The 112,766-nt window shown below is 71.7% G+C and carries 105 protein-coding genes and 5 tRNA genes; 69 read left to right on the top strand and 41 right to left on the bottom strand.

Annotation, left to right across the window (positions count from 1 at the left end):
- The 3 genes from OGL88_RS07085 to OGL88_RS07075 all read left to right on the top strand — a co-directional run.
- On the top strand, window positions 1-1,001 hold a 1,001-nt coding region (locus tag OGL88_RS07085; RefSeq protein WP_263090815.1), incomplete at its 5' end, for a flagellar hook-length control protein FliK.
- 25 nt (window positions 1,002-1,026) lie between these two features.
- On the top strand, window positions 1,027-1,470 hold the full coding sequence (locus OGL88_RS07080; protein ID WP_263090813.1) for a flagellar hook assembly protein FlgD: 444 nt from the start codon (window positions 1,027-1,029) through the stop codon (window positions 1,468-1,470).
- Window positions 1,471-1,526: 56 nt separating this feature from the next.
- Entirely contained in the window at window positions 1,527-2,702 is a 1,176-nt protein-coding gene (locus OGL88_RS07075; RefSeq protein ID WP_111084147.1) for a flagellar hook protein FlgE, read from the top strand.
- On the opposite strand, the gene OGL88_RS07070 is transcribed toward OGL88_RS07075, so the two are convergent.
- Window positions 2,653-2,904 carry a LuxR C-terminal-related transcriptional regulator gene (locus OGL88_RS07070; protein ID WP_374114430.1) on the bottom strand — a complete coding sequence of 84 codons (252 nt, stop codon included), beginning with the start codon at window positions 2,902-2,904 and terminating at the stop codon, window positions 2,653-2,655. The genes OGL88_RS07075 and OGL88_RS07070 overlap by 50 nt on opposite strands.
- Window positions 2,905-3,251: 347 nt before the next feature.
- Here OGL88_RS07070 and OGL88_RS07065 point away from each other — a divergent pair, with 347 nt between their 5' ends.
- From OGL88_RS07065 to OGL88_RS07055, 3 genes are all read left to right on the top strand, one after another.
- Complete coding sequence (locus OGL88_RS07065; RefSeq protein WP_263090811.1) at window positions 3,252-3,764, top strand: ASCH domain-containing protein; 513 nt, start codon at window positions 3,252-3,254, stop codon at window positions 3,762-3,764.
- A 126-nt stretch (window positions 3,765-3,890) separates the two neighbouring features.
- Window positions 3,891-5,240: a sensor histidine kinase gene (locus OGL88_RS07060; RefSeq protein WP_263090810.1), complete on the top strand. Its 1,350-nt coding sequence runs from the start codon at window positions 3,891-3,893 to the stop codon at window positions 5,238-5,240.
- On the top strand, window positions 5,237-5,887 hold the full coding sequence (locus OGL88_RS07055) for a response regulator transcription factor (protein ID WP_111084144.1): 651 nt from the start codon (window positions 5,237-5,239) through the stop codon (window positions 5,885-5,887). Before OGL88_RS07060 ends, OGL88_RS07055 begins: the two co-directional genes overlap by 4 nt.
- 30 nt (window positions 5,888-5,917) lie before the next feature.
- Here the strand turns inward: OGL88_RS07055 and OGL88_RS07050 are convergent, their stop codons facing one another.
- Window positions 5,918-6,511: a CGNR zinc finger domain-containing protein gene (locus OGL88_RS07050; RefSeq protein ID WP_263090809.1), complete on the bottom strand. Its 594-nt coding sequence runs from the start codon at window positions 6,509-6,511 to the stop codon at window positions 5,918-5,920.
- A gap of 63 nt (window positions 6,512-6,574) precedes the next feature.
- Between OGL88_RS07050 and OGL88_RS07045 the strand changes: the two genes are divergently transcribed.
- From OGL88_RS07045 to OGL88_RS07035, 3 genes are read left to right on the top strand one after another with little or no spacing between them, the layout of a single operon-like run.
- Window positions 6,575-7,918 carry an MFS transporter gene (locus OGL88_RS07045; RefSeq protein WP_263090808.1) on the top strand — a complete coding sequence of 448 codons (1,344 nt, stop codon included), beginning with the start codon at window positions 6,575-6,577 and terminating at the stop codon, window positions 7,916-7,918.
- Between the two features lie 30 nt (window positions 7,919-7,948).
- Complete coding sequence (locus tag OGL88_RS18155; RefSeq protein WP_374114429.1) at window positions 7,949-8,146, top strand: hypothetical protein; 198 nt, start codon at window positions 7,949-7,951, stop codon at window positions 8,144-8,146.
- On the top strand, window positions 8,143-8,685 hold the full coding sequence (locus OGL88_RS07035; protein ID WP_263090807.1) for a DoxX family protein: 543 nt from the start codon (window positions 8,143-8,145) through the stop codon (window positions 8,683-8,685). The genes OGL88_RS18155 and OGL88_RS07035 overlap by 4 nt, the downstream gene beginning before the upstream one ends.
- Before the next feature lie 97 nt (window positions 8,686-8,782).
- Here the strand turns inward: OGL88_RS07035 and OGL88_RS07030 are convergent, their stop codons facing one another.
- From OGL88_RS07030 to OGL88_RS07020, 3 genes are all read right to left on the bottom strand, one after another.
- Entirely contained in the window at window positions 8,783-10,363 is a 1,581-nt protein-coding gene (locus OGL88_RS07030) for a Na+/H+ antiporter (protein ID WP_263090806.1), read from the bottom strand.
- A 68-nt stretch (window positions 10,364-10,431) separates the two neighbouring features.
- Window positions 10,432-11,553, bottom strand: a complete 1,122-nt coding sequence (locus tag OGL88_RS07025; RefSeq protein ID WP_263090805.1) for a DUF475 domain-containing protein — start codon at window positions 11,551-11,553, stop codon at window positions 10,432-10,434.
- A gap of 147 nt (window positions 11,554-11,700) precedes the next feature.
- Entirely contained in the window at window positions 11,701-13,269 is a 1,569-nt protein-coding gene (locus OGL88_RS07020; protein WP_214546792.1) for a helix-turn-helix domain-containing protein, read from the bottom strand.
- Window positions 13,270-13,467: 198 nt separating this feature from the next.
- Between OGL88_RS07020 and OGL88_RS07015 the strand changes: the two genes are divergently transcribed.
- The 13 genes from OGL88_RS07015 (at window position 13,468) to csrA (ending at window position 24,107) form a co-directional block, all read left to right on the top strand.
- Window positions 13,468-13,749 (top strand): flagellar FlbD family protein, encoded by a 282-nt coding sequence (locus OGL88_RS07015; protein WP_123938088.1) that lies wholly within the window; start codon window positions 13,468-13,470, stop codon window positions 13,747-13,749.
- A gap of 1 nt (window position 13,750) precedes the next feature.
- A complete protein-coding gene (locus OGL88_RS07010; RefSeq protein ID WP_263090804.1) occupies window positions 13,751-14,575 on the top strand; it encodes a motility protein A in 825 nt (274 codons plus the stop codon).
- Between the two features lie 2 nt (window positions 14,576-14,577).
- Entirely contained in the window at window positions 14,578-15,507 is a 930-nt protein-coding gene (locus OGL88_RS07005) for an OmpA/MotB family protein (protein ID WP_263090803.1), read from the top strand.
- Window positions 15,508-15,596: 89 nt separating this feature from the next.
- A complete protein-coding gene (locus tag OGL88_RS07000; protein ID WP_263090802.1) occupies window positions 15,597-16,475 on the top strand; it encodes a flagellar motor switch protein FliM in 879 nt (292 codons plus the stop codon).
- The gene (fliN, locus tag OGL88_RS06995) at window positions 16,475-17,179 is read left to right on the top strand and encodes a flagellar motor switch protein FliN (RefSeq protein ID WP_123292757.1); all 705 of its coding nucleotides are present in this window, start codon (window positions 16,475-16,477) and stop codon (window positions 17,177-17,179) included. The genes OGL88_RS07000 and fliN overlap by 1 nt, the downstream gene beginning before the upstream one ends.
- 8 nt (window positions 17,180-17,187) lie before the next feature.
- The gene (locus OGL88_RS06990) at window positions 17,188-17,775 is read left to right on the top strand and encodes a FliO/MopB family protein (RefSeq protein WP_263090799.1); all 588 of its coding nucleotides are present in this window, start codon (window positions 17,188-17,190) and stop codon (window positions 17,773-17,775) included.
- Window positions 17,772-18,590, top strand: a complete 819-nt coding sequence (gene fliP / locus OGL88_RS06985; protein ID WP_374114428.1) for a flagellar type III secretion system pore protein FliP — start codon at window positions 17,772-17,774, stop codon at window positions 18,588-18,590. Before OGL88_RS06990 ends, fliP begins: the two co-directional genes overlap by 4 nt.
- A 9-nt stretch (window positions 18,591-18,599) precedes the next feature.
- Entirely contained in the window at window positions 18,600-18,875 is a 276-nt protein-coding gene (fliQ, locus tag OGL88_RS06980) for a flagellar biosynthesis protein FliQ (protein WP_205462375.1), read from the top strand.
- Complete coding sequence (locus tag OGL88_RS06975; RefSeq protein WP_205462376.1) at window positions 18,875-19,633, top strand: flagellar biosynthetic protein FliR; 759 nt, start codon at window positions 18,875-18,877, stop codon at window positions 19,631-19,633. Before fliQ ends, OGL88_RS06975 begins: the two co-directional genes overlap by 1 nt.
- 6 nt (window positions 19,634-19,639) lie before the next feature.
- The gene (locus OGL88_RS06970) at window positions 19,640-20,833 is read left to right on the top strand and encodes an EscU/YscU/HrcU family type III secretion system export apparatus switch protein (RefSeq protein ID WP_194647721.1); all 1,194 of its coding nucleotides are present in this window, start codon (window positions 19,640-19,642) and stop codon (window positions 20,831-20,833) included.
- Window positions 20,830-22,884: a flagellar biosynthesis protein FlhA gene (locus tag OGL88_RS06965; RefSeq protein ID WP_263090795.1), complete on the top strand. Its 2,055-nt coding sequence runs from the start codon at window positions 20,830-20,832 to the stop codon at window positions 22,882-22,884. Before OGL88_RS06970 ends, OGL88_RS06965 begins: the two co-directional genes overlap by 4 nt.
- On the top strand, window positions 22,859-23,833 hold the full coding sequence (locus tag OGL88_RS06960) for a hypothetical protein (protein WP_263090793.1): 975 nt from the start codon (window positions 22,859-22,861) through the stop codon (window positions 23,831-23,833). The genes OGL88_RS06965 and OGL88_RS06960 overlap by 26 nt, the downstream gene beginning before the upstream one ends.
- A 4-nt stretch (window positions 23,834-23,837) precedes the next feature.
- Window positions 23,838-24,107 carry a carbon storage regulator CsrA gene (csrA, locus tag OGL88_RS06955; RefSeq protein ID WP_263090792.1) on the top strand — a complete coding sequence of 90 codons (270 nt, stop codon included), beginning with the start codon at window positions 23,838-23,840 and terminating at the stop codon, window positions 24,105-24,107.
- 210 nt (window positions 24,108-24,317) lie between these two features.
- Here csrA and OGL88_RS06950 read toward each other — a convergent pair whose 3' ends face one another.
- Entirely contained in the window at window positions 24,318-26,441 is a 2,124-nt protein-coding gene (locus OGL88_RS06950) for an acyl-CoA dehydrogenase family protein (protein ID WP_374114427.1), read from the bottom strand.
- Between the two features lie 216 nt (window positions 26,442-26,657).
- Here OGL88_RS06950 and OGL88_RS06945 point away from each other — a divergent pair, with 216 nt between their 5' ends.
- The gene (locus OGL88_RS06945; protein WP_263090790.1) at window positions 26,658-28,121 is read left to right on the top strand and encodes a peptide MFS transporter; all 1,464 of its coding nucleotides are present in this window, start codon (window positions 26,658-26,660) and stop codon (window positions 28,119-28,121) included.
- Window positions 28,122-28,342: 221 nt separating this feature from the next.
- Here OGL88_RS06945 and OGL88_RS06940 read toward each other — a convergent pair whose 3' ends face one another.
- The 5 genes from OGL88_RS06940 to OGL88_RS06920 all read right to left on the bottom strand — a co-directional run bounded on the left by OGL88_RS06940 (window position 28,343) and on the right by OGL88_RS06920 (window position 34,979).
- Window positions 28,343-28,642, bottom strand: coding sequence for a hypothetical protein (locus tag OGL88_RS06940; RefSeq protein WP_263090789.1), 300 nt, complete (start codon window positions 28,640-28,642; stop codon window positions 28,343-28,345).
- Between the two features lie 481 nt (window positions 28,643-29,123).
- Entirely contained in the window at window positions 29,124-32,489 is a 3,366-nt protein-coding gene (locus OGL88_RS06935) for an ATP-binding protein (RefSeq protein ID WP_263090787.1), read from the bottom strand.
- Window positions 32,486-33,280: a DUF4194 domain-containing protein gene (locus tag OGL88_RS06930; RefSeq protein WP_263090785.1), complete on the bottom strand. Its 795-nt coding sequence runs from the start codon at window positions 33,278-33,280 to the stop codon at window positions 32,486-32,488. The genes OGL88_RS06935 and OGL88_RS06930 overlap by 4 nt, the downstream gene beginning before the upstream one ends.
- Window positions 33,277-34,806, bottom strand: a complete 1,530-nt coding sequence (locus OGL88_RS06925) for a DUF3375 domain-containing protein (RefSeq protein ID WP_263090783.1) — start codon at window positions 34,804-34,806, stop codon at window positions 33,277-33,279. Before OGL88_RS06925 ends, OGL88_RS06930 begins: the two co-directional genes overlap by 4 nt.
- A 100-nt stretch (window positions 34,807-34,906) precedes the next feature.
- A tRNA-Val gene (locus tag OGL88_RS06920) sits at window positions 34,907-34,979 on the bottom strand.
- A 215-nt stretch (window positions 34,980-35,194) separates the two neighbouring features.
- Here OGL88_RS06920 and OGL88_RS06915 point away from each other — a divergent pair.
- From OGL88_RS06915 to OGL88_RS06895, 5 genes are all read left to right on the top strand, one after another.
- A tRNA-Gly gene (locus OGL88_RS06915) sits at window positions 35,195-35,266 on the top strand.
- Between the two features lie 82 nt (window positions 35,267-35,348).
- A tRNA-Cys gene (locus OGL88_RS06910) sits at window positions 35,349-35,422 on the top strand.
- A 48-nt stretch (window positions 35,423-35,470) separates the two neighbouring features.
- Window positions 35,471-35,545: transfer RNA gene (locus OGL88_RS06905), tRNA-Val, on the top strand.
- A gap of 86 nt (window positions 35,546-35,631) precedes the next feature.
- A complete protein-coding gene (locus tag OGL88_RS06900; protein WP_263090782.1) occupies window positions 35,632-36,159 on the top strand; it encodes a hypothetical protein in 528 nt (175 codons plus the stop codon).
- Between the two features lie 147 nt (window positions 36,160-36,306).
- Complete coding sequence (locus OGL88_RS06895; RefSeq protein ID WP_263090779.1) at window positions 36,307-37,068, top strand: SDR family NAD(P)-dependent oxidoreductase; 762 nt, start codon at window positions 36,307-36,309, stop codon at window positions 37,066-37,068.
- Here the strand turns inward: OGL88_RS06895 and OGL88_RS06890 are convergent.
- Window positions 37,053-38,504, bottom strand: a complete 1,452-nt coding sequence (locus OGL88_RS06890) for an MFS transporter (RefSeq protein ID WP_263090777.1) — start codon at window positions 38,502-38,504, stop codon at window positions 37,053-37,055. The two genes, OGL88_RS06895 and OGL88_RS06890, sit on opposite strands and share 16 nt — an antisense overlap.
- A gap of 234 nt (window positions 38,505-38,738) precedes the next feature.
- On the opposite strand from OGL88_RS06890, the gene OGL88_RS06885 reads away from it, so the two are divergent.
- The 3 genes from OGL88_RS06885 to OGL88_RS06875 all read left to right on the top strand — a co-directional run bounded on the left by OGL88_RS06885 (window position 38,739) and on the right by OGL88_RS06875 (window position 43,171).
- Window positions 38,739-39,611 carry an oxidoreductase gene (locus OGL88_RS06885; RefSeq protein WP_276582985.1) on the top strand — a complete coding sequence of 291 codons (873 nt, stop codon included), beginning with the start codon at window positions 38,739-38,741 and terminating at the stop codon, window positions 39,609-39,611.
- Window positions 39,612-39,682: 71 nt separating this feature from the next.
- On the top strand, window positions 39,683-41,755 hold the full coding sequence (locus OGL88_RS06880; RefSeq protein WP_263090775.1) for a GMC oxidoreductase: 2,073 nt from the start codon (window positions 39,683-39,685) through the stop codon (window positions 41,753-41,755).
- 36 nt (window positions 41,756-41,791) lie between these two features.
- Window positions 41,792-43,171: a hypothetical protein gene (locus OGL88_RS06875; protein WP_263090773.1), complete on the top strand. Its 1,380-nt coding sequence runs from the start codon at window positions 41,792-41,794 to the stop codon at window positions 43,169-43,171.
- A 36-nt stretch (window positions 43,172-43,207) separates the two neighbouring features.
- Here the strand turns inward: OGL88_RS06875 and OGL88_RS06870 are convergent, their stop codons facing one another.
- Complete coding sequence (locus OGL88_RS06870; RefSeq protein WP_132100383.1) at window positions 43,208-43,414, bottom strand: hypothetical protein; 207 nt, start codon at window positions 43,412-43,414, stop codon at window positions 43,208-43,210.
- A gap of 146 nt (window positions 43,415-43,560) precedes the next feature.
- Here OGL88_RS06870 and OGL88_RS06865 point away from each other — a divergent pair.
- A tRNA-Gly gene (locus OGL88_RS06865) sits at window positions 43,561-43,632 on the top strand.
- Between the two features lie 275 nt (window positions 43,633-43,907).
- On the opposite strand, the gene OGL88_RS06860 is transcribed toward OGL88_RS06865, so the two are convergent.
- From OGL88_RS06860 to OGL88_RS06850, 3 genes are read right to left on the bottom strand one after another with little or no spacing between them, the layout of a single operon-like run.
- Window positions 43,908-44,177, bottom strand: coding sequence for a DUF6510 family protein (locus OGL88_RS06860; RefSeq protein ID WP_263090771.1), 270 nt, complete (start codon window positions 44,175-44,177; stop codon window positions 43,908-43,910).
- On the bottom strand, window positions 44,177-44,980 hold the full coding sequence (locus OGL88_RS06855) for a ferredoxin reductase (protein WP_263090768.1): 804 nt from the start codon (window positions 44,978-44,980) through the stop codon (window positions 44,177-44,179). The genes OGL88_RS06860 and OGL88_RS06855 overlap by 1 nt, the downstream gene beginning before the upstream one ends.
- Window positions 44,977-45,570, bottom strand: a complete 594-nt coding sequence (locus tag OGL88_RS06850) for a molybdopterin-dependent oxidoreductase (RefSeq protein WP_263090766.1) — start codon at window positions 45,568-45,570, stop codon at window positions 44,977-44,979. The genes OGL88_RS06855 and OGL88_RS06850 overlap by 4 nt, the downstream gene beginning before the upstream one ends.
- A gap of 155 nt (window positions 45,571-45,725) precedes the next feature.
- Between OGL88_RS06850 and OGL88_RS06845 the strand changes: the two genes are divergently transcribed.
- The 8 genes from OGL88_RS06845 (at window position 45,726) to OGL88_RS06810 (ending at window position 54,888) form a co-directional block, all read left to right on the top strand.
- Window positions 45,726-47,327, top strand: coding sequence for an ABC transporter substrate-binding protein (locus OGL88_RS06845; protein ID WP_263090764.1), 1,602 nt, complete (start codon window positions 45,726-45,728; stop codon window positions 47,325-47,327).
- Entirely contained in the window at window positions 47,324-48,352 is a 1,029-nt protein-coding gene (locus OGL88_RS06840) for an ABC transporter permease (protein WP_131880041.1), read from the top strand. The genes OGL88_RS06845 and OGL88_RS06840 overlap by 4 nt, the downstream gene beginning before the upstream one ends.
- A complete protein-coding gene (locus OGL88_RS06835; RefSeq protein WP_263090761.1) occupies window positions 48,349-49,233 on the top strand; it encodes an ABC transporter permease in 885 nt (294 codons plus the stop codon). Before OGL88_RS06840 ends, OGL88_RS06835 begins: the two co-directional genes overlap by 4 nt.
- On the top strand, window positions 49,230-51,071 hold the full coding sequence (locus OGL88_RS06830) for a dipeptide ABC transporter ATP-binding protein (RefSeq protein ID WP_263090759.1): 1,842 nt from the start codon (window positions 49,230-49,232) through the stop codon (window positions 51,069-51,071). The genes OGL88_RS06835 and OGL88_RS06830 overlap by 4 nt, the downstream gene beginning before the upstream one ends.
- Complete coding sequence (locus tag OGL88_RS06825) at window positions 51,068-53,125, top strand: CocE/NonD family hydrolase (protein WP_263090758.1); 2,058 nt, start codon at window positions 51,068-51,070, stop codon at window positions 53,123-53,125. Before OGL88_RS06830 ends, OGL88_RS06825 begins: the two co-directional genes overlap by 4 nt.
- Window positions 53,122-53,802, top strand: a complete 681-nt coding sequence (locus OGL88_RS06820) for a TetR/AcrR family transcriptional regulator (protein WP_263090757.1) — start codon at window positions 53,122-53,124, stop codon at window positions 53,800-53,802. Before OGL88_RS06825 ends, OGL88_RS06820 begins: the two co-directional genes overlap by 4 nt.
- 29 nt (window positions 53,803-53,831) lie before the next feature.
- Complete coding sequence (locus OGL88_RS06815) at window positions 53,832-54,245, top strand: siderophore-interacting protein (protein ID WP_263090755.1); 414 nt, start codon at window positions 53,832-53,834, stop codon at window positions 54,243-54,245.
- Between the two features lie 142 nt (window positions 54,246-54,387).
- On the top strand, window positions 54,388-54,888 hold the full coding sequence (locus tag OGL88_RS06810; RefSeq protein ID WP_111084072.1) for a Dps family protein: 501 nt from the start codon (window positions 54,388-54,390) through the stop codon (window positions 54,886-54,888).
- Window positions 54,889-55,317: 429 nt separating this feature from the next.
- Here the strand turns inward: OGL88_RS06810 and OGL88_RS06805 are convergent, their stop codons facing one another.
- The 5 genes from OGL88_RS06805 to OGL88_RS06785 form a co-directional block, all read right to left on the bottom strand.
- Window positions 55,318-55,980: a response regulator gene (locus tag OGL88_RS06805; RefSeq protein WP_263090753.1), complete on the bottom strand. Its 663-nt coding sequence runs from the start codon at window positions 55,978-55,980 to the stop codon at window positions 55,318-55,320.
- Window positions 55,977-57,194, bottom strand: coding sequence for a sensor histidine kinase (locus OGL88_RS06800; RefSeq protein ID WP_263090751.1), 1,218 nt, complete (start codon window positions 57,192-57,194; stop codon window positions 55,977-55,979). The genes OGL88_RS06805 and OGL88_RS06800 overlap by 4 nt, the downstream gene beginning before the upstream one ends.
- Window positions 57,191-57,934 (bottom strand): DedA family protein, encoded by a 744-nt coding sequence (locus OGL88_RS06795; protein WP_263090750.1) that lies wholly within the window; start codon window positions 57,932-57,934, stop codon window positions 57,191-57,193. Before OGL88_RS06795 ends, OGL88_RS06800 begins: the two co-directional genes overlap by 4 nt.
- Before the next feature lie 93 nt (window positions 57,935-58,027).
- A complete protein-coding gene (gene rfaE2 / locus OGL88_RS06790; protein WP_263090748.1) occupies window positions 58,028-59,563 on the bottom strand; it encodes a D-glycero-beta-D-manno-heptose 1-phosphate adenylyltransferase in 1,536 nt (511 codons plus the stop codon).
- Window positions 59,560-60,975 carry an aldehyde dehydrogenase family protein gene (locus OGL88_RS06785; protein ID WP_263090746.1) on the bottom strand — a complete coding sequence of 472 codons (1,416 nt, stop codon included), beginning with the start codon at window positions 60,973-60,975 and terminating at the stop codon, window positions 59,560-59,562. Before OGL88_RS06785 ends, rfaE2 begins: the two co-directional genes overlap by 4 nt.
- A gap of 145 nt (window positions 60,976-61,120) precedes the next feature.
- Here OGL88_RS06785 and OGL88_RS06780 point away from each other — a divergent pair, with 145 nt between their 5' ends.
- Window positions 61,121-62,218, top strand: a complete 1,098-nt coding sequence (locus OGL88_RS06780; RefSeq protein WP_263090744.1) for a glycosyltransferase family 9 protein — start codon at window positions 61,121-61,123, stop codon at window positions 62,216-62,218.
- A gap of 296 nt (window positions 62,219-62,514) precedes the next feature.
- On the opposite strand, the gene OGL88_RS06775 is transcribed toward OGL88_RS06780, so the two are convergent.
- From OGL88_RS06775 to OGL88_RS06745, 7 genes are all read right to left on the bottom strand, one after another.
- On the bottom strand, window positions 62,515-63,219 hold the full coding sequence (locus OGL88_RS06775) for an SDR family oxidoreductase (RefSeq protein ID WP_111084066.1): 705 nt from the start codon (window positions 63,217-63,219) through the stop codon (window positions 62,515-62,517).
- Between the two features lie 35 nt (window positions 63,220-63,254).
- On the bottom strand, window positions 63,255-64,616 hold the full coding sequence (locus tag OGL88_RS06770; RefSeq protein ID WP_263090816.1) for a PfkB family carbohydrate kinase: 1,362 nt from the start codon (window positions 64,614-64,616) through the stop codon (window positions 63,255-63,257).
- 59 nt (window positions 64,617-64,675) lie between these two features.
- Window positions 64,676-65,296 carry a D-sedoheptulose-7-phosphate isomerase gene (locus OGL88_RS06765; RefSeq protein WP_263090742.1) on the bottom strand — a complete coding sequence of 207 codons (621 nt, stop codon included), beginning with the start codon at window positions 65,294-65,296 and terminating at the stop codon, window positions 64,676-64,678.
- A complete protein-coding gene (locus OGL88_RS06760; RefSeq protein WP_263090741.1) occupies window positions 65,293-66,651 on the bottom strand; it encodes a glycosyltransferase in 1,359 nt (452 codons plus the stop codon). Before OGL88_RS06760 ends, OGL88_RS06765 begins: the two co-directional genes overlap by 4 nt.
- Window positions 66,648-67,649, bottom strand: a complete 1,002-nt coding sequence (locus OGL88_RS06755) for a glycosyltransferase (RefSeq protein WP_263090740.1) — start codon at window positions 67,647-67,649, stop codon at window positions 66,648-66,650. Before OGL88_RS06755 ends, OGL88_RS06760 begins: the two co-directional genes overlap by 4 nt.
- A gap of 86 nt (window positions 67,650-67,735) precedes the next feature.
- The gene (locus tag OGL88_RS06750) at window positions 67,736-68,812 is read right to left on the bottom strand and encodes a glycosyltransferase family 9 protein (RefSeq protein WP_263090739.1); all 1,077 of its coding nucleotides are present in this window, start codon (window positions 68,810-68,812) and stop codon (window positions 67,736-67,738) included.
- Window positions 68,809-69,375 (bottom strand): HAD family hydrolase, encoded by a 567-nt coding sequence (locus tag OGL88_RS06745; RefSeq protein WP_263090737.1) that lies wholly within the window; start codon window positions 69,373-69,375, stop codon window positions 68,809-68,811. The genes OGL88_RS06750 and OGL88_RS06745 overlap by 4 nt, the downstream gene beginning before the upstream one ends.
- Before the next feature lie 100 nt (window positions 69,376-69,475).
- On the opposite strand from OGL88_RS06745, the gene OGL88_RS06740 reads away from it, so the two are divergent.
- The 3 genes from OGL88_RS06740 to OGL88_RS06730 all read left to right on the top strand — a co-directional run bounded on the left by OGL88_RS06740 (window position 69,476) and on the right by OGL88_RS06730 (window position 71,954).
- Window positions 69,476-70,468 carry a glycosyltransferase family 9 protein gene (locus tag OGL88_RS06740; RefSeq protein ID WP_263090736.1) on the top strand — a complete coding sequence of 331 codons (993 nt, stop codon included), beginning with the start codon at window positions 69,476-69,478 and terminating at the stop codon, window positions 70,466-70,468.
- 50 nt (window positions 70,469-70,518) lie between these two features.
- Complete coding sequence (locus OGL88_RS06735) at window positions 70,519-70,875, top strand: PRC-barrel domain-containing protein (protein WP_111084060.1); 357 nt, start codon at window positions 70,519-70,521, stop codon at window positions 70,873-70,875.
- A 152-nt stretch (window positions 70,876-71,027) separates the two neighbouring features.
- Window positions 71,028-71,954 carry an SGNH/GDSL hydrolase family protein gene (locus OGL88_RS06730; RefSeq protein WP_263090734.1) on the top strand — a complete coding sequence of 309 codons (927 nt, stop codon included), beginning with the start codon at window positions 71,028-71,030 and terminating at the stop codon, window positions 71,952-71,954.
- Here OGL88_RS06730 and OGL88_RS06725 read toward each other — a convergent pair.
- Complete coding sequence (locus OGL88_RS06725) at window positions 71,902-72,798, bottom strand: universal stress protein (RefSeq protein WP_263090732.1); 897 nt, start codon at window positions 72,796-72,798, stop codon at window positions 71,902-71,904. The two genes, OGL88_RS06730 and OGL88_RS06725, sit on opposite strands and share 53 nt — an antisense overlap.
- A 163-nt stretch (window positions 72,799-72,961) precedes the next feature.
- Between OGL88_RS06725 and OGL88_RS06720 the strand changes: the two genes are divergently transcribed.
- Both OGL88_RS06720 and OGL88_RS06715 read left to right on the top strand, forming a co-directional pair.
- Entirely contained in the window at window positions 72,962-73,426 is a 465-nt protein-coding gene (locus OGL88_RS06720; protein WP_263090729.1) for an NUDIX domain-containing protein, read from the top strand.
- 95 nt (window positions 73,427-73,521) lie between these two features.
- Window positions 73,522-75,600, top strand: a complete 2,079-nt coding sequence (locus tag OGL88_RS06715; RefSeq protein ID WP_263090727.1) for an MSCRAMM family protein — start codon at window positions 73,522-73,524, stop codon at window positions 75,598-75,600.
- Window positions 75,601-76,011: 411 nt separating this feature from the next.
- On the opposite strand, the gene OGL88_RS06710 is transcribed toward OGL88_RS06715, so the two are convergent.
- Entirely contained in the window at window positions 76,012-77,373 is a 1,362-nt protein-coding gene (locus OGL88_RS06710; RefSeq protein WP_263090726.1) for an MFS transporter, read from the bottom strand.
- 227 nt (window positions 77,374-77,600) lie between these two features.
- A complete protein-coding gene (locus OGL88_RS06705) occupies window positions 77,601-78,584 on the bottom strand; it encodes a hypothetical protein (RefSeq protein WP_263090724.1) in 984 nt (327 codons plus the stop codon).
- A 95-nt stretch (window positions 78,585-78,679) separates the two neighbouring features.
- Here OGL88_RS06705 and OGL88_RS06700 point away from each other — a divergent pair, with 95 nt between their 5' ends.
- Window positions 78,680-78,895: a hypothetical protein gene (locus OGL88_RS06700; RefSeq protein ID WP_111084054.1), complete on the top strand. Its 216-nt coding sequence runs from the start codon at window positions 78,680-78,682 to the stop codon at window positions 78,893-78,895.
- Window positions 78,896-78,923: 28 nt separating this feature from the next.
- Here the strand turns inward: OGL88_RS06700 and OGL88_RS06695 are convergent, their stop codons facing one another.
- Together OGL88_RS06695 and OGL88_RS06690 are read right to left on the bottom strand one after the other, a co-directional pair.
- Window positions 78,924-79,667 (bottom strand): YidC/Oxa1 family membrane protein insertase, encoded by a 744-nt coding sequence (locus tag OGL88_RS06695; RefSeq protein WP_263090722.1) that lies wholly within the window; start codon window positions 79,665-79,667, stop codon window positions 78,924-78,926.
- A 62-nt stretch (window positions 79,668-79,729) separates the two neighbouring features.
- Entirely contained in the window at window positions 79,730-80,035 is a 306-nt protein-coding gene (locus tag OGL88_RS06690) for a DUF6412 domain-containing protein (RefSeq protein WP_263090720.1), read from the bottom strand.
- 66 nt (window positions 80,036-80,101) lie between these two features.
- Here OGL88_RS06690 and ybaK point away from each other — a divergent pair, with 66 nt between their 5' ends.
- From ybaK to OGL88_RS06605, 17 genes are all read left to right on the top strand, one after another.
- Window positions 80,102-80,587 (top strand): Cys-tRNA(Pro) deacylase, encoded by a 486-nt coding sequence (gene ybaK / locus OGL88_RS06685; protein ID WP_263090718.1) that lies wholly within the window; start codon window positions 80,102-80,104, stop codon window positions 80,585-80,587.
- A gap of 96 nt (window positions 80,588-80,683) precedes the next feature.
- Window positions 80,684-83,353 (top strand): ATP-dependent Clp protease ATP-binding subunit, encoded by a 2,670-nt coding sequence (locus tag OGL88_RS06680; protein ID WP_263090717.1) that lies wholly within the window; start codon window positions 80,684-80,686, stop codon window positions 83,351-83,353.
- 854 nt (window positions 83,354-84,207) lie between these two features.
- A complete protein-coding gene (locus OGL88_RS06675; RefSeq protein WP_263090716.1) occupies window positions 84,208-84,441 on the top strand; it encodes a hypothetical protein in 234 nt (77 codons plus the stop codon).
- 220 nt (window positions 84,442-84,661) lie between these two features.
- Window positions 84,662-85,204, top strand: coding sequence for an adenine phosphoribosyltransferase (locus OGL88_RS06670; RefSeq protein ID WP_263090715.1), 543 nt, complete (start codon window positions 84,662-84,664; stop codon window positions 85,202-85,204).
- A gap of 103 nt (window positions 85,205-85,307) precedes the next feature.
- Window positions 85,308-87,296, top strand: a complete 1,989-nt coding sequence (gene thrS, locus OGL88_RS06665) for a threonine--tRNA ligase (RefSeq protein WP_205464453.1) — start codon at window positions 85,308-85,310, stop codon at window positions 87,294-87,296.
- A complete protein-coding gene (locus OGL88_RS06660; RefSeq protein WP_263090713.1) occupies window positions 87,296-87,865 on the top strand; it encodes an HIT family protein in 570 nt (189 codons plus the stop codon). The genes thrS and OGL88_RS06660 overlap by 1 nt, the downstream gene beginning before the upstream one ends.
- A gap of 13 nt (window positions 87,866-87,878) precedes the next feature.
- Window positions 87,879-88,799 carry a pyridoxal 5'-phosphate synthase lyase subunit PdxS gene (pdxS, locus tag OGL88_RS06655; RefSeq protein ID WP_111084046.1) on the top strand — a complete coding sequence of 307 codons (921 nt, stop codon included), beginning with the start codon at window positions 87,879-87,881 and terminating at the stop codon, window positions 88,797-88,799.
- Window positions 88,789-89,400, top strand: a complete 612-nt coding sequence (gene pdxT, locus OGL88_RS06650; RefSeq protein WP_263090711.1) for a pyridoxal 5'-phosphate synthase glutaminase subunit PdxT — start codon at window positions 88,789-88,791, stop codon at window positions 89,398-89,400. The genes pdxS and pdxT overlap by 11 nt, the downstream gene beginning before the upstream one ends.
- A gap of 118 nt (window positions 89,401-89,518) precedes the next feature.
- On the top strand, window positions 89,519-90,286 hold the full coding sequence (locus tag OGL88_RS06645) for a YebC/PmpR family DNA-binding transcriptional regulator (RefSeq protein ID WP_111084044.1): 768 nt from the start codon (window positions 89,519-89,521) through the stop codon (window positions 90,284-90,286).
- 2 nt (window positions 90,287-90,288) lie between these two features.
- The gene (gene ruvC / locus OGL88_RS06640) at window positions 90,289-90,933 is read left to right on the top strand and encodes a crossover junction endodeoxyribonuclease RuvC (RefSeq protein WP_111084043.1); all 645 of its coding nucleotides are present in this window, start codon (window positions 90,289-90,291) and stop codon (window positions 90,931-90,933) included.
- Window positions 90,930-91,550, top strand: coding sequence for a Holliday junction branch migration protein RuvA (gene ruvA / locus OGL88_RS06635; RefSeq protein WP_111084042.1), 621 nt, complete (start codon window positions 90,930-90,932; stop codon window positions 91,548-91,550). The genes ruvC and ruvA overlap by 4 nt, the downstream gene beginning before the upstream one ends.
- On the top strand, window positions 91,547-92,590 hold the full coding sequence (ruvB, locus tag OGL88_RS06630; RefSeq protein ID WP_111084041.1) for a Holliday junction branch migration DNA helicase RuvB: 1,044 nt from the start codon (window positions 91,547-91,549) through the stop codon (window positions 92,588-92,590). Before ruvA ends, ruvB begins: the two co-directional genes overlap by 4 nt.
- Window positions 92,591-92,681: 91 nt before the next feature.
- Window positions 92,682-93,080 (top strand): preprotein translocase subunit YajC, encoded by a 399-nt coding sequence (locus OGL88_RS06625; RefSeq protein ID WP_111084040.1) that lies wholly within the window; start codon window positions 92,682-92,684, stop codon window positions 93,078-93,080.
- Window positions 93,081-93,172: 92 nt separating this feature from the next.
- Window positions 93,173-94,924 carry a protein translocase subunit SecD gene (gene secD, locus OGL88_RS06620; RefSeq protein WP_205462429.1) on the top strand — a complete coding sequence of 584 codons (1,752 nt, stop codon included), beginning with the start codon at window positions 93,173-93,175 and terminating at the stop codon, window positions 94,922-94,924.
- A complete protein-coding gene (gene secF, locus OGL88_RS06615) occupies window positions 94,924-95,937 on the top strand; it encodes a protein translocase subunit SecF (RefSeq protein ID WP_263090704.1) in 1,014 nt (337 codons plus the stop codon). Before secD ends, secF begins: the two co-directional genes overlap by 1 nt.
- The gene (locus OGL88_RS06610) at window positions 95,937-96,284 is read left to right on the top strand and encodes a rhodanese-like domain-containing protein (RefSeq protein WP_123292814.1); all 348 of its coding nucleotides are present in this window, start codon (window positions 95,937-95,939) and stop codon (window positions 96,282-96,284) included. Before secF ends, OGL88_RS06610 begins: the two co-directional genes overlap by 1 nt.
- 69 nt (window positions 96,285-96,353) lie before the next feature.
- On the top strand, window positions 96,354-98,678 hold the full coding sequence (locus OGL88_RS06605; RefSeq protein ID WP_228505676.1) for a RelA/SpoT family protein: 2,325 nt from the start codon (window positions 96,354-96,356) through the stop codon (window positions 98,676-98,678).
- Between the two features lie 18 nt (window positions 98,679-98,696).
- Here OGL88_RS06605 and OGL88_RS06600 read toward each other — a convergent pair whose 3' ends face one another.
- The 3 genes from OGL88_RS06600 to deoC form a co-directional block, all read right to left on the bottom strand.
- Window positions 98,697-99,248, bottom strand: coding sequence for a type IV toxin-antitoxin system AbiEi family antitoxin (locus OGL88_RS06600; protein ID WP_263090703.1), 552 nt, complete (start codon window positions 99,246-99,248; stop codon window positions 98,697-98,699).
- Window positions 99,249-99,318: 70 nt separating this feature from the next.
- Window positions 99,319-100,272, bottom strand: coding sequence for an ROK family protein (locus OGL88_RS06595; protein WP_263090702.1), 954 nt, complete (start codon window positions 100,270-100,272; stop codon window positions 99,319-99,321).
- 137 nt (window positions 100,273-100,409) lie between these two features.
- The gene (deoC, locus tag OGL88_RS06590) at window positions 100,410-101,141 is read right to left on the bottom strand and encodes a deoxyribose-phosphate aldolase (protein WP_263090701.1); all 732 of its coding nucleotides are present in this window, start codon (window positions 101,139-101,141) and stop codon (window positions 100,410-100,412) included.
- 43 nt (window positions 101,142-101,184) lie between these two features.
- On the opposite strand from deoC, the gene OGL88_RS06585 reads away from it, so the two are divergent.
- The 4 genes from OGL88_RS06585 to OGL88_RS06570 all read left to right on the top strand — a co-directional run bounded on the left by OGL88_RS06585 (window position 101,185) and on the right by OGL88_RS06570 (window position 105,383).
- A complete protein-coding gene (locus OGL88_RS06585; RefSeq protein ID WP_263090700.1) occupies window positions 101,185-102,717 on the top strand; it encodes an SDR family oxidoreductase in 1,533 nt (510 codons plus the stop codon).
- Complete coding sequence (locus OGL88_RS06580) at window positions 102,714-103,298, top strand: GDSL-type esterase/lipase family protein (RefSeq protein WP_263090699.1); 585 nt, start codon at window positions 102,714-102,716, stop codon at window positions 103,296-103,298. The genes OGL88_RS06585 and OGL88_RS06580 overlap by 4 nt, the downstream gene beginning before the upstream one ends.
- A complete protein-coding gene (locus OGL88_RS06575; protein WP_263090698.1) occupies window positions 103,298-103,732 on the top strand; it encodes a DUF6804 family protein in 435 nt (144 codons plus the stop codon). The genes OGL88_RS06580 and OGL88_RS06575 overlap by 1 nt, the downstream gene beginning before the upstream one ends.
- Before the next feature lie 97 nt (window positions 103,733-103,829).
- Window positions 103,830-105,383 (top strand): stealth conserved region 3 domain-containing protein, encoded by a 1,554-nt coding sequence (locus OGL88_RS06570; protein ID WP_263090697.1) that lies wholly within the window; start codon window positions 103,830-103,832, stop codon window positions 105,381-105,383.
- A 566-nt stretch (window positions 105,384-105,949) separates the two neighbouring features.
- On the opposite strand, the gene OGL88_RS06565 is transcribed toward OGL88_RS06570, so the two are convergent.
- From OGL88_RS06565 to ctaE, 5 genes are all read right to left on the bottom strand, one after another.
- The gene (locus tag OGL88_RS06565) at window positions 105,950-106,909 is read right to left on the bottom strand and encodes a phosphodiesterase (RefSeq protein ID WP_263090696.1); all 960 of its coding nucleotides are present in this window, start codon (window positions 106,907-106,909) and stop codon (window positions 105,950-105,952) included.
- 163 nt (window positions 106,910-107,072) lie between these two features.
- A complete protein-coding gene (gene qcrB, locus OGL88_RS06560; protein WP_131880102.1) occupies window positions 107,073-108,761 on the bottom strand; it encodes a cytochrome bc1 complex cytochrome b subunit in 1,689 nt (562 codons plus the stop codon).
- Complete coding sequence (qcrA, locus tag OGL88_RS06555) at window positions 108,761-109,825, bottom strand: cytochrome bc1 complex Rieske iron-sulfur subunit (protein ID WP_111084029.1); 1,065 nt, start codon at window positions 109,823-109,825, stop codon at window positions 108,761-108,763. The genes qcrB and qcrA overlap by 1 nt, the downstream gene beginning before the upstream one ends.
- Before the next feature lie 33 nt (window positions 109,826-109,858).
- Window positions 109,859-110,668 (bottom strand): cytochrome bc1 complex diheme cytochrome c subunit, encoded by an 810-nt coding sequence (qcrC, locus tag OGL88_RS06550; protein WP_123294420.1) that lies wholly within the window; start codon window positions 110,666-110,668, stop codon window positions 109,859-109,861.
- A 21-nt stretch (window positions 110,669-110,689) separates the two neighbouring features.
- A complete protein-coding gene (gene ctaE, locus OGL88_RS06545) occupies window positions 110,690-111,328 on the bottom strand; it encodes an aa3-type cytochrome oxidase subunit III (protein WP_111084027.1) in 639 nt (212 codons plus the stop codon).
- Window positions 111,329-111,398: 70 nt separating this feature from the next.
- Between ctaE and trpD the strand changes: the two genes are divergently transcribed.
- Window positions 111,399-112,454 carry an anthranilate phosphoribosyltransferase gene (gene trpD / locus OGL88_RS06540; protein WP_263090693.1) on the top strand — a complete coding sequence of 352 codons (1,056 nt, stop codon included), beginning with the start codon at window positions 111,399-111,401 and terminating at the stop codon, window positions 112,452-112,454.
- Window positions 112,455-112,766 lie beyond the last annotated feature (312 nt).

The following is a 112,766-nucleotide window of genomic DNA, read 5'->3' as shown; positions in this document are numbered from 1 at the left end:
CAGCCGCCCCCGCCGACACCCCCGGAGCTGCCGCTGCGACGGGGGCCGCGCTCCCGCTGGCTGCCACCACGGCGCCGTCGGCCAGCACCACGGCGTCCGCCGCCGTACCGGCATCGGGCACGACCGCCGCAGTCCCCGCGGACGGCCCCGCACCGTCACCGGCGTCTGACGTCCCGAGGCCCGGCACCCCGTCCGGCGCGACGACCGGCACCGGCACCGGCACCGGCACCGGCACCGTCGGAGTCTCGAGTACGAGCACGAGCAGCGCGCCTGCTGCCACTGCCGCTGCTGCCGCCGTGACGCTCCAGCCGACCAGCTCGGCAACCCAGACCCCCCAGACCACCCAGCCCACCGACGGTTCCGCGACCGCGACCCCGGCCGTCGTCACGGTGGCAGCGGCGACCGCGGCGCGGGGTGGGCAGACCGGCCACGGGACGGAGCAGCAGGGGTCGACGGCGGGTGATCCGGGCCTCCCGGCAGTCACCACCACGCGCGGCGGCGAGACGCCCTTCGTCCTGCCCACCACGCCGACCGCTGCGCCCGCCCCGGCCACGGCCGCCGCGGCACCGACGTCCACGCCCGCACCCCTCGGGCAGCAGCTCGCGCGACCGGTGTTCTCGCTCGCGCAGGCCGGACCCGGGGAACACGTCGTCACGGTGCAGGTCGTGCCGGACAGCCTCGGACCGGTCACGGTCCGCGCGCACGTGACGGCACACGGCATGCACGTCGAACTGTTCGCGGCGTCCGAAGCGGGCCGCGACGCGGTCCGCCAGGTGCTGCCGGACCTGCGGCGCGACGCCGCCGGCAGCGGGCTGAGCACCACGCTCGACCTGTCCTCGCAGAACCACCCGGGTGCGTCGGCGGGTCGCGACCAGCGACCGGCCGACGGCCGTCTGCGTGCCGACACCGTCCTGGAGGCGCGGCGCACCTCCGCCGCGCAGCCAGCCTCCGCAGCCACCACCTCCACCATCCGCACCGCGGGACTCGACGTCCTCGCCTGACCGGCTCACGAACAGGAACCAGACCATGCCCATCGACGGCATCACCGGCAGCGTGGACCAGGCTGCCCAGGCCGCGGCCCTCGCCGCGAACTCGACCGCGAAGAAGTCCCAGACGATGGACTCCGAGGTGTTCATGAAGCTGCTCGTCACGCAGCTGCAGAACCAGGACCCGTCGTCGCCGATGGACACCAACCAGATGATCAGCCAGCAGACGCAGCTCGCGATGATGGAGCAGATCACCAACCAGACCACGACGGGGAACGAGAACTTCTCGCTCCAGATGCGCATCGCCGCCGCGAACCTCGTCGGCAAGCAGGTCAGCTACACCGACGCCGCGACCGGCACCGCCGTCACCGGGACCGCCTCGGCCGTGTCCTACGCGAAGAGCGTGCCCACGGTCACCGTGAACGGGAAGGAGGTCGCTCTCGACGTGATCTCCGGCATCACCACCACCGCACCGGCTTCCTGACCGTTCTTCTTCCGCTTCTTCTTCCTGCTCTTCCTGCCTCTCCGAAAGGACGCACCATGCTCCGCTCGCTCTACTCCGGGATCTCCGGCCTCCGCTCGCACCAGCAGATGCTCGACGTCACCGGCAACAACATCGCCAACGTCAACACCGTCGGCTTCAAGTCGTCGACCACCGTCTTCCAGGACACCCTGTCGCAGATGACCCAGGGTGCCGGCGGACCGCAGTCCGGCATCGGTGGGACGAACCCCGCGCAGATCGGCCTCGGCGTCCAGGTCGCCGGTGTGTCGACGAACTTCGCGCAGGGCTCGGCCCAGGCCACCGGCAAGGCCACCGACCTGATGATCTCCGGCGACGGGTTCTTCGTCACGCGCCTCGGCAACGACACCGTGTACAGCCGTGCGGGGGCCTTCGACTTCGACGCGAACGGCCGTCTGGTCACCGCCGACGGCAAGATCGTGCAGGGGTACTCGGCGACGAACGGCGTCGTCAACGACGGCGGCCAGCTGACCGACATCCGTCTGCCCCTCGACGCCGCGGCACCGGCCACGTCGACCACCTCGGCGACGGTCAGCGGCAACCTGCCGTCGGACACCGCCGTGGGCGAGACGCTCAACCGTGACGCCACCGTGTACGACCAGTACGGCACGAAGCACACCATGTCGCTCGCCTACACCCGCACGACCACCGGGTGGAACGTCTCGGCGTCGAACGGTCAGGGGACCTCCGCCACCGGCACGATCACCTTCAAGACCGACGGATCGATCGCGTCCGGTTCCACCCTGGCGGTCGGTGGGATCACCGTCGACATGACCCAGCTGTCCGGCTTCGCGTCGCTCAACACCGCGTCGATCTCGTCGCAGAACGGCCACGAGGCCGGCTCCCTGCAGGGCTACTCGATCTCGAAGGACGGCACCGTCACCGGGTCGTTCTCGAACGGCGCCTCGCTGGCCCTCGGACGGATCGCCCTGGCGACCTTCGCGAACCCCGCCGGCCTCGAGAAGACCGGTGCCTCGGGCTACCGGGCGACCGCGAACTCGGGCCAGGCCTCGGTGGGCACCCCCGGATCGGCGGGCGTCGGCTCGCTCGCCTCCGGAACGCTCGAGATGTCGAACGTCGACCTGTCGCAGGAGTTCACGAACCTGATCGTGGCGCAGCGCGGGTTCCAGGCGAACGCGCGCATCATCACGACCTCGGACGAGGTGTTGCAGGAGCTGACGAACCTGAAGCGGTAGGCGCGCTTCCCTCGGCCACCGACCGCCCCGGACCCGTCGGGCGGTCGGTGGTTCGGGAGACCGCGGCCTGGGTCCGTCCTTCCATCCCGAACATCGCGAGCAAGCCGGAGACGTGGTTCTTCACGGTCTTCTCGGCGAGGTCGAGCTGTTCGGCGGAGCGAACGGCATCGCGAGTCGAGCACCACGGCGTCCGGGTCCTCACGCACCACCGCCAACCGTGCCCGGCCGCCCTCAGCCGTGACCGTCCGGTGCTCGTCGGTCTCGAGCGCGACACGGATGCCGAGCAGCACGTTCACGTCGTCGTCCACCCCGAGCACCGGCGTCCTGTCCGCCATGCGCAGAACGCACCTCGACCACGGCGCGCACTTCACCGCCTGACAGGTCCCGAGCACGATCGCCGACGAGATCGCGGCGTTCGCTGCCGATCTCCTGGCGAACAGCGCGAGGCCGCGGGTGGGACCCACCGGCGACGAGGGCACGAGCATGCTCGACGGAGACCGACCGGCCGCGGGGCTCGTTCCCGGCGCCGCGTCTGCCACGATGATGCTCATGAGTGACCTTCACGACGTGGTCCCGGTCGCACCGCCGGACCTCGACGCCGCGACCACGATGTGGGCGGAGTACACGGCGACCCGTCCGCAGGCTGCCGAGGACCGCGACCACACGGTGGAGCACTTCGGTGACACTGCCCGGCTCGCTGACGAGCTGCTGCAGATCGTCCTGTCCGGTGGGAAGCGCGCAACCGCCGAGCTCGTCTCCGAGTTCGCGCACCGAGGCGACCCGTTGCCCCGGATCGGGTCGCACTGGATCGCGTGCGACAGCTCGGGCGCACCTCGGATCATCATCCGGAGCACCGCGTTGCGGATCGGTCCGTTCGACAGTGCCGATGCGGCGTTCGCCGTCGCGGAGGGCGAAGACGATCGTTCCCTGGAGAGCTGGCGACGCGAGCACCAGCGGTACTGGGAGCGCACCTGCTCTGCTCGGGGTGCGGTCTGGTCGGAGCTCGACGAGATCGTGTTCGAGTACTTCTCCGTGGTCTGGCCACCCGAACACGCCGACTGAGTACGGCGGCGCCCACTGTTCGGGTTTCCCCCCAGCAGTCGGAGGGCTTGCCCGGTCCCGCGAACGCCTGCGTCCCCCGAGGCTGGGACCAGCGCACCACACTCCCGGTCCACACGAAGAGGTCTCATGTCCCGCACCACCGCCCTGATCCCGCAACTCACCGCCGTTCCCCGGTTCCGGTTCGTCTCCGGACTGTTCGCCGTAGCGACCTGGCGGCAGTTCGCGTTCCATGCCGCGCACCTGCCGATCGCGATCGGGGCGGTGACGTGGTTCGCCCTGGCGATCTCTGTCGGGGTCCCGTCCGCGGTCACGTGGTTCGGCCTGGTCGTCACGGCGTTCCTCGTCGGCGGTTCCGCGTGGTTCGCGGCGGTCACCCGGCGGATGTCCGCTGCGCTGCTGGGACAGGAGGTCGTCGCGCCGACGATCCGTCCGCGTCGAGGCGGCCCCCTGGCATGGGCGACCACCCGGCTGACGGACGGCTCGACGTGGCGGGCGTTCGCGTACCTGCTGGTCGGCTTCGTCGTCACGACGGCATCCTTCGCTGTCTCGGTCGCGGTGCTCGTGTCGGCGCTCGGCGCACTGTCCCACAGCATCTGGGGCCGCTTCTTGCCGGAGCAGACCGGTTCGGACGGGCTGCGGCACCGTGGTGCGCAGTTCCTCGGGGTGTTCGTCGACACCGTCCCGCTCCAGATCGCGTTCGCCGCGGTCGGCCTGGTCGTGCTCGTCGCGGTCTGGCCGGCCGTCAACCACGGCCTCGGGTCCCTGCAGCGCGCGGTCATCCGTTCGATGCTCGGCGCCGACCTCCGGCAGCGGCGCCTCGCCGAGGTCACCGCGTCCCGGGACGCCGCCGTGGTGGATGCGGACAGCACGCTGCGCCGCATCGAGCGAGAGCTGCACGACGGCACGCAGGCGCGTCTGGTCGGCCTGGCGATGACCCTCGGCGACGCCCGTGACCGACTCCAGAGCAATCCGGACGCCGACGGGTCTGGAGTTGAGGCGCTCGTCGCCCAGGCACATGCCTCAACGAAGGAAGCACTCGTCGAGTTGCGTGCGCTGGCTCGGGGGATCCACCCGCCCGTTCTCGACGAGGGGCTCGAAGCCGGACTCGCGTCGGCGTGCTCCCGCGCCCCGTTCCCCGTGACGCTGCACGTGGACCTGCCCGTCCGCCCGTCGCCGGTCATCGAGGGCATCGCCTACTTCGGGGTCCTCGAGCTGCTCACGAACGTGTCGAAGCACGCGGGAGCCACCTTGGCTACGGTCGACGTGGCGTTGGCGGGGCCCGAACTCGTCGTCACGGTGGCCGACGACGGCGCGGGCGGCGCCCACGTCTCGTTGCCGCTTCCGGACGGGCATGGAACCGGTCTCGCCGGACTGCTCGAACGCCTCCGAGCGGTTGACGGCACGCTCGCGGTCCAGAGCCCGACCGGCGGACCCACCACGATCCGGATGGCGATGCCCTCCGGGACGACCACGTGAGGATCGTCATCGCCGACGACAACACGATCGTCCGCGAGGGACTGGCGTCGTTGTTGCAGGGGCGCGGTCACGAGATCGTCGCTGCCGTCGGTGACGGCGCGGCCGTCCTCCCCGCGCTCGCGTCCGAGCACGTCGACGTCGTCGTGATGGACATCCGGATGCCGCCGACCCACACCGACGAGGGCGTCCGGGCCGCCGTGGCCCTCAAGACAGCGCGGCCCGAGGTCGGCGTGTTGTTGTTCTCGCAGTACGCCGAGGTGCGGTGGGCGCGGACCCTGCTCGACGTCGCGACCGTCGGTGTCGGCTACCTGCTGAAGGACCGGGTCGCCGAGGTCGCCACCTTCATCGAGTCGTTGCAGCAGGTCGCGGCCGGCAACGTCGTGCTCGACCCCGAGGTCGCTGCCGCGTTGGTGCAGGCTCCGCGGCCGCTCCGGGACCGGCTCGACCGGCTCACCGCGCGCGAGACCGACGTCCTGCGGCTCATGGCCGAGGGACGGTCGAACGCGGCGATCGCCGAGACGCTGTTCCTGTCAGGCGGGACCGTCGAGAAGCACGTCACGGCCGTTTTCGCGAAGCTCGGGCTCGAAGCGACCACGGCGGACCACCGACGCGTGCTCGCCGTCCTGCGGTTCCTCTCCGTCGAGTGACCCGTGTGGCCGCCGTCGGTGACGGCCACCTCACGGGTGCTTCCTGGCCTGGTGCCGTGCGACCCGGTTCCGGTTCCCGCAGCCCGCGGCGGTGCACCAGATCCGGTTGTGGCGAGGCGACGTGTCGAGGTAGACCCACCCGCAGGCGTCGTCCCCGCACTGCCGAGCGGCACCGAGGTCCGAGGTGATCAGTTCGTGTGCGAGCACGGCGATCGCAGCGCGCGGTCCGGTCAGGTCACTCGGGACCCGCCACGACCATGAGGGCCCGGCGGGGTCGTGATCGAGCACGGACCTCGTGAGTGCGTCGACGTACTCCCGAGCGATCAGCTCGACGGCCGATTCGGACGACTCGAACACAGCCTCGTAGATGGCCTCGCGCAACGCGATGACGGCCGTGTGTTCGCGTGCTGCCGTCTGCGGCGCTCCCGACGCCATGTCCAGGAGTTCGCGGGTGCCCTCCGGCACGACGCCCGTCTGGTTGCACCATCGCACGACGTCGTCGTACGACGCGAGCGTGTCGATCGCGCGGCGGTCGTCGAGACGCCAGTGGACCGTGTCGACGAGGTCGAAGCCCGCGTGACCGCCCACCTCGGGGAACGTCGTCGTCGTGCCTGCCGCAACCATGAGTCCAGGCTAATGCCTGATTTCAGGTTGCGCCATTAGATCGAGCCTGTCACTGTCTAATGCGTGAAGGACTATGAAGCCATTAGCGCCAGGCGGTACCGGCCTCCGCGCCTCGGAGCGGACTTCGCCCGGTTCTGGACCGCACAGGGCGCATCGGCGGTGGGCGGCCAGATCAGCGAACTCGCGGTGCCGCTGCTGGCCGTGCTCGTACTGCATGCTTCCGCGAGCGACGTCGGACTGCTCGGTGCGGCCCGATGGGTACCGTTCCTGGTCCTCGCGCTTCCGCTCGGTGTGCTGGTCGATCGCTGCCGACGACGGCCGATCCTGATCGCGTCGGACTTCACCCGCGCCGTCCTCACCGTCGGAGTCGTCGTCCTCGCGTTCTCCGGCTCACTCACGCTGCCGGTCCTCGTGCTCCTGGTCTGCCTGCTCGGTGCGTTCACCGTGGCGTTCGAGGTGGGGTACCAGTCCTTCCTCCCGACGGTGGTCGGCCGGGAGCACCTCGAGCGCGCGAACGGGCGGCTGCAGGCGACGGCGTCGGCGGCCGAGGTCGGCGGCCCCGGTCTGGGTGGATTCCTCATCCAGGCGTTGTCCGCCCCGTGGGCGCTCCTCGCCCATGCCGTGACCTACCTGGTCTCAGCGTTCTCCTTGCTCGGCATCGCCGCCACCGAGCGTCTGCCCGAGCGGTCCGGACGGAGCGCCCTCCGGGACCTCGGTGACGGTCTCCGGTTCGTCGGACGCGACCGGTACCTCGTTTCCTTGGTGGGGTTCGCGGGCATCTACAACCTCTTCGCGCAGTGGGTGATGGTCCTGTTCACCGTCCACGCTGTCCGGGAACTCAACCTGACCGCCGGCCAGCTCGGCCTGGTGTTCAGCCTCGGAGCGATCGGGGCCGTCCTGGGGGCAGCAGCCGCCCCGTCGAGTGTTCGCCGGTTCGGTGGTGGCCCCGTGATGGTCGCCTGCGCTGCGGTCGAGTGCGTCGCCCTCGCCGCCCTGCCAGTGGCCGATGCGTCCTGGCCGGTCCCGGTCCTCATCGCGGTCCTCGTCACGGTGTTCGCGGTCAACGGCGCGGGCACCTCGCTGTCGAGCGTCGTCGCGCTCACCCTCCGACAGCTGCGCACGCCGGATCACCTGCTCGGCCGCGTGAACGCGACCATGCGGTGGCTCTCCTACGGCGTCATCGCGATCGGCGCCGCAGTCGGCGGCATCGTCGGCGAGTCGGTCGGCACCCGTGCCGGCATCGCGCTCGGCTGCGCAGGCACACTGCTCACCGTCGTCTGGGTGGTCGCGTCACCGCTTCGACGCGTCGGCGACCCCCGCCTCCTCGCGACCCACGACGCAGCGCCGACCGTGCTCCGCCCGCCGTCGGCGGCGGCATCCGCTGTCGACGAGGAGACCTCGTCGTGAGGTGATCGGCCTCCTGCTGACGGTGGTGCAGTGGTCCTCAGTGCGGTCGGCGTCATGCTCGGCTTCCCGCTCGCCGATCCGGTCATCGGCCTGCTCATCTCGATCTCGATCCTGGTGCTGCTCTGGGGCACGGATGCTGCGCGATCAATGACCAGCCCGAGGACACCGCAGCCGTGCCGGCGTACCGTCGCCCGGACCACCACCACGGACGATCGGGAGAACGCATGAGCTCGCACACCACCAGCACCGCATCGGTCACCGCCAAGACCCTGCTCCGCATCGCACTCGGCGCCGTCCTCGTCTCGCACGGGTCCCAGAAGCTCTTCGGCGCCTTCGGCGGCGGGGGCATCGAGGGCACGGCGCAGGGCATGCACGCCATGGGGTTCCGCCCCGCCAAGCGGAGCGCCGTGCTGGCCGGCATCGGCGAGGCCGGGTCGGGCGCCGCCCTGGCACTCGGGCTCGCCACCCCGATCGCCGGTGCGGGCGCCGCGACGACCATGGGCGTCGCGTCGAGCGTGCACACGCCGAACGGCTTCTTCAACGCGGACGGCGGCTTCGAGTTCCCGGCGTTCCTCGGCTTCTCGGCGGCGATGTTCGCGCTCGGCGGCCCCGGTCCGGTGTCGCTGGACCATGCCACCCGGCACGCGTTCGACCGCCCGTGGCTGCGGGCGGTCGCCCTCGCCGCGATCCCGGTCGCGATCGCGGTCCAGGTCGCGCAGCGCCGGAAAGCGCTCGCGTCCGATGCTGCGGCGCCTGAAGACTCCTAGACCGCCGGACGGGAGGCCCGGTGCCAGCTGGCACCGGGCCTCCCGTACGATGGTCGTCACCCCCACCCCGTCGTGCCGACGGGGAGACCGGCTGACGTCACGCAGGGGTGATGCCGTCGAGTCGCGCCTCTTCCGCGTCGTAGCCCGCTCGGACCTGGCGCAGCACGAGGTCGTCGATCTCGTCCGAGTCGCGGAGCCGCAGCAGGGTCGCGGCCTTGTGCTGCACCAGGGCGAGCTCGAGCGCGACGGCGGTGTCGTGCCGCTGCACCGCCGGGTGGTCGTCGTCGTCCTCCTCGCGTGCCTGGATGACGTCGAGGTGCGCCTCGTAGTCCTTGCGCACCCGGTCCACGGTGGCCTGGTCGGCGCCGGTCGACCGCGCCAACCGTGGCAGGGCGTCGAGCGCCTCCTCGATGGCGGTCCGCTCGGCGTAGCGACGTTCCTCACCGACCGACTCGTCCTCGGGCAGCGCGGCCCGCCGCAGGACCGCGGGCAGCACGAGTGCCTGACCGACGATGGTGACGACGACCACGCCGGCCGTCACGAAGACGATGAGGTCGCGGTCCGGGAAGGCCGCTCCGGACTCGAGCACGCGGGGGACGGCGACGGCCATCGCCAGCGAGACCGCGCCGCGGAACCCGGCGAAGCCGCTCACGAGCCGGTCGCGGTGGCCCTCGCGGGGCGCGCCTCCCGAGCGCCGGGTGACGAGCCAGACGGTGCCGCCCGCGGCGTTGAGGAATGCGAACCGGACGACGACGAGCACGACCGCGACGGCCAGGACGACGCCGACGGCGCGGAGCAGCTCGGACGGAGTCAACGCCCGGGCTGCGACCATCGCCTCGATGCCGACCAGGACGAACAGCGCGCCGTTGAGCAGGAACGTCAGGAACGACCAGAAGGCGCGGACCTGCTGCCGGGTCTCGGCCCGGTCGAGCTTCGGCCCGACCTGGCTGACGACGATCCCCGCCGCCACCACGGCGAGCACGCCGGAGGCGCCGATGGCCTCGGCCGCCAGGAACGCGCCGAACGGCACGAGGAGCGTGACGAGGTTCTCGAGCACCACGGTGTCGACCCGGCGCAGCACGAGCGTCCCGACCCACGCAGCTGCGAGCCCTGCGGCGACCCCGCCCACGTAGGACAGGACGAGCATGCCGGACACGCCCCAGAAGGTGAGCTCCTGCGTGCCGACCGTGACGGCGACCGCGATGCCGTAGACGACGAGGGTCGTGCCGTCGTTGACCAGGCTCTCCGCCCGCAGCACGGTGACGTTGCGGCGCGGCAGCATCTTCGTGAGCACCCCGACGGCGGTCGCGTCGGTCGGGGCCACGGCGGCACCGAGTACCCAGGCCGGACCCCACGGCATCCCGAGCAGGTGGAGCAGAACGGCGACGGCACCCGCCGTCGCGACGACGAGCAGGGTTCCCATCAGGACGATGCCACGCAGGTTCTTCCGGATCTCGCGGAGCGACGTCGTCAGGCTCTCCCAGTACAGGAGCGCCGGCAGGAACAACAACAGGACCGCGTCGGCCGGCAGCTCGACGTCCGCGAACTCGGGCACGAAGGCCAGAGCGGCGCCGAAGACGAGCAGCAGCACCGGAGGGGCAACCCGGATCCGGTCCGCGATCCCCGCCGTCAGTGCGACGGCGAGGCCGAGGACGACCACCAGTTCAGGACCCAGCACGTGCACTCCGATCGTCGTCCGACCCGCAAGTCAACGCCGATCTCCGGTGGATCCTTCCAGGCGCGTGATCAGACGGGGTGTGGGCGCCGGGACAGCCGACGCCACCACGCCCGCCACGGCAGCGAGCTCGCGAGCGCCGAACCGATCACCACGCTGCCGAACCAGGCGACGACGACCCCGGGGATCGGCACGAGCAGGCTCGCCCACAGCAGCACCGCGAGCACCCCGAGCACGTACGCCGCCCCGGCCTTCAGGTACCGCAGCCGCTTCAGTCCCGCGGCCTCGTCCAACCGCGAGGTCAACCGCGCCAGGAACACGGCGCCGACGCCGATCGCCGCCACCGCGACCGCCGCCTGTTCGAGCGCTCCGAGGCCGTCGGCGCCGAGGGTCCCGGACCCCGACAGGCTGTACACGCCGTCCAGGATCTCGAACAGCATGAACACCACGAGCCCCCGCTCGAACACGACGGTGGAGGCGTAGGCGTGGATCCGCCAGGCGCCCCGGCCGACCCCGATCGACGCGGTGTCCGAGCCGACCCCGTCGAGCGCCCACGCGGCGACGCGCTTCGACCCGAGGTACGCGGCGATGCCCGCTGCACCGCCGAGCACGACCGGCAGGAGGGCTCCGGGCGACCACGCACGGTCGATGCCGACGAGGACGGCCGTGACGGCGACCCCCGTCGCAGCGGTGACCAGGGACCAGACGCGAGGACGCGCGACGGCGGCGAGCCGGGCCTCCAGGCGGCCCAGCCAGGACCTTCGCGACGCACGGTCGGTGTTGAACAGGTACTCGGCGAACACGAGCCAGATGAAGGCGGCGCCGAAGGCGGCGAGGGCGGGGCGCACCTCGGCGAGGTGCGCCGAGAACGAGCCGGGGGCGAAGACGGCCTCCTGCACGGAGCTCGCGGGGTCGGTCGCGTCCCCGACCGCGACCGCCGCCGGCGGCAGGAGCAGCCGCATCGCGAGGACGCCCGCGACGATCCCGAGCGACAGGAACAGCCGTCGGGCAGGGGAGTGCAGTCGTCCTGCGATGCCGGCCATCGGCACCGACGAGTCGGCGGCCATCGCGATCTCGAGGAGCGCGAGCGCGACGAACGCCAGGGCGGCGGCTGGGCCGAGGACGAACCAGGCCGCCGCGGCGGCCGCGACCGTGATGAACAGGGGGACGGTCAAGAGCGATCTCGTGGCCATCACCCCATCCAGCACCGGTCGCCTGGGTACGTGGTGGAGCGCTCCTGCGCATCAGCCTGGAGGCCCGGGTCGATCCGCGCAGAACGGGTGACGGCCCGTCCCCACTTGCGGGGACGGGCCGTCGGGTCACGCGGGTGGGCGGTCGCCTCAGTCGTGGAACGTCTCGATGGACGCGCCGAGGGAGTTGAGGCGCTCCTGGAGCTGCTCGTAACCGCGGGCGATGATGCCCACGTTGCGCAGGACGCTCTCGCCCTTCGCCGCGAGCATGGCCAGCAGGATGACCACCGCGGGGCGGAGGGCCGGCGGGCAGCTGATCTCGGCACCCGAGAAGTGCGTCGGACCCGTGACGTCCAGGCGGTGCGGGTCGCGCAGGGTGACGCTCGCGCCGAGGCGGGTCAGGTCGAGCAGGTGGATCGCCCGGCCCTCGTACACCCAGTCGTGCACGAGCGTGGTTCCCTCGGCCATCGCGGCGATGACCACGAAGAACGGCAGGTTGTCGATGTTCAGCCCGGGGAACGGCATCGCGTGGATCTTGTCGATCGGGGCGTGCAGCTCGGACGGGTGCACGGTGATGTCGACCAGGCGGGTGCGGCCGTTCGCGGCGGGGTACTCGTCGGTGACGTCGAACCGCAAGCCCATCTCGGCCAGGGTCGCGAGCTCGATCTCGAGGAACTCGATCGGCGCCCGGGTGACGGTGAGCGTGGAGTCGGTGACGATGCCGGCGGTGAGCAGGCTCATCGCCTCGACCGGGTCCTCGCTCGGCCAGTAGTCCACGACCTCGTCGATGCGGCTCTTGCCGGTGATGCGGAGCGTGGTGGTGCCGATGCCCTCGATCTGCACCCCGAGCAGCTCGAGGAAGAAGCAGAGGTCCTGCACCATGTAGTTGGGGCTGGCGTTGCGGATCACGGTCTCGCCGTCGCGGGCGGCCGCGGCGAGGATCGCGTTCTCGGTCACCGTGTCGCCGCGCTCGGTGAGGACGACGGACTTCGTCGGGACGTCCTGGTTCGCGACGCCGACCTCGTACCAGCCGGAGGTCGCCTCGACGTCGACGCCGAAGGGACGCAGCGCGATGAGGTGCGGCTCGACCGTGCGGGTGCCGAGGTCGCAGCCGCCGGCGTAGGGGAGTCGGAAGGACTCGTACCGGCCGCTGAGCGGACCGAGGAACATCAGGACGCTGCGGGTGCGGCGGGCGGCGTCGGCGTCGATCGCGTCGAGGTGCAGGTCGGACGGGGCGACGATCTCGAGGGTCTCGCCGTCCTCGGACCACGTGACGCTCGCGCCGAGGCTGCGGAGCACGTCGATGATCCGGTCGACCTCGACGATCCGGGCGACCTTGTGCAGGCGGGTGACGCCGCGGTTGAGCAGCGAGGCGCAGAGCAGCGCGACGGCGGCGTTCTTGCTCGAGTTGACGGCGATGGAACCGCTGAGCTTCCGGCCGCCCTGCACGCGCAGGTGCGCACGCTGCGGGGCGCCGCCGATCGACACGATCTGCTGGTCGAGAGCGTCGCTGATGCGGGTGAGCATCTCGAGGGACAGGTTCTGCCCACCCTGTTCGATGCGGTTGATCGCGCTCTGGCTGGTGCCGACGCGTTCGGCGAGCTGCGCCTGGGTCATGCTGCGGCCCTTGCGTGCGCCCCGGATGAGGGCACCGACCTCACGGAGCGGGGCGGCGGATGCCGGGGTGGCCGGCGAGACGACGGTGGTGGTGTCGGACATGCCGTCAACGTAACACGCTCATGAGATAAAAACGGGTTGGCGGTGCATCGAATTCCCAGCGATCGGGGCACAACAACTCGTATCTGAGATGAACTAACGAACAGGTGTGGTCCGCCGATAGACCTCCGTGCAGGCCCACGGACGGGCAGCATCCCGCCCCACGGACGGCGGCGGGACGATCGAGAACCAGGACGGGCCATGATCGTCGTCACACGACTCAACGGCAGCGCATTCGCTGTCAACCCCGACCTCGTGGAGCGCATCCACGAGACGCCGGACACGACGCTCATCATGGTCGACGGGGCGAAGTACATCGTCCGCGAGTCCATGGCCGACGTCATCGACCTGATCGCCGCGTACCGTGCCCGCATCGTCGGCATGGCCTACGGCACCGACCTGCCGAACACGCGGAACGCCACCGGCCCCCAGCCGACGCTGGCCGCGGTCGCGCCCCTCCGCACGCAGGACGGAGGTCGCTGACGTGGACATCGCGACGATCATCGGGATCCTGCTCGCCTTCGGCGCCCTGTTCGGCATGGTCGAGATGGAGCACGTCGAGCTCGCCGGGCTGTTCCTGCCCGCGCCGATGCTGCTCGTGTTCGGTGCCACCATCGGCTGCGGCATCGCGAGCACCACGCTGAAGGACGCCATCGCGAGCTTCAAGGCCGTGCCGAAGGCGTTCACAGGCAAGGTCACACCGCCGCAGTCGGTCATCGACGACGTCGTGGGTCTGGCGGAGACGGCTCGGTCGAACGGTCTGCTCGCCCTCGAGCAGGAGGCCGACAAGCACGACGACCCGTTCATGAAGAAGGCGCTGCAGAACATCGCGGACGGCACCGACGGCGACGAGCTGCGGATCCTGCTCGAGGACGAGATCGAGTCGAACGCGGCTCCGACGCGCAGCGCGAGTGCGTTCTTCATGGGCCTCGGCGGCTTCGCCCCGACCGTCGGCATCATCGGCACCGTCGTGTCCCTGACCCACGTGCTCGCGAACCTCGGCAAACCCGACGAGCTCGGCCCCCTCATCGCGAGCGCGTTCGTCGCGACCCTGTGGGGCCTGCTCACCGCGAACTTCATGTGGTTGCCGATCGGCGGCAAGCTCCGGAAGCTCGCGCAGCTCGAGTCGGACCGCCAGACGCTCCTGATGGAGGGGCTGCTCGCGGTCCAGGCCGGCAGCCAGCCCCGCCTGCTCGGTGAACGCCTGAAGGCGATGGTGCCGCCGGCCGCGCGCGCCGACACCACGAAGCGCAAGGCCGGCAAGAACGACCAGGACACCGACGCCGACGACCAGCAGCTGGCGGCCTGACGATGAGCGCCAACCCTCGAGGGCGCGGCCGTGGTCGTGCGAAGAAGGGCCACGACGAGGCCGAGCACCCCGACGAGCGCTGGATGGCGTCCTACATGGACATGATCACGGTGCTGATGTGCATGTTCCTGGTGCTGTTCGCCATGTCGACGGTCGACCAGGAGAAGTACATCGCCCTGAAGAACTCCCTGGCGACGGGCTTCGGCGAGGTCAAGTCGCAGAAGGTCGACACCGCCAGCGGCACGGTCGTCACGAAGGACCAGGTCGAGGACGGTTCCGGGTACTCGACCGACAAGTCGCAGGCCGACCACTCGACGGCGTCGTCCGGCACGAAGGACACCAACGTCGACCCCGCGTCGACCGTCGTGCCGGTGACCGCGACGAAGCAGGACCTCGCCGACGCCGAGAAGGAGCTCGACGACCTCACCGCGATCGAGCAGGCGATCAAGCAGAACCTCGCGAAGGCCGGCCAGACCGCTAACGTGCAGTTCACCGTCGACTCCCGTGGCCTGATCGTCCGGCTCGTCGGCAGTGAGACGTACTTCGGCACGAACAGCGCGGACCTGTCCGACCAGGCACGGCGGATCATGGACGCGATCGCTCCGGTGCTCAAGACGAGCCACCACGACGTCAGCGTCGAGGGGCACGCCGACCAGCGGAACTCGACGGCGCCGTACGCCACCAACTGGGAGCTCAGCGCCGCCCGGGCGACGGGGGTGCTGCGCGACCTGGTCGAGCGTGGCGGCATGCCGGGCGACCACGTGCAGAGCGTCGGCTTCGGGTCGAGCCGGCCGCTCGCGAAGGGCGGGACGGACCAGGACCTCGCCCTGAACCGACGGGTCGACATCGTGGTGCTGTCGAACGCCGACCAGGACGTCAGCGCGCTGATGCCGGCACTGGCGAAGGCGCAGGACGGGGCACGCCAGGGCTGACGGACGACCGACGGGGCCACACACCCCTGCATCCCCAGTACGGGGTACAGCACTGACGGGTGCCGCACAGGCGACCGATAGACGCACCCGTGACCGAGACCCTGCCAGCGCCCGAGGTGTACGACTTCGCGCGCCCGTCGACGCTCGCCCGCGAGCACGCCCGGGTCCTCGAGCTCGCGTTCGAGACCTTCGCTCGGCAGTGGGGCACGCAGCTCACCGCGAAGGTGCGTGCCGTCAGCCAGGTCACCTGCGAGCAGGTGCAGATGGTGACGTACGACGAGTACGCCGCCTCGCTGCCCGCGCTCACCGGCATGGTGCTGCTGCCGATCGCGGACGTCGTGCCGAAGGGCGTCCTGCAGGTCCCGCTCGACGCCGCGCTGACCTGGGTCTCGCACGCCCTCGGCGCCTCGAAGCCGCTGCCGACCCCGGAGCGCACCTTCACGCCCATCGAGCAGGCCCTCGTGCGCAAGATCGTCGAGGACGCCCTCGACGACCTCCGCTACTCCTTCGGCGGGTTGCTCGCGCACGACGTCACGGCGGGTGGCTTCCAGTTCAACTCGCAGTTCGCCCAGGCCGCCCAGAAGGGCGACCTGATGATCGTCGCGGCGTTCTCGATCCGCGTCGGCGACCGCGTCGCCCCCGGCACGCTCGCCCTGCCGGCCGAGGCCGTGCTGCCGCAGCTCGGCGAGGCCGCCGCCCACGTGTCGCCCGCCGACGCCCAGGCCCTGCTCGACGCGCAGCTCGCGGGCGTCCCCGTCGGCGTCAGCCTGCGCTTCGCCCCGGCGACGGTCCTGCCCACGCAGGTGCTCCGGCTCGCCGTCGGCGACCTCCTGCCGCTGCCGCACCCGCAGCACCGCCCCCTCACCATCGCGGTCGACGGTGAACCCGTCGGCACCGCCGCGGTCGGCGCGAACGGCTCGCGCCTCGCCGGCATCGTCGTCACCACCACGAGCACGGAGCAGCACTGATGACCGAGACGACCACCCTCCAGACCACCGCGGCCGAGTCGCTCGCGGCGCAGCTCCCGACGGCCGTCCCGCTGGGCGCGCTGCTGCTGCCGGGAGGCGCGACCCCGGTCGTGCTCGAAGCGGCGACCGACGCCGTGGTCGCGTCGTTCGTCGGCGGCCTGTCGGCCGACCTGGCCCTCGTGCTCACCGACCTCGAGGCCGTCATCGCTGCCGGCGGTACCGACCACGGGATCGTCGCGGTCACCGACGTGCTGCGTCCGTCGCTCGAGGCTGCTGCGTCGGTGCTCGGCGTCGGGGTCCTCGGCGAGGCGAGCCGCGAGTCGGCAGCCGCGCTGCTGGCCGACCCCGACACGGTGGTGTTCGAGCTGACCGCCGGTGGTGTCCCGAGCGGCTGGTTCGGCATTCGGGTGCGCGAGCACGGCACGGTCTCGGCCGCCGCGCCCGTCGGGGTGCCCGCCGGCAACCTCGGCCGCATCAACAACGTCGAGATGACCCTGACCGTCGAGATCGGCCGCACCCGCATGTCGGTCCGCGACGTGCTCGGCATGGAGCCCGGCGCGGTCGTCGAACTCGACCGCAGTGCCGGTGCTCCCGCCGACGTCCTGCTGAACGGCCGCCTGATCGCGCACGGCGAGGTCGTCGTCGTCGACCAGGACTACGCCGTCCGGATCACCCGCATCCTCGACGTCGCCGAATCCCTCTGAGCCTGCGCGTGGACACCCTCCTCGTCACCCTCCGCGTCGCGCTGTCGCTCGGCGTCGTGCTCGTCCTCATGTGGGTGTTGCACCGTGCCAGCAAGAAGCGCTTCGCGGGCAAGACTTCCGGACGCCGTGCGGCGACCGTCGAGGTCGTCGGTCGCCAGGGCCTCGGTGGCAAGGCGAGCGTCGTGGTGGTCGACGTCGAGGGTGAGCGCCTGGTGCTCGGGGTCTCCGAGCAGGGCGTCAGCCTGCTCACCAGCGGGCAGGCGCCCGCTCCGGAGCTCACCATCGTGACCGGACCCGTGCAGCTGCCCGTGCGTCCCGCCCCGTCGGCCGACGTGTTCGGTCAGGAACTCGCGCTGCAGGCGGACGCCCCCACGTCCCTCCAGGCACGGCCGGAGCGCCGCGGGCGCGTCGATCCGGAACCGGCTGGTGGGGCCCACCTCCCGGCCGACGCGGCGACGCCGCTGCCGATGCGCCCGCGCAACCGCCGTCCGCAGCGCACCGCGCTGCCGACCGCACAGCAGCTGCAGGGCTCGATCCTGTCGGTCGACACCTGGCGGCAGGCGGCCGCCGCACTGCGGAACCGGCGGGTCGGGTGACCGCCATCCGTTCGGCACGTGTCCTGGCCCTCGTCCTGCTCGGGCTGGCGGTCGTCGCCGGCTTCCTCATGCTCACCGCGACCGGTGCCCACGCCGCCGGCGTCGTCGAACCGACCGCCCCCGCCACGCCGACCGCTCCCGCGACCGGCGACTTCAGCGTCAGCGTGAACGGCCCGGACGGCACCCCGTCGTCGGCCGTCGTGACGCTCATCGGCATCACGCTGCTCAGCGTCGCCCCGGCGCTCATGCTCATGATGACGTCGTTCACGAAGATCTTCGTCGTCCTGGCGATGACCCGGAACGCCCTGGGCCTGCAGTCGATCCCGCCGAACCAGGTGATCGCGGGCCTGGCACTGTTCCTGTCGCTGTTCGTGATGGCGCCGGTGCTCGGGCACATCAACGACGACGCCCTGCAGCCCTACCTGGCCGGCCACCTCGACTTCGACCAGGCCGTCGAGATCGGCACGAAGCCCTTGCGGACCTTCATGCTCCACCAGACCCGCGACGAGGACGTCGCCCTGATCACGCGGGCCGCCGGGCTCGACAACCCGAAGTCGATGGCCGACGTGCCGATGACGACGGTGATCCCGGCGTTCATCATCTCGGAGCTCCGCAGCGCGTTCATCATCGGGTTCGTCATCTTCATCCCGTTCCTGGTGATCGACCTCGTCGTCTCGGCGGCGCTCATGTCGATGGGCATGATGATGCTCCCGCCGGTCATGATCTCGCTGCCGTTCAAGATCCTGCTCTTCGTGCTGGTCGACGGCTGGGGCCTCATCATCACGTCGCTCATCGAGAGCTACCACGTTGTCTAGGGGGCACGCATGAACCAGCAGGCCGTCATCGACCTGGTCCTCCAGGCGCTCCTGGTCGCGGGCAAGCTCGCCGCTCCGGTGCTCGTGACGTCGCTCGTCGTCGGGTTCGCGATCTCGCTGTTCCAGTCCGTGACCCAGATCCAGGAGGTCACGCTCTCGTTCGTGCCGAAGGCCGTCGCCGTCGCGATCGCCCTGGTGATCTGCGGCAACTGGATGATCTCGGAGATGGTGGCGTTCACGCACGTCGCCTTCGACATGATCCCGAAGATGCTCGGCAGCGGCTGATGGAGCTCAGCATCGACGCCGACCGTCTGGAGGCGACCATGCTCGCCGGCGTCCGGCTCGTGGCGTTCTTCGTCATCGCGCCGCCGTTCTCGTACCGCGCGTTCCCCGGCACCGTGAAGGTGATCCTCGGGCTCGGCCTGGCGATCGGCGTCGCCCCGCGCGTCGCCGTCGGCTACGAGTCGCTCGACACCGGGCCGTTCCTGCTCGCCCTGCTCACCCAGCTCGTCGTCGGGTTGTCGCTCGGCTTCCTCGTGTTCCTGGTGTTCGCCGCGGTGCAGTCGGCCGGTGCGCTGATCGACCTGTTCGGCGGGTTCACGCTCGCGCAGGCGTTCGACCCGCAGTCGCAGGTCAACGGCGCCCAGTTCACCCGGCTGTTCCAGATGGCGGCGCTCGCGCTCCTGTTCACCTCGGGCGGGTACCAGCTCATCGTCGGCGGACTCGTGCGGTCCTTCGACGCCGTGCCCCTGACCGGCACGTTCGCGGTCGACGGTCTGGCCCACCTGCTCGTGGCGGCGATGTCGCAGATGTTCCTGGCGACGCTGCAGATCGCTGGACCGCTGGTGGTCGTGCTGTTCCTGGCGGACGTCGGCCTCGGCCTGCTCACCCGCGTCGCACCGGCCCTCAACGCGTTCCAGATGGGGTTCCCGATCAAGATCGGGCTGACCGTCCTGTTCGCCGGAGCGCTCTTCATGGCCCTGCCCTCGGTGGTGTCGTCGCTGACCGGCGACGCCGTCCAGGCGATCACGGGACGGGGCTGAGGCGCCGTGTCCGACAGTGGTGAGAAGTCCGAGAAGGCCACCCAGAAGCGCATGCAGGAGGTCCACCGGAAGGGCCAGCTCGGCCGCTCACAGGACCTCGGCGCGTGGATCGGCATCGCCGTCGTCGCACTCATGGTGCCGTCGATGATCGGCAACGCGGCAGCCGCGGGCACGGCACAGCTCGTCGCCGTGCAGTCCGTCATCGCGAACCCGACCATCGGCACCATGAACCACGTGTTCGGCGACGCGATGGCGAGCGTCGGCGCGACCCTCGGCCCGATGCTCGCGGTGGTGCTCGTCGCCGTCACCGCCGCCGCCGTCGCGCAGGGCGGGGTGCACGTCCGGAAGCTCGCGCCCGAGGCCTCGCACTTCGACCCCATCGCCGGCCTGAAGCGGGTGTTCGGCGTCCAGGCGCTCTGGAACGGGGCGAAGGCGCTGCTGAAGACCACGGTCGTCGGGCTCGTGCTCTGGTTCGCCGTGCAGGGCCTGATGCCCGTGCTCATGACGAGCGGCTCGCTGCCCTTGTCCGCCGTGCTCGAGGCAGCAGCGGACGGCGCGGGCACCCTGCTCCGCGCCGCGATCGCCGCCGGGCTCGTCCTCGCCGCGATCGACGTGCTCGTGGTCATCCGCCGCAACCGCAAGCGCACCATGATGACCAAGCGCGAGGTCAAGGACGAGCAGAAGAAGAGCGACGGCGACCCGCTCGTCAAGGGCCAGCGCCGCTCCCGCCAGCTCGCGATGAGCCGCAACCGGATGATCCAGGCGGTCGGCACCGCGGACGTCGTCATGACGAACCCGACCCACTACGCCGTCGCGCTCAAGTACGAGCCGGGCAAGGCCGCACCGCGGGTGGTCGCGAAGGGCGCCGGGCCCGTCGCCGACGTCATCCGTGCCCGGGCGGAGGAGGACCGTGTGCCGATCGTGCGCGACGTCCCGCTCACCCGCGCACTGCACGCCGCGTGCGAGCTCGGGCACGAGATCCCCGTCGACCTGTACACGCCGGTCGCCCGGGTGCTGTCGTTCGTGATGGCCCTGAAGGCCCGCGGCGCAGCGGCCGGCACCCACGCACCGCCGAGGCCGACCACGCCCGACGAGGTCGCGAGCGTCATCGACCCGGCCACGCTGACCGGTGACCTCCGCCCCCGCAAGCTCCGCGCACCGCGCATCGCCGAGACCCCGACCGAAGGACTCCCCGCATGAACCGCAAGGACCTGCCGAAGCTCGTCGTCCCGGTGTTCATCGTCGGCATCATCCTGCTGCTGATCCTGCCGGTGCCGTCGTTCCTGCTCGACTTCCTGATCATCTGCAACATCCTGCTGGCGCTGGTGATCCTGCTCACGACGCTGTTCGTGAAGAAGCCGCTCGACTTCTCGGTGTTCCCGTCGCTGCTGCTCGTCGCGACGCTGTTCCGCCTCGGCCTGAACGTGGCGTCGACCCGGCTCGTGCTCGGCGAGGGCTTCGCCGGCGACGTCATCCAGGCGTTCGGCCACGTGGCCGTTTCCGGGTCGATCATCATCGGCGCGGTGATCTTCCTGATCCTCATCGTCATCCAGTTCGTCGTCGTGACGAAGGGTGCCGAGCGCGTCGCCGAGGTCGGGGCACGGTTCACCCTCGACGCCATGCCCGGCAAGCAGATGGCGATCGACGCCGACCTGAACGCGGGGCTCATCACCGACCAGCAGGCGAAGGACCGCCGCGCCGCGGTCTCCGCCGAGGCCGACTTCTACGGCGCGATGGACGGCGCCTCGAAGTTCGTCAAGGGCGACGCGATCGCCGGCATCCTCATCATCATCATCAACCTGGTCGGTGGCATCGCGATCGGCATGCTGCAGAACGGGCTCTCCGCCACCGACGCCCTGTCGAAGTACGGCATCCTGACGATCGGCGACGGCCTCGTCACGCAGATCCCGGCCCTGCTCATGGCGGTCTCCACCGGCATGATCGTCACGCGCTCCGGCGCGGAGTCCGAGATGGGTGCCTCGGCCGCCACCCAGCTGTCGCAGTCGCGCAACGCCCTGATGATCGCCGGCGTCGCCGCCATCGCGATGGGGTTCATCCCCGGCATGCCGATCCTGCCCTTCCTGCTCGTCGGTGCGACCCTGCTGTTCACCGCGTGGCGCATCGGCCGGAACGCCGCGAACGCCGAGTCGGCCGCCGCCGAGCAGCAGGCCCTCGAGGCCGCCGCTCCCTCCGGCGACACCCCCGAGGACCTCATCGAGCAGATGCGCGTGCACGCCCTCGAGATCCTGCTGGCGCCCGATCTGGTCGACATGGTGTCCGGCGCCTCCGACGACCTCCTCGGCCGCGTCCGCGCCCTGCGGCGGAAGATCGCCGTCGACATGGGCATCGTCGTGCCGCCGGTCCGCACCCGCGACAGCATCGACCTGCCGCCCTCGACCTACGCCATCCGGATCGCCGGCGTCGAGGCCGGCCGCGGCACCGCCCCGGCCCGCAGCGTCCTGGCCCTCGGCGACCACCTCGACGGGCTGCCGGGAACCTCGACGGTCGAGCCCGTGTTCGGCCTGACGGGCAAGTGGGTGCCCGCCGAACTCCGGCACGCCGCCGAGATGACCGGCGCCACCGTGATCGACCGGGTGTCCGTGCTCGTCACGCACCTGCAGGCCGTCATCGGCGACAACGCCGCCCGCCTGCTCACCCGCGAGGACGTCAAGGTCCTGACCGAGGGCGTCAAGCAGGTCAACCCCGCCGCGGTCGAGGAACTCGTGCCGGGCATGCTCTCGATGGCCGAACTCCAGCGCGTGCTGCAGGGCCTGCTCGCCGAACGCGTGCCGATCAACGACCTCGGCCGGATCTGCGAGGCGCTGACCCTGCGCGCCAAGGCCTCGACCGACCCCGAGGGCCTGGTCGAGGCTGCCCGCGCCGCACTCGGACCCGCCCTCGCCGCCCGCCACACCGACCAGGGCACCCTGCGCGTCATCATGATCGACCCGCTGCTCGAGCAGTCGATGCTCGAGGGGCTGCGACCCTCGGAACAGGGCAGCCAGATCGTCCTCGACGCGCACCGCATCGAGCAGGTCCTGGGCTCCGTCCGCGACGCCGTGCGCAGCGTGGAGGACCAGGGCCTGTCCGCCGTCCTCGTCTGCGCGCCGCAGCTCCGTCCGGCCGTGCACCGCATGGTCGCCGCCCAGTCGAACGGGCTCCCGGTGCTGTCGTACCAGGAAGCCACCGCCGCGGGCTCCACCATCGAGACCGTGGGAGTGGTCCGTGCCGCCGACCCGATTGCAGCGTAACGGCGCAACGCTCGACGAGGTCCGCGACGCCGTCCGGACCGAGTTCGGCGCGGGTGCACGGATCGTCGCCGCCGAGCGGGTCACCACGCCGGGCATCGGCGGGCTGTTCCGCAAGGCCCACGTCGAGGCGACCGTCGAGGTGCCGGAACCGGGGGAGACCCCGACTGCGCGCGTCGTGATCGCCGACTCACCCGTCCAGCGGATCGGCATCGCGGCGCTGCTCGCCGACGCCGAGGCTGCCGAGGCCCGCATCGCGGGCGGTGACGGCACCCGGGCCACGCGTGCCGACGCGTTCGCGTCGGTGCTCGACGGCTTCGTGGCGGACGGGATCACGGGGAGCGCCCCGCGCCCGACGCGCGCCCCGCCGGAAGCGGACGGGCCAGCGGACGTCGACCCGCGCCTCCAGGCCGTCACCGACACCCTGCCAGGAGGCCCGGCCACCGTCCCCGACGTCGTGCCCGGCCGGCGGGCGGCCCGGCCCACGGCCCCTGCCGTGCGGTCTGCTGCACCGGCAGCGCGGGCCGCTGTCCCGGGGATGCGGGCCGCGGTTCCGGCAGTGCGGTCGGCCGACGGCGACCTGGTCCTGCTGGTGGGCCGGCCGAACGACGTCGACGCGGCAGCCGGGCTGTTCGCCGTCCGGCATGCGCTGCGGCCGACCGATGCCGCCGACCGACGGTCCGCCATCCTCGCCCGCGCCGACGGCGTGCGTGACGGCCACGCGGTGCTCGCCGTCGCCGCGTGGGACGACCGGGCGACCGGCGAACGGGTCGAGGCCGACCAGGTCTGGGTCGTCGTCGACGTCGGACGGAAGCCCGAGGACTCCGCGGCCATGGTGTCCGCGGTCGTCGCGCGGCTGCCGGTGGCCGGTGTCGTCGCGATCGGCGCGGGGGAGACCGCCACGCCGGAGTCCGTCCACCTGCTGGGGGTCCCCGTCCTGTCGCTAGGCTGAGCGGGTGCTGGTACTCACGCGGAAGGTCGGCGAGCGGATCCTCGTCGGTGACGACATCGTCATCACGGTCCTCGACGCCCGGGGCGACGGCGTCCGGATCGGCATCGACGCACCACGCGGGGTGAAGATCCAGCGTGAAGAGGTCGTGCGGGCGGTCGCCGAGGCGAACGCCGAGGCCGCAGCGGCTGCCGGCGCGACCGGTGCCTCCGGCGACGACGCCGAGGCACGGCTGCGTGCCGCACTCGGCGACCGAGGCGAGGCCGACCGGGCGTAGTCCGGGCCGTCGCGCGGTCGTTGTCGAGCGCGCCCCGCGGTGGGCATCGCGCCCGGACTCTTCGGGGCGCGACGACGCTGGCGGGGCGCGGACGGGACGGGACGGAGGGACGTTCTTCGTGCGTGGCGCCGTGGACGCGGGCTCGGCGGGGCGCGGCCAGCGGGGACGACCCGACCCGTGTCTCCAGGCCGGACCGTCCGCACCGGGCAGCTACGCGCGGGGCTTCTTCTCCTGTTCGGGGAGTCGTCCGGCTGCCGCCTCGGCGGCGAACCACGCACGGGCCTCGTCCTGGCGCGCCTGCTCCTCGCCGAGCGCGATCGGCGCCCGCACGTGGCCGGGCTCGTAGCCGAAGGTCTCGATGAGCTGCGGGACCACCGGACGGAGCCGCGCCACCAGCCGGTCGATGGACGCCGAAACCGCACGGGCACGCTGCGCGCTCAGGCGGCCGTGCACCAGGTACCAGTCGAGGTGCTGCTCGAGCAGTCCGAGCGCGAACAGGTCGCGCAGCCACACGAGCACCCGGCGGGTGTCGCCCTCGGGAACCGCGTCGAGCCCCTCCGTGAAGGCGTCCCACTGCATGAGCTCCGCGTGGGCGCGCGCGGCCTCGATCAGCTCGTGCTGCGACCGGTTCAGGAGCACGGCCTGGCGGGCGCGGTCCTTGCCGGCGGTGTTCAGCCGGAGCCCGATCTCGGTGACCATGGTGTCCACGCGGCCCGCGAGCAGCGCGCGCTGCGTGGCGGGGTCGCGCAGGTCCGTGACGCTCGCGGCGAGCGAGCCGCGGTCGGCGACGGTCTGGCCCAGGCGGCGGAGGCCCGAGGCGTCCGCGAGCTTCGCGCCCACCTGCGAGGCGACGAACTTCGCGGTCGATGCGGCGTCGCGCGGCGCCCGCTTCCGGAAGTCGGTGAGCAGCCGCTTGCCGACGAGCTGCAGCAGGACGGTGTTGTCGCCCTCGAACGTCACGTACACGTCGAGGTCGGCGCGCAGGCTCGTCAGGCGGTTCTCAGCGAGGAAGCCCGCGCCGCCGCAGGCCTCGCGGCACTCCTGCAGGGTGTCGAGCGCGGACCACGTCGACAGTGACTTGAACGCGGCGGCCTGGGTCTCCAGGTCCTCGCGGCGCTCCGGGGTGTCGGCTCGCCCGCTGAACACGTCGTCGAAGGTGCGGAGCAGCTGCTCGTGCGCGAACGACTGCGCGAACACCGTGGCCAGACGGGGGATGAGTCGGCGCTGGTGCCGGCCGTAGTCGAGCAGGACGCCCTCGACACCGCCCGCTGTCGGGAACTGCCGGCGCTGCATCGCGTACGTCAGCGCGATCTGCAGCCCGATCTTCTGGGAGACGACCGCGGCGCCGTCGAGCGACACGCGGCCCTGCACCAGGGTGCCGAGCATCGTGAAGAAGCGGCGTCCGGGCGAGTCGATCGGCGAGCTGTAGGTGCCGTCCTCGGCGACGTCGCCGTAGCGGTTCAGCAGGTTCGTGCGGGGGACCCGGACGTGGTCGAAGTGCAGCCGGCCGTTGTCGATGCCGTTCAGGCCGCCCTTGACGCCGTCGTCCTCGCCGCCGACGCCCGGCAGGAACGCGCCGTCGTCGTCACGGAGCGGCACGTAGAACGCGTGCACGCCGTGGTCGACGCCCTGGGTGACGAGCTTCGCGAAGACGACGGCCGCCTTGCCGTGCAGGGCCGCGTTGCCGATGTAGTCCTTCCACGCCCCGCGGAACGGCGTGTGCACGACGAACTCCTGCGTGGCGGGGTCGTAGGTCGCTGACGTGGCGATGTTCTGCACGTCCGAACCGTGGCCGGTCTCGGTCATCGCGAAGCAGCCGGGCACGTCGAACCCGATGATGCCGGGCAGGAACTCCTCGTGGTTCCGCGCGGTGCCGAGGTGGTGCACCGCGGAGCCGAACAGGCCCCACTGCACGCCGGCCTTGATCTGCAGCGACGGGTCGGCGGTGGTGATCTCCTCGAACGCCGCCAGGTTGCCGCCGTGGTTGTCCTGACCGCCGAGCTCCGGCGGGTACGGGCGCTGGATGGCACCGGCGTCGACCAGGATCTGCAGCTGCTCGAACGCCCGGGCGCGATGCTCGATGGTGCCGAGGCCCTCGGTCTTGTGCAGTGCGGGGTCGAGCACGAGGCGGCGGGAGATCCGGCGGTCCTCGGCCCAGCGGCCGAGCAGGAGGGTCTCGACCATGTCGACGTCGATGTGGAGGTCGGTGTGCGTGCTCGTGTGCTTGCTCGCGCTCTTGCCCGGGTTCTCGCTGGCGCTCTTGCTCGCCTTCTCGCCGGCCTCGTGCTTCGCCGTGGGCGTGCCGGTGTGCTGCGCGGATGCGGTGTCGACCATGGTCGGAGTCCTCCTGAACTGCGGTGTCCGGTGTTGCGCTCCCCACGCTAGACAACGCCGCCGGGAGCCGGGCGAACGCGGTGTGGCTCGGACAACCGGCGATCGGTGCGTGGGGGTCGCGGCCGTGGGAACCCTCCAAGTGCAGGTGCCGACGTACTTGTTGAGCACCCGTCGACGATTGGGCGTGCCACCGGCCCGCGGGGCAGACTGGCCGACATGTCAGGCTCCACCACGGGACACGATCCCAAGCCCAAACGCACCTTCTTCGGACAGCCGTTCGAGCTGTCGACGCCCTTCGCGGTGGAGCTCTGGGAGCGGTTCTCGTTCTACGGCATGCAGGGCATCGTCCTGATCTACATGTACTACAAGGTCACGCAGGGCGGCCTGGGGATCGACAAGGGCATCGCGAGCGGGATCATGGGCGCGTACGGCGGTGCCGTGTACCTGTTCACGATCATCGGCGCGTGGATCGCCGACCGGCTGCTCGGTGCCGACCGCACACTGTTCGGCAGCGCGATCGTCGTCATGCTCGGCCACATCGCCCTGGCGCTCATCCCCGGGGTGGCCGGCGTGGGCGTCGGCCTCGTGCTCATCGCGCTCGGGTCCGGCGGACTCAAGGCGACCGCCACGACGATCGTCGGTGGGCTCTACAGCCGCGACGACCCCCGCCGTGACGCCGGTTTCTCGCTGTACTACCTCGGCGTCAACCTCGGTGCGTTCTTCGGGCCGCTCCTGACGGGCCTGCTGCAGAGCTCGCTCGGCTTCCACTACGGCTTCGGGCTCGCCGCCGTCGGCATGGCCGCCGGCCTGGTGCAGTACGCGATCCGTCGGAAGAACCTGCCCGACACGGTCCGCCACGTCACGAACCCCGTCGACCGCCGGCGCCTGCCGCTGATCGGGGTCGGGGTCGTCGTTGCCCTGATCGTCATCGCGGTCGCCGTGCTGACCGGGCTGCTGAACGTCGGCAACCTGCCCACCGTGGTCGTCGCGATCGTGATCCTCGCCACGATCGGTTACTTCGTCGTCATCCTGACCAGCGGCATCACGGCCCAGGAGCGGTCGCGGGTGTTCGCGTTCATCCCGCTCTTCATCGGCAGCGCCGTGTTCTGGTCGCTCTACCAGCAGCAGTTCACCGTCGTCACGGTCTACTCCGACGAGCGACTGAACCGCTCGCTGTTCGGGTGGGAGATGCCGGTCTCGTGGGTGCAGTCGATCAACCCGGTCTTCATCATCGTGCTGTCCGGGGTCTTCGCGGCGCTCTGGACCAAGCTCGGCGACCGACAGCCGTCCACCCCGACGAAGTTCGGCCTCGGCACCGGCATCATGGGCGTCGCGTTCCTGCTGTTCCTGCCGTTCGTCGGCTCGGGCCAGAACGGCACGCCGCTGCTCGCCCTGGTCGGCATCCTGCTCGTCTTCACGCTGGCCGAGCTGCTGCTGTCACCCGTCGGGCAGTCCGTCGCCACGAAGCTCGCGCCGCCGAAGTTCCAGACGCAGATGGTCGCGCTGTTCTTCCTGTCGGTGTCGCTCGGCACCGCCGTCACCGGGGTGCTGTCGCAGTACTACGACCCGGCGAACGAGGCACCCTACTTCGCCGTGCTCGGCCTCGTCGCCGTCGCGGTCGGCGTGGTCCTGCTCGTCCTGGCCAAGCCGATCCTGAAGCTCATGCGCGGTATCCGTTGATCCGCCGCGGCATCCGCTGATCCACCGCGGCATCCGCTGATCCGTCGCGGCATCCGCTAACCTGAGGGAAGCCACACGGCCGAAGCAACCAAGGAGTCACCCCATGCTCGAACTCATCGCCGGCATCATCATCGGCATCGGCGTCCTCGGCGGTGTGGGCTGCTGCATGGCGGTCGCCGCCATGATGAAGAGCGGCTCCGAAGAGTACTGAGCCCGCTGGGCTAATCGCCGCTGCCGGTCGTGATCGGCACCAACTGACGACTCAGGACGGTCGCGCGCTCGAAGGGGCCGCGGCCGTCCTTCGTGTACACGGGCTCCTCGAACGCGACGGTCCACGACAGCGGCTCGCCGACACCGGGGTAGCCGACGATCTGGTTGCCACCAGGAGCCACGATCACGCCGATCGGCTCGTCGGCCCATCGCTCGCCGCCCTCCGCGGAGTCGATGACCTGCACGAGCGCGCCGATGCCGAGGCCGGGGGCGTCGTCAGGGCGGGGCTTGGGGGAGCGTCGTCCGAACACGCCATCACCGTAGCGGCGACAGGTCATGGAACGGCTGTGCGGCGTCTGTCGGCACGCTGATGACCCACCGCCCGGGTGCGCGCGCCGACTGGTCAGGACACCCCGCCGGTAGCGCGTTGAGTGGTCACCAACTGTCGGCTGCGGTGCCGCCATCCGACAGTTCGTGACCGCTCGGCGAACCTGAGCGGGGTGTTGCGACCGGCGGGGAGACGGCCGGGAGGCCCGTGGCGGGCCCGCACCGCGCCTCCAGGCCGTCGCCGGGCGCGTCCACAGCGTGTGCCGGGTGGTCAGGACACCCCGCCGGTAGCGCGTTGAGTGGTCACCAACTGTCGGCGGCGGCGCCGCCATCCGACAGTTCGTGACCGCTCGGCGAACCTGAGCGGGGTGTTGCGACCGGCGGGGAGACGCCCGGGACGCCCGAGACGCCCGGGACGCCCGGGACGCCCGAGGCAGGGGGGTGCGCGTGGCCCCACCCCCCGCGTCAGGCGTCGGCGGGGACCCGGGCGATCTCGGTGATGGACGAGTGGCCGGTCTCGGGGTGCTTGCGCATCGAGAGCAGCCGTTCCATCGAGGGCTCGAGCGCCGTGACCTTGTCGAGCGGCGCGCTCACGACCAGCTGGAACCCGAGCCGGAGCCACGCGGTGACCGCACGACCGGCGAACTCGGAGTCCGCCTTGATGAACGCCTCGTCGAGGAACACCGGCGCGAACCGGGGCCGGGGACGCGTCTCGTCTCCGAGCTGGTAGCGGAGCGCCGCACCGACGATGAACGCCACGAGCTCCTGCGTCTCACCACCGGACTTGTCACCGAGCGACGAGTACACACCGAGGTCGTCGCCCGACGTGTCGTAGCGGACCGCGGTGATCTCCATGTGCCGCCGGACGTCGAGCACGGCGTCGCGCTGCGTGGTGCGTCCACGGGCGGCGTCGGGGTCGGGGCGGATGACGGCCATGAAGCGCCGGAGCCGGCGGAACCGGGTCTCGAGCACGTCGTCGGTCAGCTCGGAGTCGACCGAGGCGGACAGGGCGCGGAGCTCGCGGCGGAACGCGGTGACGTCCTCGCGGGTGACCCGCCGGATCTGGATCTTCAGGCGGTCGCGGTTGGCGCCGAACGGCAGGTCCCGCAGGATCTCGTTGACCGGTTCGAGACGCTCCTCGATCTCGACGACGGCACGGTCGAAGGCCCCGGCGAGCGGCACGAGGTCCTCTCCGCTCCACTGCGACAGCCGGCGACGCCACTCGGTGCGGCGGGCGTGCAGGCCGGTCGCGACGATCTGGTCGAGGATGGCGTGGTAGTCCGGGTACGACGCGACGCCGGTGCCGAGGTTCGGGTCGGGCCAGGCGTCCTGGTACCGCTGGAACGTGAGCGTCAACGACGTCGAGGCCGCTGCGGCACCGTCGAGAGCCTGCGACAGCCGTTCCTCCAGCCGGCGTCGGAGCCGTCGGGTGGCGTCGTCGAAACCGTCCACACCATCCGGTGCACCGACCTCGGCGAACGTCTCGGCGAGCAGTCGCGACTGCTCGTCGTCGGGCAACGACTCGGGGGTGTCGTCGAAACGGGACAGGATCTCGGCGGCGGCGTCCTGGCCGTCCACGAGCACGGCGTGCCGCTCCTCGAGGCGCTGCACGGAGAGCCGTGCAGCGGAACGGCGGTCAGCGGCCTCGTCGAGCGACTTCCGCAGGCGGGCGACCGAGGCGCGCAGGGTCCGGAGGCCGTCGTCGGCGGCGAGGAGCGCCTGGCGTTCCTCGTCGAGGCGGGCGAGCGACGTCTCGACGCCCTCGACGTCGACGGCGGCCCACGTCACGTCGACGACGTGCTGGTGCGCGGCGCGGAGGACGTCGAGCGCGGTGAGGTCCTGCGCGACGTCGGTGCGACGGGCCTCGAGCGTGGCGAGGTCCTGCGCGATCGAGGCGAGTTCCTGCTCGACGGCGGCCACGCGGGCCTCGTTGGTGAAGCCGATGACGTTCGCCTGGCGGCGGTCACCGTGCGCACCACGCCGGCCGTCGCGGAGCTGGCCGGACTCGGTCACGCGCCGGCCACCACCACCGAGCTCCGAGGCGTCGGTGACGCAGCGGGCGTCGGTGCGGTCCGACTCGATCCGCTCCCGCACCCAGGTGCTGAACGGCGAGTGCTTGATGGCGAGCTTGCCGGAGACCATCGCGGGGTCGCCGTCGAGGTCCAGGTGCGGTCCGGTCGGCACACCCTCGAACTGCACGCGGACGGGCAGGCGGAGGGCGTCGATCGCCTCGCTGAACGCGCCGAGGCGGTCCTGGTCGACCAGCAGGGTGCGGGCGACAGGGGCCAGCACGGACTCGATGGCCGTGCGCCAGCGCTCCTCGCCGGGCCGCACGTCGAGCAGTTCGGCGACGAACGGCAGGTCGGCGGGGTCGATGCCGGCGGCGCGGGCCATCGCGAGCCGGGCTTCGTGCATCGGCAGGGGCATCGCGCCCTGCCGGTGCTCGAGCGACTGCCGCTCCTGGCGCAGGGACCGCTCACGGTCGAGCAGCGGGTACTCCTCGCGCGTCAGGGCGTCGCGGCGGTCGTCCAACGACGAGCGCGAAGCAGCGTAGGAACCGAGGAACTCGTGCGAGCTGCGCTGCGCGGCAGTGAAGTCGGCCTCGGTCGCGACGGACAGGCCGAGCACCGCAGTGCGCTCGTCGAACGTCGCCCGGGTGCGGACGACGGCGTCGCGTTCGCGCGTGCGGCGGTCGATGCGGTCCTCGAGCTGGGCGAGCGCGTTGCCGCCCTGGTCGCGCAGCCGTGCCTCGGCGTCGCGCAGCTCGATCTCCACGGCGGCGTGCCGGGCCTCGGCAGCGGCGACCTCGGCGCGGGACGCCGTGCGCTCCCGGCCGTTGCGGTCCACCTCGGCGTCGAGCAGGTCCCGCTTCCGCGAGGCCGTCCAGTGCGCGAACGGGGAGACCTCGGCGCCGGTGGCGATGCCGTCGAGCGCAGCCGCAGCGGCGGAGGCCCGTTCGATCTCGTCGTGCAGCTCGGTGATGGGGGAGAGGATGCGGACCTTGCGCTCCTCGGTGTCCATCGCCTCGTACGCCTCGTCGAGTGCGGAGAAGTGCGCGAGGGCGCGGTCGGCCGCCTCGTAGGTGCCCGGCGTCTCGAGGACGAGCGACTTGTACAGCGCGTCGACCGTCGGCAGGTGCTGCCCGGCCTGGATGCGCGCGAGCAGGCGCATCGCCCGGTTGCCGCCACCGGAGTCACCGATGCCGAGACGGGTCTGCAGCGTGTAGGCGAGTTCCTGGTAGGTGTCGCGGATCACGAGCCCCGGCACGCGGCCGGTCAGCTCGAGGTGGTGGAAGCGCGTCGGCACGAACTCCTCGAGCCGGCGCAGGTCGAAGGTGTCGTCGACCGTCGCCATGGTCATCTGGATGTCGCCGACGCCCCGCGCGCGCTTCGGCACGATGTACGCCCGCAGCACCGTGAAGCGCCGCTCGTCGTCGTTCCGGAACGTGACCGCGGCCGCGCCCCAGGTGGTCTGGTCGTCGCCGCGCAGGTTCACGTCGCGCAGGGCGCCGGACTCGGGGTCGCGGCGGGTGTCGACCTTGCCACGCAGGTACGTGAGCAGGTTGCGCTGGTCGGCGCTGCGCGCGCGCCCGGTGGTGGCATCGTTCGAGGCGCCGTTGAACGGCACGTCGGACGGCATCATCACGGCCAGGTACGCGTCCATCAACGTGGACTTGCCGGTGCCGGACGCGCCGGAGATGAGCGTCGCGGTGCCGGACAGCTCGACCTGGCGGTGGCCGTGGAAGCCGCCCCAGTTCACGACCTGCATCGACTCGGCACGCCACTGCGCGACCGTGTCGAAGAGCGCGGGGATCTGGAAGGTGTCGGTCATGCTTCCGTCTCGCCGTCGTCGTCGGTGTCGGTGTCGGTCTCGGCTTCGCCGTCTGCCGGGAGGCCCGGGTCGGCTCCGTCGGTCGGCTCGCCACCCGGCGTGGCCGGGTCCTCCTGCGCGGTGGTGGTCCGCAGCCACGTGTCCAGTTCCAGCAGGCGCTCCAGGGGGAGCAGCACCTCGACGACGCTGGCCACCCGGAAGCGGTCCGGGTCCGAGGTGCGGATCAGGATGCGCGCCGTCACGAGGCGCTCGACGGCCTTCGCCACCCGGCCCTCGTCGCGCGTGCGGTCGGTCGCGGTCGCCGGTCGGAACCCGGCGACGTGCCCGAGGATCTCGGAGCGGTCGACGACCACCTGGTCCGGACCCGGTCGGGCATCGGCGCGCAGGCGCATCCGCAGGTAGACGAGGACGATCGTCTCCTCGCGGGTGTACGGCAGGTCGCGCAGCAGTGTGGGGAACGTGCGGCGCTGGCTCTCCGAACGGGCCTGGCGCTTCCAGGCGACCTCGCGGTCACGGTCGACGTGCAGCTCGAGGAACAGGTCGTTCAGACGCGACCGCAGCTGGTACTCGGCGTCGAGGACGGCACGCCACTCGTCGGGGTGGGTGCGGGAGCTGACGTACGAGTGCCGGAGCAGCGCCACCAGCGCGCGTCGCTGGTGCTCGTCGAGCCGACCCTCGTCGCCCTCGAAGAGGGCGAAGCTGGACTCGTCGCGGTCGTCGTCCTGCACGACCGTTGCGGGGTCGTCGTAGGGGACCGTCTCGTCGACCGGTGCCGGCGTCGTGTCGCTCACCGTGCCTCCTGTGCGTTGTCGTCGTGGGGATCGCCGACCGGCGCGTACTCGGCAGCGAGCGCAGCGGTGGGCATGTGGAAGGTGACCGGGCTGCCGTCGGGGCGCACCGTGCGGTGTTCGGCGACGTGCGCGGCGGACTCGAAGTCGTCGCGCCCCGTCAGCAGGTGGGCGAGGCCGAACAGTTCGACCGGTCGACGCTGTTCGGGCGGCAGCCCGTGGAAGGCGTCGACGCTCGAGTCGGCCTCGGCGAACCGGAGCGCGGCGCGCAGTTCGGTCAGGAGCGGGCCGCCGTGCTTGCGGAGCATCTCGACGTCGAGGTCCTCGAAGACGTCGTCGTCGGGTTCCTCGATGGGTGGCGGCACGGACTCGGCGTCCGGGTCGTAGAAGCGCTCGCGCAGGGTGCCGACCTCGGCCGATGCCGGCAGCAGCGGGAGCGGGATGCGGTCGCGCGCCCCGCCCTGGTCCATGAGCGTCGCCAGGCCGCGGTTGATCGAACGGATGACGGCGTCGAGCTCGCGGTCGCGGACCACGTCGTGGGCGACGATCTGGTCGCGGAGCGTGGCGGTGAGCTGGCGCCGCTGCGCGAGGACGTCCTCGATGCCCTGGCGGAGGATCGTCACGGTGTTGCGGAACGCGCGACGCTCACCGGCTCCGAGGCCGTCGGCGAAGGAGTGGGACAGGATCGTCGCGATGTCGTCGCGCAGGCGGAGCAGCAGGGCGTCGTCGCGCAGGAGCTCGAAGGCACCCTCGAACGCGCGGCCCTCGGGCGTCGCCTGCATCAGGTTGTCGGTGCGCGCGAGGTAGTCGTCGAGGATCTCGCCGATCGGGCGGACCTCTTGCCGGAAGTCCTCGACGATCGAGCGGTGCATCGTCGCGACGGCCTCTTCGACACGCTTGAAGTCGCTCGGGAGCTGCCGGATCAGGTCGGAGATGTTCGTGTACCCGTCGCGCATCCGGTCGTCCTCGACCGTGACGACGTCGTCGCCGTGCTCGAGGCGTTCACGCTCGGCCTGCAGTTCGGCGATCTGGGCGTCGATGCGGCGGATCTGCACGTCGGGGTCCGGCTCGGCGCGGGCGGCCCAGCGGTGCACGGCGTCGACGATCATCGCCAGCCGGCTCTCGCTGATCAGGGCGCGGTCGGCCGACAGGGCGTCGACGAGGCTCAGGGCCTCGAGCGCGTGACTAGTCAGCGAGTACTGCTCGTCGCCGTCGGGGGAGTTGGAGCGGACCAGCCACTGGGCCGCCACCCACTCACGGCAGAGGGCACGGCCGTTCGGTCGGGGGTCCTGCTCGCTCTGCTCGTGCTGTTCGCTCGCGGGCACGCGTGCACCCGATGCCTGCAGGCGGGCGACGTGCTCCTCGACCTGCAGGTGCATGCGGTCGGCGGGGACGTACTGGACGTCGCGGTCGAACACCGTGCGGAACACGGCGAGGACCGTCGCGCTCGTCGGGCGGGACATGAGGCGCAGGGTCGGACGGTCGAGGACCGCTCGGACCCGGGCGAACTCGAGGTCGACGTCGGTCATGCGCCCCTTCGTCCGATCGTGCTGGTGGTGTGGCCCGCGTGCTGCGGCCCGGTGAGATGACAAGAGCCCGACGCTGCTGCGTCGGGCTCTGTCTCAAGGGTGGGCGATACCAGACTCGAACTGATGACCTCTTCGGTGTGAACGAAGCGCGCTACCAACTGCGCCAATCGCCCCCTGCACTGTTCGTGCGAGTCGATAGTAGCGGAAGTCCGGCGGTGCACCGAACACAGTGCGCTGCCCGGGTGTGGCGCGCAGCTGACGAGGGTGCCCGAACCGGCCGGATCCGCATGAACTCGGGGGACACGCCCGGTGAACGGGAAGGATTTTGGTGGAAGCGCCCGGGTTCGTATAGAGTTTACGTCGTCGCCGCGACAGCGGAAAGACAAGTGCGGATGTGGCGCAGTGGTAGCGCATCACCTTGCCAAGGTGAGGGTCGCGAGTTCGAATCTCGTCATCCGCTCGAGTGTGGGGCTTCTCGAAGCCCTGCGACTCACCAGAGGGTATCCCACCGTTCGGGTACTCACGGAGACGTGAACCTCGATGGTGGGGTGGCCGAGAGGCTAGGCAGCGGCCTGCAAAGCCGTCCACGCGGGTTCGAATCCCGTCCCCACCTCCAGCAACACCCTCCAGATCCTGTGCGAACCCCGGTTCAGACAGGGAATCTGGGCGATTGGCGCAGCGGTAGCGCGCTTCCCTGACACGGAAGAGGTCACTGGTTCGATCCCAGTATCGCCCACCACGAGAAAGCCCCGGCAGGACCACCAGGTCCCGCCGGGGCTTTCGTCGTTGCAGGCGACCGCCGCGCTCGGCTGGCACGATGGCGAGATGGATTCGATGCGTGGGTGGCCGCTGTGGGCCGTGATGATCGTCCTCGCCGTCGCGTTCGGCGGGTTCTGGTACCTGTCGACGTTCGTCACCATGCCCGCCGACGTCCCCGTCGGGATCCGAGCCGCGGCGAGTGCCGTGACAGGCGCCGCGTTCGGCGTGGTCTTCGGGCTCTGGATCGGTCGGCAACGCCGGAGCGTCGGCCCGGCAGCGCGTGATCGTGCGCTCGGCCGAGCGGTCAGGCGCGGAGAACTGCCCGCTGATGCCGACCCGGCGCAGTGGCGCCAGGCGCTCACGCACTACCAGCAGCAGTACCGCCGGCAGCGGTGGTTCGGGCCAGTCGTGTTCGTGGTGCTGATGGCGCTCGAGGTGTTCCTCGCCGTCACCGGGCGGCCGGTCTTCTGGTTCGCGGCGGCGATGTTCCTCGTGTTCCTCGTCGTCACCCTCGTGCAGACACCGAAGGTGCTGCGGAACACTGCCGCGATGCTCGTCGAGCTCGACCGGCGCGACGCGACCGACACGCACTGAGCTACCGGATGCAGTGGTCGTGACCAGACCGACCGGTGCGGTGCGGGGCGGACGCACGCCGCGCCTCCCGGCCGGGTCGTGTACGCAGGGCGGTACCTCGTCGACGCGGTGCACCGCGCCGACCCCGCTCAGGAAGGCGCCCGCTCCATGACCTCACCCTTCGACCTCACCGGCAGGACCGCCCTCGTCACCGGCGGCAACCAGGGACTCGGCCGGGCGTTCGCGTTCGGTCTTGCCGAGGCCGGCGCCCGCGTCGCCATCGTGGGGCGCTCCGCGGAGCGCAACGCCCGCGTCGCCGCCGAGGCCGCCGACGCCGGCCACGACTTCGTCACCATCACGGCGGACATCACCGACGGCGAGCAGGTGGCACGCATGACCGAGGAGGCGATGGCCGCCCTCGGCCGCCTCGACGTGCTCGTCAACATCGCCGGCACGTGCCACCACCGCGACGCCTTCGACGTGCCCGACAGCGAGTGGGACGACGTGTTCGACCTCAACGTCCGCGCACTGTGGAAGACGTCGACAGTGGTCGGCGCGCACATGCGCGACGCCGGGTCGGGCTCGATCGTGAACATCGGCAGCATGTCGGGCCTCATCGTGAACCGGCCGCAGTGGCAGCCGGCGTACAACGCGTCGAAGGCCGCCGTGCACCACCTGACGAAGTCGCTCGCGGTCGAGTGGGCGGAGTACGGCATCCGCGTGAACGCCGTTGCACCCGGGTACGTGAAGACCGAGATGGCTCCGGTGGACTCCCCGGAGTTCCGGCGGTACTGGATCGAGGACGCACCGCAGCAGCGGTTCGCCCTGCCCGAGGAGATCGCCCCGAGCGTCGTGTTCCTGGCGAGCGACGCGGCGTCCTTCATCACCGGATCCGTGCTGGTGGCGGACGGCGGCTACAGCGTCGTCTGAGCCGGCTCGGCCGCCGGCGTGCCCGCGCCGGTTGTCGCGCGGGCCATGCCGACGGCGACGAGCAAGGCGGCGACGACCGTCAGGACCACGCCTGCGACGGTGATCCCGCCCTCGAACGCGGCCAGCCGATCGACGCTCCAGGACGTCATCGCGATGCTGCCCGGCACGAGCAGCGCCAGCACCGTCCCGGTCGCCGCGATGCCCACCGCGGTCGCGAGCTCGCTCGAGGTGTCGACGAGCGCCGCACCGACCGACGTCCGGTTCGACGGCAGGCCCTGGAGCACGTTGTTGCCCGCGACGACCCCGACGACCCGCATCCCCGCGGCGACGAGGACGAGTGCCGCGGCGACCCAGCCGTACCCGGCACGGCCGCCGACCGTGAAGAGTGCGAGTCCTGCCACGACGGCGCCGGCGCTCAGCCAGGCCGCGCGGCCGAGGCCCACCCGCTGCACGAACGGGCCGACGAAGCGTCCGGACGCCAGGAGCACCACCACCTGCGGCAGCGTCCCGATCGCTGCCAGCGCCGGCGACCAGCCCCAGGCGAACTGCAGCTGCAGCGTCACCAGGTACGACAGGCCGGAGACGGCCAGTCCGGAGGCCGCCTTGTACGCCAGACCGCTCGCGACGAGCGGACGGGCGAGCAGGCGCAGCTCGAGGAGCGGCTTCGCCGCGGTGCGCTCCCGCTGCACGAAGGCCGCCACCGCCGCGACCGTCACGACGACCCCGGTCCACCCCGGCCAGGAGGCGCTGCCCGCCTCGGCGAAGAGGGTGGGCGTCCCGAGTGCACTGACCAGGGCCGTGGTGCCGAACAGCGCGCCGGTCACGTCGATCCGGTCGGGGTGCAGGTCCTCCGGTCGGTCAGCGGGCACGCCGACACGGATGCCGACGAACGCGAGCGCCGCGATCGGGACGTTGACCAGGAGCAGGGTCTGCCACGGTGCCACCGCGAGGGCGAAGCCGCCGGCCGTCGGACCGACCGCGAGCCCGACCAGGCCCGCGGTGGAGATGACCGTGAGTGCCCGGACCCGCAGCGCATCGGTGTCGAAGAGCCTGAAGGCCAGGGCCATCGACCCTGGGGTCGTCATGGCCGCCGCGAGCCCCATGAGCGCGCGGACCGCGATGAGTTCGCCGGTCGTGGTGACGAGCGTGGTCGCCAGCGCGGAGAGCGCGAGCAGCACCAGGCCGACGAGCATCACCCGGCGTCGGCCGAACCGGTCGGCGACCGCGCCGAACAGGAGCATGAGGGCGCCGAAGACGACCGAGTAGGCGCCGGTGACCCACTGGAGTCCGGTCGTCGACGCGTGGAGGTCACGGCCGAGGGTCGGCAGCGCGACGTTCAGCACCGAGTTGTCGAGCATCTCGAACAGGAAGACGGCGGACAGGCCGGCGAGGGCGATCCCTGCGTCGCGGAGCCGGGCGGGGGAACGGGTGGACACGTGCACTCCTTCGAAGAAGAAGTGGCGACTCGTCCGAGACCGCGTGTGCATGCCGTGCTGCCGGAGCAGCGAGGCGTTTTGCCCTCTGCCCGGAGCGTACGTCCAGTGGGGCGTCCGCTGCAAGTGGGCCGGAACGCGCGTCGGTGTCGTGCGAGCCGCTGCCCACGCGAGCAGGCTGTCAGGAGTGCGCTGCGCTGCGTCCTCCGGCGTGGGCACGTCCCCGAAGGAGATCCGATGAGCACCACCACCCCTCGCCTGCCCGGCGGCACCTGGACCCTCGGCGACGTGCCGGTCGCACGCTTCGGCTACGGCGCGATGCAGCTCACCGGTCCCCGGGTCGTCGGGCCGCCGAAGGACCACGACGAGGCCGTCGCCGTGCTCCGGGACGCCGTCGCGGGCGGCATCACGCACATCGACACCGCCGAGACGTACGGCCCCCGCATCGTCAACGAGCTGCTGCACGAGGCGTTGCACCCGTACGGCGACGACCTCGTCATCGCGACGAAGGTCGGCGCGCGACGCGATGCCCGAGGCGGGTGGCCGACCGCTCGGGAACCCGACGAACTGCGCGCACAGGTCGACGACAACCTCGAGACGCTCGGCGTCGACGTGCTGGACCTCGTCAACCTGCGGCTCGGCGATGCGAACGGTCCGGTCGCGGGGCCGATCGCCCCGGCGTTCGAGACGCTGGTCGGTTTGCAGCGACAGGGGGTCATCCGGCACCTCGGCGTGAGCAACGCCACGCCGGACCAGGTGGACGAAGCGCAGGGGATCGCTCCGATCGTGTCCGTGCAGAACATGTACAACCTCGCCAACCGGCAGGACGATCCGCTCATCGACCGACTCGCGGAGGAGGGGGTCGCCTACGTGCCGTTCTTCCCGCTCGGTGGCTTCTCTCCGCTGCAGTCCGAGGTGCTCTCGACCGTGGCGACACGTCTGGGGTCGACGCCGATGTCCGTCGCCCTGGCGTGGTTGCTCCGCCGGTCCCCGAACATCCTGCTCATCCCGGGTACGTCGTCGCGGGCGCACCTGCGGGAGAACATCGAGGGCGCCTCCGTCGTGCTGAGCGACGACGACCTGCTCGACCTGGAGGGCATCGACGGCTGAACACACGGAGCCGGGCGCGTCCGTTACGGTGCTCGTGGGGCGGCACCGGCGCCGCTCGAGAGGCAGGACCGATGACGGACCACGCGGCCACCGCAGCGCAGGAGTTCCTCCGCGCGCACCACGAACGGCTCCGCTCCCTGGTCGACCGGGTGGTGCCGGCGGACGAGTACCCGTCGGCGTCCGAGGCCGGCGCGCTCGACTTCCTGGCCGGTGTGCTGGTCGACCGGCCCGACTGGCTCGACCGTCTCCGTACCGTCGTCGAGCACGCGGACGACCACGAGGGCGTCGACGAGCCCTGGGACGGGGACGATCCGGACTGGACCTGGTTCGCCGAGCTCGTGGCCGCGGGGTACTACGCCGACGCGGGGAACGGCGGGAACAAGGGGGAGCGGTCCTGGGACATGGTGGGGTGGCAGCCCGGTCCGCCGGACGGCTGGAGCGTGCCGGTACCCGTGCCGACCGCAGCACCTGCGGTCGTGCACCCGTCGCAGCTGGCCGACCGGTACGACGCGGTCGTCGTCGGCTCGGGTGCCGGCGGGGGCGTCGCGGCGTGCGGGCTGGCCGAGTCCGGTCGGCGCGTGCTCGTGGTCGAGGCCGGTGGGTGGCCCGGCACCGCGGAACTCAGCCGTGACCACATCCGGAACCCGCGGTCGAGCTGGGGTGTCGCGCCGCGGTCGGGGCCGTCCGACGTCGGCAACCCGCGGACACTGGCGGACGGTCGCGAGCTGCTGGTGCTCCGGCCGTCGTCGCCGGGGTGGCACAACAACGCGGTCACGGCCGGGGGCGGCACGCGCGTCTACGGTGCCCAGGCCTGGCGGTTCGGGCCGCGGGACTTCACGATGGCGTCGACGTACGGCGTGCCGGACGGCAGCGCCCTGGCCGACTGGCCGTTCGGGTACGACGAGCTCGAGCCCTGGTACGAGCGCGCCGAGTGGGAGGTCGGAGTCAGCGGGGGCGACGTCGACGGACCGTGGTCCGGGGAGCGCTCGCGCGCGCGACCGATGCCACCGCTACCGTCGGGGGCGGCGCGCGACCGGCTCGCCGGCGCTGCGGACTCCCTGGGCATCTCGACGATCCACGTCCCGCTCCTGATCAACTCGACGCCGTACCTGGGTCGCCGCGCGTGCGAACAGTGCGGCATGTGCGTCGGCTTCGCGTGCCCGGTCGACGCCAAGAACGGCAGCCAGAACACCATGCTGACCCGCGCGTTCGCCACCGGGAACGCCTCGATCGTGCTCGGGTCACGGGTCGCCCGGCTGCGCACGGACGGTGCCGGCCGCGTGGTCGGCGTCACGATCGTCGGCACGGTCGACGGCCACGACTGGCGGGCCGAGGTCGACGCCGCCGAGGTCGTCGTCGCGGCCGGGGCGGTGGAGTCGGCACGGCTCCTGCTGAACAGCCGGAGCGACCAGGAGCCCGACGGCATCGGCAACCGTGCGGACCAGGTCGGCCGGCACCTGCAGGGCCACGTCTACGGCGGCGCGATGGGGGTCTTCGACGACGTGGTGGACGACGGTCTCGGACCGGGGCCGTCGATCGCCACCACCGACTACCGGCACGGCGTGCCCGGGCAGATCGGTGGCGGGATCCTGGCGAACGAGTTCATCGCGACGCCGTCGAACACGTACCAGTACCTCGTCGGCACGGGACTCGCGCCGCGCTCCGGGCTCGACGGCAAGCACGCGATGCGGGACCTGGCGCGGCGCAGCATGCGGATCACGGGGCCGATCCAGGAGGTCACCTCGGCCGACGCGCGCGTCCGGGTCGATCCGGCGGTGACGGACCGGCACGGCATCCCGGTGGCGTCGTTCAGCGGTGGGGTGCACCCCGAGGACGTCCGTGCTCGCGACCACACCAGTGCCCGGAGCGGCGACTGGTTGCGCGCGGCCGGGGCCACGCGCGTTGCGGAGCTGCACGGCCCGGTCCGGGGCACGAGCGGTGGCCAGCACCAGGCCGGCACGCTCCGGACGGGGACGGACCCGGCGACGTCGGTCGTCGACCCGTTCGGCCGGGTGTGGGGACACGACAACCTGCTCGTGACCGACGGCTCGGTGCACGTCACGAACGGCGGGGTCAACCCGGTGCTCACCATCCTGGCGACCGCGATGCGGAGCGTCGACGCGATGGTCGCGCAGCACGGTTGACCACGTCACCGGTCCGCCACCGATACGGTGGCGTCCGTGACCGACGACCCTGAAGCCGCCATCGCCCAGCACGTCCACGACGCGTGGGACGGTTCCCTGCGGCTCGTGCACATCACGATCTCGGACGAGGACGGCGACGCCTACCCCGGTCAGGACGTCGACCGGTGGGTGATCGACGTCCGGGTGCCCATCACCGACGACGAGGCCGAAGCGGTGTCGGTCGCCGAGGTCGCCGCGTACACGAGTCGATCGCCGGAGTCGGTCGAGGCACTGGTGCTCGGTTACCAGGTGTCCGACGTCGACGGGGACTTCGCCGCGGCGATCGTGGTGCCGGACGCCACCGGCGAGACCTTCCTGTCGCTGCAGACGCACGCCGCCGAGATGCTCGGCAAGCCGGATCTGCTCGCGCTGGACCGGCTCACCGTCCGTCCGGCGTACCGCGGGCTGCCCGGGCTCGTCCCCGCCGTGCTCGACGCCGTGCGCCGTGGCCCCGCCGGTCGTTCGGCGTCGTGGGTGCTCGCGGACCCCTCGGTGTGGAACGTGCCGTTCGAGGACCAGGACCGTGCGGCCGGCGAGTTCGTCCAGTGGGCGGACACCCCCGTGCTCGCGTCGATGAACGCAGACCACGAGGACCTCGAGCGGTTGGCCGCCGTGCCCCCGACCGGCGGCATCGTCATGGGCTCCCGCTCGGACGAGGTGCACCTCGGCGACGCGCTCGACGAGGCGTTGGCACGTCCAGCGATCGCGGTGGCGTTCGCCCTGCCGCCGAAGCTGCCGGCGAGCATCTGGGCCGCCGCCCCCGAGGACGTCCACGGCGTGCACCCCGACGAGGCCACCGGGTCCATCACCGTCGAGACGCACGACGAGCAGCTCGAGGTCGTCGGTTCGCCGGGCACGGCACCGCAGCTGGTCGGGACCTCGGCCTCGGCCGACGCCGCGACGCAGGACTGGCTCCGGGCGGTGCACCAGCGCTGGTGGCAGTACGAGCCCGGACTGCACGACCGGATCCACGAGGTCGTCGACGAGTACCTGACGTCGGGGGAGATCGAGTCCGTCACCGACGAGCGCGCCCCGCACCTGCACGCACCGGACTTGCCCGTGTTCCGCACCGAGTGGCCCGGGATCGGCGAGGTGCACCTGGAACCCCTCGGCGAGGACACCGAACCCGTCGTGTACGACGCCGTCCTCGAGGTCGGCGATGCCCACGACCACATCGGGGTCGTCGTCGTGCACGAGTCCGGGCACATCCGGGCGTCCCTCCACGACGGGTGGAACCCCGCCCTGGCGGACGTCACCGGTGCGCTCACCCACCTGGTCAGCCTCGGTGCGGGGGAGTTCTTCGCGGACGCGTTGCACGACGAGCTGTCGGCCGGTGCCGAGCACGCGATCCTGACGGGCGACGTGCGCGGGCACTGACCGCAGTCGAGCGCCCGGCCCGTCGCCGAGCGCGGCTCAGACCGGGCGGTAGATCGCGATCGGGGGCGCCTGGTCGTCCCCGTCGTCGTGCGCGCCCCCGGTGGCGAGCCAGGTCCGCCCCTCGTGCTCGATCGTGGTCGGCAGGTCGCCGTGCACCAGGATGCGGATGGCGGGGGTGTCACCGTCGATCAGGTCGACGCCGTGGGCCTCGGTCCCGCCCGGGTTGTCGTGCACGTAGCTCATGCTCCGATCGAACTCCTCCGCGCCTGATGACCGCGCCTGACGACCGCGCCTCGCGACACCGGACACGCCCGGATCTGCCGCAGAACAGGTCGGTGGGCCCGGGATCGGGTACAGTCGACTCCGCACGGCCCACACGGCGTGCGAATGCGGATGTGGCGCAGTGGTAGCGCATCACCTTGCCAAGGTGAGGGTCGCGAGTTCGAATCTCGTCATCCGCTCGGACGGAACAGGACCCCCGGGGTTGCTCGACAGAGCAGCACCGGGGGTCCTGTCGTTCCCGGGCGCCGTGAGCGGGCGCATCCGGGGGCGCAGGCTTCGGGTACCCGCGCCCACCGGACGCAGAGGCCGCACTGCCCCGAGTGGAGACGCCGGGTGGGTGGCCCAGCGATGTCCCGAAGAGTCATCCGGAGCATCGTCGCGGTCGGATTGGACCCCAGTTCGGGGCATGCGGTAGACCGCAAGAACTCCGCAGGAGATGCGGTCAGTGATTGCGCTAGCCGCGATCCTCGGGTGATGGAATCAGCGCGGCACGGGTACCGGGGAGGCCGATCCAGCGCGCGGAGCCGGCCTCGACCACCGTGACGAGCACGGTGTCGCACGTCCGGCACCGGGCGACGGAGCCCATCGCCGAGCAGTACACGGCGGTGCGTGCGACCGATCCGCGGGCCCCGCAGCCCGCGCAACAGAGCACCGCCACGGTCGGCTCGGGACCGAGCACCTCGGACAGGACCCCCGCGAGCGCGTTGCCGTCGACGACGATCATCAGCTGCCCCCGAACCGTTCGGCACGGACGTCGGTGGTGTCGTGCCCGAGGTCGGCGAGCCAGCGGAGCACCTGCTCGACGAAGGGCGTCGAGCCGCACACGTACACGACCGCCCCGGCGTCGGGTGGGAAGACCGCGGCGGCGAGTGCATCGCGGGTCAGCCGTCCCGCGGGCACGGCGGACCCGGGTGGAGCGATCCGGCTGTACACGGTGGTCACGTCGAGCGGCGCGTCGGAAGCGACGGCACGGTCGAGTTCGGCTCGGAAGAAGACGTCGTCCGGCATCCGGACGGCGACGAGCAACCGGAACGGTGCGGGGTCCCCGGCATCGGCGTGCGCGGTGACCATGGCGACGAGTGGCACGATCCCCGAGCCGCCGGCGATCAGCTGCACCGGACGCGTGGACGCGCTGGGGTGCCACACGAACCAGCCGCCGAGCGGCCCGTGCACCTCGAGCGCGTCGCCGACCTCGACCGTGTCGACCAGGAACGGGGACACCTCGCCACCCTCGACGCGGTCGACGGCGAGCACGACGTCGGTCCGCTCACCCGACGAGGCGATCGAGTACGAGCGGGACGCCTGGTAGCCGTCCTCGGCCGTGAGCCGCAGGTCCAGGTGCTGGCCCGGGTCGTTCCCCGGCCACGTCGGGACGTCCAGGACGACCCGACGGGCGTTCGGGGTCTCGCGCTGGACCGAGGTGACCGTCGCGGGGTGCCAGGCCGGCCGTCTGCGGGGCGCGGGCCGACCGGCGGGCGCGATCCGGGCCTCCAGGTCGGTGGCCAGGTCGGTGTCGGGAACCGTCACCAGTACCGCTCTTCCTTCCACGGGTCGCCGTGCAGGTTGTAGCCCGCGTTCTCCCAGAAGCCCGGCTCGTCGTCCGCCTGCATGACGATCCCGCTCACCCACTTCGCGCTCTTCCAGAAGTAGAGGTGCGGCACCAGCAGGCGCGCCGGACCGCCGTGTTCGGGCTCGAGCGGCTCACCGTCGGCCTCGAACGCGATCCACGCCTTGCCGTCCAGCAGCTCGTCGAGCGGCACGTTCGTCGTGTAGCCGCCGGTGCTGTGCACCATGCAGTGGTCGAGCGACGTGTCGACGTCCTCGAAGAGGCGGTCGAGGGGGACGCCGCGCCAGGGCATGTCGAGCTTGGTCCAGTGGGTGACGCAGTGGATGTCGACGGTGACGTCCTCGACGCCGAGCGCGTGCACCTCGTCCCAGGTCCAGGTGTGCACACCGTTCTCGGTGCGGATCGAGAAGCTCCACGACGCCGGATCGACGTCGGGCGTGGCACCGGCTGACAGCACCGGCCAGTCGCGCACGAGGGTCTGGCCGGGCGGGATGCGGGTGTCGTCGCGGTCGGCCCGACGACCACCGAACCCCCTGGTGAACGTCGCCATGATCCTCCTCGGACGGGATGGTCCGATCATGCTCCGTGCCGGCGGCGCCCGTGTAACGACTTCGTAAACACTCGGACGGACGAGGAGCAGGAGTTGGGGGATCGCCGGTCTCCCTCTATCGTTCACCGGAACGATTACAGGAGGGGCCACCCCGAATGCAGCCCATCGTCCCCGAACACCGGAACGCCCGCGGCCCGAGCCGCCGAGCGCTCCTCACCGGCGCCGCCGGCCTCGCCGGCCTCGGCCTGCTCACCCTCACGGGGTGCAGCTCCGGCGCGAACGCCGGCACCCCCACGATCCCCGAGGCGGCAGCCACCGGCCTCGCCCGACGCGGCGGTCGCCTGCGCATCGCGCGCCCGGCCGCCTCGGCCGCCGAGACCCTCGACTCCGCCAGCTCGCTGTCGGCGTACGAGTACCTCGGCGCGCTGTACAACCGGCTCGTCAAGCTCGACGAACAAGGCACCACCGTGCCCGACCTCGCCGAGGAGTGGTCCGCGAACGCCGACGGCACCGAGTGGACGTTCTCGCTCCGCCGTGGCGTCACCTTCCACGACGGCAGCCGCTTCACCGCGGACGACGCCATCGCGAGCATCCGGCACATCCTCGACGAGAAGACCGGCAGCCCGCAGGCCGGGGTCCTCGGCGAGGTGATGGACGCCGACTCGATGCGTGCGACCGACCCGTACACGCTGCGCTTCTCGCTGACCAAGCCGAACGCCGAGTTCCCGTCGCTGCTCACCGCGTACCAGTGCTACATCGTGCCGGCGGCCGCGATCGCCGACATCGGCCGCACCGGGATCGGGACGGGGCCGTTCCGGCTCTCCGCGTTCACCCCCGCCGGCGCCGGCAGCGTCGAGGCGTTCGAGGACCACTTCGCCGGGCGTCCCGCGCTGGACGGCATCGACTTCTACTCGATCCAGGACACCACCGCCCGGGTGAACGCGCTCCTCGCCGGCCAGATCGACCTGATCTCGCAGACGAACCTCGACTTCGCGACCGCTCGGGTGGTGTCGGCCTCCGACCGCGCCACCGTCGCCCGGTCGAAGAACGCCCAGTGGTACACGATCCCGATGCTCGCCACGAGCGAGGAGTTCCGCGACCCGCGGGTCCGCCAGGCGATGAAGCTCGCCTACGACCCGCAGCAGATCGTCGACACCGCCCTGCAGGGCACCGGCTCGCCCGGGTGGGACAACCCCGTCCCGCCGCAGCTCGCCGCGTTCGTCGACGACCACCGCGAGTACGACCCGGACAAGGCGAAGGCACTGCTCAAGCAGGCCGGTCACGAGGGGTTCCGAACCTCGATCTACACGTCGAGCTACGAGTCGGTGTTCACGCCGATGGCGGTCGCCTACCGCGACGCCGTCGCCGACGCGGGCATCCGCCTGACCGTCCGCAACGCGAGCTCGGACTCGTACTACACGCAGATCTGGATGCAGAAGCCGCTCATGGTGAGCTACTGGTTCACCGGCCGGCCGATCGACCAGCTCCTCAACCAGATCTTCCGCACGGGGTCGTCCTACAACGAGAGCGCGTGGTCGAACGAGACCTTCGACGGGTTGCTCGACGACGCCCGCGCCGAGATGGACGACGCCAAGCGGCTGAGCCTGTACCAGGACGCGCAGCGGCTCGTGGTCGAGGACGGGGCCGACATGACCCCGATGTTCGGCGACCGGCTCGTGGGGCTGTCCCGCGACGTCGTGAACTACTCGGAGTACGGCTTCGAGTTCGACTACCTCCGGATCGGACTGCGCCGATGACGACCAAGAACACCCCGTCGGACGTCCTCGTCCCCGTCCTCCGCCGGGTCGGCATCGCCGTGCTCACGGTCGTGCTCGCCTCGCTCTTCGTGTTCCTGGCCGTGCAGGCCCTGCCCGGAGACGTCGCGCAGCAGCTGCTCGGGCAGAACGCCACCCCGGACGCCGTGAAGCAGCTGCGCGAGACCCTCGGCCTCGACCAGAACGTGTGGCTCCGCTACCTGCAGTGGCTCGGTGGCGCGGTGCACGGCGACTTCGGCACCTCGCTCGTCAGCGGCGAGGCCGTCGCGCCGACGCTGTTCACCGCCTTCCGGAACAGCATGCTCATCGCCGTACCCGCCATGCTCGTCGGCGTCACGGTGTCCCTGACGCTCGGCGTCCTCGCCGGGGTCCGGCGGGGTCGCCCGTCCGACAAGGTGATCTCGATCGTCAGCCTCGTCGTGATGAGCGTGCCCGAGTTCATGGTCGCGACCGTGCTCGTGCTGCTCTTCGCGATCGGCCTGCCGGTCTTCCCCGCCGTCGTGCTGCGGGGCAGCGATGCCACGGTCGGCGAACTCCTGCCGACGATCTGGCTGCCGATCATCGTGCTCACCCTGGCGATGGCCGCCTACATCGTGCGCACCGCCCGCTCCTCGACCATCGACGTGATGGCGTCCGAGTTCGTCACCACGGCGGAGCTCAAGGGCCTGACGATGCGTCGCGTGGTCTGGAAGCACGCGGTGCCGAGCGCGCTGCTGCCGACGCTGAACGTCGTCGCGCTCAACGTCGCCTGGCTGCTCGGCGGTGTCGTCGTCGTCGAGAACGTCTTCAACTACCCGGGCATGGGCAAGCTCATGCTCGAGTCGGTCTTCAACCGCGACCTGCCGACGATCGAGGCGATCGCGCTCCTGAGCGCCGTCATCTACGTCGTCTGCAACCTCGCCGCCGACCTCGTGGCGCTCGCCCTCGACCCGAAGCTGCGGACCCGCCAGCGGCGACCGCGCACGCGCACCCGCACCACGCGCAGCACCAGGAAGGCCGCCGCATGACCGCCACCGCCACTCGCCGCCCCGGACGCGTCGTCCTCGCCGGTGCCGTCGCGCCCCTGCGCGGCTCGACGGCGCTGAGCATCGGCCTCGGCCTCATCGCCCTGCACGTCGTGCTCGCCCTGCTGGCACCGGTCATCGCCGGGTACGACCCGGTGGCCACCAACGCCGGTGACGTCCTCGCCGGCCCGACCTGGACGCACTGGCTCGGCACCGACCAGTACGGCCGTGACGTGCTGTCGCGGACGCTGAACGGCGGCCGGTACGCCCTGCTCGTGACGTTCCTGGCCACGACGATCGCGGTCGCGGTCGGCACGGTGCTCGGCTGCATCACGGCGTACGCGGACAACTGGTTCGACGAGGCCGTCATGCGCGTCGTCGACGCCCTGCTCAGCGTGCCGTCGATCCTCGCCCTGCTCGTCGTCGTCACCGTCTTCGACGCCGGGCTCTGGGTCATCGTCCTCGCCGTCACCGTCGTCTACGCGCCCGCCGTGACCCGCGTCGTCCGCGGTGCCGCCCGCACCGTCATCACGCAGGACTACGTGACGGCCGCCCGGGCCCGTGGTGAACGCGCGCTGTCGATCGTGTTCCGCGAGATCCTGCCGAACGTCCTCGACGTGGTGCTCGTCGAGTACGCCATGCGGGCCTCGTGGATCGTGCTGCTCGTCGCGTCGCTGTCCTTCCTCGGCTTCGGCGCCAACCCACCGACGCCCGACTGGGGGCTGATGGTGCAGGAGAACCGCACCGCGCTGACCGTGGTGCCGCTCGGCACGCTCGCACCGATCGTCGCCCTGGCGACCCTGGTGATCGGGCTCAACCTCGCCGCCGACGGTCTGAGCAAGTCGCTCGGCGTCGACCGCGCCACGAAGGGAGTGAGCGCATGACGCACACCGACAGCGCACCGGCCGCACCAGCGACCGCGACGGACCCCATCGTCCGCGTCGACGACCTCGCGATCTCCTACGCGGCCGGCAAACACCTGGTGCCCGTGGTGCGCGGCGTCTCCTTCGCGATCCACGCGGGCCGCACCCTCGGCCTCGTCGGCGAGTCCGGGAGCGGCAAGTCCACCGTCGCCCGGACCCTGCTCGCGCACCTCCGAGCGGGCTCGACGATCGTCGGCGGCTCGGTGCGCGTCGGCGGCGACGACGTGTTCGCGCTCTCGCCGTCCGGCCGCCGCGAGCTCCGCGGCGGCGTCGCCTCCGTCGTCGCGCAGAATGCCGGCCAGGCACTCACCCCGTCGATGCGCGTCGGCGAGCAGATCCGCGAGGCCCTGCGCGCCCACCGCGAACCCGACGGCCCCGAGCGCGTCGCCGAGCTGGTCCGGTTGGTCCGGCTGCCAGACCCCGACGCGATCGTCCGCCGCTACCCGCACCAGCTCTCCGGTGGGCAGCAGCAGCGCATCGCGATCGCGATGGCCGTTGCCGCACGCCCCCGGGTGCTCGTGCTCGACGAACCCACGACGGCGCTCGACGTCGTCACCCAGGCCGCCGTCCTCGACCTGATCGCGGACCTCGGCCGGCAGCTCGGCATGGCCGTCCTGCTCGTCAGCCACGACCTCGGGGTCGTGTCGGCGATGGCGGACGAGATCGCCGTCATGCGCGACGGCGAGGTCGTCGAGCACGCCGCCACGGCGGCCCTCTTCGCCGCCCCGCAGCACGAGTACACGCGCGCGCTGCTGGCCGCGGTGCCGGACGGGCGACGGCCTGGGCCCACGTCGCCGGTTCCGGATCGACGCGCCAGCGGCGAGACGGCCGTGCCGATGGGGGGAGGAGCGGGGCACGTGCCCGAGACGGCGACCGTCTCGTCGACGGTCGCCTCCAGGGCCGGCCGACCCGTTCCTCCCGAACCGCTCGTCCGTCCCGTGGTGACCGCCGAGGACCTGGTGATCCGCTACGGACGCGGCCTGCCGGCCGCCGTCGACGGCGTGTCCTTCACGATCGCGCCGCGTGAGACGCTCGCGGTCGTGGGGGAGTCCGGAAGTGGCAAGTCGACGCTCGCGACGGCCCTCGCCGGCCTGGTGCCCGCCGAGTCGGGCACGTTCGCGTTCGACGACGGGACCGTGAGCGGCGACCTGCGCGAGCCGATCGCAGGACGGTCCCCAGACCTTCGTCGTGCGGTGCAGCTCGTGTTCCAGAACGCCGACACGTCGCTCAACCCGCGGCGCACCGTGGGCGCGGCGATCGGGCGACCGCTCAAGCTGTTCACGGGCACGTCCTCGCGGCAGCGCGTCGGCGACCTGCTCACCCGGGTCGGCCTCGGCCCGGAGTTCGCCGACCGGCTGCCGGCGCAGCTCTCCGGTGGGCAGCGACAGCGCGTCGGCATCGCCCGGGCCCTCGCCGCCGAGCCGCGCCTCGTGATCGCCGACGAGATCACCACCGCGCTCGACGTGCAGGTGCAGGCCGGGATCCTCGCGCTCCTCGCCGACCTGCAGCGTTCGCGCGGGCTCAGTTGCCTGTTCATCAGCCACGACCTGGCCGTCGTCCGGGGTGTGGCCGACCGGGTCGCCGTGATGACCGGCGGCCGGATCGTCGAGATCGGACCGACCGAGCGGGTCTTCACCGGCCCGAACCACCCGTACACGTCGACCCTGCTGGCCGCGACCCTCGAACCGGGCAGCACCGAGCTGCCCGACGTCGGCGACGGTGTGCCGCGCTGGCGGCACAGCGAGGGATGGGACGACCACGGCGACGGACACCGCACCCGCAACTGGGAGGACGCATGAGCGACCGGACCACTGCCGCCACCCTCACCGCCATCGGCGCGACGGACTCGCTGCCGGACGGCGTGACCGTCCGCGACGAGTGGATCCCGATGCCCGACGGCGTCCGGCTGCACACCCGGATCTGGTCGCCGGCGTCGCCCGACGGTCCGGTGCCGGTGCTGCTCGAGTACCTGCCGTACCGGCTCGACGACTGGACCGCGCCGCGCGACTCCGAGCGGCACCCCTGGTACGCCCAGCACGGGTACGCGTCGGTGCGGGTCGACATCCGGGGCAGCGGCTCGTCGGACGGGTTCTTCGACGACGAGTACAGCGAGCAGGAGCTCCGCGACGGTGAGGCCGTGATCGCCTGGCTCGCCGAGCAGGAGTGGTCGACCGGCGCCGTCGGCATGTTCGGCATCTCGTGGGGCGGGTTCAACGCCCTGCAGCTGGCAGCGCGCGCCCCCGCGGCGCTCAAGGCCATCGTCACGGTGTGCTCGACGGACGACCGGTACGACAACGACGTGCACTACGTCGGCGGAGCGGTGCTCGGCATCGACATGGCGGCGTGGGGCGCGACGATGTTCGCGTTCAACTCGCGGCCGCCGCGGCCCGAGGTCGTCGGCACGGACTGGGTCGACCGGTGGCGCGAGCGGCTGGAGTCGAACCGCCCGATGACGCCGGTGTGGCTCGCGCACCAAGAGCGCGACGACTACTGGCGGCACGGCAGCGCCGCCGAGGACTACGGCACCATCGGCGCAGCGGTCCTCGCCGTCGGCGGCTGGGCGGACCCGTACCGCGACGCCGTGCTCCGACTGCTGTCGAACGTGCAGTCCCCGGTCAAGGGCATCGTCGGGCCGTGGTCGCACCAGTACCCGGACCGCGGACTCGCACCCGGACCGTCGATCGGGTTCCTGCAGGAGACGCTGCGCTGGTGGGACCGTTGGCTCCGCGGGATCGACACCGGCGTGGAAGCGGACCCCGCGCTCCGCGCCTGGATCAACGAGGGCGAAGCCCCGGCGACGTACTACGCCTCGCGACGGGGCCGGTGGGTCGGCGCCGAGGCGTGGCCCTCGGCGGCGACGCACCGGCGCGCGCTGCCCCTCGCGACGCTACGCGGCGGCGAGGACGGGCCGGTCGTCGTCCGGTCGCCGCAGCACACCGGCGCCGACGCCGGACGGTTCTTCCCGTTCGGCAACGCGACCGACCTGCCACCCGACCAGCGTGCCGAGGATGGCCGCTCCGTCTGCTTCGACCTGCCCGTCGGCAAGGCGTTCGACCTGCTCGGCAACGCGCTCGTCACCCTGTCGGTCACGAGCGACCAACCCCGCGCCACCCTGACGGTGCGGTTGTGCGACGTCGCGCCGGACGGCTCGTCGACCCTCGTCACGCGCGGGGTGCTGAACGCGGCGAAGCGGGACGGCATGGACCGGGCGGACCCGCTGGTCCCCGGCGAACCGGCGTCCCTGCCGGTGCACCTCGTCGCGACCGGTCACCGGTTCGCCGCCGGGCACCGCCTGCGGATCGCGGTGTCGTCGTCGTACTGGCCCTGGGTCTGGCCGCACGGCACCGAGGCCACCGTCACGATCGACCCGACGGCGTCCGAGGTGTGCCTGCCGGTCTGGACGCGCGACACCGACGACGACGTGCGCTTCGACGAGCCCGAGCGGTCGACGCCGCTCGCGATCGAGCGCGTGGCACCGACCGAGCAGCTGCCCCAGCGCACCGTCACGCACGACGTCGAGACGGGCGAGTGGACCCTCGACGTCGACCCCGGGTACGGCGGCGGACGGGTCTACCCCGACGGGCTCGTCTTCAGCGAGGACGCCCGCGAGACGTACCGCATCCGGTCGGACGACCCGAACTCGGCCGTGGCATCGTCGCGTTGGGCGATCGGCCTGGAGAAGCCGGAGTGGTCGGCACGGCTCGAGACGTCCTCGGAGGTCACCGCGGACGCCGAGGCCTTCCACGTCGTGAACACCGTGCGGGCCTGGGCCCGCGACGGCGGCCCGGACGTCCCGGAGGTGCTGGTCACCGAGCAGACCTTCACCGACGACGTCCCGAGGACCTCGGCGTGACCGGCGCGGCGGGGGCGGCAGCGGGGGCTGCGCCGCGCGTCCGGCAGCGTCCCGCGGTCCGGCGCGCGATGATCGTCGCGGCCGCCCGCGCCGTCATCGTCCGGAACGGCGTCGGCGCGACGGGTCTGCGGGACATCGCCGCCGAGGCGGGGGTGTCCGTCGGCACCGTGACGTACCACTTCGGCAGCGTGGCGGAGATCCTCAACGAGGTCGTCGTGCTCGAGACGGAGCGCTTCTACGGGGCGATCGTCATCGCCGTCGACGCCGAGTCCGACCCTGTGGAGGCGCTGCGGATGCTCGTCGCGCCGTTGTTCGACGACACCGAACAGGTCCGGCAGCACTGGCGGATCTGGTCCGACTACTGGACCGCGGTCGCCCGCCGGCCCGAGGTGGCCGCCGAGTACGCCGAACGGATCCGCGTCTGGGAGGCCTGTCTGGTCCGCGTGATCCGCCGCGGTGCCGACGCCGGCACGTTCCCGGGCGGCGCCGGACCGATCGAACCGGACACCGTGGCCCTGAAGCTCGCGGCCTACAGCGACGGCGTCGCGACGCAGATCGCTCAGGGCGTCCCCGGGCTCACGAACACCGTCGCACTGTCGTGGATGTGGACGTTCCTGGCGCACGAACTCGGAGTGCCGGCTGTGGAGATCGCCGGAACCGGCCAGCAGCCCTTGTGATGAGGTAAGGCTTGCCTTACCGTTGCAGCATGGCACGGACCCGGCGACAGCCCAGCGAACGCATCCTCCTCGCCGGCGGCGTCGAGGACCTGCCGGAGATCCGCCGTCAGCTCGAAGAACTGCCGGAGAACGCGTACGGCCAGGTCTTCGTCGAGGTCGCCCTCGACGAGCAGATCCGCATCCTGCCGGCACCGCCCCGGGTGACGGTGACGTGGCTGGTCCGCAGTGCCCGCGCCTCGGCGGTGTCGCCACTCGTCTTCGCCGACCACGGCGAGGCCCTCGCGCACGCCCTGACCGGCTGGGCGGCCGAGTGGTGCGTCGCCGACTGCGAGCCGCGCACGAGCGTCTGGATCGGGTGCACCGACAGCCCCTGGGTCGAGCGCGCGCGTTCCGCCGTCCAGATCGAGCTGAGCGACGCCGGCTTCGACACGCTCGTCGGCTGACCGCTGCTGGTTGCCGGTAAGGGCAGCCTCCGCTTCCTTGCGGCATACAAGAGAAGCGGGCATGGTTGTGTCCATCGGCAGCACCGAACTGGTCAGGACAGGCCCAGCGATCCGGTGTGACCACGACGCAGGAGGTTCAGACATGACCACGACCACCACCAGCACCACGACCACCACGTCCCCGTTCTCGACGACGCCGGAGCTCGCCGCCGGAGTGGCACAGTTCCTCGCCCCCGTCGTGATCGACCTCGAGGCACTCGTCGTCAACGGCAAGCAGGCGCACTGGCACGTGCGCGGCCGCAACTTCGTCGGTGTGCACGAGCTCCTCGACGACATCGTCGAGCACGCCCAGGCCTACGCCGACACCGCCGCGGAGCGCATCGTCGCCCTCGGCCTGCCCGTCGACTCGCGCATCGCGACCGTCGCCGCCAACACGACGCTGCCGCCGCTGTCGCAGGGCTTCCAGAACTCCGACGTCACCATCACCGAGGTCATCGCCCAGATCGACGCGGCCCTGCTGCAGGTCCGTCGCGCCGTCGAAGGTCTCGACGAGGTCGACCTCAACAGCCAGGACGTCGTCATCGAGATCGAGCGCGGTCTGACGAAGGACCGTTGGTTCCTGCAGGCGCACCTCGCCGCCTGAGTCGCGACCACCCCCTGACGGGAGGCCCGGTGCCAGCTGGCACCGGGCCTCCCGTCCGTCTGCCGTTGCGTCCGCCCACCGCGACCCGCGTCGACCCGGTGCGCGGCTGGGCGACACGCCGCCGCTCCGCGTGTGCAACCGTTGCGGGCGCGCAATTGCGACGTACTCGATGTCGTACGACACCGGCGATGTCGCTGGTTGCGCGCGCGAGTACCCGCGCGTGACCTGCACCCGTGCCCGGCCCTGCGACACCGACGAGGTCGCGCGACACCCCGCCGGCGCGACGCCGAGGTTCCGCGGACCGACGATTCGGTGCGCGAGATGTGCAGATCTCGGAACCTCGGGGGACGTGAGCGGCGCGTCGGGCGGACGGGGGCGGGGACGGCGCGGCGGACGGCGGCGCGGCGACCGGGGAACGGGTACGGCGCGTCAGAGCGTCGGGCGGACCAGGCCGGCCTCGTACGCCAGCACCACGACGTGCACCCGGTCGCGCAACTGCAACTTCGCCAGCACCCGCCCCACGTGGGTCTTGACGGTCTGCTCCGCGATGAACAGGTCGCCCGCGATCTCTCCGTTGGACCGCCCGCGCGCCATGAGCAGGAACACGTCGCGCTCCCGGTCGGTCAGCACGTAGAGCACCTCGGGGCGCCCAGCGGCGGTGACCGGTCCGGCGACGAACGCCTCGACCAGGTGCCGGGTCACGCGCGGCGCGAGCAGCGCCTCGCCCGCGGCCACCGTGCGCACCGCCGCGACGAGCTCGTCGGCACTCGCATCCTTGAGCAGGAAACCGCTCGCCCCGGCCCGCAGGGCGTCGAACACGTAGTCGTCGATGTCGAACGTCGTCAGCATGACCACGCGGACGGGGCGGTCCGTCGGCGCCGCCGTGATCCGACGGGTCGCCTCGATCCCGTCGAGTTCCGGCATCCGGACGTCCATCAGGATCACGTCCGGCTGCAGCCGGATCGCCGCGACCACCGCCTCGGCACCGTTCGCGGCCTCGCCGACGACCTCGACGTCGTCCTGGGCCTGGAGGATCGCCCGCAGTCCCATGCGGAACATCTGCTGGTCGTCCACCACCATCACCCGCGTCATCGGGCCCCTTCGTCGGCTGCCGGTTCGCGGACGGGCAGGATCACCACGACCGTGAAGCCCCCGTCCGCCACGGGGCCGTGGTCGATCGTGCCGTCGAGCGCCGTCACCCGCTCGCGCATCCCGGCCAGGCCGAAGCCACCGTCGTCGGGTGGTGCGGCCGGCACGGTGCCAGCGGGTGGAGCGGTGGTGGCGACCTCGACCCGGAGGCGCGAGCCGTGCCTCCTGACCGTCACGACGGTGGACGCGCCGGGCGCGTGCCGGGCGACGTTGCCGAGCGCCTCCTGCACGACCCGGTAGACGGTGAGCTGTGCGAGCCGGTCGACGTCGTCGGCGACGTCGACGTCGAGCTCCACGGGGATGCCGGCGGCGCGCGTGGCCTGCGCGAGCGTGGGCAGGTCGGCGAGGTCCGGCTGCGGCGCGCGTTCGGCGGCGGTGTCCCCGCGCAGGGTGCCGAGCAGCTGACGCATCTCGCGCAGCGCGGTGCGGGAGGTCTCGGCGATCGCGGCGAACTCGGCGCGGGCCTCCTGCGGCAGGTCGACCACCCGGTACGGAGCCGACTCCGCCTGCATGTGCACGACGGACATGCTGTGCGCGACGACGTCGTGCAGCTCGCGGGCGATCCGGGAGCGCTCCTCGACGGTGCGGCGCCGGGCCTGCTCGAGCTCGGCGTCGCGGCGGGCGGCGACGAGCTCCTGGCGGATGCTGCGGCGCTGTCCGACGACGACGGCGGCGGCGGCGGCCAGGAGCGTGTCGCCGGCGGACACGACGAAGCTCGTCGCCCAGACGGCGGGCTGGTCCCAGCGGCCCGGCGTCACGGCGACCAGCAGCAGGGGGAGGACGGCTGCGACGGCCCAGACGACCGCGGTCAGCCGCCAGGTCGAGCACACCCCGAGCACGACGAGCAGGACGCTCAAGCCGATGATGCCGGTGACCGGGATCGGCCACGGGCTCGTCTCGACCGGGGCGGTGAGCAGGCCGAGCGCGACGAGTCCGACCAGGTGGGCGGCGGCGGCGGTGCGGGGGACGAACGGGGCGATGCCGATGCTGACCGTGAGCACCGCCGACACGAGCAGGGAGAGCGGGACCGCGACGGCGTAGTACACCGAGGTCACCGGGGCGGCGACGCTGAACAGGGACACCACCGCGACCACGAGTGCGATCCGGGTCGCCAGCGGCAGCCAGGTCGGTCCTGGGCGGAGCAGGGCGGTGGTCACGGTCGGACGATCTCTCCGGTGGGGACGATGCGGGGTGTGGCGGACGGGGCGTGTGCGACGGGTGCGGTGCCCGGGGTGGGCAAGTCGGTCGCGGGCACGCCGGTCGTGGGTGCGATCGCGGCGGCCGCTCGTGCGGCACGGGCGTCGCGCCTGCGGCTGATGGTACCGATGACCCGGTCGACCGCGATGCCGAGGCCGCCCGCGACCACCATCGACACCAGGGCGGCGACGAGCGGCTCGTGCAGCACCTGCGACGCGGCCAGGGCGATCCCGACCGACGTCGCGGACCACGCCGTCCCGGCGATCGCACTGATGGCGAGGAAGCGACGGTAGGACAGCCGGGTCGCGCCGGCGGTCGTGTTCACCGCGACCCGGCCGACGGGGATGTAGCGGCCGACCAGGATCAGGCTGGCGGACCGGCGCTGCATCTGCCGTTCGGCGAACGCGAACGCCGCCGCGATCCGCGGTCGCCGGGACTGCGCCAGGCGCGCGAGTCCGATCCGGCGGCCGATCCAGTACGCCACCGAGTCACCCGCGATCGCCCCCACCGCGGCGGCCGCCAGCACCCCGGCCAGGATGGGCTGGCCGGACGTCGCGGCGATGGCGGCGACGGCGACGAGGGCCGACTCGCTCGGGACCGGCGGGAAGAAGCCGTCGACGAAGCACAGGGCGACGAGCACGACGTAGACGAGCGGACTCGCAGCCAACTCGACGACGAACGGGGTGATCTGGTCGAACACGGCGACGCTCCCTCCGCCGACGGACCTCGTCGACGGGTTCGACGCTACGGAGCGCCCGGGGCGCTGCCATCCCGCCGGGGTCTCGACGACCCCCTACTGCGGTATGACCTTTCCGTCCGTGGTCCCCTCGGGGTCGGGCCCGGCTGCGGTCGCTGCCGACGCGGCCGCGGCGTCGCGGATGCGTCGGACCACGGCCGTCGTGGAGTGCTCGGGGACGTAGTCGACCATCACCACCTCGCCGCCGTACCCGCGCACGACCGCCGTCTCGCGGAGCATCTCGGGCGAGTAGTCGCCGCCCTTGACGTAGACCTCGGGGCGCAGCCGTTCGATGAGCGGGATCGGGGTGTCGGTCGCGAACACCGTCACCAGGTCGACGCAGGCCAGGGCAGCGATCACCCCGGCGCGGTCTTCGGCCGGGTTGATCGGACGTTCCGGGCCCTTCAGCCGCCGCACCGAGTCGTCGTCGTTCAACGCGACGACGAGCAGGTCGCCGAGGTCCCGGGCCTGGCGCAGGTACGTCGTGTGCCCACGGTGCACGACGTCGAAGCAGCCGTTCGTGAACACCACGCGCCGACCGACCTGACGGGCCCGTTCCACTGCGGCCGCGAGTTCCTCGTGGTCGACGACGGTGGCTGCCGGTGCCGTCACCGAGTCGAGCAGGGCGGCGGCGCTGCAGACCGACGTCCCGGCCTCGCGGACGACGACGTCCGCGGCGGCCTGCGCCACGGAGACGGCGTCGCGGACGGACGCGTCGACCGCGAGCGCCACCGTCGCTGCGGCGCAGAACGTGTCCCCGGCGCCGGACGCCTGCTGCTCGGAGGCCGGCACCGCTCGGGTGCGGAAGCCCTCGTCCGTGTCGGGCTCGAGCAGCACGGTGCCGTCGCGGTCGAGCGTGACGACGGCCGCGCGGGCACCCGTCCGGGCGAGGACGTCGGCCCGTGCGCCCAGGACGGCGGCCACCCGGTCGGCGCCGGTCCCGAGGTCGCGTCCGAGCAGTGCTGCGGCCTCGCCGGCGTTCGGCGTGACGAGGTCGGGTCGCAACGACGCCCAGCGGGGCAGGTCGTGCGCGTCGACGACGATCGACCCTGGGCGGTCGCGGTCGAGCACCGGGACGACGTCCTCGGCACGGACGCCGAGTCCGTAGTCGCAGACGACCGCGGCGTCGGCGCAGCGGACGGCTCGGGCGACGGCACGTGCCAGCCGCTCGTTGTGGTCGGCGGTCGGGGTGCCGGCCAGGTCGTCGACCCGCACCACGACCCGGTCGCCACCCACCACGCGGGACTTCGTGGTGGTGCGCGCCCCGGTGATCTCGACCAGGAACGTGGTGTCGACGCCCGCGGCCTCGAGCCGTTCGCGCAGGACGTCGCCGGCCTCGTCGTCGCCGATGAGTCCGACGATCCGGACACGGGCACCGAGCGCGCGGGCGTTCACCGCGGTGTTCGCCGCGCCGCCGGGCACCGCGATGGTCTCGGTGACCCGGACGACGGGTGCAGGGGCCTCGCGTGAGACCCGCTCGGCCTCGCCCACGGTCCACCGGTCGAGGATGCAGTCGCCGATCACGACGACGAGTGGTTCGCGGTCATCGATCGTGGCGACCACGTCGCGGACGAGCCGGACGTCGACGCTCATCGCGTGCCGCCGGCCGTGCGTGCGGGGGCGGGTTCGAGGTGCACGACCGTGGTGGTGGTCATCTCGTCGAGCAGGTGCGGGCCGTACCCGAAGCCCGCTCCGGAGGCACGGCGCGGCTGGGCGCTGCCGCCCGGTGCACCACCGAACACCGCGTTGACCTTGACGGTGCCGACCGGCAGTTCCGCGGCGGCGCGCAGGGCGTGACCGGTGTCGTTCGTCAGGACGGTGGCGGCCAGGCCGTACCGGTCGGCGGCGGCGAGCCGGAGCCCCTCGTCGAAGTCCGCCACGACGCGGACCGGCGCGATCGGACCGAAGGTCTCCTCGGTCATCACGAGCATGTCGTCGGAGCACCCGGTGAGCACGGTCGCCGGGTAGAAGGACCCGACGCCGTCCGGGATGACCCCACCGGTCCGTGCCGAGGCACCGCGCTGCAGGGCGTCGTCGACGTGGGACTGCACGGTGCTGCGCAGCCGGTCGTCGACCAACGGTCCGTAGGTCGTCGCGGGTGCGGCGGTGCGGCGCTCCGCCTCGGCCACGAGGGCGGCGACGAACGGCTCGGCGACGTCGCGGTGCACGTAGACGCGCTCGACGCTGGTGCAGATCTGCCCGGTGTTCGCGAACGCGCCGAGCGCCACCTGGGCGGCGGCCCACTGCGGGTCGGCGTCGGCGTCGACGACGACCGCGTCGTTCCCGCCGTTCTCACGGACCACGTGGGCACGGGTCGCGACGGCGACCTCGGACAGCCGGTCACCGGTCGCGGTGGACCCGACGTGCGCGTACACGTCGATGCCGTCCTGGGCGAGCAACAGTTCGCCGGTGGCCCCGTCCCCGTCCACGCCGACGAGCACGCCGTCGGGCAGGACCTCGGCGAGCAGGGCGTTCAGGCGCGCGATGGTGGCGGGGGACCGCTCGCTGCCCTTGTGCACCACGGTGTTGCCCGTCACGATCGCCGCACCGAGGATGCCGCAGGCCACGGCGACCGGGTCGTTCCACGGCGTCAGGGCGAGCACGACCCCGCGGGGGTGCGGGACGGCCCAGTCGGCCGCCCCGAACTGCCCGCGCAGAGCCTCGCCGCGGTGCACCGGCCCGAGCTCGGCGTACTGCACGAGCGTCCCGACCCCGGCCTCGACCCCACCGAGTGCGTCACCCGGCACCTTGCCGGTCTCGCGGGTGTTCAGGTCGGCGAGCTCCTGCGCGTGCGCGCGGACGTGCTCGGCAGCCGCGTGCAGCAGCGCCCCGCGCTCGGCCGGGGCGGTGCGGGCCCAGGAGCCGGCAGCTGCCCGGGCGCGAGCGACCGCATCGCGGACGTCGGCTTCGGAGGCCCGGGGCACGGTCGACGCGACCGTCCCGTCGACGGGGTCGGTCACCACCAGGTCCGTGGCGGCGTCGGCAGCAGCGGGTGCGATCGTCATGGTGTCCTTCCGGAGGGCGTACGGGGGTCAGACGGTGCTCGGACACCGCTGTGTGCCGACTCGATTCCGCGCTTCGTGTCCATCGGTGGCCGTCAGCCGCCCGGTGCTGGACGTCTCACCGGCATCGGACCGGTAGACGAGAGGCGTGCAGCAGATCGGTGTGGGCGGAGAGCGGTTCGACGGCGTGACCGAGATCGCGGTGCTCCGCGGTGGAGGCCTCGGCGACCTGATGTTCGCCGTGCCGGCCCTCGGAGCCCTCGCCGCGGCCTACCCGGACGCGCGTGTCACGCTCCTCGGAACGCCCGCCGCGGCAGCGGTCCTGGGCGGCCGGACGGACGCCGTGCACGCCTTCGAGGAACTCCCGGTCGCACCGGGTGTCCGCGACTCAGGCGACGACGCTCCCGATGCCGAGGACTTCTTCGCCCGGCTGTCCGGCCGGTTCGACCTCGCGGTGCAGCTGCACGGTGGTGGCCGCAACTCGAACCCGTTCCTGCTCCGGCTCGGCGCCCGGCACACCGTCGGCACTGCAACCGAGGACGCCGAGGTCCTCGAGCGCTGGGTGCGCTACGTCTACTACCAGCACGAGGTCCTGCGTGCCCTCGAGGTCGTGTCGCTCGCGGGGGCCGCCCCCGTCACGCTCGACCCGCGGGTGCGCGTGTCCGATGACGAGCGATCGGCGGTCCGCGAGCGGCTGGGCGTCGCGGGGGACGGCACCCGGCTCCTGGCGATCCACCCCGGTGCGACGGATCCGCGCCGCCGGTGGAGCCCCTCGCGCTTCGCAGAGGTCGCCCGTGTCCGGCTCGCCGCCGGGGACGACGTGGTGCTCGTCGGCGACGCGTCCGACGTACCGGCGTCGACCGCCATCGTCGACGCGCTGCCCGCCGACCTCGCCGGACGCGTGCACGACCTGACCGGCGCCGTGCCGCTCCGCGAGCTCCCCGCCGTGCTCGCCGCCGCCGACGTCATGGTCGGTGACGACTCCGGCCCGCGGCACCTGGCGGTCGCCGTCGGGACCCCCACGGTCGGCGTGTTCTGGTTCGGCAACGTCGTCAACGCCGGGCCGTTCGACCGCGGGCGTCACCGCGTGCACCTGTCCTACGTCACGCGCTGCCCGGTGTGCGGGGTCGACGTCACGCAGGTGGGGTGGACAGCCGAACGCTGCGCGCACGACCCGTCCTACGTCGACGAGGTCGACCCGCAGCAGGTCCTCGACGACGTCGCCGACCTGCTCCGCACCGTCTGACCGCGGCGCGCTGGTCCCGCCCGGATCCGGAAAGCGACAGTCTGCCGCGAACGTTCCGCGCGGAACCGTCGCGTTCGCGGCAGGGACGGACCGGCGCCGCGGAGATCTGTCGCTTCGGCGGGGTGGTCCGGTCCACCGCCGGACGGGAGGCACGGTGCCAATCCGGCATGCGCCTCCCGTCCGCCCCGTGGCGACGACCAACGCGCGGTGCGAGGTTGACCACTCCGTGCAGGTCTCCGTCCCCGCACCGAGTGATCAACCTCGCACCAGGCAGCGGCGCGGCGCGCAGCGAGCGCTTACGGCCAGCTCGGCTCCGTCGCGGGCATGATCGACAGCTCCCGGATCTCGCAGCCGGCCGGCTGCGAGAGCGCGAAGAGGATCGCGTTCGCGACGTACTCCGGCTCGATGAGCTGCGCGTCCGGACCCGGCTTGTACTGCTCGGTGCGGTCGGCGAAGAAGTTCGTGCGCATGCCGGCCGGGATCACGTTGGTGACACCGATGCGGCCGGCGGTCTCGGCGGCCAGGGCCTGCGAGAAGCCGCGGACACCGAACTTCGACGCCGAGTAGGCGGTGCCGTCGCCGACGCCGCGCAGGGCGAGCGAGGACGAGATCGTCACGACGCGGCCGTGCGCCGCCTCGAGGGCGGGCAGAGCGGCGCGGACGACCGAGGCGGTGCCGATCAGGTTGACCGCGACGATCTTCTCCCAGTTGCCGGAGGAGATCGCGTCGATCGGTGCCGGGGTGTCGATCCCCGCGGCGGTCACGACCGCGTCGAGTCCGTCGTGACGCTCGGCCGCCTGGCGGACCGCCTGCTCGACCGCGTCCGTGTCGGACACGTCGACGGCCACGGCGTCGATGCCCTCGGACACCGCGTCGACGCGCAGGTCGAGGACGATCGGGGTGCCGCCGGCCTCGACGACCGCAGCGACGACCGCCGCGCCGAGTCCGGAGGCGCCGCCGGTGACGAGCACGCGGCCGATGGGGGTGGTGGGGACGGGCATGGACTTCCTTCCGTAGGGGCGTGGATCCGTCGGACTCAGCCGACGTGTTCGAGCGCTGCGGCGAGCCGGGTCGTCGAGCGGCCGGGGTGGAACGGGACGGTGACGACGCGTCCGCCCCACTCGGCGAGCGTCGCTGCCTCGGGCAGCTCGTTCGCGGTGTAGTCGCCGCCCTTCGCCCAGACGTCCGGGCGGAAGCGGCGGAGCGCCTCGTCGGGGGTCTGCTCGTCGAACACCACGACGGCGTCGACGCAGTCCAGGGCGAGCAGCAGTTCGACGCGGTCGTCCTGGGTCATGATCGGCCGGTCCGGACCCTTGAGCGCTCGCACCGAGCTGTCGGAGTTGAGGCACACGACCAGGCAGTCGCCGAGTGCCCGCGCCGCGGACAGGGTGCGGGCGTGCCCGGCGTGCAGCAGGTCGAAGCAGCCGCCGGTCGCGACGACGGTACCGCCGGCGCCCCGGACGTCGTGGACGGTGCGCAGGGCGTCGCGGTCGGCACCGGGGAGCGGCGCGGGGACGTCGGCGGCGAAGAGCGCGGTGACCCCGCCCGCGGCGAGGTACTCGGACGCCGCGAGGACACCGGCGGCGAGCGCCTCGGCCACGTCGGCGCCGGAGGCCAGCGCGACGGCGACACCGGCCGCCAACCGGTCGCCGGCGCCGCACGGGTCGCCGGCGGTGACGGAGGGCGCCGGCACGAAGCGGCTGTCCGAACGGTCGTCGGCGAGGAGTGCTCCGCGGTCACCGAGCGTCACCGCCACGGCGCCGACGCCCCACTGCTCGACGAGGGCCGCGGCGGCCACGGTCGCGAAGGGCACGCCGTGGCCCTCGACGTCGGTGAACCGGCGGGCCTCGGCGGCGTTCGGGGTGGCCACGGTGATCCCGGGCACGGGTGCGGCGCCCTTCGGGTGCGGGTCCCAGACGACGGGGGTGTGCTCGGCGACGCGCGCGAGGGCCTCCCGCAGCGCCGGAGCGGCGGCGACCCCGCGGCCGTAGTCGGCGACGACGATCGCGTCGACGTCGTCGAGGGCGGCCGTCATGGCGTCGGTGGTCTCGGGCACGGGCGGAGTGGCACAGCCCTCGTCGATGCGGACCAGCGCGTGGTCGACGACGCGCACGCGGGTCTTCACCGGCGTCGGGGCACCGGAGGGCCCGGCCACCACGGTGACGTCGGGGAGCAGGTCTCGGAGTTCCTGCGCGCGGGTGTCGTCGCCCAGGACGGTGACCAGGGTGACGTCGTGTCCGTCGCGCACCAGCATCGTGGCGACGAGTCCGGCACCCCCGGCGCGGCGGTCGTCGGTCGTGACGTCGACCACGGGCACGGGCGCGTCCGGGCTGAGCCGATCGCTGGTGCCGGCCACGTCGACGTCGAGCAGGGTGTCGCCGACGACGACGATGCGCAGGCGTCGACCCGCAGCGCGGTCCGGCGCGGCCGGTCGCTGCGCTGCCGGCTGCTGCGGCGTCATCGTCGGACCCCACGGCGCAGTGCGGGCTCCATCGCCCGGCACAGGGCGTGCACGAGCACGAGCTGCGCCTCCTGCACGTTGGCGGACGGCCCCGCGATGCAGATCGCGTCGTCCACCGCCTCGGCGAGGGGGTTCGGCCGCGGCCCGGTCATCGCGATCGTCCGAGCGCCGACGGCGCGGGCGGCCTCGGCGGCGCGGAGCAGGTTCGGGCTCTTGCCGCTCGTCGACAGCAGGACGACGACGTCACCCGCCCGGGCGTGCGCCGACACCTGCCGGGCGAAGACCTGGTCGAAGCCGTAGTCGTTGCCGATCGCCGTGACGGCCGAGGTCTCCGCGTGCAGCGAGATCGCGGAGTAGGCGGGGCGGTCGCCGTCGAACCGTCCGGTGAGCTCCGAGGTCAGGTGCTGCGCCTCGGCGGCCGACCCGCCGTTGCCCGCGGCGAGCAGGCGGCGACCGGCGACGAGCCGGGCCGCGATGTCGTCGGCCCAGGCGGCGATGTGGTCTCGGTGGTCGACGAGGGAGGCGATCACGGGGACCGCGGCGGCGACGTGGTCGAGCACGATGCGTGCACTCGCGGTCGTGTGCTCGTCGATGCCGGGCTGCTGGTCGATGGTCATCGGGCGGTCCTCTCGGTCGGCTGTGCGGCACGCGGGACCCGTCCGGCGTGGGTGGCGGGGCGCTGCGGCGCACCCGCCGTGGTGGTGCGCTGCGGCGCACCCGCGGTGGTGTTCGGTGCGGCCACGGCGACCGCACCGGCCAGGAGCCGCTCGTAGACGCGCTCGCTGTCCGCGGCGACCTTCTGCCACGTGTACCGCGATTCCGCACGTGCACGGCCGGCGCGTCCGAGGGCCTCGCGGCGGTCCGGGTCGTCGAGCAGGGCGCCGACGGCAGCGGCGACCTCGGCCTCGTCGCGCGGCGGGACGTGCAGGCCCGTGCCGTCCTCGACGACGGTGTCGATGAGCCCACCGACGCTCGACGCGACGACGGGTCGACCGCATGCCATCGCCTCGAGCGGGACGATGCCGAACGGCTCGTACCAGGGTGCGCAGACCACGACGTCGGCGCTCCGGTACACGGCGGGCATCTCGTGCTGCCCCAGCTGTCCCCGGAAGGTCACGTGGTCACGGACCCCGAGCGACCGCGCGAGCGCGTCGAGCCGCTGGTACTCGGGGTCGTCCACCAGGTCGGCCCCGGCGACGCCGGCACCGCCGACGACCACGAGTTCGACGTCGCGCCCCTCGGCGACCAGTGCGGCGAGCGCGGCGATGGTCGTACCGACGCCCTTGCGACGGACCAGCCGCGACACGGTGAGCACCCGCTGCCGACGGCCGCGCTCCTCGACGGGTCCGTCGGGCCGGAACAGCGCGACGTCGACGCCGCACGGGACGACGGAGATGCGCTGCAGGGGGACGCCGAGGGCCTTGAGTTCGAAGGCCTCGTCGGAGCACGTCGCGACGACCTGGTCGGCGCTGCGTCCGACGGCCGGTTCGAGCCACTCGCGCTCGGCGGGACTCGTGTCCGCGGAGCCCTGGTGTCGACGCTTGACGACGCCGAGCGCGTGGAAGGTCTGCGCGACGGCGATGCGGGTGCCGCCGGTCCGGGCCTGCACCTGCGCGACGGCATCGAGTGCCGCGTGCCCGGACATCCAGAAGTGGGCGTGCACGACGTCGGGCCGGTCCACGAACCACTCCGCGGCGAGCACCGACGCGAACGTCCCCATGAACGGGAACAGCTCGTCCTTCGGCACGTGCCGCGCTGGACCGGCGTCGACGTGCACGACGTCGACGCCCGGACGCAGCGGCACCCGGACCGGCGCGGACGCGTCGTCGCGCCGCGTGTAGACGGTCACCTGGTGCCCACGGTCCGCGAGCGCCCCGGACAGTTCGGCCACGTGGACGTTCTGTCCGCCGGCGTCGACACCGCCCAGCACGGCGAGCGGGCTCGCGTGCTCCGACACCATCGCGATCTTCATCGGAGGCTCCCCTCGAACGTGGCGGCAGCAGCACGGTCGCGTCCGGCGCCGCGGGTCACGGCGTCGTCGAGCAGGTCGTCCCAGTCGGCGGTGAAACGGCCGAGCGCGTGCCGTGCGAGCACGGCCTCCCGTGCCACGGCGCCCCGTCGGCGCGCCTCGTCGGGGTCCTCGATGAGGATCCGGGAGGCCCGCACCAGCTCCTCGACGTCGGTCGCGATCGCGCCGGCCTCGCCCGGCACCGTGCGGGCCGCGTCCGTCGTCGCGAGCACCAGGACCGGCATCGCCAGGTGCATCGCCTCGAGGAGTGACAGGCCGAGCGAGGTCCACCGGTTCGGGTGGACGTACGCGCGGCGTTCGGCGAGGGCCGTGTGCATCGGGTCCGAGGGCACGTCACCGCGGGCGACCACGGCGTCGCCGAAGCCGAGCTCCGGCAGCCGTTCGGTGCCCATGCCCCAGACGTCGACGGGGGCCACGGTCGCGAAGCGGGGGAGCAGGTCGGTGCCGACGACGCGGTCCCGACGGACGGGTTCGTTGATGACGACGCCGAGGCGGTCGAGCGAGCCGGTGTAGCGCGGGCCGGGGTCGACGACGCCGTGTTCGACGACCGTGGTGCGCGTGGTGCCGCAGTCCCACATGAGCGCATTCCAGTGCGTGACGTGCGCGATGGTCAGGTCGTCGCGGTCGCGGAACGGGTGGAGGCTGTTCGGCACGTCGGCGCGGGGCGCGTTGTGCTCGACGAAGACGATCGGCACGTCGCGGCCGGCGAGCAGGCGCTTCGCCGCGTCGAGCTCCTCGGTGCGTTGCAGGACGACCACGTCGACCTCAGCGTCGGCGACGTCGGCGGGGTCGATCTCGATCGCGGACGCCGGCCAGGCGCGCCCGCCACGTCCCAGGCCCCAGGCATCGCGCGCCGGCGTGGTCGGGATCAGGTAGTCGTGCGGGCCGCGGACGAAGGCGTCCATCCAGCCACCGTGGACGTGCCAGACGAGGATGCGCATGGAGGGCCTTCCGTTCGGGTCGGGGCAGCGGGAGGGTGTCGCGGTGCGGGCGGGTCGGAGTCGAGAAGCCCGAGCAGTGGAGGACGCTACGCAACACCTTCTGGCGCGCTCCGCAGACTTCTCGGTTCCATCCGCGAAGCGCGGACGAGCAGTCGTTCGTGGGCTGCGAGCACGTCCTCGATGCGCACCGTGGACAGGCACGGGTGCCCGGCGACGGGGCACTCCCGAGCCCGGCTGAGCCGGCACGGCGCGGACTGGTCCCCGAGCAGTTCGACCAGCGGTGCGTACGGCGCCCACTTGACGGCGGGGACGACGGGCGAGAAGAGGCTGACGATCGGTACGCCGACCGCCGCGGCGAGGTGCGCCGGCCCGGTGTTGCCGACGACGACGACCTCGGCTCCGGCCAGGACCGCGGCGAGTTCGGCGGGCGTGGTCCGTCCGCCGAGGTCGATGCCGGTGGTGCCGGCGACGGCGGCCGTGAGGTCGCGTTCACCGGGGGAGCCGGTGACGACGACGGCCACGCCGCGCTCGGCGTAGGCGGCGACGAGCTCGCGGTGGTGCGATGCCGGCCACGACCGGGCCGGCACGCTCGCGCCGGGGTGCACGACCACGTACCGTCCCAGCCCGGCCGCGGACCGGGGTGCGACGGCGTCGTGACGCACCGCGAGCCTTCCGTCGTCCTCCGGCGGCAGCCGGAACCCGGCCGCCTCGGCGATCCGCAGCGCGCGCTCGGGCTCGGGGACGTCCTCGGGCAGGTCCTCGCCGGGTCGCAGGCGGACGTCGAGGAGCGCCCCCGGGTGGTCGACCGAGGCCCCGGAGACGCGGGGGACACCGGCGAGGCGGAGGAGCAGCGCCAGGGGCAGCGGCGACTGGTGGAACGAGGTGAGGACGACCGCTTCGTCGGGACGCTCCTCGGCGACGAGCGCGCGGAACTCGGCGAGCACGGCGTCGTCGATCGGCCGCGCGGTCTCGGTGACCCAGGGCGCCGCCCACACCCGGACGCGGTCCACGCCGGGCAGCAGGTCGGCGGCCGGAGCGCCCTGCGGTCCGCACAGCATCGTGACGTGCGAGGCCCCGGCGGCGACGGCGCGGACGGCAGGGCCGGCGACCAGGACGTCACCGAACGAGTCGAGGCGCGCCACGAGGACGCGGGGACGGCTCACGTGCGGTCCGTCTCGACGGTCGACGGTCCGGCCGAGGCGATCACCAGGTCGACGGCCTCGGCGAGGGTCCCCGCGACGGTCTCGGCGGCGGCGACCTCCTCGGGCCGCGTGCGCGGGGTCGGCACGAGCACGCCCTGCGCCCCTGCGGCCCGCGCCGCCTGCACGTCGGCACCGATGTCGCCGACCACCACGAGCGCCTCCGGCGGGACCCCGAGTCGCTCGGCGGCGTCGAGGACCATGCCCGGCCGCGGTTTCCGGCAGGCGCAGTCGTCGCCGGCGTCGTGCGGGCAGACGCACCAGACGTCGAACGGTCCGACGAGTGCGTCCACGCGGGCGTTCGTCGCGTCGACCTGCTCGCGCGTCGCGAGGCCCTTCGCGACCACGGACTGGTTCGTGACCACGCCGAGCAGCAGCCCGGCTGCACGAGCCCGCTCCACGGCGCGACGGGCACCGGGGACCGGCACCACCAGGCGCGGGTCGGCGTTGTACGGGACGTCCACGACGAGGGTGTCGTCGCGGTCGAAGAGCAGGCCGCGGATCGCGCGGTCCGGTGCGAGGGGCATGGCACCGGAGTACCGGTCGGCGGCCGCGTGCCGGTTCAGGACAGCCGGGGAACGCGCCCGCTGCCGACGCCACCAGCGGGCACCGCCTACCGTCGCGCCCGTGACCGCACTCGAGACCCTGCCCGCCGCCGACGGACGCCCGGAACTCGTCGTCCTCCGCGCCATCAAGCTCGGCGACCTCCTGGTCGCCGTCCCTGCGCTCCGCGCCCTGCGACGGGCGTTCCCCGACCACCGCATCACCCTCGCGACGACCGCGTGGCTGGCGCCCGTCGTCGAGCTCGTCCCCGCCGTGGACGTCCACCTGGCCCAGCACGGCCTCGACCACCCGATCAACGTCCCCGCCGGCACGGTCGACGTCGCGGTGAACCTGCACGGCGCGGGCCCCGAGTCGTCCGACCTGATCGCCGCCCTGCAGCCCCGTCGGGTCATCGGGCACGCCGATCCGACCCACGGCTACGACGGTCCCGAGTGGCCGTCCGACGTACACGAGCGCGACCGCTGGGCGGACCTGCTCACCTGGCACGGCGTGCCCGCCGACGCCGACGACGTGGCCGTCGACCGCCCGGCGGCACCGCCAGTGGTCGCCGACGCCGCTGTCGTCCACGTGGGTGCGTTCCACGGGGCGCGGCACTGGCCCACGGACCGCTTCGCCGACGTGGTGCGCGGACTGCGGGAGCGCGGTGCCGACGTGGTCCTGACGGGAGGCGCGGACGACGTCGTCCGCGCCCGTGCCGTCGCGGACGCGGCCGGGCTGGCGCCGGGGGCGGTCCTGGCCGGCTCCTTGGAGCTGCAGGAGTTCGCCGGCGTCATCGCCGCGGCGCGGCTCGTGGTCACCGTCGACACCGGTGCCGCGCACCTCGCGACCGCATACGGCGTGCCGTCGGTGGTGCTCTTCGGGCCGGCGCCGCCGGAGGCCTGGGGACCGCCCGCATCGGGTCCGCACATCGTCCTCACCGACGCCTCGGTCCGGCGTGGCGACGTCTTCGCCGAGGACCCCGACCCGGCGATCCTGGCGGTCGGCGCGGCCGACGTGCTCGCCGCGGTCGACCGGCTCGACGTGCTCGGGGTGACCGCACAGGCGACCGACCGGTAGCGTCGACCGAGAGCCACCCGGACGCACCGGGCACTCGGAAGGAGTCCTTCGTGTTCGAAGCCGCCAACATCCGTGACTGGATCGGCCTGCCCGTCGTCGACGAGGCCGAGGACAAGGTCGGGACGCTCGAGAGCATCTACTACGACACGGCCACGTCCGAGCCGGCGTTCGGTGCGCTCACGACCGGGATGGTCGGCTTCCAGAAGCTCGTGTTCGTCCCCCTCGTCGGGGCGACCGTCGCACCGAAGCACCTGCGCGTGACCTTCCCGAAGAAGCTCGTGAAGGACGCACCCTCCATCGCGACCGACGGTGAACTCGACGCCGCGACCGAGCCCGAACTGTTCCAGCACTACGGCCTCGAGTACCGCACGGGCAGCGGCGGCGAGCGTCGCCTCGGACGCCGCTGAGGCCGGAACTGCTCCGCATCACCCGCCGACCACTGCGCGCCGCCCTGGGGGTGGTCGGCGCCGTCTGTCTCGTGGCAGCGGGCCTCGGCGGGTCCGTCGGCGCGCCGACGGCCTCCGCGGCGCCGATGTGGCCGGTGCCGGAGCCGTACCCCGTGACCACCGACCCCGCCGAGTCGCTCGAGGCGATCCCGCCGGGCAGTGAGTACGTGGCGCTCGGCGACTCCTACTCGGCCGGGTACGGCCTGGAGGACCGCACCGGGCTGCCCACGAACGCCTGCGTGCAGTCGGCGCGCGACTACCCGCACCGGCTCGCGGCGCAGTTCGGGCTCGCACTGACCGACGTCACGTGCGCCGGCGCCACGAGCGACGACGTCACCACGGGCCACCAGTTCAAGGGCGTCCCACCCCAGATCGAGTCGTTGTCCGACCGCACCCGACTGGTGACCCTGACGGTCGGCGGCAACGACGCGGACCTCTTCGGCACGGCGGCCTCGTGCCTGGCGATCTCCGCGAACGGCCCGGTGTTCTCGGGCCGCGACGCCCCGTCGTGCGAGAGCACCCTGGTGCAGGACGGCGTCGACCAGCTCGCCGTGAAGATCCAGTCGCGCGTGGCCCTCGGCATCGCCGACACCCTCGGCGCGGTGCAGCGGGCCGCCCCGAACGCCGTCGTCGTGTTCCTCGGGTACCCGGCGATGTTCCCGGACGCCGAGGACACCCCCGCGAAGGGCTGCTTCCGGTCCGCACTCGACCTCGGCACCCTGGCGGGCTCGTTCCCGTCGGACACCTACCCCTTCACGGACACCGACGTCGAGTACCTGCACGGGGTCCAGGACGAACTCAACGAGGTCTCCCGGTCCGCTGCCGCCGCCGCCGGGGTGCGGTTCGTCGACGTCTTCGCGAGCACGCAGGACCACTCGCCGTGCGCCGCGTCGAAGCGCTACGTGGCCGGGGTGACGCTCACCGGTTCCGGTGACCTCCGGAAGATCGACCTGGAGGCGGGCGCCCTGCACCCGAACGAGCGCGGCGTCACGTACCTGACCGCGCGGATGGCCGCCGCGATCCGCGCCCTCGCCGGCTGATCCCACCGGCGGTCTCGGTCGCCGTGGCCGCTCGGCTGTCCTGGTGCGCCGCCGGCGGGACCACGCAGACCGGGGCAGCGGTCTCGCGCACGACGTCGTGGAGCAACGAGCCCGAGAGCGCGCGCACGTGCCCGCGACCGAGCACCACCAGCGACGCACGGCGGGTGTGCGAGGCGATCGCGTGACCCGGGTGGCCCTCGACCAGCAGCGGACGGAGGCGCAGCGAGGGGTACCGCGCCGTCAGCACGGACGTCACCCGTTGCAGCAGCTCGGCGTTGCTGGTGCGCCACCGGAGCGGGTCCTCGGCGAAGTCGGTCAGTCCCGTCCGGGTGAGCACGGGCATCTCCCACGCGCGCAGGAGCGTCAGCCGTCGGTTCCGCCGGACGGCCTCGTCGACGGCGATGGACACCGCACGTTCGTCGATCGGGTCCTCCACCGCGAGCACCACGTCGCCGTCGATCGGGTGCGGACCCTCCGGCACGACCACGGTCGGGACGGCAGCGCGCTCGGCGACCCGCGCCGGGTCGCCGCCGGCCGTCGATCCGCGCCGGTGGTGGAAGCTCCCGATCACGAGCAGGTCACCGCCGTCCGACTCCTCGACCAGGGCTGCGGCGAACGGACCCGCGTGCCGGTGCACCTCGACCGCCACACCGGGCAGGGCGGTCCGCGCGGCCTGGGCGAGCTGGTCGGCGACCGGCGTCCGGCCCTCCAGCGCGTGGTCGGCGCCGATGATCCGCAGCCGCTCGACACCGGCACCGGCGCGGGCCACGATCCACCGCAGGGCCTCGTCGTGGGGCATCGCCGCATCGGCGGCCAACGTCACCGTCGTCCATCGCTCGTCCATCCCGATCGGCCTCCTCCATCGCAGGCTTCGGGGGCGTCACATGGCGCTCCGTGCGCCACAGGGTACTCCGGTCGGGCGCGGTGGAACCGGCCGTGCGCGGCGGTGACCGCGAGCGGCGGACGTGGGCCGGGCCTCCCGTCCGACGCCGCGTAGTCTCGCAGGCGTGGTGGTGAGCGCCGGACTGTTGCTGCACCGGACCGGTCCGGCCGGGCCGGAGGTCCTCGTCGCGCACATGGGCGGGCCGTACTGGCGGAACCGACCACGTGCCTGGTCCATCCCGAAGGGCCTCGTCGAACCCGGCGAGGACCCGCTCGCGACGGCGATCCGCGAGTTCGGTGAGGAGATCGGGATCCCCGCACCCGTGGCCGCCGACGACGTCACGGACCTGGGCGAGTTCCGGCAGGCCTCGGGCAAGCGCGTCCGGGTGTTCGCCGCCCCGGCCCCGGGGTTCGAGGTCGCCGTCGTGCGGAGCAACACCGTCCGGCTGGAACTGCCACGTGGCTCGGGACGGTTCGTCGACGTGCCGGAGGTCGACGACGCCCGGTGGGTGCCGGTCGCCGAGGCGCGGGAGCGGCTCGTCGCGGGCCAGGTCGCCGCGGTGGACGCGCTGCTCGACCGACCCGCCTGAATCACGATGTGGTGTCGGTGCGGACCGGGTCCGCGCCGTCTGGATAGCCTGCACGGACGTCGGGGCACGCCGACATCATCACCAGGGGAGTACACATGCGGCGCTGGCGCGCGGTCACGGCGGGGCTCACCGCCCTCGCACTCGGAGCAGGACTCGCGATCGGCGGTGCGACGAGCGCCTCGGCCGAACCCGCGGGCAACTGGGGCACGTTCACCCTCAGCGGGGCCTCGAAGGCGTACACGGGCACGATGACGTTGGCCGGGTTCCCCGCGACGACGTTCACCTCGAACTCGCGGCAGTCGACCGTGATCAGCGGCGCGTCGACGTGGCAGTCGGCCGGGACGCCTCCGGGCCAGGTCTACGGCACGAGTCGTGCGCAGACGTACATGAACCAGCGTCCTCAGGCTGACCGTCCCAACGGCGACTCGGCGTCGACCACCACCTACACGTTCGACGGCGCGACGCCCGGCGCGCAGAGTTGGTCGTTCGTCCTCGGCGACATCGACGCCGACCAGGCGACGATCTCGGCGACGGTCGCCGGTGGCGGCGCGGCGACGGGGGAGCAGCTCGGTTACGAGAGTTCCTACAACTCCTGCTCGGCTGCTCCGGCGGCCGGCGGCTGGTCGTGCACCCCCGACCCCGACGGCACCACCGGCAAGGACCAGCCGACCTGGGACGCCGCCACCCGCACCCTGACCGGCAACGCCGCCGCGTCGGACACCGCGGGCGCCTCGGCCTGGTTCACCCCGACCGTGTCGCTCACCAGCCTGACCATCACGTACCAGCAGCGCAGCGGGTTCCCCGTCTACCAGACCTGGTTCGCCAACCGCACCGCGGCCATCAGCGGTACCGCGACCCTCGACGGCACGCCGATCCCCGGTGCGACCGTCACCGTGACCGCACCGCGCGGCACCGTCTACACGACGACCACCGACGCCGACGGCAACTACGTGTTCCCGCAGTTGCCGGTGATCGCGAACTACCGCGTCGAGGTCACCCCGCCAGCGGGTGCTGACGGTGACGCCACGGTGACGGGTGTCTCGCTCGCCGTCGCCGTCACACCGGGCGGCGTCGACAAGACCGCCGACTTCGCGTTCACGTCGCCGGACGACACGACGTCCGTCATCGGGACGGTGACCGACGACGACGGCAACCCGGTCTCGAACATCCCGGTCGTCATCACCGACCCGGACACCGGCGACACGCTGGTCGACACCACGACGAACAGCGACGGTGTGTACACCGGTTCCGACCTGCCCGCCGGCACCGAGCTGGACGTCTCCGTCGCCGACGAGCCGCCGGTGTCGATCACCACCGGTGACGCCGGTGCAGCACCGGTCGAGCCCGAGCCGATCGTCGCCCCGCCCGCCGTCGTCGCCACCGTGACCGGCATCGTGCCCCTCGACGGGACGCCCGTGCCGGCCGGCGTGGTCGTCGAGCTCCTCGACGAGTCCGGCGCCGTGGTCGGCTCGGACACCACCGACGCCGACGGGCGGTACACCTTCGCCACGGTTGCGGGCACCTACACGGTCCGCACGGTGGTCCCCGCCGCGGGAGCGACCGGTGACACCGCGAACACCGGCATCGCCGCGGTCGCCGGCACCAGCGTGACGTCGAACCTGCCGTTCGAGACCCCCGCCGCGCCCGAGGTCGTCACGACCGACCAGCCCGGCACCGTCGTGGACACGAACGGTGACCCGGTCGCCGGCGTGGACGTCGTCGCGACGCCGACCGACCCGGAGGCCGGCCCGCCGGTGACCGTGGCGACCGACGACGACGGCGCCTTCGACCTCGTCGACCTGCAGCCGACGACCGAGTACACGGTCACGGTCGACGTCGACGGGGCCACTCCGGTGACCGTGGTCACGCCCGAGGAGGGTGCTGCGACGCCGCTCGCCTTCGTGGTCGAGGCCGCGGTGACCCCGGCTCCGTCGCCGTCGCCCAGTGCGCCGACCACCTCGCCCACGGCGGTTCCGACCGTGCCGGCCGCCGGAGGATCGGGCAACGCGCCGGCTTCCGGTTCGGGTGACGTCGGCGACGGCGGCCCGCTGGCCTACACCGGTGCGGACCTGAAGCCGGGGCTGATCGCGGCCGGGGTGCTCGTGCTGCTCGGTGCGGCGCTGCTGACCTACCGCGCGGTGCGCAACCGTCGCCGGAGCCACCTGCAGGACTGATCGGTCACGACGAGGGGCGGGCCCGGCGCGATGCCGGCCCGCCCTTCATCGTGTTGCTGCACGGCCACTCCGCCGCCCCGACACGCCGCCGCCCCACCCCCGAGGTTCCGAAATCTGCCCATCTCGGCGGTGCCGACGACGGTTCGTGGAACCTCGACGCCGCGCGCGCGGCAGTTCGTGGAACCTCGACGCCGCGCGCGCGGCATGTCGCCGCTGCCCCTCGCCACACGCCGCCACACCCCGCCGCGACGACGCCACGCCCGGACCTCGCCGCCGGGGTTCCACGACATGCCGCCGCCCCACCGCCGAGGTTCCACGGATCGCCGCCAGGACCGCCGAGATGCCGAGATTTCGGAACCTCGGCGCCGCACGGGGCCGACGCGCCGCCCCGACCCCTCCAGCCGCGCCGCGCTACTGCGTGCGGTGCGTGCGGTGCGAGCCCGTGACCGTCGCGACCGAGCCCGTCAGGGTCTGGATCGCCCGGCCGACGACGGGCACCGACGTGGTGACCACCGCGAGCGAGGACGTGATCGCCTCGATCGACGACGTCGACAGGTGCTCCTGCCCGACCGTGTGCACCGGGAAGCCCCGACGCGACAGCACGACGACCCCGAGCGACCCGAGCAGCACGGCACCACCGGCGAACGGCAGGTACTGCAACCCGACGATCCCGAGGGCCTGGCCGCCGATGGCTGCGCCGCCGGCGATGCCGATGTTCGACGCACCGTTGATGAGCGCGCCGGCGATGTCGGGGGAGACGCCTCCGGAGCGGATCGCGGCCGCCATGAAGAGCGTGCCCGTCGTGCCGTTCGCGGCCATCCACACGCCGGCGACGACCATCGTGCCGACCAGGGAGCCGTGCACGAACGGCATCGCGGCGAACGCGACGGCCATCACGGCGACGGCGGCGATGAGGGTCTGGCGCGGCGCCCGGTCGACGAACATGCCCGCGAGCCAGAGGCCGATGACTCCGGTGCCGCCCAGGACGAGCAGCGCACCGCTCACCATCGAGGCGTCGAGTCCGGCGTCGATCGCGTACGGCCCGACGTAGGTGTAGACGACGTAGTGCCCGGCGAACAGGAGCAGGTCGGCGATCACGACGGACAGCAGCCCGGTGCGCGCCCAGGCCTTCGGGGACCCGATGTGCGGCGACGAGGCACCGCTGACGGCGGGTAGGAACAGCAGCGCCACGGCGGCGAGCACGGCGGCGGCGACACCGATCGAGAACACGGCGGGGCGCCAGCCGATGTGCTGCGCGACCCAGGTGGCGACGGGCACGCCGAGCACGAACCCGAGCGAGCTGCCCGAGTACACGAACGCGATGGCACGGCCGGCCAGGCGCGGCGGCACGATCCGGGTGGCGTACGCCGAGGCGACCGAGAAGAACAGCGCGTGCGCGATCCCGCCGACGACCCGGCCGGCGCAGACGACGGCGAACGACGGTGCGAACGCGATCATGAGGTTCGACACCGTGTAGCCGACGAGCGTCGACACGAGCACGGCCTTGCGGGGGAGCTTCGCGGTGAAGGCGGTGAGCGGGAGCGCCAGGAGTGCCACGGCCCCCGCGTACACGGTGACGACGATGCCCATGGTGGCCTCGGATACACCGAGGTCGGCGCTCATCGTGCCGAGCAGCCCGACGGGCATGAGCTCGGTGGTGATGGCGAAGAACGTCGCCAGCCCGAGGACGGCGATGCCGACGATGGACTGGGTGGTGACGGTGATCGGCCGCGTGTTCGTCGACACGGCCGAGGTGGTGGTGTTGGTGGACACGCTGCTGACCTCCTCCGGGGCACGGGCGAGCGCGCGACGGTGCCGTTCGGGGGAACGACGATGACCGGGAGGTCTGCGGGGCGCGCTCGCTGTGGATGTGGGTGATGTGGGTACGACTCCACGGCGAGTGCGCTCATCCAGTGTTGCACGATGGACCGCAGCCCGCGAGGGGGTCAGAGGAGATTCTCGGAGCGCTCCAACAAACAGCGCGTCCAACACCCGCGCCCTCAGTTCTCGTTCGTCACCCGCCCCTGCACGCCGCCACCCCGCAGCGCGATCGTCAACGTCCCGCTCATCGACTGCGCCGACATCGACACCGAGCCGTGCAGCGCCGCCTCGCGCGGGAAGCACGCCGTTGACGACTCGATCCGGTTCGCCGTCGCCACCAGGCAGATCGTCGACCGGTCCGTGCCCACACCGGCCCACACGGCCCACGGCGTGTCGAACGACCCGCCGTCCAGCGCCCGGTTCGTGAACACGAGCCGCGTGGAGTGCAGGCTCACGGGGGCCTCCACCGGCCCCGGCAGCTGGTCGGCGTACGTCTGCGGCACGTCGAGCAGCTGCTCGAGCGTGACCGTGCCCGCCGTGGGCGTGACGCTCGGTGCCGCCGCGACGTCGCCGCGGACGGGCCCGACGACGGTGCCGGCCGCGAACGCCACACCGACCGCCGCTGCCGCGCCGAGCGCGATCCAGATCCGTGGCCGCTCCGTCCAGAGCAGCGTGCGCCACCGGGACCGTCGCGTCGGTCCGACCGGGAGGCCCGGCTCACCCCCGTCGTCGTCACCCGCGTCGTCGGGACGGTCGGGTTCTCGGGCTTCGGTCGCCGCCCACGGTCCGGCCGACGTTCGCTGGGAGAGATCCGGTTGCCGGGACGGCTGCGGTTCGGCGGCAGCCGCCGCATGCTGCGGCACCGACCGTTCCGGCGAGGGCGCGGACGGTGGAGCCGTCAGTTCCGGCGACGGGTGGGGCGGTGGGGCCGACCACTCGGGGGACGCGACCTGCCCGCTGGCTGGGGACGTGCCTCCCGGCCGCTCGTCGGGCCCCGTGGCGGAGGCGACGCCCGCGCCCGCTCGCCGACCACCCGACCGCCGCCCGCTCGCCAGGTCCTGCAGCGCGATCCGGGCGCGCGCCGCGTCGGCGGGACTCGATGCCGCTCCCCAGGCGACGGCCTCGAGCCGTGCCCGTTCCGCTGCCACGTCGTCGTGGGCCATGCGCACTCCCGATCTGCCGGTCGCGTGGACTCCCTTCATCGTGGCACTGACGGGGCGGCGGCGCGCACCCAGAACGAGGGGAGTAGGCGTGACGCATGAGCACCGAACCTGAACCGCGGCACGACGCCGACCCGGAGACCCTCGAGCCGCTGAGCCACGACACCCAGTCCGGCGAGGCCGACTACGTGGCGACGAGCCCCGGCGGGACCGGCACGGAACGCCACGTGCCGACCGCCGACGAGGAACAGGGTCGCGGCACCGAGTACGACCCGGTCGACCAGGGGCCGCAGCAGGAGGGCCAGGGCGGCTGACGCCGGGGCTGCCCCCACGTGCACGGCGCTACCGGATCACCCGGCGCAGCACGGCACGCTCGCCGGCCGTCCACGCGGCGCTGGTCACGACGTACAGCGCGGCGGCGAGTGGTGCGATCGCGGCGAACACGACGGTGATGAACGGCGCGAACCGTCCGATCGCGGCGGTCGCTGCCGCACCGGGCACCTCTGCGCCCGGCTCCGGCGTCGGCACCGGGTTCCAGCGCAGGTTGGCGCGACGGCTGAGCTCCACGATGACGGCGAGCACGGCCAGCAGCAGGACGACGACCCAGGCGTGCACCCAGAGCGGGGACGTCAGCGTGACGACCAGCGAGTGCCCGAGCGGGACCCCGACCAGGGTGGCTTCGAGCAGCGCGTTGACCGTGCCGCCGATCGATGCGTGCGTGAACAGGGCGTAGACGAGGGACAGCACCGGTGCCTGCGCGAGGACGGGCAGGCAGCCGGCCAGGGGTGAGACCTTCTCGTTCGTGTAGAGCTGCTGGACGGCGCGCTGCAGCTGCTCGGCGTTCTTCCCGTGGCGCTTCCGCAGGGCGGCGAGCTGCGGCGCGAGCCGGCGTCGGTCGCGCTCCGCTCGCACCTGCAGGACGGACAGCGGCACGAGCACGGCCCGGACGGCCAGGGTGAGCAGCACGACGGCGATCGCCGCGGCGAACGAGCCCGTGGTGGGGGAGAGCGCCGCGGTCAGGGCGACGACGAGGTCCGCGCCGCCGTGCAGCAGCGGGCCGACGAGGGGCAGGGTGGACAGGTCCATGACGGTTCCGATCGGTGGTGGTTCGCAGGAGGGGTCGCGAGGGCCCGGCCACCGGTCGGTGGTCAGGCCGGGGCGACGACTCCCGGAGCACGCGATCGGATGTGCCCGTCGGCATCGGGGTGGCTCCACGCGATGCGGGTGACCAGGTCCGGTACCGCCGCGTGCTCGACACCCGTCGACCGCAGCCCGAGGACCGCTGCCAGCACCGTGGCGATGACCTGCGCGACGACGACCGCCAGGGCGACGGCCGTCAGGCCGAGCGCGGCCACTGCCAGCAGCGGCAGGACGCCGGCCGCGGGGTCGCCCGCTGTGGGTGCGCCGAGCACGAGCGCAGCGGCGGCACGGAAGATGAGCAGGGCGACGGTCATGGTCGGTTCAGCGTAACGCCCGCGTGCCGCCACGGACAGGACGGCAGCGCGGGAGAGGATCGCCGCATGACCGCAGGTTCGCCGAGCACCCCAGCGACCGTCGCGCTCGACCGAGCCGGGGTGTCCTACACGCCGCACGTGTACGACCACCACGAGAGCGCCACGAACTTCGGCGAGGAGGCCGCCGCAGCCCTGGGGCTCCGCGAGGAGCAGGTCTTCAAGACCCTGGTCGTCTCGGTCGACGGCGCACTGGCGGTGGCGATCGTGCCGGTGGCCAACCGGCTCGACCTCAAGGCCATCGCGGCGGCGGTCGGTGGCAAGAAGGCGACGCTGGCCGATCCGGCCCTCGCCGAGAAGCGCACCGGGTACGTCGTCGGTGGCATCAGCCCGGTCGGCCAGAAGTCCCGGATCCGGACCGTGCTCGACGAGTCGGCCCTCGGGTACGACAGCATCTTCGTGTCCGGCGGGCGCCGCGGCTTCGACATCGAGGTGGCTCCGGCCGACCTCGCGCGGGTCACCGAAGCGATCTCGGCGGCGATCGCGCGGACCTGAGTCGAGTCGCCGCAAGTTTCTCCCACCACCGGGAATGACCCCGGCACTCCTGCGTTGCATTGAGTCAAAGGCACTCAAGTTCCCCAGGAGGTCCCTTTGCCAGAGACGTTCGGCCCGACCGGCGGCAGTGACTCGTTCGACGAGTTCCTCGCGCGCCTCCTCGCGGCGCAGAACACCGGTGACCTGCAGCGCCCCCGCGCGTTCGGCCGACCGGTGGACATCACGCGGCTCCTCAGCCGCCGTACCCACGAGCTGCTCCAGCACACCGCCGAGTACGCGGTGTCGCAGGGGCAGCACGAGCTCGACGCGCTGCACCTGCTGCACGTGCTCGTCCGCACCGAGCCGTTCGACGCCGTCGTCCGTTCCGCCGGGGTCGACCCCGAGCGCCTCGCCGCCGAGATCGAACAGCGCCTGCCGATGGCCCGCGAGCCGCAGCCCGAGCAGACCGGTCGTCCGGCCCTGACCGGCACGGCACAGCGCATCCTCGTCGAGGCCACCCAGGCCGCGCGGGGCTTCGGCAGCACCTACACCGACCCCGAGCACGTCTTCTTCGCGCTCGTGACCGACCAGGAGACCGTCACCGGGCAGCTGCTCGCCAGCGCCGGTGTCACCCCGCAGGCCATGCAGGACTACGCCCAGCAGGCCGCGGCAGCAGTACGAGAGGGGCGCCCCATGCCAGGAACCGGTGCAACGACCGGAACGGACGAGTCCGGTGCCGTCAGCAGCACCCCGACCCTCGACCAGTTCGGCACCGACCTCACCGCGCGTGCCCGTGACGGCCGCATCGACCCCGTCATCGGTCGTGCCGACGAGATCGAGCAGGCCGTCGAGATCCTGCTCCGCCGCACCAAGAACAACCCCGTCCTGATCGGCGAGCCCGGCGTCGGCAAGACCGCCATCGTCGAAGGACTCGCCCAGCGCATCGTCGACGGCGACGTCCCGTCCCTGCTGCAGGGCAAGCGCGTCGTCGCACTCGACCTGCCCGGCATGCTCGCCGGCACCCGGTACCGCGGCGACTTCGAGGAGCGCTTGACGAAGGCCATGGACGAGATCGCGGCGCACGCCGACGAGCTCATCGTCTTCGTCGACGAGCTCCACACCGTCGTGGGCGCCGGTGGTGGCGGTGAGGGCGGTTCGATGGATGCCGGCAACATCCTCAAGCCCCGGCTCGCCCGCGGCGACCTGCACCTGGTCGGTGCGACCACCCTGAACGAGTACCGCCGGATCGAGAAGGACGCCGCACTCGAGCGTCGCTTCCAGCCGGTCACGGTCGGGGAGCCGAGTGTCGAGGACGCCGTCGCGATCCTGACCGGCCTCGCACCTCGGTACGAGGAGCACCACGGCGTCGTCTACACGCCCGAGTCGCTGCGCGCCGCCGTCGAGCTCTCGCACCGGTACGTCACCGACCGGCACCTGCCGGACAAGGCCATCGACCTCATCGACCAGGCCGGCGCGCGCCGGCGGCTCGCCCGCTCGGGTGCTGTCGACGTCGAGGCCCTGCGCGACCAGGTCGCCGAGCTGCTGGCCGAGAAGGACCGCGCGGTCGCCGAGGAGCTGTACGAAGAGGCGTCGCGCCTGCGCGACGAGACGGTCGGACTGGAGGCCCGGATCGCCGCCGCCACGTCGGCGGACGCTCCCCGCGCTCCCCACCGGCACGGCCGCGACGCCGCTGACGCGTCGCCGCGGGACCGGCGGCGTGGGCCCACCCGTCCGGAATCCGTGGGCACCTCGATCACGGAACGCGACATCGCGGGTGTGGTGTCGCGTGCCACCGGCATCCCGGCGACGCGCCTGACCCAGGACGACCGCTCGCGGCTCGCCGTGCTCGAGCAGGAACTGCACGAGCGCGTCGTCGGACAGGACGACGCCGTCGCGGCGATCGCGAAGGCCGTCCGCCGCAGCCGGACCGGCATGGGCGACCAGCGTCGTCCGGTCGGCAGCTTCCTGTTCCTCGGCCCGACCGGCGTCGGCAAGACCGAACTGGCGAAGGCCCTGGCGTCGTCGCTGTTCGGCGACGAGTCCGCCATGCTCCGCTTCGACATGAGCGAGTTCGGCGAGCGGCACACCGTCTCGCGGCTGGTGGGTGCTCCTCCCGGGTACGTCGGCTACGACGAGGCCGGGCAGCTCACCGAACGCGTGCGCCGGAACCCGTACTCGGTGATCCTGCTCGACGAGGTCGAGAAGGCGCACCCCGACGTGTTCAACCTGCTGCTCCAGGTGCTGGACGACGGTCGACTGACCGACGGCCAGGGGCGCACGGTGGACTTCCGGAACACCGTCGTCATCATGACGTCGAACATCGGCTCGGAGTTCCTGGCCTCGCGGTCCGGCGCCCTCGGCTTCGCACCCGTGGGCTCCACCGACGGGTCCGGCGAGGACGACCTGCGGGCCCGCGTGATGGGCAAGCTGCGCGAGGCCATGCGGCCGGAGTTCATCAACCGCATCGACGAGATCGTGCTCTTCCGCAAGCTCGACCGGTCGCAGATCACGTCGATCGTGTCGTTGCTGCTGCAGGACACGGCGCTCCGGCTCGTCGCGCAGGACATGGTGCTCTCCGTGTCCGACGCCGCGGTCGACTGGCTCGCCGAGCACGGGTACGAGCCCGAGTACGGTGCCCGTCCGCTCCGCCGGCTCATCCAGCGCGAGGTCGACGACCGCATCGCGACGCTCGTGGTCGACGGTGGCGTGACCGCCGGGGACACCGTGCGGATCGACGTCGTGGACGACGTGCTGACGGCAGCGGTGGCGGAACCCGCGACGCTGTAGCAGCCGTTCGACCACGAGGGCCCGGTACCGATTCGGTACCGGGCCTTCGTCGCGCCCGGGTACGGTGCGGGTGGCACTGTGGATGCTGCCGCGCACCGCGCACCGCGCACCGCGCACCGCGCACGGTGCGTGCGCCGTCACCCGGTGCGAGGTTGCCCGCACTGCGCACGGTACGTGCTCTGTCACTCGGTGCGAGGTTGCCCGCCCCGTGCGCGCCTGCAACCCCGCCCCGTGCGCGCAGGCTGCCACCAGTCCGCCAACGTCGCACCGTGCTCACCCTGTTCGGGAATGCAATTCCGGAGAAATCGAAGAAAGGGGTTGCGCTGTGAATTGCGGTGCCGATAGTGTTCACTCGTCGCGAACCGCTGGACTCCAGCGGGGGGACGACTCCGACAGCTCGAGACCGAAAGGGGGCCGACCATGATGATCACCGCAACCACTCCGTTCCGTGGAATCCGTGGACGCGTCGGCACCCCGTTCCGCGTCCGCTGACCCGGAGCGTTCCGCCTTCTGCTGACATCTGTGTCTTCCGATCCTCGTCTCGTGACGAGTCGGTCGCCTGACACCTCGCGCTGAGCCGTTCTGGCTCGCGTCGAACCGGCTCCGTCGATCGCCGATCGGTCCCGATCCGTGTGCTCCGTGCACGCGATCGGACTGCGTCGATCGTCGCCGGAGAATGTCGGGGTCGGTGCGACGCTCTCGGTACCGGAAGTCATTCAGTATCGCGTCGTCGGACATTCCTCCGGTGACCGCGGAATGCATTCTCACGCATTCATTTTCTCCTGCCCGTGTTCCGGGCAGTCCACTCCTGCCCGTGTGCCGGGCAACTCCGTCATGCCCTGAAAGGGATCACCGTGTCATCGAAGACCGCCACCCGACCTCCCGATACCCGCGCGCCGCGCCACCGGGTCTCCCTCACCGACCGCGTCGCGCTGCGCATCGGCATGTCGCTCATCATCTGGAGCCGGCGAACCCGCCGGGTCCACCCGGTGATCGACCACGGAACACGCCTGCAGCTCGACCGCGAGCGGCAGCAGCGCGAGAACGACCTGCTCCTGCAGGCCGCACTCATGCGCGCCTGGCGCTGAGCCGGATCGGACACCCGACCGTCGCACCGTGCGACCGTCGCCGTCCCGTGCCCGCTTGGTGGCTCGGTGCGGGGGGACAGCCCCGCACCGAGCCACCGTCGGCGCACCGGCCGACGCAACCCGCACCGTGCGCCGTACCGACGACCCAGCACGGCGCGACCGACCCCGTAGCGTGCGCCGACGTGTCGGACGCACCCCGGGCCTCCCGTACCGTTGGTGGGTGACCGAAACCGCAGCTGCACTCGTCGAACGCCTGACCGCCGTCGTCCCGGACTTCCCGAAGCCGGGGGTGCTGTTCCGTGACGTGACGCCGGTGTTCTCGGACGCCGTGGCGTTCGGCCGCGTGTGCGAGGCACTCGCCGCGCCCTTCGCGGTCGGTGCCGGGTTCGACGCCGTCGCCGGCATCGAGGCACGGGGCTTCGCCCTCGCCGGCGGGATCGCCGCGCAGCACCAGGTGGGCGTGCTCACGGTGCGCAAGGCCGGCAAGCTGCCGGGCGAGGTCCTCAGCGAGCAGTACGCACTCGAGTACGGCGAGGCCGAGCTCGAGCTGCGTCCGGGCCAGCTCCCCACGGGCACCCGGGTCCTCGTCGTCGACGACGTCCTCGCCACCGGTGGGACCGGCGCCGCCACCATCACGCTGCTCGAACGCGCGGGCTACCAGGCGGTCGGGTTCGCCGCGCTGCTCGAGCTCGACGGGCTGAACGGACGCGAGCGACTCGAGCCGCGCCTGCCCGTCACGACGCTCGGCGCCGTGCCCGCCTGAACCCCACGCGCGCACTAGTCTTGACGCACCATTTCGATCGAGGAGTCCCATCATCGTGACCGAGTCAGTCGCCGCAGCGCCGGAGAGCGCCGAGCCCGCAGCCGTGCCCCAGGCACCCGAGCCCCGCACCGCGACGACGACCACGACGGGCACCGAGCTCTTCGACGGTGAGCGCGGCGTCGTCGCGATCCGCGTCGACGGTGTCCTGAAGGACCTCGCTGCCGACGTCGCCGCCGGCGAGACCGCCGAGGCCGTCACCCTGCAGGAGCAGGACGGGCTCGACATCCTCCGCCACTCGGCCGCGCACGTCCTTGCGCAGGCCGTGCAGCAGATCAACCCCGAGGCCAAGCTCGGCATCGGGCCGCCCGTCACCGACGGCTTCTACTACGACTTCGACGTCGCCGAGCCCTTCACCCCCGAGGACCTCAAGGCGATCGAGAAGGGCATGGACCGCATCGTCAAGCAGGCCCAGCGCTTCCGCCGCGTGGTCGTCTCGGACGAGCAGGCGCGCGAGCTGATGGCGGGGGAGCCGTACAAGCAGGAGCTCATCGGGCTCAAGGGTGCTGCGACCGACGGTGACTCCGGCGAGAGCGTCGAGGTCGGCGCCGGCGAGCTCACCGTGTACGAGAACGTCGACCCGAAGTCGGGCGAGGTGCTCTGGCAGGACCTCTGCCGGGGCCCGCACGTGCCGCACACCCGCTGGATCGGCAACGCCGCGAAGCTCATGCGCGTCGCCGCCGCCTACTGGCGCGGCTCCGAGAAGAACCCGCAGCTGCAGCGCATCTACGGCACCGCCTGGCCCGACAAGGACCAGCTCAAGGCGTACCTGGTGCGGCTCGAAGAAGCCGCCAAGCGTGACCACCGCAAGCTCGGTGCCGAACTCGACCTGTTCTCGTTCCCCGACGAGATCGGGTCCGGTCTGGCGATCTTCCACCCGAAGGGCGGCATCATCCGCCGCGAGATGGAGGACTACTCGCGCCGTCGGCACGAGGAGAACGGCTACTCGTTCGTCTACACGCCGCACATCACCAAGGGCGACCTGTTCGAGACCTCCGGGCACCTCGGCTGGTACAAGGACGGCATGTTCCCGGCCATGCACATGGACGAGGCGAAGGACGAGGACGGCAACGTCACGCGTCAGGGAGCCGACTACTACCTCAAGCCGATGAACTGCCCGATGCACATCCTGGCGTACCGGTCGCAGCCGCGTTCGTACCGCGATCTGCCACTCCGGATGTTCGAGTTCGGCACGGTCTACCGCAACGAGAAGTCCGGCGTCATCCACGGCCTCACCCGGGTCCGTGGCATGACCCAGGACGACGCGCACATCTTCACCACGCAGGAGAAGATGAAGGAGGAGCTGACCACGACGCTCGAGTTCGTGCTCTCGCTGCTGCGCGACTACGGCCTCGACGACTTCTACCTCGAGCTCTCGACGAAGGACCCGGAGAAGTACGTCGGGGACGACGAGGTCTGGGACGTCGCGACGAACACCCTGCGCGAGGTCGCCGAGGAGTCCGGCCTCGAGCTCGTGCCCGACCCCGCCGGAGCCGCCTTCTACGGCCCGAAGATCTCGGTGCAGGCCCGTGACGCCATCGGCCGCACGTGGCAGATGTCGACCGTGCAGCTCGACTTCAACCTGCCCGAGCGCTTCGGCATCGACTACACCGCGGCCGACGGCTCCCGCCAGCGCCCGGTGATGATCCACCGCGCGCTGTTCGGCTCGATCGAGCGGTTCTTCGGCGTGCTGACCGAGCACTACGCCGGAGCGTTCCCGGCCTGGCTGTCCCCGGTGCAGGTCGTCGGCATCCCCGTCGCGGCCGAGTACGGCGACTACCTCGACGAGGTCATCGCGAAGCTCCGTTCGCACGGCGTCCGCGCAGAGGTCGACCACTCGGACGACCGCATGCAGAAGAAGATCCGCACGCACACCAAGGCGAAGGTGCCGTTCCAGCTCATCGCGGGCGGCGACGACCGCGACGCCGGTGCGGTCTCGTTCCGCTTCCGTGACGGGCGCCAGGACAACGCCGTGCCCGTGGACGAAGCGGTCGACCGCATCCTGACGGCGATCCGCGAGCGCGCGCAGGTCTGATGACGGACGAGCAGGACCCGCTGGTCATCCGGGACGCCGCCACCGGTGCGGCCGTCCCGGATGCCTTCCAGCGCCTGTGGAACCCGCACCGGATGGCGTACATCGACGCCGGGCGCGAGGGCACGGGCCGCGGGCACGCGGACGACTGCCCGTTCTGCGAGGCACCGCGGAAGTCCGACGAGGACGCCCTCATCGTCGCCCGGGGCGAGCACGCCTACGTGCTGCTCAACCTGTTCCCGTACAACAACGGACACCTGCTGGTCTGCCCGTACCGCCACGTGCCGCTGTACGACGAGGCCACGCCGGACGAGCTCCGCGAGATGAGCGAGCTGACCCAGACCGCGATGCGGGTCCTGCGCGCCGTGTCGCACTGCGACGGCTTCAACATCGGCATGAACCAGGGCGAGGTCGCGGGGGCCGGCATCGCCGCGCACCTGCACCAGCACATCGTGCCGCGGTGGCAGTCCGACGCGAACTTCTTCCCGATCATCGCGCGGACGAAGTCGATGTCCCAGATGCTCGGGGACACCCGCCGACTGGTCGCCGAGGGCTGGCCCGCAGCGGACTAGACTGATCGGCATCATGAGCGACAGCACCAGCACCTCCGGCACCCCTGGCACCTCGATCACCGGCTCCGACCGCGTCAAGCGCGGCCTCGCCGAGATGCTCAAGGGCGGCGTCATCATGGACGTCGTCGACGCCGAGCAGGCCCGCATCGCGGAAGAAGCCGGCGCGACCGCGGTCATGGCCCTCGAGCGCGTCCCCGCCGACATCCGCGCACAGGGCGGCGTCGCCCGCATGTCCGACCCGTCGATGATCGAGGAGATCATCGCCGCCGTGTCGATCCCGGTCATGGCGAAGGCCCGCATCGGCCACTTCGTCGAGGCGCAGGTGCTGCAGGAGCTCGGCGTCGACTACATCGACGAGTCCGAGGTGCTCTCGCCCGCCGACTACGTCAACCACATCGACAAGTGGAACTTCACCACGCCGTTCGTCTGCGGTGCCACCGAGCTGGGCGAGGCGCTCCGTCGCATCACCGAGGGCGCTGCGATGATCCGTTCCAAGGGCGAGGCCGGCACGGGTGACGTGTCCGAGGCCACGAAGCACATCCGCACGATCAACAAGGAGATCGCGGCGCTGCGCCACCTCAAGGAAGACGAGCTCTACGTCGCCGCCAAGGAACTGCAGGCGCCGTTCGAGATCGTGCGCGAGGTCGCCCGCACCGGCAAGCTCCCCGTCGTGCTCTTCACCGCCGGTGGCGTCGCCACCCCGGCCGACGCCGCGATGATGATGCAGCTCGGCGCGGACGGCGTGTTCGTCGGCTCCGGCATCTTCAAGTCCGGCGACCCGGCGAAGCGTGCCGCGGCGATCGTCAAGGCCGTCACCTTCCACGACGACCCCAAGGTCATCGCCGAGGTCTCGCGTGGTCTGGGCGAGGCGATGGTCGGCATCAACGTCGCCGACGTCCCCGCGCCGCACCGCCTCGCCGAGCGTGGCTGGTAGCACGACGAGCAGTGTCCGGCCCCGCATCGGGGTCTTGGCACTGCAGGGTGACTTCCGCGAGCACATCGCCTCGTTGACGGAGCTCGGCGCCGACGTGGCGCCGCTCCGTCGCCCCGAGGAGATCGCGGCGCTCGACGGCGTCGTGATCCCCGGTGGCGAGTCGAGCGTGATGGACAAGCTGTCCCGGGCGTTCGGTGTCGCCGAGCCCCTCGCTGCTGCCATCCGCAACGGCCTGCCGACGTACGGCACGTGCGCCGGCATGATCATGCTGTCGTCGCGGATCACCGACGGCATCAGCGGCCAGCAGACCCTCGACGTGCTCGACACCACGGTGCGACGGAACGCGTTCGGCAGCCAGAACGACTCGTTCGAGGTCGACGTCCCGATGCCCGAGCTCGGTGACGACCCGGTGCACGCGGTCTTCATCCGCGCCCCGGTGGTCGAGCAACACGGCCCCGGCGTCCAGGTCCTCGGCGCGCTGACGGACGGGCAGGTCGTCGCGGTGCAGCAGGACAACGTGCTCGCGAGTGCGTTCCACCCCGAGGTCGCTGGCGAGGACCGCTTCCACCGCCGCTTCCTCTCCATGGTGCGCAGCGCCTGACGCGAGCCGCGGGCCCTGGGCCCGGCCGTCTGCGCGCCGGTACCGGCGGGGCGGGGCGGCGCCGGGCCTCCCGGCTGGGTAAACTGACCTCGACTTTCCGCAAGACGCAAGGAGAACCGTGTCCGGGCATTCCAAGTGGGCGACGACCAAGCACAAGAAGGCCGTCATCGACGGCCGCCGTGCCAAGTCCTTCGCCAAGCTCATCAAGAACATCGAGGTCGCCGCGAAGATGGGCGGCGCCGACCTGTCGGGCAACCCGACACTCGTCGACGCAATCCAGAAGGCCAAGAAGACCTCGGTCCCGAACGACAACATCGACCGCGCCGTCAAGCGCGGTGCCGGCCTGACCGGTGAGTCGATCGAGTACACGACGATCATGTACGAGGGCTACGCCCCGAACGGCGTCGCGATGCTGATCGAGTGCCTCACCGACAACAAGAACCGCGCAGCGGCCGAGGTCCGGACGGCGATGTCCCGCAACGGTGGCACCATGGCCGACCCGGGCAGCGTCGCCTACAACTTCTCGCGCAAAGGCGTCATCTCGGTCACGAAGACCGACGGCCTCGACGAGGACACCGTCATGACCGCCGTGCTCGATGCCGGTGTCGAGGACGTCATCGACCAGGGCGGCGGCTTCGAGATCATCACCGAGGCCAGCGACCTCGTCGCGGCCCGCACCGCGCTGCAGGACGCCGGCATCGACTACGACTCGGCCGACGCCGAGTTCGTCCCCGGCCTCAAGGTGCCGGTCGACGCCGAGACCGCACGCAAGGTCTTCCGCCTGATCGACGCGCTCGAGGACAGCGACGACGTGCAGAACGTCTACGCGAACTTCGACGTTCCGGCGGACGTCCAGGCCGAGCTCGACGAGGACGAGGGCGAGTAACCGTGCTCCGTGTGCTCGGGGTGGACCCCGGGCTCACCCGGTGCGGCGTCGGCGTCGTCGAGGTCGCACCGAACCGGCGCGCACGACTCGTCCACGTGACGGTCGTGCGCACCCCGGCGGACATGCCGCTCGAACAGCGGCTGCTCCGCATCGCAGACGGCATCGCCGCCGAGATCGACGAGCACCACCCGGACGCGGTCGCCGTCGAGCGTGTGTTCGCCCAGGCGAACGTCCGCACCGTGATGGGCACCGCCCAGGCGGCCGGGCTCGCGCTGCACGCCGCGGCGGCCCGCGGGCTGCCCGTCGGCCTGCACACGCCGTCCGAGGTCAAGGCGGCCGTCACCGGCTACGGCAACGCCGACAAGCGTCAGGTACAGACCATGATCGCGCGTGTGCTCGGTCTCGCCGAGGCCCCGAAGCCGGCCGACGCCGCCGATGCGCTCGCGCTGGCCGTGTGCCACGCCTGGAGGCTCGGATCACCGGACGTCGCCGGCGAACGTGCCACGAACCTCACCCCGGCACAACGCGCGTGGCGCGACGCACAGGGCGGCACCGTCGACTCCCCGCTCGCCCGTGCGGCCGCTGCCGCAGCCCGACCGCGTGGCTCGTCGGCCGCGTCGGTGGGCGGCCGTAGGCTCGGGGCATGATCGCGAGTCTCCGGGGTACCTGCATCGACATCGCCGGTTCCGGCGTGGTGATCGAGGCCGGGGGAGTCGGGTACGCCGTCACCGTGACCCCGGCCCACGCACTGACGATGCGCCACGGGTCCGAGGTGTTCGTCCGCACCGCGATGATCGTGCGCGAAGACGAGCACCTGCTCTTCGGCTTCGAGTCGACCGACGCCCTCCAGGTGTTCGACCTGCTGCGCAGCGTCACGGGTGTCGGGCCCAAGTCCGCGATGGGCGTCCTGGCCCACATGGACCCGTCGCAGGTCGCGAACGCCGTCGCGAAGGACGACGACGGCGCCTTCCGCAAGGTCTCCGGCATCGGCCCGAAGACCGCGAAGCTCATCATCCTCGCGCTCACCGGCAAGCTCGCGGCGTTCGAGCAGGCCGCCGTCGTCACCGCCGGTCGGGGCACTGCTGCCCACCCGGCCGCGACCGACGTCGTCTCCGCACTGATCGGCCTCGGCTGGCGCGAGGACGCAGCACAGACCGCCGTCGACGAGACCGTCGCGAACGAGCCAGGGGCCGCAGCCATGGGCACGCAGGCGCTGCTCCGCGCCGCGCTCGGTGCGCTCCGGCCCGCCGGTGCCGGTCGATGAGCGGCATCACGTCAGCCGGAGCCGAGTCGCAGGAAGAACTCGCGTTCGAAGGTGCACTCCGGCCGCGCTCGCTCGACGAGTTCGTCGGCCAGCGCAAGGTGCGCGGGCAGCTCGACCTGCTGCTCAAGGCGGCGGGCATGCAGGACCGCACCCCGGACCACATCCTGATGGCGGGTCCTCCCGGCCTCGGCAAGACCACGCTCGCGATGATCGTCGCGCACGAGACCGGCCGCCCGTTGCGGATGTCCAGCGGTCCGGCGATCCAGCACGCGGGCGACCTGGCCGCCGTCCTGTCCTCGCTCGTGCCGGGCGAGGTCCTGTTCATCGACGAGATCCACCGGATGGCGCGCTCGGCAGAGGAGATGCTCTACCTGGCGATGGAGGACTTCCGGATCGACGTCATGGTGGGCAAGGGCGCCGGCGCGACGAGCATCCCGCTCGACCTCGCACCGTTCACCCTGGTCGGCGCCACCACCCGCGCCGGCCTGCTGCCGAACCCGCTCCGTGACCGCTTCGGCTTCACGGCGCATCTCGAGTTCTACGAGAAGGACGAACTCGAACAGGTCCTGATCCGCGCCGCGCACCTGCTCGAGCTCGACATCGACCGATCGGCCCTGCGCGAGATCGCCGGGCGCTCCCGTGGCACCCCGCGCATCGCGAACCGGCTGCTCCGCCGGGTCCGCGACTACGCCCTCGTGCACCGCACCACCGACGGCATGGCGGCCGTCCAGGGAGCGCTCGACCTGTACGACGTCGACGAACTCGGCCTCGACCGCCTCGACCGCGCCGTGGTCGAGATCATGCTGACCCGCTTCGACGGCGGACCGGTGGGGCTGAACACCCTCGCGGTCTCGGTCGGAGAAGAGTCCGAGACCATCGAGTCGGTCGTCGAACCGTTCCTCGTCCGGGTCGGTCTGGTCACGCGCACCCCACGCGGCCGCATCGCGACCCCGGTCGCGTGGCGGCACCTCGGCCTCACCCCCGGGCAGGGCGTCGGGCCGCTCCCGGGTCTGTTCGACGACACCGACACCACCGACTAGCGGCCGATCGGTCGGGTGACATGCCACGCACAGTGGCGTGCCCTAGACTGCTACGGCCCGAAACCGAGCAACCAGAGAAGGCAACTGCATCATGGGTCAAGAAGTCATCCTCATCGTCATCGTCGTGGCGTTCGCGGCCTTCATGTTCTACAACAGCCGCAAGCGCAAGAAGCAGCAGGGCGAGCTCGCCACCAAGATGGTGCCGGGTGCTCGCGTGATGCTGTCCTTCGGCCTGTACGGCACGCTCCTCTCCGTCGACGACGAGAAGGTCACCGCCGACGTCGAGATCGCACCGGGCACCGTCGTCACGGTGCACCGCCAGACCCTGTCGCGCGTCGTCGACGACAGCGCGTCGGACATCGAGACCACCGCGACGCCGGAGGACGAGGCCAAGCCCGTCGCCGAACTCAACGGGGAGCCGGTCTACGGCGAGCGGGTCGACAACGACCGCCTCGACGAGACCGACTCGAAGCGCAAGTCCGACGACTGACGCCCTCGGCCGCCGGGTCGTCTGACCCGGCGGCTTCCCGCTGCCGTCGTGCCTGAACGCCGACGGTCCTGAACAGAAAGACGAGACGACCGGTGGCACGATCGACACCCGTCAAGAAGGCGCTGCGCTCGCTCACCTGGTTGGTGATCCTGATGGCGATCCTCGCCGGCCTGAACACCGCCGCGTCGATCCTCGCCGGCAGCTCGAAGGACGACACGGACAAGTGGTACCAGGGCGCGAGCTGGGTCCCCGAGCTCGCACTGGACCTGCAGGGTGGCACGCAGCTGACCCTGGCGGCGCAGAACACCGAGGGCGGGTCGGTGACCAAGCAGCAACTCGACCAGGCGGTGGAGATCATCCGCCAGCGCATCAACGCCACCGGCGTCTCCGAGACCGAGATCAACACGCAGGGTGCGAACAACATCGTCGTGTCGATCCCCGGTCGGCCCGACAAGGCCACGATCGACCGCATCGAGGCAGCCGCCAAGTTGACCTTCCGCCCGGTGCTCTTCACCGAGGCCGCGACGAACTCCGCCGTCGGTGACGACGGCAAGTCCACCGCCTCGCCGACGCCCTACTCGCCGCCGGCCTCGCTCGCGGCGACGCCCAGCGCGAAGCCGACGAACGCCAGCGACGTCAACTGGATCACCCCGGCGCTGCAGGACCTGTACACCAACTACAACTGCGCGGCTCCGGACGACGTGACCACGGCGCCGGACGACGAGCCCCTCGTCACGTGTGACGCCGACGGTGCGTCGAAGTACATCCTCGGCCCGGTCGAGGTCTCCGGTGCGAACATCAGCAACGCCACCTCGGGTCTCGCCACCGACTCGCAGGGCACGTCGACGGGCCAGTGGGCCGTCAACCTGACCTTCGACGGCCAGGGCACGAAGGACTTCCGCACCGTCACGAACCGCCTCGTCTCGCTGCAGGCGCCGCAGAACCAGTTCGCGATCGTGCTGGACGGCTCGGTCATCACTGCCCCGTCCACGAACTCCGCCATCACCAACGGCAAGGCGCAGATCACCGGCTCGTTCACGGCCGAGTCGTCGAAGACGCTCGCCGACCAGCTCAAGTACGGTGCGCTGCCGATCAACTTCCAGGTGCAGTCGAACGAGAACATCTCGGCGACGCTCGGCACCGCGCAGCTCATCGGTGGTCTCGTCGCGGGTCTGATCGGCCTCGGCCTGGTGATCATCTACTCCGTCATCCAGTACCGGGCGCTCGCGTTCGTCACCGTGCTCTCACTCGGGGTCGCAGCGGTCCTGACCTACCTGGTCATCGCGATCATGTCGTGGCGGGTCGACTACCGCCTGTCGTTGGCGGGTGTGGCGGGCCTGATCGTCGCGATCGGCATCACAGCGGACTCGTTCATCGTCTACTTCGAACGAATCCGTGACGAACTCCGCGACGGTCGCGCCCTCGAGAGTGCGGTCGAGTCCGGCTGGAAGCGCGCGCTCCGCACGATCCTGGCGTCCGACGCGGTGAACTTCCTCGCCGCCGTCACCCTGTACGTGCTCGCGGTCGCCGACGTGAAGGGCTTCGCGTTCACGCTGCTCCTGACGACGTTGATCGACATCGTGGTGGTCGCGCTGTTCACGCACCCGATGATGCAGCTCATCTCCCGCAGCCGGTTCTTCGGCGACGGGCACAGGTTCAGCGGGCTCGACCCGGCGGCGCTCGGTGCGGTCTACAAGGGGCGTGCGCAGTTCCGCGCCCCCGTGGTGGACGGCAAGCGCCAGCGCAGTGCCGGTGAGGCGCAGCGCCGACAGACGATCGCGGAACGGAAGGCCCAGCAGGCCTCCGGCGACAACGGCTCGACGCCGGACGGGAAGGACGACTGATGGCCAGCTTCAGCCAGTTCGGCAGCGACCTCTACACGGGCAAGCGGTCGTACGACATCATCGGGCGACGCAAGACCTGGTACCTCATCGCGCTCGTCATGATCGTGATCTCGCTCGTCACCCCGTGGCTGCGCGGCGGGTACCAGCTCGGCATCGAGTTCACCGGTGGTTCCGAGTTCACCCTGTCGGACGTCGAGAACACCGACCAGAGCATCGCGACGGACACCGTCGAGCGGGTCGTCTCGGACGAGATCCCGCGCGTCTCCCAGCTCGGCACTCACGGCATCCGCGTGCAGACCGGCCAGCTCACCGACCGGCAGACGACCGAGGTGCAGGACGCCTTGGCGAAGGCCTACGACGTGCCGGAGAGCCAGGTCGCGGCGACGTTCATCGGCGCCACGTGGGGCGCCGACGTGCTCGCCCAGGCGATCCGCGGTCTGGTGATCTTCCTCGCCCTGGCCGCCGTGTTCATGACGCTGTACTTCCGGACCTGGAAGATGTCGCTCTCCGCGATGGCCGCGCTGCTGCACGACCTGTTGATCACGGCCGGTGTCTACGGCATCGTCGGGCTCGAGGTCACGCCCGCGGCGGTGATCGGCTTCCTCACGATCCTCGGGTACTCGCTCTACGACACCGTGGTGGTGTTCGACAAGGTGCGTGAGAACACGGCGCAGGAGTCGATCCGCACGTTCAAGCAGTCGGTGAACCTCGCGGTGAACCAGACGCTCGTCCGGTCGATCAACACCTCGGTCGTGGCGCTGCTGCCGGTCGCGGCGATCCTGTTCATCGGGTCGTACGTGCTCGGTGCCGGCACGCTCCGCGACATCTCGCTCGCACTGTTCATCGGCATCATCGTCGGCACCTACTCGACGATCTTCATCGCCTCGCCGATGTACGCGCACCTGCGCGAGAACGAGCCGAAGATCAAGCAGGCCGACGCCAAGAAGACCCAGGCGGCCGAGAAGCGCCAGCGCGAGGTCGACGCCGACGCCGACGCGAAGGCGACCGCCTGATGCCGATCGAGATCACCGAGGTCGACGTCGCCGAGGCGCGTCGTCGGCTGGAGTCGGGGTCGCGGCTGTTCGACGTCCGTGAGCAGGGGGAGTGGGACGAGGTCCACGCTCCCGAGGCCACGCTCGTGCCGATGTCCGAGCTGGTGAACCGCTGGCAGGAGATCGACGGCGGCGACGAGCCGGCGATCATCGTGTGCCACTCGGGTGCCCGTTCGGCCCGGGTGGTCGCGGCCCTCGAGCAGTCCGGTGTCTCCGCGGTCAACCTGACCGGCGGCATGGTCGCCTGGGAGCAGTCCGGCGCCCCGGTGGTCCGCGACGCCCAGGGCGAACCGGGTCACGAGCACTGACCGGACGCGCGTAGTGTTGGCGGATCGAGCTCGGATCGAGTTCTCGGACCGAGTCCTGGGAGGCGCATCATGACGGACACCCGCGAAGAGCCGTCCGCACCGAGCCGCCCCGGCTCCGCCCAGCGGCCGACCAGCCCACTCGGGCCGAACACGACGGGCAACCTCGGGTCGCTCCGCTCGCTGCTGCCGCGCCTGTTCTCCCGCGCCCAGCCGGCCGGCGCCGTGGACACCCTGATCCGCACGGTGCGCTCGCACCACCCCAAGGCCGACGTCACGCTCATCGAGCGCGCGTACTCCGTCGCCGAGCGCGCGCACGACGGCCAGAAGCGCAAGTCCGGCGAGCCGTACATCACGCACCCCGTCGCGGTCGCACAGATCCTGGCCGACCTCGGCATCGGACCGATCACCATCGCCGCCGCGTTGCTCCACGACACGGTCGAGGACACCGACTACCAGCTCGACCAGCTGCAGGTCGACTTCGGCGACGAGATCGCCATGCTCGTCGACGGCGTCACGAAGCTCGACAAGGTCAAGTACGGCGACAGCGCCCAGGCCGAGACCGTCCGCAAGATGGTCATCGCGATGTCGAAGGACATCCGGGTGCTGGTCATCAAGCTCGCCGACCGGCTGCACAACGCCCGCACCTGGGGCTTCGTCGAGTCCACCTCCGCCACCCGCAAGGCGAAGGAGACGCTCGAGATCTACGCGCCCCTCGCGCACCGGCTCGGCATCCAGATGATCAAGCTCGAGCTCGAGGACCTGTCGTTCGCGGTCCTGCACCCGAAGCTCTACGTCGAGATCGACAGCCTGGTCAAGGAACGCCAGCCGAAGCGCGAGCAGTTCGTGCAGAACGTCATCGGCACGCTCAAGAAGGACCTGAAGGCCGCGAAGGTCCGCGGTGAGGTCATGGGTCGGCCGAAGCAGTACTACTCGATCTACCAGAAGATGATCGTGCGGGGTCGCGAGTTCGACGAGATCTACGACCTCGTCGGCATCCGGGTGCTGGTGCCGACGGTGCGCGACTGCTACGCCATGCTCGGTTCGGTGCACGCGCGGTGGACGCCGCTGCCCGGGCGTTTCAAGGACTACATCGCGACGCCGAAGTTCAATCTCTACCAGTCACTGCACACCAGTGTGCTCGGGCCGCAGGGGCGACCCGTCGAGATCCAGATCCGCACGCACGAGATGCACCAGCGCGCCGAGTTCGGTGTCGCGGCGCACTGGAAGTACAAGCAGCGTGCCGCCGGCCGCGACGTCGGGACCTCGTCGACCACCGACGACCAGGACATGGCGTGGCTCGCCCACATCACCGACTGGCAGGCCGAGACGAGCGACCCGGGGGAGTTCCTCGACTCGCTCCGCTACGAGATCGGCGCGAAGGAGACCTACGTCTTCACGCCGCAGGGCAAGGTCATCGGCCTGCCCGCCGGCGCCACCCCCGTGGACTTCGCGTACGCCGTGCACACCGAGGTCGGACACCGCACCATGGGTGCCAAGGTCAACGGTCGCCTCGTCCCGCTCGAGAGCTCGCTGTCGAGCGGTGACGTCGTCGAGATCTTCACGTCGAAGAACCCCGACTCCGGCCCCTCGCAGGATTGGCTGAAGTTCGTCAAGAGCCCGCGGGCGCGCAACAAGATCAAGCAGTGGTTCACCAAGGAGCGCCGCGAAGAGGCGATCGAGCAAGGTCGCGACGCCATCGCCCGCGCCGTGCGCAAGCAGAACCTGCCGCTCCAGCGGATCATGAGCCAGGACACCATCGCCGAGGTCGCCTCGTCGATGCGGTACGACGACGTCTCGGCCCTGTACGCCGCGGTCGGCGAAGGGCACGTCTCGACGCAGTCCGTCATCGAGAAGGTCCTGGGCAGCGTCCAGAGCGACACGGAGACCGACGAGCCGGAGCTCACGTTCCCGCGCCAGGTCACGAGCCGTCAGCTGCGCACGAGCGACAGCGGGGTGCTGGTGCGTGGTGCGCCGGACATCCTGGTGAAGCTCGCGAAGTGCTGCACCCCGGTGCCGGGCGACCAGATCGTCGGCTTCATCACCCGCGGGCAGGGTGTCTCGGTGCACCAGTCGTCGTGCACGAACGTCAAGTCCCTGATGAACGAGCCCGACCGGATGATCGAGGTCGAGTGGGCCCCGTCGTCGAAGTCGGTGTTCCTCGTGCAGATCCAGATCGAGGCGCTCGACCGGTCGGGGCTGCTCAGCGACGTCACCCGGGTGCTCACCGACCACCACGTCAACATCCTGTCGGCGACGGTCTCGACCTCGTCCGACCGGTTGGCGCTCAGTCGGTTCGTGTTCGAGATGGGTGACACCATCCACCTCGACCGGGTGCTGAACGCGGTTCGACGCATCGACGCCGTCTACGACGTCTACCGCGTCAGCGCGGGCTGAGCGGGGTCCGCGCACGCGTCAGCGCGCGCTGAGCAGGCCGCGCAGCCGTCGTTCTGCCTGCCGCGCCATCGGGATGGTCCCGAGGTCGCTCAGGCGCGCGTGCAGCTCGTCGACGGACACCGCTCCGATCGTCAGCAGCCCGTCGACGGCTGCTGCCCACTCCGGGTCCCAGTCACCCGGTGTGCGGAGCAGGTCGACGGCGGTGCGCGCCGGCGTCGTCACGACGGTCTGCGCCGCCCCCAACCGGACCACGTCGACGGGCAGGAGCGCGACCTCGCGCAGGTGCAGGCCCGGCCCGACCGCGATGCGCAGCTGCGGCGGGACGCTCGCCTCGATCGGGTCCGGTGGCCGCGACGCCGCGCCCCAGATCCACGCAGCGGTCCGGCCGGACGCGACGAGCCGCGCGTCGCCGAAGACCCACGATGCGGCGGTCGCGCGCAGCGCCGGGTCCTGCGGCGTCGCGGGGGAGGCCCAGCACGGCCCGACGGGCACCAGCTCGCCAGCGAGCACCGCTGCGCGCAGTTCCGCTTCGGGCCAGTCCTCCGTGGTCAGGAGACGGGAACCGGGCACTCAGTCATCCTGCCGGACCGCGACACCCGGCCGACACCCCCTGTGGAGAGGCCGGGCACATCGGCGCCGCTCAGCGCAGGACGTCGGCGCGGTGCACGAGTGCAGCGGCGCCGATGAGCGGGCCGTCCTGCGACAGCGCCGTCGGCACGATGCGCACCTTCGTCACGAACCCGAACTCGACGCGCTCCGCCACTGCTTCGCGTGCGTACTCGAACAGGTCCGGCGTGACGTGGGAGAACCCGCCGCCGATCGCCACGACCTCGAGGTCGACGAGGCTCGTCGCCGCTGCGATCGCCTGCCCGAGCGCCCGGCCGCTGCGCTTGACCGCGGCGACCGCGATCTCGTCGCCGGCCGCGTACGCCGCCGACAGTTCTTCGCCGGTGGATCCGTCGAAGCCTTGGCGCTGCGCCCAGGCGACGGTCTTCGGGCCGCTGGCGATCGCCTCGAGGCAGCCGGTGCCGCCGCAGGCGCACGGGTCGTCGTAGCCGCCGCACTCCACGTGCCCGATGTGCCCGGCGTTGCCCGTCGGGCCGCTGACGGTGCGGCCGTGCAGGATGAGACCTCCGCCGACGCCCGTCGACACGATCATGCCCATGACGTGGTCGTACCCCTGCGCCGCACCGACCCAGTGCTCGGCCAGCGTGATCGCCAGGCCGTCCATGCGTAGCGTGACCGGCACGCCCTCGGGCACGAGTGCGGCGATGCGGTCGCGCAGCGGATGGCCGCGCCACACCGGCATGTTGAGCGGGGAGACGAGGCCGTGCTCCTCGTCGACGGGGCCGGCCGAGCCGGCCCCGACGCCGACCAGGGTCGCGTCGGTCGGGACCGTGGCGAGCGCGCTCGTCACGACCTCGTCGACGGCGGCCTGCAGCTCGTCGGACGTGCGCTGCGGCCCGGTGGGGCTCCGGAAGCGCGTGCCCGGCAGGACGACGCCCTGGTCGGTGACGAGGGCGGCCTCGACCTTGGTGCCGCCGAGGTCGACGGCGAGTGCGAGGGCGGGGGACTGGGGTGCGGTGCTGGACATGCGCGCTCCGATGCGGCGGTCTGGAGGCACGGGGCGGCTGCCGGACGCGGCGTCGCGTCCGGTGGGCCCCGGCCTGGCAGGTGGTGGGTCGGTCGGGTCAGGTCGTCGTGCGGTGGATCAGGTCGTGTCGCGGTGGGTCAGTATGAGCTGGTGTCGTCGCCCTGCGACGACGCGGCGCCGGTCTCGATGCGGTGCGCGACCTCGTCGAGGATGCGCGCGGACGCACTCGTGCCGATGCGGTTGGCCCCGGCGTCCACCATCTCGAGCAGGGTGTCGAGCCCGCGGACACCGCCCGAGGCCTTGACGCCCGTGTCGGCACCGACCGTGCGGCGCATCAGTGCGATGTGCTCGGTCGTCGCCCCGCCGCCGGCGAACCCGGTGGAGGTCTTCACGAACGCGGCACCGGCGGACTGCGCGGCACGCGAGGCTGCGACGATCTCGTCGTCGGTCAGGAACGCGGTCTCGAGGATCACCTTGACGACGGTGGACCCGGCGGCGTCGACGACGGCGCGGACGTCCTGCTCGACCCGCTCCCAGTCGCCGGACTTCGCGGCGCCGATGTTCTGCACCATGTCGAGCTCGAAGGCACCGTCGGCGAGGGCCTGCAGTAACTCGGCGACCTTGGCCGCGGTGGACGTGGTGCCGTGCGGGAAGCCGATGACCGTCCCGACGCCGACGCCGGTGCCCTGGAGACGCCGGACGGCGTACGCCACGTCACTGGGCCGGACGCACACGCTGAAGACCCGGTACGCAGCGGCTTCGTCGAGCTGGGCGTCGACGTCCGAGCGGGTGAGCTCGGGCTTCAGGATCGCGTGGTCGATGAGGCCGCGGACGGCATCGGTGGTGACGGGGAAGGCTGCGTTGTCCACCCGACAAGCCTACCCGTCAGGCGCGCCGCGTAGCGTTCCGGGCATGCAGGTCCTCGTCACCGGCGCCACCGGGTACATCGGCGGTCGTCTCGTCCCCCGTCTCCTCGAAGCCGGACACTCCGTGCGCGTGTTCGTGCGCAACCCCCGGAAGCTCCAGGACGTCCCGTGGAGCAGCGACGTCGACGTCGCCGAAGGAGACCTGCAGGACGCCGACGCGGTCCGCGCCGCGGTCGACGGCGTCGAGGCCGTGTACTACCTCGCCCACGCGATGGGTGCCGACGGCGACTTCGAGTCCGCGGAACGGCAGGCGGCGGAGACGATGGCGCACGAGGCGAAGCACGCCGGTGTCAGCAGGTTCGTCTACCTGGGCGGTCTGCACCCCGACGGCGACCTGTCGAAGCACCTGCGCAGCCGGAAGGAGGTGGGGGAGATCCTGCTCGGCTCCGGCGTACCGACGGTCGCCTACCAGGCCGGCGTCGTCATCGGTTCCGGCAGCACCTCGTTCGAGATGATCCGGCACGTGACCGACGTCCTGCCGTGGATGCCGGCTCCGCGCTGGGTGCGCAACCGCATCCAGCCGATCGCCGTGCGCGACGTCCTGTACTACCTGGTCGCGGCGCTCGACGTCCCCGCCGACGTCAACCGCACCTTCGACATCGGCGGCCCGGACGTCCTGCGCTACGGGCAGATGCTCAACGGCTACGCGGTCGAGGCGAAGCTGCGGCAGCGCCCGATCACGGTCCTGCCGGTGCTCACCCCGCGCCTCGCCGCGCACTGGTTCAACGCCGTCACCCCGATCCCGCGCAAGCTCGCGACCCCGATCATCGAGTCGCTGCAGTTCGAGTGCGTCCAGCGCGAGCACGACATCGACGACGTCGTACCGCAGCCCGAGGGTGGGCTCACGTCGTACCGCCGCGCCGTCCGGCTGGCCCTGAACAAGATGCGCTCCGGCGAGGTGACGACGAGCTGGCGGAGCGCCACCCTGTCGAGCGCCTCGGCCGACCCGATGCCGACCGACCCGGACTGGGCCGGTCACACCGTCTACGTCGACGACCGGAAGCGCCACTCGACCGCCTCGGCGGAGGACGTCTGGCGCGTCGTCGAGTCGATCGGCGGCGAGAACGGCTGGTACTCGTTCCCGCTGGCCTGGGTCGCACGCGGCTGGATGGACAAGGTCGCCGGCGGCGTCGGGCTGAGCCGTGGCCGTCGCGACCAGGACCGACTCGAGCAGGGTGACGCCCTCGACTGGTGGCGCGTCGAACGCCTCGAGCGAGGTCACTACCTGCGGCTCCGCGCCGAGTTCAAGTCACCCGGGCGTGCCTGGCTCGAGATGACCGTCACCCCGAACCCCGAGGGTGGGAGCGACTACCACCAGCGGGCGATCTACTTCCCGCAGGGGCTGCCCGGCCGGCTGTACTGGTACGGGATCCTGCCCTTCCACGGGATCATCTTCCCCGGCATGGTCGAGCGCATCACCGCCGCCGCCGAGCGCGAGTCGGACAACACCGAGTCGACGCAGCGCAACCGGACCCAGCACAATGGGAGTCCGGAACCGGCGAACGAGGAGGCAGCATGACCGAGGAACGCAGTCCCGTCCTGTTCCTGGGGGACAGCATCACGGCCCAGGGGTCGTGGGACAGCTGGCTCCCCGACGAGCAGACCCTGAACCAGGGCATCAGCGGTGACACGACGGACGGCGTGCTCGCGCGGCTCGACGCGGTCGTCGCCGAGCAGCCCGAGGTGATCGTGCTGCTGATCGGCACGAACGACTTCGGCAACCACCGCGCGAGCGCCGAACACGTCGTCCGCAACGTCGAGACGATCCTCGTCACCCTGCGGCGCGAGCTGCCCGGTGTCCGCCTGCTGCTCGTCTCCGTCCTGCCCCGCCAGTCCGAGTACACGACGAAGATCGAGGAGGCGAACCGGCACCTCCGCCAGTTCGTCGCCACCTGCCACGCGCAGTACCTCGACGCCTGGCCCGCGCTGGCCGACGGCGACCACCTCGACGACCGCTTCACCGACGACGGCCTGCACCTCACCGACGACGGCTACCGGGCCTACCTCGGCGAGCTGGTCCCCGCGCTCGAGCGTGTGCGGGGCCTGCCTCCGATGTCCCGGTCCTTCACGGCCATCGACCTCGACGAGGCCCCCGCCTGATGGCTGCCCGCAAGGGACGGCCCCCGGTGGGGTCGTCGCAGAACGGTGTGCCCGCCGCACCGGTCCGACCGACCGCGGGGACGACGAACACCCGGGCCACGCCGGGGTTCACCCGGCCGGCACTCGCCCCGTCGCTCATCGCCGCGATCGTCCTGCTCGCCTGCGTGGCGATCATCGACTCGTCCGGGTTCGTCTTCGCCCGCTGGGGCATCACGGTGCTGTCCCTCATCGTGCTCGTCTTCGCGGTGCGTGGGAAGACGTGGTGGGCCGCCGTGCTGATGGCCGCCGTCGCCGTCTGCTGGAACCCCCTGGTCACGGTGCCGATCCCCGGCCAGGTGTGGGCCGCGCTGCAGATCCTGGTTGCCGCCCTGTTCATCGTGGTGGGCATCGCCGTCAAGGTGCCGCGCGAGGCGGACGCACCCCGGGCCTCCTGACCGGCGCCGGCGACCGCCTGCAGAACCGAGCTGGCGGGCGGACGGTAGGATCGCAGGGTCGGGTACAGGACCCGGCAGCACGATCCGAAGGGCATGGATGAACGACGAGACCGAGCCGGTGACCGAGAGTCCTCTGCTGAACCCTCGACCGTCCTCCGGCGGTCTCGACCGGCCCGACGTCGTCGTCCGCAAGGGGCGCCTGACACTGCTCAACGGCCACCTGACGCCGCAGCAGTCGATGATCGAGGACCTGTTGTTCCTCGACGACGCGTTGACCGAGGCCGACGTCGACCACCTGCTCATCCGCGGCAACGACGAGCGTCCGGTCATCGCGATCGACGAGCGCGACCGACAGCGTGCGGAGAGCGCCGTCATGGCCGCCGCCGTCAACGAGCCGTTCTACGCGAAGCCGCCGGGCGAACCGGCCGTGCTCGTGCAGGACGACGGCCTCGGGCCGGTCGACGAGCCGGTGTTGCGCGTCTTCCGCCCGCGTCTCGAGCCCCTCGGTCGTCTGCGCTACGGCGCCGAGACGAGCGTGCAACTCGAGTTCTGGCGGCTCACCGACACCGAGGTGCTCGCCCCCGTCGAGAACGCCCTGATGCGCCGCAGCCTGCCGGTCGACGAGTTCGTGCTCGTCGACATCGAGCGCTACGGCCGCACCTGGCGCACCGTCGAGCACATGTTCGACGACCACGTCTCCGACATCCGGTTCCCGATCGACATCGTCTTCTCGTGGGTCGACGGCAACGCCATCGAGTACCAGCGCGCACGCCAGGCAGCGCAGGCGACGGCCGTCCTCGGCGAGGGCGACGACGCCCCCGCACGGTTCCGCCAGATCGACGAGCTCAAGTACGCACTCCGCTCGGTGCACACCTTCGCACCGTGGATCCGCCAGATCTACATCGCCACCGACTCACCCGCACCGCACTGGCTCGCCGACCACCCCAAGGTCCGCATCGTGCGCAGCGAGGAGTTCTTCGCCGACCCGTCCGTGCTGCCGACGCACAACTCGCAGGCCGTCGAGTCGCAGCTGCACCACATCCCGGGCATCAGCGAGCACTTCATCTACTCGAACGACGACATGTTCTTCGGCCGCACCGTCGACCCCTCGGTGTTCTTCAGCCCGGGGTCGGTGTCGAAGTTCATCCTCGCAACCACCCGCATCGGCCTCGGCGTGAACAACGCCGCGCGTAGCGGGTTCGAGAACTCCGCGCGGGTCAATCGTCGCCTGTTGCAGCAGCGGTTCGGCGCGGTCACGACGCGGCACCTCGAGCACGCGCCGACCCCGCTCCGGTCCTCGATCATGACGGAGATGGAGCACGAGTTCGCCGACGAGTTCCGTGCCACGGCGGCGTCGCGCTTCCGTGCTGCCGAGAACATCTCGGTGACCAACTCGCTCTACCACTACTACTCGTTGCTCACGGGTCGGGCGATCGTGCAGGAGAACGCGGACGTCCGCTACATCGACACCACGATGCAGTCCGGGCTGCGGTCGCTCGACGAGCTGCTCAAGAAGCGGAACGCGGACTTCTTCTGCCTGAACGACGGCAGTTTCCCCGAGGTCAGCGACGAGGAGCGGACGCAGCGCGTGACCGACTTCCTCGAGCGCTACTTCCCCTTCCCCGCGCCGTGGGAGCGCGCCGGCGCTTAGGACGCGCCAGCGTCCTGCCGGCGCGCTCCGGGCGAGCCCGCGAGCCCGGCGCCGAAGCCCGGCCACGCGCTCCGGGCGAGCCCGGCGCCGGGATCGAGCCACGCGGTTCGGACGCAATCGCGCGCCGACCGGTCGCGACTGCCCGCCACCTACACGCCGAGCGGTCACAGACCGTCGCTTGCGCCGCCCGCAGTCGACGGATCGTGACCACGCGACGCGGCACCGGCGGTGTGTCGCGACCATCTCGCGCGCCGGGAGGCTCGTGGCCAGGCCGCCACGGGCCTCCCGGCCGACAGGCGACCGCTCCACCGCCCCGGCCGGTCCAGGCAGGTCCAGGCAGGTCCAGGCCGGTCCAGGCCGGTGCCACGCTCGCGGTCGGTCACGACACCCCGTCGGCAATCCGGCGAGTGGTTGCAATCCGTCGCCAAAAGCATCGCCGGGCGACGGCACGTGACCACTCGGCCCCGGCGCGGCGGGGAGTCGTGACCACGCGCCCACACTTGCTGTGCAGAAGAGGTCGGGCCCGCATGACGGACCCGACCTCTACTGCACTCGACGTGCGCGGCCTACCGGTGCACGGGGGAGACCGGCACCGAGTCGAGCGTGAAGACCGGGATGCTCGAGGTCACCGGAGCCGGCTCGACCGCGGGCGGGATCGTGACCCCGTGCGCTGCGAGTCGGGCCTCGGTCTCGACGGCCGACACCGGTTCGCCGACCGTGGAGTAGTGACCGATGGGGACGACCGAGTGCACGACGTTGTGGCCGTAGACGTGCACCAGGTTGAACGACTGCGCGCCGTCCCGCCCGCGCGTACCGCCCTGGAACTCGGTGAGGTCCTGCGTGTAGCAGGTGGCACTGGCGACCGACACGGGGATGCCCGCGAAGACCGCGCTCGTCGAGTAGTGCAGGTGTCCGGCGATGATGGACAGGACGTCACTGCCCTCGACGACCTCGGCCAGGGCCTGCTGGTCGCGGAGCTCGACGAGGACGGTCAGGTCCTGGACGCTCGGCACCGGCGGGTGGTGCATGGCCAGGATCGTGCCGTGCGGCGCAGCCTCGGACAGGACCTCGGCCAGCCAGTCGAGCTGCTCGGGGGAGACCTCGCCGTGGTGGTGGCCCGGGACGCTCGTGTCGAGGGTGATCACCCGGAGACCGTTGACGTCGTAGACGAAGTCGACCGGACGGTCGGTGGGGTGCAGCCCGAAGAGCTCCTGACGGAACGCGCCGCGCTCGTCGTGGTTGCCCATCGCCCAGATCACCTGGGCACCGATCCGGCGGGCAGCCGGCTCGACGATTTCGCGGACGCGGGCGTAGGCACCCGATTCGCCCTTGTCGGCCACGTCGCCGGTGACGACGATCGCTTCGGGCCGGGTGCCTGATGCCTCGATGTCCGCGACGATCTCGGTGAGCCGGGCGGCGGAGTCGACCCCGCCGTACAGATCGCCGTCGCCGGAGACGAGGTGGGTGTCGCTGAGGTGGAGGAGGAAGTGGTTCGGCCTGGGGTGTTCGGCCGTCCGGCTGTCCATCGGGGTCTCATTCCGTTGGCGGATGCGTGGTGCAACACGTTGCCACACCGTCCTGGACGAGTCCAGCACGTGTCGGTGAACCAGCCGTGAACTGGGGGCGGCGTTTCGCCCATCGCACGAAGAAACCCCCGCCACGTGGTGGCGGGGGTTCCTGTCGTCGTGCTTAGTGCTTTTCCTCGACCTGCGGGGCCTGGTGGCTGCCCTCGAGGTCCGGGCCGTGGTGGGCGGCGTGCGCTGCCTCGAGCTCGGCCTTCGAGACCGGCTCGATGCGGTCTTCGAAGAAGAAGCGGGAGACGCTCGCACGGGCCTTCTGGACCACGGTGATCTGCCCCTTGGCGTTCGGGCGGATCATGAGCGGCTTGTACTCGTTGAACTGCAGCAGCTTCCAACGCTCGTACTCGTCGAGCTGCTCGTGCACCTCGATGTACTCACCGTGGGGGAGTCGGACGATGCGACCGGACTCGTAGCCGTGCAGGACGATCTCGCGGTCCTTCTTCTGGAGTGCGAGGCAGACACGCTTCGTGATCCAGAAGGCGACGAACGGGCCGAGGACCGTCGTGGCCTGGATCACGTGGATCACGTGTTCGATCGACACCAGGAAGTGGGTCGCGATGATGTCCGACGACGCCGCAGCCCAGAGGCTGGCGTAGAGCGTGATGCCGGCGGCACCGATCGCCGTACGGGTCGGGGCGTTGCGCGGGCGGTCCAGGATGTGGTGCTCGCGCTTGTCGCCGGTGATCCACGACTCGAGGAACGGGTACAGCAGGATCGCGAGGATGAGCAGCACCAGGACCGCGATGGGCGCCAGGATGTTGAACGACACCGTGTAGCCGAACCACACGACCTCCCAGTGCGGCGGCACCAGACGCAGTGCGCCGTCGGCGAAGCCGATGTACCAGTCGGGTTGGGTACCGGCGGAGACCGGCGAGGGGTCGTACGGGCCGTAGTTCCAGATCGGGTTGATCGTGAACATCGACGCGATGAGGGCGATGATGCCCGCGACGATGAAGAAGAACCCACCGGCCTTGGCAGCGAACGCCGGGAGGATCGGGACACCGACGACGTTGTCGTTGGTCTTGCCCGGGCCGGCGAACTGCGTGTGCTTGTTGATCACGACGAGCACGAGGTGGACACCGAGCACCGCGACGAGGATCGCCGGCAGCAGAAGGATGTGCAGCGTGTAGAGGCGGCCGACGATGTCGGTGCCCGGGAACTCGCCACCGAAGAGCAGGTAGGCGATCCAGACGCCGATCACCGGGACGCCCTCGATCATGCCGACGATGATCCGCAGACCGTTTCCGGAGAGCAGGTCGTCGGGGAGCGAGTAGCCGGTGAAGCCCTCACCCATGGCGAGGACCCAGAGCAGGAAGCCGAAGACCCAGTTGAGCTCACGCGGCTTGCGGAAGGCACCGGTGAAGAACACGCGGGCCATGTGCAGCATGATCGACGCCACGAACAGCAGGGCTGCCCAGTGGTGGACCTGGCGGACGAAGAGCCCGCCGCGGATGTCGAACGAGATGTCCAGCGTGGACTGCAGCGCCGTCGACATCTCGACGCCCTTGAGCGGGACGTACGAGCCGTTGTAGACGACCTCGGCCATGGAGGCCTGGAAGAAGAACGTCAGGAACGTGCCGGAGAGCAGGACGACGACGAAGCTGTACAGCGCCACCTCGCCGAGCATGAAGCTCCAGTGGTCCGGGAAGATCTTCCGGCCGACTTCCTTGACGAGCCCCGAGATGCTGGTGCGCTCGTCGATGTAGTTGGCGACCCCGCCGATGATGCGGGATCCGCGCTCCGGAGCCGGCTTGTTCGCCGTGCTGCTCGGTGCCGTGGTGGTGGGGGTGCTGGTCATCAGCGTTCACGCTCCCAGAAGGACGGTCCGACCGGCTCGTGGAAGTCGCTCTGGGCAACCAGGTAGCCGTCGTCGTCGATCGCGATAGGAAGTTGGGGGAGGGGGCGTGCGGCCGGACCGAAGATGACCTCGCAGTTGTTCGAGACATCGAAGGTGGACTGGTGGCACGGGCACAGCAGGTGGTGCGTCTGCTGCTCGTAGAGCGCGACCGGGCATCCGACGTGGGTGCAGATCTTGGAGTACGCGACGATGCCGTCGTAGCCCCAGTTCTCGTGGCCCTTGGACGGGTTGAGGTCCTTCGGGTCGAGACGCATGAGGAGGACGGAGGCCTTGGCCTTCTCCTCCAGCATGTGCTCGGAGTCGAGCATGCCGTCCGGGATGACGTGGAACACCGAACCGATGGTCACGTCCGAGGCCTTGATCGGCAGACCCGTCGGGTCCTTCGTCAGGCGCAGGCCCTGCTTCCAGAAGGTGTGGCGCAGGAGCTCGTTCGGGTCCTCGGCCGGAGCGAGGTCGCGGACCAGGACGATGCCCGGCAGCGGGAACGCGGCCAGCGCACCGATCATCGAGTTGCGGATCAGCTTGCGACGGCTGAATCCCGACTCCTTGTCGGCCAGCTGGAAGGCCTCGACGGCCTTGGCGCGCGTCGCGTCCGTGCCGCGGGTGCCGTGGCGGAGCTCGGTGATCTCGCGGTCGACGACGAGCGACTTCGACCAGTAGACCGCACCGAGACCCAGCGCGATGAGCGCGAGGGCGATCGAGAGGCCGAGGAAGAGGTTCGCGGTGCGGACCGTCCCGAAGTCGTTCGAGTCGATCGGGAACGCGACGTAGGCCGCGATCGAGAGGACGCTGCCGACGATCGAGAGGTAGAAGAAGGTCGCGACCTGACGCTCGGCCAGGCGCTGCTTCTTCGGGTCGACGTCGGTGCGGCGCGCGCGGTGCGGCGGCTCACCCGGGTTCTCGAACGGGTCGGTGGGCAGCACCGCGATCCCGGGGGAGGTGGTCGTGCCGTGCTTCTCGACAGCCGAGGACGAGTTCAGCGTCTCGTCGTCGTGCTCTGCCATGGTGTTCCCTTCAGTGTCGTTCGACACGGACGATCAGTTGGACTTCGCGGTCAGCCAGACGGTCATCGCGACGACCGCGCCGAGTCCGAAGATCCAGATGAACAGGCCCTCGGCCACCGGGCCCAGGGAGCCGAGTGCGAACCCGCCGGGCGACTTGTTGTCCTGCACGTACTTGAGGTACGTGATGATGTCGGCCTTCTGCTCCGGCGTGAGGTTCAGGTCGTTGAAGACGGGCATGTTCTGCGGGCCGGTCTGCATCGCCTCGTAGATGTGCTTACCGGAGACCGTCGACAGGTTCGGGGCGTACTTGCCCTCGGTCAGGGCACCGCCGGCACCCGCCACGTTGTGGCACATGGCGCAGTTGATGCGGAAGAGCTCGGCACCCTCGGCCGCGTCGCCGTCCTCACCGTTGGTGAGTTCGGTGGACGGGACGGCCGGGCCGGGGCCCAGCGAGGCGACGTACTCGGCTAGGGCGTCGACCTGCTCGTCGGTGAACTGCGCGGGCTTCTCTTCGGCCTGCGGACCCTGGGCGGCCATCGGCATGCGGCCGGTGCCGACCTGGAAGTCGACCGAGGCGGCGCCGACACCGATGAGGGACGGACCCTCGCTCGTGCCCTGGGCGGAGAGGCCGTGGCAGGTCGCGCAGTTCGAGGCGAAGAGCTTCTGGCCCTCGTTCACCTTCGACTGGCTGGTCGCCGCGACGGTGCTCGTGCTGTCGTCGGCGTTGGCCGTGGAGCTGAAGAGCGCGTACGCACCGCCGGTGGTCATGAGGCCCACGACGATGAGCGAGACGGTCGCCATCGGTGAACGGCGGCCCTTCTTGGTCTTGGTTCTGTTGAACATGTGCTCGGGGGTGTCCAGTTCCTACTTGAGAAGGTAGATGACGGCGAAGAGGAAGATCCACACGACGTCGACGAAGTGCCAGTAGTACGACACGACGATGGCGGTGGTCGCTTCCTTGTGACCGAAGTTCTTCGCGGCGAAGCCGCGGCCGAGCGTCAGCAGGAAGGCGATGAGGCCGCCCGTGACGTGGAGGCCGTGGAACCCGGTCGTCATGTAGAAGGCCGAGCCGTAGGCGCTGGAGGAGAGCGTGACGCCTTCGTGCCAGAGGTTGGCGTACTCGAAGATCTGGCCGCAGACGAAGATCGCGCCCATCGCGTAGGTGACGAAGAACCACTCCGTCATGCCCCAGTGGCGCGGGTTCCAGCTCGTGCGGTGCACCTGGAAACGCTCTGCAGCGAACACGGCGAACTGGCACGCGAAGCTGGACAGCACCAGGATGATCGTGTTCACCGAGGCGAACGGCACCTCGAGCTTGGAGGTTTCGGCCGCCCACAGCTCGGGGGACGTGCTGCGCAGCGTGAAGTAGATCGCGAACAGGCCGGCGAAGAACATGACCTCGCTGCCCAGCCACACGATCGTCCCCACGGCAACGGCGTTCGGCCTGTTCAGGGCCGGACCGCTGGCGGATCTGGAGAGAGGGGTGCTAGTCACGTCCTCCATTATGGCCGAAACCCCAGACAGTGTTTTCGCAGGAGACTGGCGGGTCACTCGAATTCACTACGATCGAGCCATGCCTGACGCACTCTCTTGGCCTGCAGTGATCAGCGCGCTCATGGCGCGCGAGGACCTGACGATCAGGCAATCCACATGGGCCATGGAGGAGATCGTGCACGGGCGCGCCACCCAGGCACAGATCGCCGCGTTCGCCGTGACGCTCCGCGCGAAGGGCGAGACCGTGGACGAGGTGGTCGGGTTCCGCGACGCGATCCTCGACGCCGCCGTTCCGCTGGACGTCGACCCGATGGCGTTGGACATCGTCGGGACGGGTGGCGACGTCGTCGGCACGGTGAACGTCTCGACCATGGCGGCGATCGTCATCGCCGCCGCCGGGGTCCCCGTCGTGAAGCACGGCAACAAGGCGAGCTCGTCGAAGTCCGGTTCGAGCGACGTGCTCGCCGCACTCGGCCTCGATCTCACGATGGACGCCGCGCGTGTCGCGGACACCTTCCGGCGTGTCGGACTGACCTTCGCGTTCGCCAACGCCTTCCACCCGGGCTTCGCGCACGCCGGGCCGGTTCGCCGCGAGATCGGCGTGCCCACGGTGTTCAACTTCCTCGGGCCGCTCGTCAACCCCGCACGGTGCGAAGCGAACGCCGTCGGTGTCGCGCAGCTCGAACTCGTGCCGATCATCACGGGCGTGTTCCAGACCCGCGGTGCGACCGCCCTGGTGTTCCGCGGGGACGACGGCCTCGACGAGCTCACCACCACCGGCCACAGCCACATCTGGGAGGTCACCGGCGGTCGGGTCATCGAGCACGACCTCGACCCGCGCGACCTCGGCATTGCCCGCGCACGCACCGAGGACCTCCTCGGCGGCGACCCCGAGCACAACGCCGGCGTCGTGCACCGCGTGCTGTCGGGGGAGACCGGCCCGGTACGCGACATCGTGCTGCTCAACGCCGCAGCGGGCCTGGTCTCGTTCCGTCTGGCGCAGGACCCGGCCGAGTCCGACCGGCCGATCCTGCAGCGCTTCCGCGAGCAGCTCGCGGTCGCGGCCGAGGCGATCGACTCCGGCGCCGGCACCCGCAAGCTGGCTGATTGGGTCGGCGAAGCTCCCGCCGCGTAGTCCGCGCCGCCCCGCGCACCGTGCGCGGTGCGTCACCCGGTGCGAGCCTGACGGCTCGGTGCGGCGCCCCAAGCGCGCACCCGGCGGTCACCGCTGCACCCGGCGAACGAACCCGCACCGTGCAGTGCCGGCAACCCCGTGCCAGACGGGAGGCCCGCTGCGGGTCCGCCCCGCGCCTCCAGTCCGCACCGTGCGCGGTCCGCAGTCCCGCGCCGCTTCCGCGCGAGCCGCACCGTGCGCGGTGCGTCACCCGGTGCGAGCCTGACGGCTCGGTGCGGCGCCCCAAGCGCGCACCCGGCGGTCACCGCTGCA

It is taken from the genome of Curtobacterium sp. RIT-PI-V (genome assembly GCF_025642935.1).
Taxonomy (GTDB): domain Bacteria; phylum Actinomycetota; class Actinomycetes; order Actinomycetales; family Microbacteriaceae; genus Curtobacterium.
This window is presented reverse-complemented; position numbering and strand designations above follow the sequence as displayed.

What these genes read in the sequence shown, in the direction of transcription:
- OGL88_RS06950 (WP_374114427.1), bottom strand. Translation starts at nt 26,441, where the DNA reads ATGGTCGACACCGCATCCGCGCAGCACACCGGCACGCCCACGGCGAAG.
- OGL88_RS06850 (WP_263090766.1), bottom strand. Translation starts at nt 45,570, where the DNA reads ATGGCGACGTTCACCAGGGGGTTCGGTGGTCGTCGGGCCGACCGCGAC.
- OGL88_RS07025 (WP_263090805.1), bottom strand. Translation starts at nt 11,553, where the DNA reads ATGGCCACGAGATCGCTCTTGACCGTCCCCCTGTTCATCACGGTCGCG.
- OGL88_RS06585 (WP_263090700.1), top strand. Translation starts at nt 101,185, where the DNA reads ATGCAGGTCCTCGTCACCGGCGCCACCGGGTACATCGGCGGTCGTCTC.
- OGL88_RS06715 (WP_263090727.1), top strand. Translation starts at nt 73,522, where the DNA reads ATGCGGCGCTGGCGCGCGGTCACGGCGGGGCTCACCGCCCTCGCACTC.
- ybaK (WP_263090718.1), top strand. Translation starts at nt 80,102, where the DNA reads ATGACCGCAGGTTCGCCGAGCACCCCAGCGACCGTCGCGCTCGACCGA.
- OGL88_RS06725 (WP_263090732.1), bottom strand. Translation starts at nt 72,798, where the DNA reads ATGGACGAGCGATGGACGACGGTGACGTTGGCCGCCGATGCGGCGATG.
- OGL88_RS07015 (WP_123938088.1), top strand. Translation starts at nt 13,468, where the DNA reads ATGATCGTCGTCACACGACTCAACGGCAGCGCATTCGCTGTCAACCCC.
- OGL88_RS06975 (WP_205462376.1), top strand. Translation starts at nt 18,875, where the DNA reads ATGGAGCTCAGCATCGACGCCGACCGTCTGGAGGCGACCATGCTCGCC.
- OGL88_RS06705 (WP_263090724.1), bottom strand. Translation starts at nt 78,584, where the DNA reads ATGGCCCACGACGACGTGGCAGCGGAACGGGCACGGCTCGAGGCCGTC.
- OGL88_RS06925 (WP_263090783.1), bottom strand. Translation starts at nt 34,806, where the DNA reads ATGACCGACGTCGACCTCGAGTTCGCCCGGGTCCGAGCGGTCCTCGAC.
- qcrC (WP_123294420.1), bottom strand. Translation starts at nt 110,668, where the DNA reads ATGTTCAACAGAACCAAGACCAAGAAGGGCCGCCGTTCACCGATGGCG.
- OGL88_RS06690 (WP_263090720.1), bottom strand. Translation starts at nt 80,035, where the DNA reads ATGACCGTCGCCCTGCTCATCTTCCGTGCCGCCGCTGCGCTCGTGCTC.
- OGL88_RS06825 (WP_263090758.1), top strand. Translation starts at nt 51,068, where the DNA reads ATGAGCGACCGGACCACTGCCGCCACCCTCACCGCCATCGGCGCGACG.
- rfaE2 (WP_263090748.1), bottom strand. Translation starts at nt 59,563, where the DNA reads ATGAGCGTCGACGTCCGGCTCGTCCGCGACGTGGTCGCCACGATCGAT.
- OGL88_RS07075 (WP_111084147.1), top strand. Translation starts at nt 1,527, where the DNA reads ATGCTCCGCTCGCTCTACTCCGGGATCTCCGGCCTCCGCTCGCACCAG.
- OGL88_RS06755 (WP_263090740.1), bottom strand. Translation starts at nt 67,649, where the DNA reads ATGCGCATCCTCGTCTGGCACGTCCACGGTGGCTGGATGGACGCCTTC.
- OGL88_RS06660 (WP_263090713.1), top strand. Translation starts at nt 87,296, where the DNA reads ATGACGGACGAGCAGGACCCGCTGGTCATCCGGGACGCCGCCACCGGT.
- OGL88_RS06965 (WP_263090795.1), top strand. Translation starts at nt 20,830, where the DNA reads ATGAACCGCAAGGACCTGCCGAAGCTCGTCGTCCCGGTGTTCATCGTC.
- OGL88_RS06815 (WP_263090755.1), top strand. Translation starts at nt 53,832, where the DNA reads ATGGCACGGACCCGGCGACAGCCCAGCGAACGCATCCTCCTCGCCGGC.
- OGL88_RS06625 (WP_111084040.1), top strand. Translation starts at nt 92,682, where the DNA reads ATGGGTCAAGAAGTCATCCTCATCGTCATCGTCGTGGCGTTCGCGGCC.
- OGL88_RS06880 (WP_263090775.1), top strand. Translation starts at nt 39,683, where the DNA reads ATGACGGACCACGCGGCCACCGCAGCGCAGGAGTTCCTCCGCGCGCAC.
- OGL88_RS06745 (WP_263090737.1), bottom strand. Translation starts at nt 69,375, where the DNA reads ATGCCCCTCGCACCGGACCGCGCGATCCGCGGCCTGCTCTTCGACCGC.
- OGL88_RS06830 (WP_263090759.1), top strand. Translation starts at nt 49,230, where the DNA reads ATGACGCACACCGACAGCGCACCGGCCGCACCAGCGACCGCGACGGAC.
- OGL88_RS07050 (WP_263090809.1), bottom strand. Translation starts at nt 6,511, where the DNA reads ATGGTTGCGGCAGGCACGACGACGACGTTCCCCGAGGTGGGCGGTCAC.
- OGL88_RS07080 (WP_263090813.1), top strand. Translation starts at nt 1,027, where the DNA reads ATGCCCATCGACGGCATCACCGGCAGCGTGGACCAGGCTGCCCAGGCC.
- qcrA (WP_111084029.1), bottom strand. Translation starts at nt 109,825, where the DNA reads ATGGCAGAGCACGACGACGAGACGCTGAACTCGTCCTCGGCTGTCGAG.
- OGL88_RS07035 (WP_263090807.1), top strand. Translation starts at nt 8,143, where the DNA reads ATGAGCTCGCACACCACCAGCACCGCATCGGTCACCGCCAAGACCCTG.
- trpD (WP_263090693.1), top strand. Translation starts at nt 111,399, where the DNA reads ATGCCTGACGCACTCTCTTGGCCTGCAGTGATCAGCGCGCTCATGGCG.
- OGL88_RS06885 (WP_276582985.1), top strand. Translation starts at nt 38,739, where the DNA reads ATGAGCACCACCACCCCTCGCCTGCCCGGCGGCACCTGGACCCTCGGC.
- qcrB (WP_131880102.1), bottom strand. Translation starts at nt 108,761, where the DNA reads ATGACCAGCACCCCCACCACCACGGCACCGAGCAGCACGGCGAACAAG.
- ruvB (WP_111084041.1), top strand. Translation starts at nt 91,547, where the DNA reads ATGAGCGGCATCACGTCAGCCGGAGCCGAGTCGCAGGAAGAACTCGCG.
- OGL88_RS06860 (WP_263090771.1), bottom strand. Translation starts at nt 44,177, where the DNA reads ATGATCGTCGTCGACGGCAACGCGCTCGCGGGGGTCCTGTCCGAGGTG.
- OGL88_RS06775 (WP_111084066.1), bottom strand. Translation starts at nt 63,219, where the DNA reads ATGCCCGTCCCCACCACCCCCATCGGCCGCGTGCTCGTCACCGGCGGC.
- pdxS (WP_111084046.1), top strand. Translation starts at nt 87,879, where the DNA reads ATGAGCGACAGCACCAGCACCTCCGGCACCCCTGGCACCTCGATCACC.
- ctaE (WP_111084027.1), bottom strand. Translation starts at nt 111,328, where the DNA reads ATGGAGGACGTGACTAGCACCCCTCTCTCCAGATCCGCCAGCGGTCCG.
- OGL88_RS06575 (WP_263090698.1), top strand. Translation starts at nt 103,298, where the DNA reads ATGGCTGCCCGCAAGGGACGGCCCCCGGTGGGGTCGTCGCAGAACGGT.
- OGL88_RS07020 (WP_214546792.1), bottom strand. Translation starts at nt 13,269, where the DNA reads ATGTCCGACACCACCACCGTCGTCTCGCCGGCCACCCCGGCATCCGCC.
- fliQ (WP_205462375.1), top strand. Translation starts at nt 18,600, where the DNA reads ATGAACCAGCAGGCCGTCATCGACCTGGTCCTCCAGGCGCTCCTGGTC.
- OGL88_RS06835 (WP_263090761.1), top strand. Translation starts at nt 48,349, where the DNA reads ATGACCGCCACCGCCACTCGCCGCCCCGGACGCGTCGTCCTCGCCGGT.
- OGL88_RS06785 (WP_263090746.1), bottom strand. Translation starts at nt 60,975, where the DNA reads ATGACGATCGCACCCGCTGCTGCCGACGCCGCCACGGACCTGGTGGTG.
- OGL88_RS06810 (WP_111084072.1), top strand. Translation starts at nt 54,388, where the DNA reads ATGACCACGACCACCACCAGCACCACGACCACCACGTCCCCGTTCTCG.
- OGL88_RS06895 (WP_263090779.1), top strand. Translation starts at nt 36,307, where the DNA reads ATGACCTCACCCTTCGACCTCACCGGCAGGACCGCCCTCGTCACCGGC.
- OGL88_RS06765 (WP_263090742.1), bottom strand. Translation starts at nt 65,296, where the DNA reads ATGACCATCGACCAGCAGCCCGGCATCGACGAGCACACGACCGCGAGT.
- OGL88_RS06900 (WP_263090782.1), top strand. Translation starts at nt 35,632, where the DNA reads ATGGATTCGATGCGTGGGTGGCCGCTGTGGGCCGTGATGATCGTCCTC.
- OGL88_RS06580 (WP_263090699.1), top strand. Translation starts at nt 102,714, where the DNA reads ATGACCGAGGAACGCAGTCCCGTCCTGTTCCTGGGGGACAGCATCACG.
- OGL88_RS06870 (WP_132100383.1), bottom strand. Translation starts at nt 43,414, where the DNA reads ATGAGCTACGTGCACGACAACCCGGGCGGGACCGAGGCCCACGGCGTC.
- OGL88_RS06760 (WP_263090741.1), bottom strand. Translation starts at nt 66,651, where the DNA reads ATGAAGATCGCGATGGTGTCGGAGCACGCGAGCCCGCTCGCCGTGCTG.
- fliN (WP_123292757.1), top strand. Translation starts at nt 16,475, where the DNA reads ATGACCGAGACGACCACCCTCCAGACCACCGCGGCCGAGTCGCTCGCG.
- OGL88_RS06805 (WP_263090753.1), bottom strand. Translation starts at nt 55,980, where the DNA reads ATGACGCGGGTGATGGTGGTGGACGACCAGCAGATGTTCCGCATGGGA.
- OGL88_RS06605 (WP_228505676.1), top strand. Translation starts at nt 96,354, where the DNA reads ATGACGGACACCCGCGAAGAGCCGTCCGCACCGAGCCGCCCCGGCTCC.
- OGL88_RS07060 (WP_263090810.1), top strand. Translation starts at nt 3,891, where the DNA reads ATGTCCCGCACCACCGCCCTGATCCCGCAACTCACCGCCGTTCCCCGG.
- secF (WP_263090704.1), top strand. Translation starts at nt 94,924, where the DNA reads ATGGCCAGCTTCAGCCAGTTCGGCAGCGACCTCTACACGGGCAAGCGG.
- OGL88_RS06565 (WP_263090696.1), bottom strand. Translation starts at nt 106,909, where the DNA reads ATGGACAGCCGGACGGCCGAACACCCCAGGCCGAACCACTTCCTCCTC.
- OGL88_RS06570 (WP_263090697.1), top strand. Translation starts at nt 103,830, where the DNA reads ATGAACGACGAGACCGAGCCGGTGACCGAGAGTCCTCTGCTGAACCCT.
- OGL88_RS06695 (WP_263090722.1), bottom strand. Translation starts at nt 79,667, where the DNA reads ATGGACCTGTCCACCCTGCCCCTCGTCGGCCCGCTGCTGCACGGCGGC.
- OGL88_RS06840 (WP_131880041.1), top strand. Translation starts at nt 47,324, where the DNA reads ATGACGACCAAGAACACCCCGTCGGACGTCCTCGTCCCCGTCCTCCGC.
- OGL88_RS06700 (WP_111084054.1), top strand. Translation starts at nt 78,680, where the DNA reads ATGAGCACCGAACCTGAACCGCGGCACGACGCCGACCCGGAGACCCTC.
- OGL88_RS06935 (WP_263090787.1), bottom strand. Translation starts at nt 32,489, where the DNA reads ATGACCGACACCTTCCAGATCCCCGCGCTCTTCGACACGGTCGCGCAG.
- ruvA (WP_111084042.1), top strand. Translation starts at nt 90,930, where the DNA reads ATGATCGCGAGTCTCCGGGGTACCTGCATCGACATCGCCGGTTCCGGC.
- OGL88_RS06595 (WP_263090702.1), bottom strand. Translation starts at nt 100,272, where the DNA reads ATGTCCAGCACCGCACCCCAGTCCCCCGCCCTCGCACTCGCCGTCGAC.
- OGL88_RS06945 (WP_263090790.1), top strand. Translation starts at nt 26,658, where the DNA reads ATGTCAGGCTCCACCACGGGACACGATCCCAAGCCCAAACGCACCTTC.
- OGL88_RS06845 (WP_263090764.1), top strand. Translation starts at nt 45,726, where the DNA reads ATGCAGCCCATCGTCCCCGAACACCGGAACGCCCGCGGCCCGAGCCGC.
- OGL88_RS06610 (WP_123292814.1), top strand. Translation starts at nt 95,937, where the DNA reads ATGCCGATCGAGATCACCGAGGTCGACGTCGCCGAGGCGCGTCGTCGG.
- OGL88_RS07065 (WP_263090811.1), top strand. Translation starts at nt 3,252, where the DNA reads ATGAGTGACCTTCACGACGTGGTCCCGGTCGCACCGCCGGACCTCGAC.
- OGL88_RS07005 (WP_263090803.1), top strand. Translation starts at nt 14,578, where the DNA reads ATGAGCGCCAACCCTCGAGGGCGCGGCCGTGGTCGTGCGAAGAAGGGC.